Source organism: Acinetobacter sp. ANC 7912, assembly GCF_039862785.1.
Lineage (GTDB): Bacteria > Pseudomonadota > Gammaproteobacteria > Pseudomonadales > Moraxellaceae > Acinetobacter > Acinetobacter thermotolerans.
Genome location: NZ_CP156795.1, coordinates 57672 through 173014, shown reverse-complemented (window position 1 = coordinate 173014; position 115343 = coordinate 57672). Strand labels below are relative to the sequence as shown.

At 42.1% G+C, this 115343-nt stretch carries 113 protein-coding genes, 2 tRNA genes, 5 pseudogenes and 1 other annotated feature (2 of these 121 cut by a window edge); of the genes and pseudogenes, 50 read left to right on the top strand and 70 right to left on the bottom strand.

The genetic code is table 11. From position 1 onward, the window contains the following. Both phoB and phoR read left to right on the top strand, forming a co-directional pair. Positions 1-583 carry the 3' portion of a phosphate regulon transcriptional regulator PhoB gene (phoB, locus tag ABEF84_RS00835; protein WP_034587331.1) on the top strand. 128 nt of this gene lie to the left of the window's left edge, so only the last 583 of its 711 coding nucleotides appear in the window; its start codon lies off the left edge, out of view; it ends in the stop codon at positions 581-583. A gap of 24 nt (positions 584-607) precedes the next feature. Further along, entirely contained in the window at positions 608-1966 is a 1359-nt protein-coding gene (phoR, locus tag ABEF84_RS00830; protein ID WP_034587330.1) for a phosphate regulon sensor histidine kinase PhoR, read from the top strand. Between the two features lie 57 nt (positions 1967-2023). Here the strand turns inward: phoR and ABEF84_RS00825 are convergent, their stop codons facing one another. From ABEF84_RS00825 to ABEF84_RS00815, 3 genes are all read right to left on the bottom strand, one after another. Further along, positions 2024-2671 carry a glutathione S-transferase gene (locus ABEF84_RS00825; RefSeq protein WP_034587329.1) on the bottom strand — a complete coding sequence of 216 codons (648 nt, stop codon included), beginning with the start codon at positions 2669-2671 and terminating at the stop codon, positions 2024-2026. A 118-nt stretch (positions 2672-2789) separates the two neighbouring features. Further along, positions 2790-3188: an OsmC family protein gene (locus ABEF84_RS00820; protein ID WP_034587328.1), complete on the bottom strand. Its 399-nt coding sequence runs from the start codon at positions 3186-3188 to the stop codon at positions 2790-2792. An 18-nt stretch (positions 3189-3206) separates the two neighbouring features. Next, positions 3207-4154 (bottom strand): pirin family protein, encoded by a 948-nt coding sequence (locus ABEF84_RS00815; protein WP_034587327.1) that lies wholly within the window; start codon positions 4152-4154, stop codon positions 3207-3209. A 492-nt stretch (positions 4155-4646) separates the two neighbouring features. Here ABEF84_RS00815 and ABEF84_RS00810 point away from each other — a divergent pair, with 492 nt between their 5' ends. Continuing rightward, a complete protein-coding gene (locus ABEF84_RS00810) occupies positions 4647-5930 on the top strand; it encodes a diguanylate cyclase (RefSeq protein WP_347453405.1) in 1284 nt (427 codons plus the stop codon). Between the two features lie 200 nt (positions 5931-6130). After that, complete coding sequence (locus tag ABEF84_RS00805; RefSeq protein ID WP_347453404.1) at positions 6131-7381, top strand: GGDEF domain-containing protein; 1251 nt, start codon at positions 6131-6133, stop codon at positions 7379-7381. Positions 7382-7426: 45 nt separating this feature from the next. Here the strand turns inward: ABEF84_RS00805 and ABEF84_RS00800 are convergent, their stop codons facing one another. The 6 genes from ABEF84_RS00800 to ABEF84_RS00775 all read right to left on the bottom strand — a co-directional run bounded on the left by ABEF84_RS00800 (position 7427) and on the right by ABEF84_RS00775 (position 12262). Continuing rightward, positions 7427-7729 carry an STAS-like domain-containing protein gene (locus ABEF84_RS00800; protein WP_347453403.1) on the bottom strand — a complete coding sequence of 101 codons (303 nt, stop codon included), beginning with the start codon at positions 7727-7729 and terminating at the stop codon, positions 7427-7429. Between the two features lies 1 nt (position 7730). Then, the gene (locus ABEF84_RS00795) at positions 7731-8681 is read right to left on the bottom strand and encodes a hypothetical protein (RefSeq protein WP_347453402.1); all 951 of its coding nucleotides are present in this window, start codon (positions 8679-8681) and stop codon (positions 7731-7733) included. Between the two features lie 142 nt (positions 8682-8823). Next, positions 8824-10392, bottom strand: coding sequence for a glutamine-hydrolyzing GMP synthase (guaA, locus tag ABEF84_RS00790; protein ID WP_034587321.1), 1569 nt, complete (start codon positions 10390-10392; stop codon positions 8824-8826). A 333-nt stretch (positions 10393-10725) separates the two neighbouring features. Beyond that, a complete protein-coding gene (locus ABEF84_RS00785) occupies positions 10726-11124 on the bottom strand; it encodes a NirD/YgiW/YdeI family stress tolerance protein (RefSeq protein WP_347453401.1) in 399 nt (132 codons plus the stop codon). A 231-nt stretch (positions 11125-11355) separates the two neighbouring features. Then, on the bottom strand, positions 11356-11718 hold the full coding sequence (locus ABEF84_RS00780; RefSeq protein WP_347453400.1) for a NirD/YgiW/YdeI family stress tolerance protein: 363 nt from the start codon (positions 11716-11718) through the stop codon (positions 11356-11358). A 112-nt stretch (positions 11719-11830) separates the two neighbouring features. Further along, on the bottom strand, positions 11831-12262 hold the full coding sequence (locus ABEF84_RS00775) for a DoxX family protein (RefSeq protein ID WP_347453399.1): 432 nt from the start codon (positions 12260-12262) through the stop codon (positions 11831-11833). Between the two features lie 195 nt (positions 12263-12457). Here ABEF84_RS00775 and ABEF84_RS00770 point away from each other — a divergent pair, with 195 nt between their 5' ends. Beyond that, a complete protein-coding gene (locus ABEF84_RS00770) occupies positions 12458-13096 on the top strand; it encodes a DedA family protein (RefSeq protein ID WP_347453398.1) in 639 nt (212 codons plus the stop codon). Between the two features lie 17 nt (positions 13097-13113). Here ABEF84_RS00770 and ABEF84_RS00765 read toward each other — a convergent pair whose 3' ends face one another. The 5 genes from ABEF84_RS00765 to ABEF84_RS00745 all read right to left on the bottom strand — a co-directional run bounded on the left by ABEF84_RS00765 (position 13114) and on the right by ABEF84_RS00745 (position 15905). After that, positions 13114-13707, bottom strand: coding sequence for a LysE family transporter (locus ABEF84_RS00765; protein WP_347454112.1), 594 nt, complete (start codon positions 13705-13707; stop codon positions 13114-13116). Between the two features lie 187 nt (positions 13708-13894). Then, a complete protein-coding gene (locus ABEF84_RS00760; protein ID WP_347453397.1) occupies positions 13895-14287 on the bottom strand; it encodes a hypothetical protein in 393 nt (130 codons plus the stop codon). A gap of 15 nt (positions 14288-14302) precedes the next feature. Further along, positions 14303-15139, bottom strand: a complete 837-nt coding sequence (locus tag ABEF84_RS00755) for a ParA family protein (RefSeq protein ID WP_347453396.1) — start codon at positions 15137-15139, stop codon at positions 14303-14305. Positions 15140-15194: 55 nt separating this feature from the next. Next, on the bottom strand, positions 15195-15587 hold the full coding sequence (locus tag ABEF84_RS00750; RefSeq protein ID WP_347453395.1) for a SirB2 family protein: 393 nt from the start codon (positions 15585-15587) through the stop codon (positions 15195-15197). 9 nt (positions 15588-15596) lie between these two features. Continuing rightward, positions 15597-15905: a BolA family protein gene (locus ABEF84_RS00745; RefSeq protein WP_347453394.1), complete on the bottom strand. Its 309-nt coding sequence runs from the start codon at positions 15903-15905 to the stop codon at positions 15597-15599. A 237-nt stretch (positions 15906-16142) separates the two neighbouring features. Between ABEF84_RS00745 and ABEF84_RS00740 the strand changes: the two genes are divergently transcribed. Next, positions 16143-16218 (top strand) — tRNA-Gly (locus ABEF84_RS00740). A gap of 46 nt (positions 16219-16264) precedes the next feature. Continuing rightward, positions 16265-16340: transfer RNA gene (locus ABEF84_RS00735), tRNA-Gly, on the top strand. 328 nt (positions 16341-16668) lie between these two features. Here ABEF84_RS00735 and ABEF84_RS00730 read toward each other — a convergent pair. Then, positions 16669-16893: a helix-turn-helix transcriptional regulator gene (locus tag ABEF84_RS00730; RefSeq protein ID WP_347473727.1), complete on the bottom strand. Its 225-nt coding sequence runs from the start codon at positions 16891-16893 to the stop codon at positions 16669-16671. Between the two features lie 115 nt (positions 16894-17008). Here ABEF84_RS00730 and ABEF84_RS00725 point away from each other — a divergent pair, with 115 nt between their 5' ends. From ABEF84_RS00725 to ABEF84_RS00700, 6 genes and pseudogenes are all read left to right on the top strand, one after another. Next, positions 17009-17218, top strand: coding sequence for a hypothetical protein (locus tag ABEF84_RS00725; RefSeq protein WP_000122748.1), 210 nt, complete (start codon positions 17009-17011; stop codon positions 17216-17218). Between the two features lie 18 nt (positions 17219-17236). Next, entirely contained in the window at positions 17237-18418 is a 1182-nt protein-coding gene (locus ABEF84_RS00720; protein WP_347460821.1) for an Arm DNA-binding domain-containing protein, read from the top strand. After that, a complete protein-coding gene (locus tag ABEF84_RS00715; RefSeq protein WP_004895356.1) occupies positions 18411-18659 on the top strand; it encodes a hypothetical protein in 249 nt (82 codons plus the stop codon). The genes ABEF84_RS00720 and ABEF84_RS00715 overlap by 8 nt, the downstream gene beginning before the upstream one ends. Positions 18660-18727: 68 nt before the next feature. Beyond that, positions 18728-19282, top strand: coding sequence for a DUF1376 domain-containing protein (locus ABEF84_RS00710; RefSeq protein WP_347473726.1), 555 nt, complete (start codon positions 18728-18730; stop codon positions 19280-19282). 10 nt (positions 19283-19292) lie between these two features. Then, complete coding sequence (locus tag ABEF84_RS00705) at positions 19293-20036, top strand: ATP-binding protein (RefSeq protein WP_347460824.1); 744 nt, start codon at positions 19293-19295, stop codon at positions 20034-20036. A 119-nt stretch (positions 20037-20155) separates the two neighbouring features. Further along, positions 20156-20272, top strand: a pseudogene (locus ABEF84_RS00700) (IS5/IS1182 family transposase); the annotation flags it as partial. Between the two features lie 41 nt (positions 20273-20313). Here the strand turns inward: ABEF84_RS00700 and ABEF84_RS00695 are convergent. The 4 genes from ABEF84_RS00695 to ABEF84_RS00680 form a co-directional block, all read right to left on the bottom strand. Next, entirely contained in the window at positions 20314-23190 is a 2877-nt protein-coding gene (locus ABEF84_RS00695) for a type I restriction endonuclease subunit R (RefSeq protein WP_347473725.1), read from the bottom strand. Between the two features lie 28 nt (positions 23191-23218). Beyond that, complete coding sequence (locus ABEF84_RS00690) at positions 23219-24130, bottom strand: DUF5655 domain-containing protein (RefSeq protein ID WP_347463999.1); 912 nt, start codon at positions 24128-24130, stop codon at positions 23219-23221. Positions 24131-24147: 17 nt separating this feature from the next. Next, entirely contained in the window at positions 24148-24873 is a 726-nt protein-coding gene (locus ABEF84_RS00685; protein WP_347473873.1) for an HNH endonuclease, read from the bottom strand. A gap of 107 nt (positions 24874-24980) precedes the next feature. Next, entirely contained in the window at positions 24981-26039 is a 1059-nt protein-coding gene (locus tag ABEF84_RS00680; RefSeq protein WP_034586922.1) for an RNA-guided endonuclease TnpB family protein, read from the bottom strand. 20 nt (positions 26040-26059) lie between these two features. Here ABEF84_RS00680 and tnpA (ABEF84_RS00675) point away from each other — a divergent pair, with 20 nt between their 5' ends. Then, positions 26060-26473: an IS200/IS605 family transposase gene (gene tnpA / locus ABEF84_RS00675; protein ID WP_075167884.1), complete on the top strand. Its 414-nt coding sequence runs from the start codon at positions 26060-26062 to the stop codon at positions 26471-26473. Positions 26474-26607: 134 nt separating this feature from the next. On the opposite strand, the pseudogene ABEF84_RS15600 reads toward tnpA (ABEF84_RS00675), so the two are convergent. From ABEF84_RS15600 to ABEF84_RS00655, 5 genes and pseudogenes are all read right to left on the bottom strand, one after another. Further along, positions 26608-27291 (bottom strand): annotated as a pseudogene (locus ABEF84_RS15600) (restriction endonuclease subunit S); the annotation flags it as partial. Continuing rightward, positions 27277-27768 (bottom strand): annotated as a pseudogene (locus tag ABEF84_RS15595) (hypothetical protein); the annotation flags it as partial. The pseudogenes ABEF84_RS15595 and ABEF84_RS15600, both read right to left, overlap by 15 nt. Further along, a complete protein-coding gene (locus tag ABEF84_RS00665) occupies positions 27768-29336 on the bottom strand; it encodes a type I restriction-modification system subunit M (protein ID WP_347473723.1) in 1569 nt (522 codons plus the stop codon). The gene ABEF84_RS00665 and the pseudogene ABEF84_RS15595, both read right to left, overlap by 1 nt. Before the next feature lie 225 nt (positions 29337-29561). Beyond that, the gene (locus ABEF84_RS00660; RefSeq protein ID WP_034585565.1) at positions 29562-30605 is read right to left on the bottom strand and encodes an HNH endonuclease; all 1044 of its coding nucleotides are present in this window, start codon (positions 30603-30605) and stop codon (positions 29562-29564) included. A gap of 2 nt (positions 30606-30607) precedes the next feature. Beyond that, the gene (locus ABEF84_RS00655) at positions 30608-31198 is read right to left on the bottom strand and encodes a bifunctional 2-polyprenyl-6-hydroxyphenol methylase/3-demethylubiquinol 3-O-methyltransferase UbiG (RefSeq protein WP_016658949.1); all 591 of its coding nucleotides are present in this window, start codon (positions 31196-31198) and stop codon (positions 30608-30610) included. A 151-nt stretch (positions 31199-31349) separates the two neighbouring features. Here ABEF84_RS00655 and ABEF84_RS00650 point away from each other — a divergent pair, with 151 nt between their 5' ends. Together ABEF84_RS00650 and ABEF84_RS00645 are read left to right on the top strand one after the other, a co-directional pair. Next, positions 31350-31679: a DUF4236 domain-containing protein gene (locus ABEF84_RS00650; RefSeq protein ID WP_347473722.1), complete on the top strand. Its 330-nt coding sequence runs from the start codon at positions 31350-31352 to the stop codon at positions 31677-31679. Positions 31680-31779: 100 nt separating this feature from the next. Then, positions 31780-32094, top strand: a complete 315-nt coding sequence (locus tag ABEF84_RS00645) for a hypothetical protein (protein WP_034585559.1) — start codon at positions 31780-31782, stop codon at positions 32092-32094. A 69-nt stretch (positions 32095-32163) separates the two neighbouring features. Here ABEF84_RS00645 and ABEF84_RS00640 read toward each other — a convergent pair whose 3' ends face one another. Further along, positions 32164-32427, bottom strand: a complete 264-nt coding sequence (locus ABEF84_RS00640) for a hypothetical protein (RefSeq protein WP_034585555.1) — start codon at positions 32425-32427, stop codon at positions 32164-32166. Between the two features lie 123 nt (positions 32428-32550). On the opposite strand from ABEF84_RS00640, the pseudogene ABEF84_RS00635 reads away from it, so the two are divergent. The 4 genes and pseudogenes from ABEF84_RS00635 to ABEF84_RS00625 all read left to right on the top strand — a co-directional run. Beyond that, positions 32551-32670 (top strand): annotated as a pseudogene (locus ABEF84_RS00635) (helix-turn-helix domain-containing protein); the annotation flags it as partial. A 63-nt stretch (positions 32671-32733) separates the two neighbouring features. After that, positions 32734-32882, top strand: a pseudogene (locus tag ABEF84_RS15590) (IS3 family transposase); the annotation flags it as partial. A 262-nt stretch (positions 32883-33144) separates the two neighbouring features. After that, positions 33145-33453: a helix-turn-helix transcriptional regulator gene (locus ABEF84_RS00630; protein ID WP_075167680.1), complete on the top strand. Its 309-nt coding sequence runs from the start codon at positions 33145-33147 to the stop codon at positions 33451-33453. Continuing rightward, the gene (locus ABEF84_RS00625) at positions 33450-34739 is read left to right on the top strand and encodes a type II toxin-antitoxin system HipA family toxin (protein ID WP_180062730.1); all 1290 of its coding nucleotides are present in this window, start codon (positions 33450-33452) and stop codon (positions 34737-34739) included. Before ABEF84_RS00630 ends, ABEF84_RS00625 begins: the two co-directional genes overlap by 4 nt. Positions 34740-34756: 17 nt before the next feature. Here ABEF84_RS00625 and ABEF84_RS00620 read toward each other — a convergent pair whose 3' ends face one another. The 5 genes from ABEF84_RS00620 to ABEF84_RS00600 form a co-directional block, all read right to left on the bottom strand. After that, positions 34757-38104 (bottom strand): DEAD/DEAH box helicase, encoded by a 3348-nt coding sequence (locus ABEF84_RS00620; protein ID WP_347454568.1) that lies wholly within the window; start codon positions 38102-38104, stop codon positions 34757-34759. A gap of 292 nt (positions 38105-38396) precedes the next feature. Further along, the gene (locus ABEF84_RS00615; RefSeq protein ID WP_347454569.1) at positions 38397-38720 is read right to left on the bottom strand and encodes a transposase; all 324 of its coding nucleotides are present in this window, start codon (positions 38718-38720) and stop codon (positions 38397-38399) included. Positions 38721-38818: 98 nt separating this feature from the next. After that, entirely contained in the window at positions 38819-39523 is a 705-nt protein-coding gene (arsH, locus tag ABEF84_RS00610) for an arsenical resistance protein ArsH (protein WP_180075673.1), read from the bottom strand. A gap of 5 nt (positions 39524-39528) precedes the next feature. Then, positions 39529-40569: an ACR3 family arsenite efflux transporter gene (arsB, locus tag ABEF84_RS00605; protein WP_347454570.1), complete on the bottom strand. Its 1041-nt coding sequence runs from the start codon at positions 40567-40569 to the stop codon at positions 39529-39531. A gap of 4 nt (positions 40570-40573) precedes the next feature. Continuing rightward, positions 40574-40888 carry a metalloregulator ArsR/SmtB family transcription factor gene (locus ABEF84_RS00600; protein ID WP_067731901.1) on the bottom strand — a complete coding sequence of 105 codons (315 nt, stop codon included), beginning with the start codon at positions 40886-40888 and terminating at the stop codon, positions 40574-40576. Positions 40889-40970: 82 nt separating this feature from the next. Between ABEF84_RS00600 and arsC the strand changes: the two genes are divergently transcribed. The 3 genes from arsC to ABEF84_RS00585 all read left to right on the top strand — a co-directional run bounded on the left by arsC (position 40971) and on the right by ABEF84_RS00585 (position 42100). After that, complete coding sequence (gene arsC / locus ABEF84_RS00595) at positions 40971-41399, top strand: arsenate reductase (glutaredoxin) (protein WP_034583453.1); 429 nt, start codon at positions 40971-40973, stop codon at positions 41397-41399. Between the two features lie 112 nt (positions 41400-41511). Continuing rightward, positions 41512-41808 (top strand): type II toxin-antitoxin system RelE/ParE family toxin, encoded by a 297-nt coding sequence (locus ABEF84_RS00590; protein ID WP_034583450.1) that lies wholly within the window; start codon positions 41512-41514, stop codon positions 41806-41808. A gap of 1 nt (position 41809) precedes the next feature. Next, complete coding sequence (locus ABEF84_RS00585) at positions 41810-42100, top strand: addiction module antidote protein (RefSeq protein WP_004969304.1); 291 nt, start codon at positions 41810-41812, stop codon at positions 42098-42100. Between the two features lie 110 nt (positions 42101-42210). Here ABEF84_RS00585 and ABEF84_RS00580 read toward each other — a convergent pair whose 3' ends face one another. Beyond that, a complete protein-coding gene (locus ABEF84_RS00580) occupies positions 42211-42525 on the bottom strand; it encodes a putative quinol monooxygenase (RefSeq protein WP_248103960.1) in 315 nt (104 codons plus the stop codon). A 9-nt stretch (positions 42526-42534) separates the two neighbouring features. Continuing rightward, positions 42535-43128: an NAD(P)H-dependent oxidoreductase gene (locus ABEF84_RS00575; protein ID WP_248103953.1), complete on the bottom strand. Its 594-nt coding sequence runs from the start codon at positions 43126-43128 to the stop codon at positions 42535-42537. Between the two features lie 149 nt (positions 43129-43277). Here ABEF84_RS00575 and ABEF84_RS00570 point away from each other — a divergent pair, with 149 nt between their 5' ends. Then, positions 43278-44168, top strand: a complete 891-nt coding sequence (locus tag ABEF84_RS00570) for a LysR family transcriptional regulator (protein ID WP_248103956.1) — start codon at positions 43278-43280, stop codon at positions 44166-44168. A gap of 398 nt (positions 44169-44566) precedes the next feature. Here the strand turns inward: ABEF84_RS00570 and ABEF84_RS00565 are convergent. From ABEF84_RS00565 to ABEF84_RS00555, 3 genes are all read right to left on the bottom strand, one after another. Continuing rightward, positions 44567-45786 (bottom strand): IS3 family transposase gene (locus ABEF84_RS00565; RefSeq protein WP_347473721.1). Its coding sequence is split into 2 segments (ribosomal slippage): positions 44567-45510 and positions 45510-45786, totalling 1221 coding nucleotides; the frame shifts between segments, so codons are not numbered across the junction. Next, positions 45395-45511, bottom strand: a sequence feature (AL1L pseudoknot). It overlaps the preceding gene by 117 nt. A 419-nt stretch (positions 45787-46205) precedes the next feature. Continuing rightward, a complete protein-coding gene (locus ABEF84_RS00560; RefSeq protein ID WP_052127938.1) occupies positions 46206-47471 on the bottom strand; it encodes a capsule biosynthesis protein in 1266 nt (421 codons plus the stop codon). A gap of 6 nt (positions 47472-47477) precedes the next feature. Beyond that, complete coding sequence (locus tag ABEF84_RS00555; protein WP_347473720.1) at positions 47478-49427, bottom strand: capsular polysaccharide biosynthesis protein; 1950 nt, start codon at positions 49425-49427, stop codon at positions 47478-47480. A gap of 137 nt (positions 49428-49564) precedes the next feature. Here ABEF84_RS00555 and ABEF84_RS00550 point away from each other — a divergent pair, with 137 nt between their 5' ends. Genes ABEF84_RS00550 through ABEF84_RS00540 form a run of 3 tightly spaced genes read left to right on the top strand, consistent with a single transcriptional unit; the run spans position 49565 to position 52748 of the window. After that, positions 49565-50563, top strand: a complete 999-nt coding sequence (locus ABEF84_RS00550) for a glycosyltransferase (RefSeq protein ID WP_347473719.1) — start codon at positions 49565-49567, stop codon at positions 50561-50563. An 8-nt stretch (positions 50564-50571) separates the two neighbouring features. Beyond that, positions 50572-51540 carry a glycosyltransferase family 2 protein gene (locus ABEF84_RS00545; protein ID WP_347473718.1) on the top strand — a complete coding sequence of 323 codons (969 nt, stop codon included), beginning with the start codon at positions 50572-50574 and terminating at the stop codon, positions 51538-51540. 56 nt (positions 51541-51596) lie between these two features. After that, positions 51597-52748 carry an ATP-grasp domain-containing protein gene (locus ABEF84_RS00540; RefSeq protein ID WP_347473717.1) on the top strand — a complete coding sequence of 384 codons (1152 nt, stop codon included), beginning with the start codon at positions 51597-51599 and terminating at the stop codon, positions 52746-52748. A 37-nt stretch (positions 52749-52785) separates the two neighbouring features. Here the strand turns inward: ABEF84_RS00540 and ABEF84_RS00535 are convergent, their stop codons facing one another. The 9 genes from ABEF84_RS00535 to ABEF84_RS00495 all read right to left on the bottom strand — a co-directional run bounded on the left by ABEF84_RS00535 (position 52786) and on the right by ABEF84_RS00495 (position 63659). Further along, positions 52786-53502 (bottom strand): DUF6270 domain-containing protein, encoded by a 717-nt coding sequence (locus ABEF84_RS00535; protein WP_347473716.1) that lies wholly within the window; start codon positions 53500-53502, stop codon positions 52786-52788. Between the two features lie 31 nt (positions 53503-53533). Further along, positions 53534-54391, bottom strand: coding sequence for an ATP-grasp fold amidoligase family protein (locus ABEF84_RS00530; protein ID WP_347473715.1), 858 nt, complete (start codon positions 54389-54391; stop codon positions 53534-53536). Positions 54392-54473: 82 nt separating this feature from the next. Beyond that, entirely contained in the window at positions 54474-56951 is a 2478-nt protein-coding gene (locus ABEF84_RS00525; protein ID WP_347473714.1) for a glycosyltransferase, read from the bottom strand. Between the two features lie 3 nt (positions 56952-56954). Further along, positions 56955-58172 carry a UDP-N-acetyl-D-mannosamine dehydrogenase gene (wecC, locus tag ABEF84_RS00520; protein WP_347473713.1) on the bottom strand — a complete coding sequence of 406 codons (1218 nt, stop codon included), beginning with the start codon at positions 58170-58172 and terminating at the stop codon, positions 56955-56957. A 19-nt stretch (positions 58173-58191) separates the two neighbouring features. Next, positions 58192-59337 (bottom strand): non-hydrolyzing UDP-N-acetylglucosamine 2-epimerase, encoded by a 1146-nt coding sequence (gene wecB, locus ABEF84_RS00515; protein ID WP_347473712.1) that lies wholly within the window; start codon positions 59335-59337, stop codon positions 58192-58194. Between the two features lie 29 nt (positions 59338-59366). Then, positions 59367-61046 (bottom strand): polysaccharide biosynthesis/export family protein, encoded by a 1680-nt coding sequence (locus tag ABEF84_RS00510; RefSeq protein ID WP_034588810.1) that lies wholly within the window; start codon positions 61044-61046, stop codon positions 59367-59369. Between the two features lie 3 nt (positions 61047-61049). Next, a complete protein-coding gene (locus ABEF84_RS00505; RefSeq protein WP_347456075.1) occupies positions 61050-62147 on the bottom strand; it encodes a capsule biosynthesis protein in 1098 nt (365 codons plus the stop codon). Beyond that, positions 62137-62799 (bottom strand): ABC transporter ATP-binding protein, encoded by a 663-nt coding sequence (locus tag ABEF84_RS00500; protein WP_347454583.1) that lies wholly within the window; start codon positions 62797-62799, stop codon positions 62137-62139. Before ABEF84_RS00500 ends, ABEF84_RS00505 begins: the two co-directional genes overlap by 11 nt. Next, positions 62796-63659: an ABC transporter permease gene (locus ABEF84_RS00495; protein ID WP_347454584.1), complete on the bottom strand. Its 864-nt coding sequence runs from the start codon at positions 63657-63659 to the stop codon at positions 62796-62798. The genes ABEF84_RS00500 and ABEF84_RS00495 overlap by 4 nt, the downstream gene beginning before the upstream one ends. Positions 63660-63856: 197 nt before the next feature. On the opposite strand from ABEF84_RS00495, the gene ABEF84_RS00490 reads away from it, so the two are divergent. Further along, a complete protein-coding gene (locus ABEF84_RS00490) occupies positions 63857-64834 on the top strand; it encodes an alpha/beta hydrolase (RefSeq protein ID WP_347473711.1) in 978 nt (325 codons plus the stop codon). A 110-nt stretch (positions 64835-64944) separates the two neighbouring features. On the opposite strand, the gene tnpC is transcribed toward ABEF84_RS00490, so the two are convergent. From tnpC to tnpA (ABEF84_RS00475), 3 genes are all read right to left on the bottom strand, one after another. Then, positions 64945-66570, bottom strand: a complete 1626-nt coding sequence (gene tnpC / locus ABEF84_RS00485) for an IS66 family transposase (RefSeq protein ID WP_347454585.1) — start codon at positions 66568-66570, stop codon at positions 64945-64947. Between the two features lie 74 nt (positions 66571-66644). Continuing rightward, entirely contained in the window at positions 66645-66980 is a 336-nt protein-coding gene (gene tnpB, locus ABEF84_RS00480; RefSeq protein ID WP_171476946.1) for an IS66 family insertion sequence element accessory protein TnpB, read from the bottom strand. Beyond that, positions 66977-67360 carry an IS66-like element accessory protein TnpA gene (gene tnpA / locus ABEF84_RS00475; protein WP_347452990.1) on the bottom strand — a complete coding sequence of 128 codons (384 nt, stop codon included), beginning with the start codon at positions 67358-67360 and terminating at the stop codon, positions 66977-66979. Before tnpA (ABEF84_RS00475) ends, tnpB begins: the two co-directional genes overlap by 4 nt. A 371-nt stretch (positions 67361-67731) precedes the next feature. Between tnpA (ABEF84_RS00475) and ABEF84_RS00470 the strand changes: the two genes are divergently transcribed. The 9 genes from ABEF84_RS00470 (at position 67732) to ABEF84_RS00430 (ending at position 77731) form a co-directional block, all read left to right on the top strand. Continuing rightward, on the top strand, positions 67732-69243 hold the full coding sequence (locus ABEF84_RS00470) for an aldehyde dehydrogenase family protein (RefSeq protein WP_347454586.1): 1512 nt from the start codon (positions 67732-67734) through the stop codon (positions 69241-69243). A gap of 327 nt (positions 69244-69570) precedes the next feature. Beyond that, on the top strand, positions 69571-70692 hold the full coding sequence (gene ribBA / locus ABEF84_RS00465) for a bifunctional 3,4-dihydroxy-2-butanone-4-phosphate synthase/GTP cyclohydrolase II (protein ID WP_034585600.1): 1122 nt from the start codon (positions 69571-69573) through the stop codon (positions 70690-70692). A gap of 11 nt (positions 70693-70703) precedes the next feature. Further along, on the top strand, positions 70704-71174 hold the full coding sequence (gene ribE, locus ABEF84_RS00460; protein ID WP_034585602.1) for a 6,7-dimethyl-8-ribityllumazine synthase: 471 nt from the start codon (positions 70704-70706) through the stop codon (positions 71172-71174). Between the two features lie 4 nt (positions 71175-71178). Continuing rightward, entirely contained in the window at positions 71179-71628 is a 450-nt protein-coding gene (gene nusB / locus ABEF84_RS00455; RefSeq protein WP_034585604.1) for a transcription antitermination factor NusB, read from the top strand. An 18-nt stretch (positions 71629-71646) separates the two neighbouring features. Next, on the top strand, positions 71647-72564 hold the full coding sequence (gene thiL, locus ABEF84_RS00450; protein WP_034585607.1) for a thiamine-phosphate kinase: 918 nt from the start codon (positions 71647-71649) through the stop codon (positions 72562-72564). After that, entirely contained in the window at positions 72542-73063 is a 522-nt protein-coding gene (locus ABEF84_RS00445; RefSeq protein WP_034585610.1) for a phosphatidylglycerophosphatase A, read from the top strand. The genes thiL and ABEF84_RS00445 overlap by 23 nt, the downstream gene beginning before the upstream one ends. Before the next feature lie 20 nt (positions 73064-73083). Further along, complete coding sequence (gene glmU / locus ABEF84_RS00440; RefSeq protein WP_347473710.1) at positions 73084-74448, top strand: bifunctional UDP-N-acetylglucosamine diphosphorylase/glucosamine-1-phosphate N-acetyltransferase GlmU; 1365 nt, start codon at positions 73084-73086, stop codon at positions 74446-74448. Between the two features lie 12 nt (positions 74449-74460). Continuing rightward, a complete protein-coding gene (gene glmS / locus ABEF84_RS00435) occupies positions 74461-76299 on the top strand; it encodes a glutamine--fructose-6-phosphate transaminase (isomerizing) (RefSeq protein WP_347455415.1) in 1839 nt (612 codons plus the stop codon). A gap of 58 nt (positions 76300-76357) precedes the next feature. Continuing rightward, positions 76358-77731 carry a phosphomannomutase CpsG gene (locus ABEF84_RS00430; RefSeq protein ID WP_347455414.1) on the top strand — a complete coding sequence of 458 codons (1374 nt, stop codon included), beginning with the start codon at positions 76358-76360 and terminating at the stop codon, positions 77729-77731. Positions 77732-77786: 55 nt separating this feature from the next. Here ABEF84_RS00430 and galE read toward each other — a convergent pair whose 3' ends face one another. Genes galE through galU form a run of 4 tightly spaced genes read right to left on the bottom strand, consistent with a single transcriptional unit; the run spans position 77787 to position 82618 of the window. Further along, entirely contained in the window at positions 77787-78806 is a 1020-nt protein-coding gene (gene galE, locus ABEF84_RS00425) for a UDP-glucose 4-epimerase GalE (RefSeq protein ID WP_347473709.1), read from the bottom strand. Next, positions 78799-80472 carry a glucose-6-phosphate isomerase gene (gene pgi, locus ABEF84_RS00420; protein ID WP_034585626.1) on the bottom strand — a complete coding sequence of 558 codons (1674 nt, stop codon included), beginning with the start codon at positions 80470-80472 and terminating at the stop codon, positions 78799-78801. Before pgi ends, galE begins: the two co-directional genes overlap by 8 nt. After that, positions 80472-81728 carry a nucleotide sugar dehydrogenase gene (locus ABEF84_RS00415; protein ID WP_034585629.1) on the bottom strand — a complete coding sequence of 419 codons (1257 nt, stop codon included), beginning with the start codon at positions 81726-81728 and terminating at the stop codon, positions 80472-80474. The genes pgi and ABEF84_RS00415 overlap by 1 nt, the downstream gene beginning before the upstream one ends. A gap of 14 nt (positions 81729-81742) precedes the next feature. Continuing rightward, entirely contained in the window at positions 81743-82618 is an 876-nt protein-coding gene (gene galU / locus ABEF84_RS00410) for a UTP--glucose-1-phosphate uridylyltransferase GalU (protein WP_034585631.1), read from the bottom strand. A 571-nt stretch (positions 82619-83189) separates the two neighbouring features. Here galU and ABEF84_RS00405 point away from each other — a divergent pair. Continuing rightward, positions 83190-84012, top strand: a protein-coding gene (locus tag ABEF84_RS00405) for an IS5 family transposase (RefSeq protein WP_141667073.1) whose coding sequence is annotated in 2 segments (ribosomal slippage) — positions 83190-83570 and positions 83572-84012 — 822 coding nt in all. Because the reading frame shifts where the segments join, the coding sequence is not laid out codon by codon here. A 91-nt stretch (positions 84013-84103) separates the two neighbouring features. Here the strand turns inward: ABEF84_RS00405 and ABEF84_RS00400 are convergent. The 12 genes from ABEF84_RS00400 to tviB form a co-directional block, all read right to left on the bottom strand. Continuing rightward, on the bottom strand, positions 84104-85957 hold the full coding sequence (locus ABEF84_RS00400) for a nucleoside-diphosphate sugar epimerase/dehydratase (RefSeq protein ID WP_347453364.1): 1854 nt from the start codon (positions 85955-85957) through the stop codon (positions 84104-84106). Positions 85958-86016: 59 nt separating this feature from the next. Further along, a complete protein-coding gene (locus tag ABEF84_RS00395) occupies positions 86017-87189 on the bottom strand; it encodes a DegT/DnrJ/EryC1/StrS aminotransferase family protein (protein ID WP_347454589.1) in 1173 nt (390 codons plus the stop codon). 22 nt (positions 87190-87211) lie between these two features. Beyond that, positions 87212-87868: a NeuD/PglB/VioB family sugar acetyltransferase gene (locus ABEF84_RS00390; RefSeq protein ID WP_034585642.1), complete on the bottom strand. Its 657-nt coding sequence runs from the start codon at positions 87866-87868 to the stop codon at positions 87212-87214. Continuing rightward, positions 87865-88470 carry a sugar transferase gene (locus ABEF84_RS00385; protein ID WP_347454590.1) on the bottom strand — a complete coding sequence of 202 codons (606 nt, stop codon included), beginning with the start codon at positions 88468-88470 and terminating at the stop codon, positions 87865-87867. Before ABEF84_RS00385 ends, ABEF84_RS00390 begins: the two co-directional genes overlap by 4 nt. Next, positions 88467-89609 (bottom strand): glycosyltransferase family 4 protein, encoded by a 1143-nt coding sequence (locus ABEF84_RS00380; protein ID WP_347454591.1) that lies wholly within the window; start codon positions 89607-89609, stop codon positions 88467-88469. Before ABEF84_RS00380 ends, ABEF84_RS00385 begins: the two co-directional genes overlap by 4 nt. Beyond that, positions 89606-90700, bottom strand: coding sequence for a glycosyltransferase (locus ABEF84_RS00375; RefSeq protein WP_034585651.1), 1095 nt, complete (start codon positions 90698-90700; stop codon positions 89606-89608). Before ABEF84_RS00375 ends, ABEF84_RS00380 begins: the two co-directional genes overlap by 4 nt. After that, the gene (locus ABEF84_RS00370; RefSeq protein ID WP_347453362.1) at positions 90697-91815 is read right to left on the bottom strand and encodes a glycosyltransferase; all 1119 of its coding nucleotides are present in this window, start codon (positions 91813-91815) and stop codon (positions 90697-90699) included. The genes ABEF84_RS00375 and ABEF84_RS00370 overlap by 4 nt, the downstream gene beginning before the upstream one ends. Positions 91816-91835: 20 nt before the next feature. Then, the gene (locus ABEF84_RS00365; RefSeq protein ID WP_034585656.1) at positions 91836-92384 is read right to left on the bottom strand and encodes an acyltransferase; all 549 of its coding nucleotides are present in this window, start codon (positions 92382-92384) and stop codon (positions 91836-91838) included. 79 nt (positions 92385-92463) lie between these two features. Continuing rightward, the gene (locus tag ABEF84_RS00360) at positions 92464-93060 is read right to left on the bottom strand and encodes a DapH/DapD/GlmU-related protein (protein WP_227504147.1); all 597 of its coding nucleotides are present in this window, start codon (positions 93058-93060) and stop codon (positions 92464-92466) included. Next, positions 93057-94229 (bottom strand): oligosaccharide flippase family protein, encoded by a 1173-nt coding sequence (locus ABEF84_RS00355; RefSeq protein ID WP_347473708.1) that lies wholly within the window; start codon positions 94227-94229, stop codon positions 93057-93059. The genes ABEF84_RS00360 and ABEF84_RS00355 overlap by 4 nt, the downstream gene beginning before the upstream one ends. Further along, positions 94226-95251, bottom strand: a complete 1026-nt coding sequence (locus ABEF84_RS00350) for an NAD-dependent epimerase/dehydratase family protein (protein ID WP_034585661.1) — start codon at positions 95249-95251, stop codon at positions 94226-94228. The genes ABEF84_RS00355 and ABEF84_RS00350 overlap by 4 nt, the downstream gene beginning before the upstream one ends. 30 nt (positions 95252-95281) lie before the next feature. Next, on the bottom strand, positions 95282-96559 hold the full coding sequence (gene tviB, locus ABEF84_RS00345; protein WP_034585663.1) for a Vi polysaccharide biosynthesis UDP-N-acetylglucosamine C-6 dehydrogenase TviB: 1278 nt from the start codon (positions 96557-96559) through the stop codon (positions 95282-95284). 312 nt (positions 96560-96871) lie between these two features. Here tviB and ABEF84_RS00340 point away from each other — a divergent pair, with 312 nt between their 5' ends. The 10 genes from ABEF84_RS00340 to ABEF84_RS00295 all read left to right on the top strand — a co-directional run bounded on the left by ABEF84_RS00340 (position 96872) and on the right by ABEF84_RS00295 (position 104413). After that, positions 96872-97576 carry an FKBP-type peptidyl-prolyl cis-trans isomerase gene (locus ABEF84_RS00340; RefSeq protein ID WP_034585667.1) on the top strand — a complete coding sequence of 235 codons (705 nt, stop codon included), beginning with the start codon at positions 96872-96874 and terminating at the stop codon, positions 97574-97576. Positions 97577-97625: 49 nt separating this feature from the next. Then, on the top strand, positions 97626-98315 hold the full coding sequence (locus ABEF84_RS00335) for an FKBP-type peptidyl-prolyl cis-trans isomerase (RefSeq protein WP_034585669.1): 690 nt from the start codon (positions 97626-97628) through the stop codon (positions 98313-98315). Positions 98316-98461: 146 nt separating this feature from the next. Next, positions 98462-99424 (top strand): IS30-like element IS18 family transposase, encoded by a 963-nt coding sequence (locus ABEF84_RS00330; protein ID WP_347473707.1) that lies wholly within the window; start codon positions 98462-98464, stop codon positions 99422-99424. A gap of 111 nt (positions 99425-99535) precedes the next feature. Further along, entirely contained in the window at positions 99536-100270 is a 735-nt protein-coding gene (locus ABEF84_RS00325; RefSeq protein WP_347454593.1) for a dienelactone hydrolase family protein, read from the top strand. A 98-nt stretch (positions 100271-100368) separates the two neighbouring features. Continuing rightward, positions 100369-100728 (top strand): HIT domain-containing protein, encoded by a 360-nt coding sequence (locus ABEF84_RS00320; protein ID WP_347473706.1) that lies wholly within the window; start codon positions 100369-100371, stop codon positions 100726-100728. Between the two features lie 158 nt (positions 100729-100886). Then, positions 100887-101915, top strand: a complete 1029-nt coding sequence (mutY, locus tag ABEF84_RS00315) for an A/G-specific adenine glycosylase (protein ID WP_404798873.1) — start codon at positions 100887-100889, stop codon at positions 101913-101915. 68 nt (positions 101916-101983) lie between these two features. Continuing rightward, on the top strand, positions 101984-102526 hold the full coding sequence (locus tag ABEF84_RS00310; RefSeq protein ID WP_034585750.1) for a M23 family metallopeptidase: 543 nt from the start codon (positions 101984-101986) through the stop codon (positions 102524-102526). A gap of 16 nt (positions 102527-102542) precedes the next feature. Further along, entirely contained in the window at positions 102543-102788 is a 246-nt protein-coding gene (locus ABEF84_RS00305) for a hypothetical protein (protein WP_034585676.1), read from the top strand. Positions 102789-102804: 16 nt separating this feature from the next. Beyond that, positions 102805-103386 (top strand): DNA-3-methyladenine glycosylase I, encoded by a 582-nt coding sequence (locus ABEF84_RS00300; protein WP_347453355.1) that lies wholly within the window; start codon positions 102805-102807, stop codon positions 103384-103386. Positions 103387-103390: 4 nt separating this feature from the next. Continuing rightward, complete coding sequence (locus ABEF84_RS00295; protein ID WP_034585681.1) at positions 103391-104413, top strand: NAD(P)-dependent alcohol dehydrogenase; 1023 nt, start codon at positions 103391-103393, stop codon at positions 104411-104413. Between the two features lie 126 nt (positions 104414-104539). On the opposite strand, the gene ABEF84_RS00290 is transcribed toward ABEF84_RS00295, so the two are convergent. The 7 genes from ABEF84_RS00290 to ABEF84_RS00260 form a co-directional block, all read right to left on the bottom strand. Continuing rightward, a complete protein-coding gene (locus tag ABEF84_RS00290) occupies positions 104540-105184 on the bottom strand; it encodes an START domain-containing protein (RefSeq protein ID WP_034585684.1) in 645 nt (214 codons plus the stop codon). Between the two features lie 55 nt (positions 105185-105239). After that, positions 105240-106061, bottom strand: a complete 822-nt coding sequence (gene dapB, locus ABEF84_RS00285) for a 4-hydroxy-tetrahydrodipicolinate reductase (RefSeq protein WP_034585687.1) — start codon at positions 106059-106061, stop codon at positions 105240-105242. 222 nt (positions 106062-106283) lie between these two features. Continuing rightward, entirely contained in the window at positions 106284-106751 is a 468-nt protein-coding gene (locus ABEF84_RS00280) for a Dps family protein (protein WP_034585688.1), read from the bottom strand. Between the two features lie 225 nt (positions 106752-106976). Then, positions 106977-108089 carry a molecular chaperone DnaJ gene (dnaJ, locus tag ABEF84_RS00275; RefSeq protein WP_034585691.1) on the bottom strand — a complete coding sequence of 371 codons (1113 nt, stop codon included), beginning with the start codon at positions 108087-108089 and terminating at the stop codon, positions 106977-106979. A 105-nt stretch (positions 108090-108194) separates the two neighbouring features. Beyond that, positions 108195-108572 (bottom strand): hypothetical protein, encoded by a 378-nt coding sequence (locus ABEF84_RS00270; protein ID WP_347460844.1) that lies wholly within the window; start codon positions 108570-108572, stop codon positions 108195-108197. 131 nt (positions 108573-108703) lie between these two features. Then, the gene (locus ABEF84_RS00265) at positions 108704-111841 is read right to left on the bottom strand and encodes an efflux RND transporter permease subunit (RefSeq protein WP_347460845.1); all 3138 of its coding nucleotides are present in this window, start codon (positions 111839-111841) and stop codon (positions 108704-108706) included. Positions 111842-111843: 2 nt separating this feature from the next. Beyond that, positions 111844-112950 (bottom strand): efflux RND transporter periplasmic adaptor subunit, encoded by a 1107-nt coding sequence (locus ABEF84_RS00260; RefSeq protein WP_347453353.1) that lies wholly within the window; start codon positions 112948-112950, stop codon positions 111844-111846. A 149-nt stretch (positions 112951-113099) separates the two neighbouring features. Between ABEF84_RS00260 and ABEF84_RS00255 the strand changes: the two genes are divergently transcribed. Together ABEF84_RS00255 and ppc are read left to right on the top strand one after the other, a co-directional pair. Beyond that, the gene (locus ABEF84_RS00255) at positions 113100-113717 is read left to right on the top strand and encodes a TetR/AcrR family transcriptional regulator (protein ID WP_347456678.1); all 618 of its coding nucleotides are present in this window, start codon (positions 113100-113102) and stop codon (positions 113715-113717) included. Between the two features lie 145 nt (positions 113718-113862). Beyond that, positions 113863-115343: the 5' portion of a phosphoenolpyruvate carboxylase gene (gene ppc, locus ABEF84_RS00250; protein ID WP_347454596.1), read on the top strand. Its footprint extends 1204 nt past the window's final position; 1481 of the gene's 2685 nt are visible here — the first part of the coding sequence; it begins with the start codon at positions 113863-113865; the stop codon falls past the right edge of the window.

Genomic DNA, 115343 nt, shown 5'->3' with positions numbered 1-115343 from the left:
TGTGGATCAGCGTCCGGCACTTATCCTGTTAGACTGGATGATGCCCGGTGGCGTCAGTGGTGTCGATCTGTGCCGCCGGCTGAAACGTGATGAAAGCCTGTCGGAAATTCCGGTGATTATGCTCACCGCACGTGGTGAAGAAGATCATAAGGTGCAAGGTCTGGATGCCGGTGCCGATGACTACATGACCAAGCCATTTTCCACCCGTGAACTGGTCTCTCGGATCAAAGCTGTGCTGCGTCGTACCAATGGCCTGAGCAATGACAAGAATATTGATGCCAACGGCCTGGTGCTGGACCCGGTCAGCCAGCGCGTCAGCTTTGGTGACACCCTTCTGGATATGGGACCGACCGAATATCGCCTGCTGGCCTTCTTTATGACCCATCCGGAACGTGCCTATACCCGTGCCCAGCTGCTGGATCAGGTGTGGGGCGGTAGCGTCTATATTGAAGACCGGACCATTGACGTACATATCCGTCGCCTGCGCAAGGTACTGGAACCGTATGGGGCTGACCGTTATGTACAGACCGTACGTGGTACCGGTTACCGTTTCTCTACCCGTGCCGATGTTGCCCTCGGCTAATCTGACTTAGGTAAATCCTGCTTTATGTATAAACCCTACCCTGTTCCTGAAATGGCCCGTGGACACAAGATGCCTCGCTCCAACAGCCTCTGGGATTTTGCCAAGCAGGATTTACGTCTACTGGCTGGTTTTCTGCTGATCGGCAGCCTAATCGGGTTCGGGATCGGCTATTTCTGGGTCTGTATCGTGCTGGCTTTTGTAGCTTTTTTTGCCACGCAGATCCGTTCCTTGTATCTGGTCAATGACTGGATTTCCAACCGTCCATATGATGTACCACCCAAGATCAATGGCATCTGGGGTGCCTTGTTGTTTAACGTCTATCAGGCTCAACGACAGGAACGCATTGTTCAGGCAGAAATGGTGGAACTGATTGATCGTGCCCAATCTTCACTGGTTGCACTTCAGGAAGCAGTAATTCTGATTGATGATAAGCAGCAGATTGAATGGTGGAATCCCGCTGCAGAGCGTCTGCTGGGTCTCAAAGCAGAAGACAAAGGTTGCAATATCCTGACACTGCTCTCTCAACCGGAATTTATTGAATACTACCATCATATAGATGATGCTCCGGATGGCCTGAAAATGCAGTCTCCGGTTGTGGAAGACCATTATGTGCAGATCAAGATGACCCGTTTTGGTGGCGAAAGCCGCCTGCTGGTCGCTTATGACGTGACCCGGATGCATAATCTGGAGCAGATGCGTAAGGACTTTGTCGACAACATTTCCCACGAACTGCGTACCCCGCTGACCGTACTCAGCGGCTATATCGAAACCTTTACCGATCAGGAAGATATCAGTCCACGCTGGAAACGCGCCTTTGACCAGATGCAGTCCCAGACCCGGCGTATGAATGCACTGGTGAATGACCTGCTGCTGCTGTCGCGCCTGGAAAATGACAAAAATCTGGCCAAGAACCAGATCATCGACATGCCGAGCCTGATGAACCAGCTGTTTGATGATGCCCAGGCCTATAACGTGGACTATGGCCATACCCTGAATCTGGATATCGACAGCCACTGCGACCTGATTGGCTCGGATATGGAAATTGCCAGTGCCTTCAGTAACCTGATTACCAATGCGATTAAATATACCCCGAAAGGTGGTACCGTAACCATGGGCTGGCATGATGATGGTGAATCTGCCTATTTTGTGGTACAGGATACCGGGATCGGAATCAATACCAAACACCTGCCCCGTCTGACCGAACGTTTCTACCGGGTGGATTCTGACCGGAGCCGCCGTACCGGGGGTACTGGGCTGGGACTTGCGATTGTAAAACACGTGCTGATGCAGCATCAGGCCCAACTGGTGATTGAATCCAAGGAAAATGAAGGCTCGACCTTTAAAGTCATTTTCCCCAAAGAACGACTCAGTTTCCCGGATTAATTCAAAAGCGATTTAAATCAAAAGGTGCCTTTAAGCACCTTTCTTTTCGGAAAATTTTTAACGTAAAACTTCTTCTTTAGACATCGCCCGGAAATAGGCTGGGCGATGGGAAAGTCTATCCAGATAAGCCTCAATCGCCGGATAACGCTTGCCGGTACGCGTCAATATTGCTTCCAGTGGAAAACTCATCTGGATATCGGCAAAGCTGAAACGGCCAGCAAAATATTCATGCTCACTCAGGTAATCTTCCAGATAGTGAATATGCTCTCGAAGGCGGGGCTGGATAAACTGCTTTTTTACCCCGCTGGTAATTTGTCTTGCAAATGGTCGGAACAGAAAAGGGGCATGTTTCTCGACTGAGTTCATTACCAACTGCATGACCAGAAGTGGCATCAGTGAACCTTCAGAATAATGCATCCAGTAACGGTATTGCTGTCTGGCTGCTGCAGTCAAGGGTTGGAATTCCATTGCCGTATCATAGGCTTCCTGTAGATACTGCAAAATCACTGCAGATTCGACCAGTACCAAGTCATCATCAATCAGGATCGGCGCTTTGCCTAATGGGTGAATCATTTTCAGTTCTGAGGGTGCGGCAAAATTGGGTAGGCGTCGGTGATATTTAATTTCATAATCCAGCCCCAGTTCTTCCAGCGCCCATAGAATACGGAAAGATCGGGACTGTTCGAGATGGTGCAGGATACGCATAGTTGACTCTTTATTATTCTGATTGTTCGTGTTGCCATCAGCATAACAAAAACAGGGGCTACACCGTGAGATGGGTGAAGCATCAAATTACATTTCATCTACTTTTAAATAAATCTGTTCACATCAAAGATGTTCGAATCTCTAGACTCCGGAGCAATGTTTTGGTCACTGGGGTTTTCTGACAGATGTCCAGAATTTTCTGCTGCCATTCTGCATCTAATTTATTTTGAAAACTTAGGCGACGTTCAATCCATTCCTGCCCTTCTTTGTTACTGAAAAAGTCTGCCTCGACCTGAAATTCACCCAATTCAACGCCCTTATGCTGGGCATATATACGTAAGGTAATCATGGTGCAAGAAATCAGGCTGGCCAGTAGAAAATCATACGGCGCCGGACCGCTGTCCTGGCCGCCAAAACTTTCTGGTTTATCCGTCAAATATTGATGCTTGCCATGACTGATTCGCCCCTGCCACGGCGTTTCCAGACTATGCACCTGAGCAGTTGCAATGATTGCCATCCTCGTTGTCCTTTATTCTTATTTGGAAGCACGCATACGTTCTGGAAAAGCTGGCGCTTCCAGACGCGGGCCATCATATTCTGGAATTGAGCCAAAACGCTCATGCCCCATCATCCACTGTTCACGGGCCACTTTCAGTTCTTCCATATCTCGACCAACCAGATTCCACCACAGCAGGATAGGCGTCTCAAAAGGCTCACCACCCAGAAGCAAGATCCGGCTGCCGGCATGAATCTCGACCTGCACCTGCTCCAGGCCCGGTTCCAGAATCACCATATTGTCATCGGTCAGCTCATGCCCATTAATACTGGCTGTGCCCTCAAGTGCCAGAAAGCCATACTCGAATTTTGGATTCAGTAGCAATACGGCCCGGGTACTGTCAGCCGAATATAAATCAACCCCAAGCAGTTCACTATGCACTTTGACTGGTGATTGTGCAGTCAGGAATTTCCCGACCAATACCGTAAATTCAATGCCCTGATCTGTCACCACCGGTAATTCCGGATAATGCTCAAACGCTGGTGCCATATTGATTAAATCATCTGGTAGTGCAATCCACAGCTGGGCAGCATGTATATGGGTTTCGGTTTCCGGTGCCACTTCGGCATGAGAAATGCCATAACCCGCTGTCATCAGATTGACCTGACGCGGGCGCAACAGCTGCTGATTCCCCAAACTGTCATAATGCATCATGGTGCCTTCAATCATCCAAGTAAAAGTCTGCAAGCCAATATGTGGATGTGGGCCGATATCCAGACCATCTCCCTGTGGAAAATGTGCCGGACCAGCATGATCCAGAAAGCACCAGGCCCCGATCATGCGTTTATGCTTGCTCGGCAAGGCGCGTTTGATCACCGTACCCTGACCGATTTCCGCACGGCGTAATGGAAATTCCGTAACAAACTGATTGACGTATTTAATACAGTCATCTGAATTGAAAATTTCGGTCTCATTATTATTCGACATGATTCGGCTCACTCAGCTAGGTTAAAAGATCAGAGCATTTCGATTCCATGAATAGCCAGCATCACAGGATTATGTTTCTCAGTTTTAGGATTATCCAGTTTTACCACTTCGATAGCTGTGCTCGATCTCATTTATTCTTGTCATAGGCTCAAGCTGATTTTAAGCAACATTTTCCAGCTCAGTTGTTGCTGTTTTGCAAAGAGGATTCTTGCGTATTTTTAATACAATATTGATTCATTCCAGGTCGATTTTCTTCTAAAAAATGCCTAAATTTGCACCAAATTGTTTCACGTGAAACGGAATTTATGCTAATTTATGTTTTAATAAATAACACTTTATAAAAATTATGCGAAATAAGTCACAGTTATCATCCATATTTAAATCTTTTGTTACTTTTTCCTGTTCCATCCATCGTAATCTTCCCCAATTAGGGTAGCTCTTATTCATTCCAATTTGCTCATAATATGAGCTTATTAAATTCTGGACCTGAATATGTTTTTTGCTGACCGTAAGTTGCATGGCTCTCATACCAACTTGCACAACCTCAGTGAACATGCTTCAGAAAATATGAAACTTTCTGAACATGAACTGAATAACCGCCAAGTGATCGAACACGCACTTGCGAATCAGCATGCCTGCATTCCAGCCCCATTCCAACCGCGCTTTTATGAGTATCTGTACCAGCATACTTATCAAAGCTTGCGCCACATCCATTTACTGGGTCAGCTGGCCTTTTTACTATATTTCTTTGCCGATCTATTCATTATCCCGGATCTCGCTTTAATCTCCGGACTGACACGTGTCGGAGTGGCACTCGGTCTATGGCTAATTTCTGAGCTGCTCTTCCGCCACAGCAAAGACATCCGGCTGCTGGACACGATCATGCCAATTGCCACGACCCTCTGTGCCGGCATCTGGATGATCATGCTGGTTACCTCCACCAGTCCACATGTGGCGAATTATTTATATGCTTCGGCCATCTTTCTGTTGATCATTCATCTCAGTACCAAGGTGCAGTTCAAGGTTTCCTTATACTGCTCGCTCTTTATCGGTCTGTTTGTATTGATCACCATGACTCAGATCATGACACTGTCAGAAGCATTTACTTTTGCGGTGGTACTAACTCCAATCCTACTGTTTAGCATCTACATGAACTGGACCAATATCATCAACATGCGCCGAACGTTTTTAAGGACCCTGCTGGATGAATGGAATTACCATGCGGTACGCAAACTTGCACATACTGATGATCTGACCCAGCTCTACAATCGCCGACATTTTGTCAATCTGGCGGAGCATAGCATCCATGAATGGCCTACTCCCTCTTCCAGCTGTCTACTGATGTTTGATGTCGATCATTTCAAACAGATTAATGATAACTATGGGCATGATGTTGGTGACCGGGTACTCCAAGTGATTGCTGAAACCACACGCAAAGAAATGCGGCATAGCGATGTACTGGCCCGTTTTGGTGGTGAGGAGTTTATTGTGCTGCTCTCTGATACCCAGCTACAGGATGCGCTGCTAATTGCAGAACGGATCCGCCATTCCATTCAGCGCCAGCATGTACCTGTGCAGGAGAATCCACCTCTGCAATTTACTGTCTCCATTGGCATTGCTGAACTGGAATCGCCTAGCCAAAGTCTGGATGAACTGATTAAACAGGCGGATATTGCGCTCTATGCAGCCAAACGGGCAGGACGTAACCGGATCAGGGTGTATCGCCCGGAGATGCAATCTGCACCATCAAAAACATCCCAATCCATAACCTCGTAAAGCCCTATCAATTTTTCCAGTAAAAATTTCTCTATCCATTATGTTTTTATTGTCTATTTTTGAATTTTTCAGATTAAAAAGTTGTAACGAAACATGTGTATTTTAATTCCCTACTTTTAAAATGGAATATTAAAGAATAGAATAATTTTTATACAAAATTACGACACAAATAATATAATTTTTCTGATGGGGATGGCTGAATGCCGCATGAACTTCATAAGGAATCGCGCCTCCTGATCCAGGAAGCACTTAAAGACCCACTTGTGCGTATTCCCCGTGCACTCAAGTCCGACTATTACTCGCATCAAAAAGGTTTGCACCTGAAATATTTGCTTCAGGTCAACCTGTTTGCCCAGTTTGCCTATGCCTCCTATACCCTTGCAGATATTTATGTGCTGACTGATGTTCATACGCTGCTGATCATTACCAAGCTGGGTTTTACCGTACTGGTGACTCTGCTCACGATCTGGATCTATCATCACAAGCAGAATTTGCCCTTATTTGATTTATTACTACCCACATCCATTATTGGGGCCAGCGCGGTCTGGTTTTTTAATTTAAACCAGTCTGAAAGTCCCTATACCCAGATTTATCAATATGCTTCGCTGGTTTTTATCGTACTGGCCAATTTGAGTGTGCATGTGCATTTCAAGCCATCGCTGATCACCTCCGCCCTGATTACCCTGATGATCTATATCGGTGTGTATTTCAATGTCGACGGGGACAGGCAACAGCTAATTTTGTTTTCCCTGATTTACCTGCCGGTACTGAGTTTCAGTATCTATATCAGCTGGAATTCGACCCTAAAATCCCGGATCGTGTTTTTACAGCACACGCTGAATGAATATAACCGTCAGGCCTTTGAGCATATGGCACATACCGATTCACTGACCGGTTTGAATAACCGCCGTTCTTTTGAATATCTGGCGCATCGGCATTTACTGAGTATCGTTGAGGAAGATCATCCAGACCCGACTTCACTGATTGTGTTTGATGTCGATCATTTTAAAAAGATTAATGACAACTATGGGCATGATATTGGCGACAAGGTCCTAAAAATCATTGCCGAAACCGCCTGTAGTGAAATGCGTCCTACCGATATTCTGGCACGCTATGGGGGTGAGGAATTTATTGCGCTGCTGCCAAATACTCATCTAGATGATGCATTAAAAATTGCCGACAGCTTAAGACAGCGGATTGAAAGAACCGAGGTCGCGATTGACCAGCAGCAAACTTTAAGATTTACCATTTCAGTCGGGGCTGCAATTTTAGAAACTTGTGAAAATGACCTGTATACCTTGATCAAGCAGGCAGATATTGCGCTGTATCAGGCCAAAGCCAATGGCCGGAACCGGGTGGAGCACTATGATCCTTTCATTAGTCCAGTTCTAGAGCCACAAGTGCATGGTTCCTGGAGCAATGACCGGCCGATTAAAATTGTTGAGGAATAAAAAAGGACACTATCAACGTGTCCTTTTTTTATTATATTTAAATAATTAATGACAAACTGTATTAGCACGTCGATCAATAACTATCGCAATATTTTCAAGAATATAATCTTTCGCATTCTTGATCTTAATTTTATTCAAGACATCTTCACAACCAAACTCTTCTACAAGTACCCCGAAGATTTCATCTGCATATGACTCTGAAATTGATTCGACGCCTGAAAGATCAATATGAATCTGCATAATTTCAGAATTATTAAAAGCTTGTTCAATATGTTGACGATGAGGAATAGCTAATTTTCTAGATGCCAAAAAACCTTTTGGCAGCTCATATCTCAGTACAGTATTCATATTAATCACCTCTTAATCTTCTTATTATATTGCTCAGTTTTTCATCATCAACAGGTTTTCCTATATCTGAACTTAGCAGTTCATCTCTATCAAACCTACATGAAATGATAACCCCTTGCCATTCATTCTTTAATCTAAGATAAGCTCTTTTTTTGTTTTTAATATGTAAGGCAGCATTACCACTAATTAAATATAACTCGCCATTAAAATTTTCTACAAGATCGATCAGATGAAATAAACCATATCCCTGATGATGACTTTCTCTGATTTGACCACCGAATCTACCCATTGGGTTATTCCCAACAAAGTCACCAGGTACTCTCTGCCTCCAATCATCTGCAGTCACCAATTTAGTTGAATTACCTTTTTGGATACACCATTCAATTGCATCTTTATGAGAACTTATAGATAAACCCACACTTTTTACTTCACGTAAAAATCCACGCCCCTGATCTGCTAAAGTGAATTCTATAAATTTCTTATGAGTTATTGGATCTTCATAAGTTTGTGCCATTGAGAAACCTGTTGAGCACCCATGAGCCCAAACATTATCATGCACTTCTCCAATAACATCTATTAATTTCAAGAAACCTTCTGATCGTTGTTCACCTACTAACTTAGTTAAACAACTAGATATTTCCGTATTCACCTGATTTACATGTTCAGGACTATCTAGGCAAGCTATCGAAGCATATGTATGACCATTTTTTAATCTTTGATATCCATCTACTTTTCCCCATAATTGCCTATAAAAACCTATTGTTTTTAAATAACTTAGGTTATAAGGGTCTAAATCAAATTTGTTATAAGGTACTTTTTCGAAGTAAAGATAAGTAGTAAGAGGTACTAAATAGCTAGGTGTATAAAAAGCTTTTTCTAAATAAACCTCTCCATAATCATCAATTAAACTATCAAGTTCATTTAAAAGATTAATTACATTTTTTCTAGCCATAGTTAAAATTATAGTTTATTTTTTAATCATTATAGATAAAAAAAGAGTGCCTAAGCACTCTTTTCTCAATAATTTTTTTCATTACCATGCATAGCGCTTGGCGTAATTCAGGCGGACAGCAGTGCTGTCCGAAATCCCTGAATTACTCCCATTCAATCGTTGCAGGTGGTTTAGAAGACACGTCATAAACCACACGTGAAACTTCAGCAATTTCGTTCATGATACGAGTCGAGATCTTGTCAACCAGCTCGTATGGAAGGTGTGCAAAACGTGCCGTCATAAAGTCTACAGTTTCAACCGCACGCAGTGCGATGACCCATGCATAACGACGGCCATCACCGACCACACCCACAGATTTCACAGGTTGGAATACCGCGAATGCTTGCGCAGTTTTGTCATACCAACCGCTTGCACGCAGTTCTTGCATGAAGATGTCATCAGCCAGACGCAGGATGTCGGCATATTCTTTCTTCACTTCACCAAGGATACGTACACCTAGACCTGGGCCTGGGAATGGATGACGGTAAAGCATTTCATGAGGAAGGCCTAAAGTGGTACCCAATTTACGTACTTCATCTTTAAACAGGTCACGTAAAGGTTCAACCAGTTCAAATGCCAGATCTTCTGGTAAGCCACCCACGTTGTGGTGTGATTTAATCACATGTGCTTTGCCCTGTTTGCTTGCAGCAGATTCGATCACGTCTGGGTAAATCGTACCTTGTGCCAGGAATTTCACGCCATCCAGTTTACGTGCTTCTTCAGCAAAAACTTCAATAAATTCACGGCCGATGATTTTACGTTTTTTCTCTGGATCAACTTCGCCAGCCAGGGCTGAAAGGAAACGGTTTTCAGCATCAGCGCGAATTACACGGATACCCATGTTTTTCGCGAACATGTCCATCACCTGGTCGCCTTCATTCAGACGTAGCAGACCGTTATCTACAAATACACAAGTCAGCTGATCGCCAATCGCACGGTGTAACAGCGCAGCAACCACAGAGGAATCCACACCACCTGACAGGCCAAGTAATACTTTTTCATCACCAATCTGTTCACGCAACTGTTGAACACGCAGGTCGATGATGTTTTCAGAGTTCCATAGGCTGCGGCAACCACAGATGTTGTGTACGAAGTTAGATAGTAACTCTTTACCTTTAGAAGTATGGGTCACTTCTGGGTGGAACTGGATACCGTAGAAACGACGTTTTTCGTCAGACACCATCGCCACCGGGCAGCTTGGTGTGCTTGCAGTGATCTGGAAGCCTTCTGGGATTTGAGTCACTTTGTCACCGTGGCTCATCCAGACTTTCAATTTGTCTGCTGAATCTTCAAGATCGCCAATTAAGCCATCACGGACTTTAATGTCTACTTCAGCATAACCGAATTCATGTACTGTACCTGGCTCAACTTTACCGCCAAGCTGTGCAGACATGGTTTGCAGACCGTAACAAATACCCAACACTGGAACGCCTAGCTTGAATACGATTTCAGGTGCGCGTGGGCTGCCTTCTTCGTGTACGCTCTCAGGACCACCAGACAGGATGATACCGTTTGGATTAAATGCACGAATGTCTTCTTCAGACATGTCATAGGCAAACATTTCAGAATATACGCCAGATTCACGTACGCGACGTGCAATCAACTGACTATATTGAGAACCGAAATCCAAAATCAGGATACGATCTTCAGTGATTTGAGTATTGGTAGTCATGACAAACAACTATAGAAAGGCAAACGAAAGATAAGCGCCGTATTCTATCATTTTTCGCCGCATTAAGCACACTATTCGCACAGGACAAATATTTAGTTGATTGGAATATAATTCTTCAGTGTTTAACGAATCATTTCTGAAGATAAGAAATAGAAAAATTATTGTAAATAATCAGCTTCCGATATCCTCTATTAACTGGAATAGAGGATATCACCTGTTTGAATTATTATTTGGGATTAAATGGGAGAGTAATTTAGAGATTTCGGACAGCACTGCTGTAGGCCTAAATTAAGACAAGGGCTATGCTCGTGCCAGTAGCTCATTTATCCTTTATTAATGCTGGTTGTACCACTGCCACTGTTGATGTTTACCGGGTATTTTTTCCAGTTTTTCAACATCAATAATGGGAGCTTGACCGCTTTGGACATTCACTTCACCGACGATATTGACCTGATCTCCTGCTTTTAATCTGAGAGGTTTCCACACCTCATCATCTACGTCGATTTCGATGGTTCCGCTGCCATCTTTAAATTGAAAATGATCACCTTTTATTCGTTTAACAATAACACCCGATAGGGTTACCGCTGTTTCATCTGCCAGTTGTTTTGCTTGCGCAACACTCACTGTATTTTGAGCCGCTTCCCTTAACATCGCAGCTTCACGCTGTCCGGCCCAAGATGCGGGAGCAAACATGGTACTGGTAAGAAACACTACCAATAACATTTGCTTCATGATTGATTCCACTATGTCGCTTCATCACTCATTATTGAAGCAGAATTCATGGCTGGTGTATTTCATTTTCATGTGACGCAAATCACACTTTTCGTAATCAGCGGTTTCTTTTTTTACCAGATCTTTAGATAAATTTAAGACTAATTTTAAATGATTGTTGAGTTTAAAATTGATCATTAACATGCATATACGGAAACCTAACCTTCCGATTAAGTTTCCCCTTGTTCCAGTTTATTTCACCCGTTCAATCTGGATCACATCGATATCGGTAGGCTGGTCACTATGGACGTCTACTTCACCCAGAATCCGGACCTTGTCACCCGCTTTCAGTTGGAGCGATTTCCATTGTTCATCATCGACTTCAATGATAATGGAACCCGTCTTATCTTTGAATTCAAACTCATCGCTTTGCGTCGCCAGCTGCCTGACAATCTTGCCATTTAGCGTTACGCCAGTTTCATCTGGCAGCGTTTGAGCCTGAGCAACCGTCACAGTATTGGTTTTTGCTTCCGCCAGAATGGCCTCATCAGTTTTTGCCCACAAGAAGGAGCTGGATGTAGCAAGCAAGATGCTGCATAGCATATATTTTTTCATTGTTTATCCTTTTTTGTTTTTATCGTTGTATAAGGATCAAGCCGATGCGGCTTCTCGCCGCATCTCGATAATACGCACAACTATTATATCGAAAGTGTTAGATTCTGCGTTGTTACGTGATTTTTCTCGTCATCAGATGGTCCAGACTAAACTGTCCTGCACCATGCAGAAAAACGAATAACAGCCCACCGGTCATGGCAACATTCTTCATCAAATGAATGTTATCGTCCGGTGTTCCTGAACCATGAAAGATAAAGCCGCAGATAAACGTAAAGACCGCCAAGGCCAACGCAGCCAGACGTGCCTGAAAGCCGAACAGGATAGCTAGCCCACCGCCACCTATCAGCAGGATACTTAAGGGCAGTAATTCACTGGGTACATTAAACGATTCCATATAGCCTGCTGTGGCATCGTAGTTCTGGATTTTCATCCAGGCTGAACCGATAAAAATAAAGGAGATAAATACACGTGCAACAAAGTTAATCAAGGCCTCAGTGGCAGAACTGAGAAAGACTTTTTGTAAGGTCAAATCAGGATTTAACATGGGAGTCACCTTTATTTTTTCTTCTCATGACCCATTTATGCTATGCCTGTCTTTAAGCGGTTTTCGCAATAATTTGTAAGTTCAATATTTGGTATTTTTGGCAAGGAGTCCTCTTCAATTTATTTGCTTTCTGCTACTGACTTTCCTGCCCCGGACTGTTAGCATTTCAGGCATATTTTTGCTTGTACTCACCTCATGGAATTGCTCGATTTTATCTTACACGTTGATGACCACCTGCTTGAATTCATCACCAATTACGGGGTGTGGATTTATGCAATTCTTTTCCTGATTATCTTTGTGGAAACGGGACTGGTGGTGATGCCGTTCCTGCCGGGGGACAGCCTGTTATTTGCTTCAGGTGCGCTGGCTGCCTCGACTGGTGCGATGGATCCATGGGTGCTGATTCCCCTGCTCTTCTTGGCCGCTGCGCTAGGGGATACATTGAATTACCATATTGGTAAATTTATCGGACCACGCGTATTTGAAATCGAGTCGCGCTTTATCAATAAAAAGCATCTACTGGCGACACAGCAATTCTTTGCCAAACACGGTGGCAAGACCATTATTTTTGCCCGTTTCATCCCATTTGCCCGTACCTTTGCACCATTTGTAGCCGGTGCCGGCAGCATGAACTATAAGTATTTTCTGACCTATAACGTGATTGGTGCTTTCTGCTGGATTACATCGTTTGTAGTACTAGGCTATCTGTTTGGCAATATGCCGATCGTCAAAGACAACTTCACCCATCTGATCTTCGGCATCATTATTATCAGTATCCTGCCGGGTGTGTTTGGCTACATTCAGCAAAAATTTAAAAAGAATAAAACTGCTTAATATCTAAAAAATGCTGATCAGTTAAACAGGCTGATCATAAGCGGAATCAGACACAGCAACAGAAATAAGGCCGACCCTTTATACAAGAGGTCGGTTTTTCTTTTTTCAGAAGCTCCGGAAAGCAAAGCTTGTCCAAAAGACATCCAGAATCCAAATACAGGCAAGGTCACCAGACTAAAAGCGGCAAAGACCAGTACAAAATTAGTGACATTGTCCCAGGTTTCGTCGGGGAAAATCCCCGCTGCAAACAATACCGCTTTGGGATTTTTTAAGGTGGCAGCAAACATCTGACTGGGACGGATCAAGGGGTGTTTGCGGTTATGATGTTCCAGTTGCTGCACTTTAAATAACCGGAAGGTCATCCAGCACACCAGTATCAAGCTCAAGACATAGAGCATGACCCTGAAATTTGGCCAGTACGGTGTGGCTAGATGGATCAATAAGGCCCACAGGTTAATTGCATAGAAATAACCAAGCAGAATCGCCGGAATATATAAACTGGTTTTGGCCTGACCGTGCTGATGTGCAGCACTGGCCACCATGGCATTGCCCGGCCCTGGAATCATCAAGACTGCAATCACCGGCAAGACAAAAATCCAGTTTTCGATCATACGCAAACTTACCCCAAAGAATGGCGCAACATTAACGAATATGAGCAATGTATAACAAGATGAAAATTCTTGTAAAACTGCTCCCAGCAGTCATTCCAATCTATTTTCTATGCAAAATACTGGCTTCACCTGGAATACACTGCTAAAAAATGCCGACCAGAGTCAGCACTTAAGGGTAGAGAACAGCTTATTTCGCTGCTGCCTTGCGGACAATTAGCGGACAGCCTTTGTAACGAGCAGCCTGTACAATCGCTTCCTGCTCACCAAGCAGGCGCGCCAGCTCGGTTTTCTTGGTATTGGAAGACTGGCCCATATTCACAGAAATGCTCGGTCCAATGCCCCAGCCTCCGTGACTGCCCCAGCCGCCACCAACACCCACGCCAACACCGACACCAGTACGCTTCGGCGGTTGTACTCCATTGTCGATATACTGTTGAATACGGTTGTATTCACCCTGCATCTGACCACAGTCAAATGACTGGTATTGTGTCGGAGAGACATAGGTCGGCTTCACCGTCGAAGCACAAGCACTGAGTAATGCCATCATAGCCACACCCAGACTGAGTTTTACGAGTTTCATAAAGCACTCATCAAATTATTTTTGCTCAATCTCATTGAACAACGATTGGTAGGCCTGCGTCAATTTATGATCAGTAGCCAGATGAATTAGTGGCTGATTTTTCTGATGCGATTCTTTCATGATCACCGATGGCGGTAACATGCTGTCTAGCACCGGCAAGCCTTCATCTTTCAGTTGCTGCACCACCTCACGCGGCAGTTTGGCCTGTGCCTGGAACTGGTTTACTACGATGCCCTCAATCTCCAGACGGTCATTATGATCATCTTGGGTTTCGATGACATTTTCAATCAGGGTATGCAGTGCACGTTTCGAGAAGACATCACAGTCAAATGGAATCAGTACGCGGTCGGCCGCAATTAAAGCGGATAGCGTAAAGAAATTGAAAGCCGGTGGTGTATCGATAAACACCCGGTCATATTGTCCAGAAAGCTGCTGCAACGCATCACGCAGCTTGTAGATTTTATGCTTAGATTCCAAAGCATAAGCTAGTTCACCCAAACTCGGGCTGGCCGGAATCACATCCAGATGCTTGAATGGCGACTGGTGCAGATAGCTTTCCAGCCCTTTGGCACGGGTCTTTAAAATTGTCCCAATGGCATTGCCAATTAGGCTTTTATTTTGCTGTGCACCCAGTACATCTTCAAAATAGTTTTTAATATTGGGTTCCAATGCCGGCTTGTTTTCCGAATAGGTCGCATCATCGCCGAGCAGATACTGGCTGGAATTGGCCTGCGGATCGAGATCAATCAACAGTGTCCGCAATCCTTCATGAGCGCTGATTGCCGCCAGATTTACCGCGATACTGGATTTACCCACCCCACCTTTCTGGTTAAACACCACACGTGTACGCATTAAAACCCCCTATTATTTTTATATCTTTTTAAAGTTTGCCCAATTGATAAATGATTTAGCCAAAAGTTGGCTTGATGATCACCAAGGCAATAATTGCAATTAATGAAATTACTGCAATAACCAGGCCAGCGCGACGCTGTACCAGCAGGATCGAATCATCCTTTTTATAGGCTTTGCCCAAAGAAGAGATCAGTACCAGAAACAGAATAACCTTGGCATAAAACCACGGCTGGACTTCGAAATTCTTCAGGAACAGCGCAATGATACCGGTCAGGGCAATCACTGCCATTGCCAGATGCTGCAACGCAACTAGCGGCTTACGCGCCACCGGATTGGGTAAATTGCCTTGCGTCCCAATAAATAGGGTCATGGCACGGGCCAGAATAGCAACGATCGCCAACCCAGCCGCAGACATATGGATGATTTTAACCAGTAACTGAGCTTCCATATGTTCCTCTTAAGATTTTGGCGCGTGCGCACATTCAGGACTGCTAGTATCCTGCCCTACCCATTCTTCTGGCAGGAAGGCATGAATTGCCAATGCGTGGATTTTTTCCGGGCCAAGCAAATCACCTACTGTCGCATAAACTTTCTGATGACGTTGTACCTGACGCAGGCCAGCAAAAGCTTCACTGACAATCACGGCCTTAAAATGCGATTCTTTACCGGGATAATAACCGCCATGCCCAGAGGACTCATTGACCACTTCCAGATAAGTTGGAAACAATGTAGCAAGGCGTTCTCTTAATACTTGTTCAATACTCATGGCTTTCTCCACGATAAAAAGATTAAAACTGTTTTCAGTATACCTTGTTCTGTCTGGAGTTTTATCTTTATGAATCGTAATCGAATGGTGCCAAGGCACTGTTTTAACAAAATTTTGCATAAATTTTGTCTAATCTTAAAAGCGAATAGCCTGAATTGTTTTTATTTTATGCAAACGATGCAAGATTTTTCATAAAGTTATTGACCCTGTTTTTGCATGCTGTATTATACACGGCATGCGGGAATAGCTCAGTTGGTAGAGCACAACCTTGCCAAGGTTGGGGTCGCGAGTTCGAGTCTCGTTTCCCGCTCCAAATTCTTTTTTGTTTAGTTTTTTATAGTAAAAAATTAATCGACCCTGCGGGAATAGCTCAGTTGGTAGAGCACAACCTTGCCAAGGTTGGGGTCGCGAGTTCGAGTCTCGTTTCCCGCTCCAGATTCAAAAAGCCCTGATCGAAAGATTGGGGCTTTTTTCTTGTTGATTTTATTATATTTTTTAAAAACTCTTCTTCCTTTGTTATTCGATTCAATAAAAAATATTCTTAATGTAATTTGTATTTTGTGACCAAAATGTGACCATGGCGTGCCCAGGACAATAAAAATGGTCTCAATTGACCTTAAATGTCCTCAATCGATCACCACTTTCAGAGCTTTTTTGAAGGCAAAAAATCACCCTGTTCTCTTCCAAACAAGGTGTTTTTTACCAAATGATCAATAATTTGTGACCATTTCACTTTTTGATGTGACCATTTGTGACCAAACCATTAGATAACAGATTGTTTTTTATTGTTTTTTTCAAAAACAAATAAATCTCCCACCTGTACATCTAAATAATCGCAAATACGATCGATAGTCTCCAAATCAATTCGAGTCAATTCGCCATTATAAAGCTTATGCAAAGTTGTCTTATTAATGCCTGTACCACGAATTAAGTCAGCTACACGCATTTTTCTTTCAGCCAACAATATTGGTAGCTTACAAATAACCATTAATTTTTCCTCTAATACAATGAAAATTTAATTGCATTTAATTAAATTTGAGGTTATTTTAGGTCTGAGGATGAAAAATTACTTACATCCGATGAATTACACCAGGAATACAATTATGTCATATACCTATCTCACAGCCCAGCAACTGGCTGAAAAAATCCAGTACGACGCTCGTACTATTCGCAACCAGCTAAAGGACAGTGTCTTTATTGAAGGTGTTCACTACATCCGTCCTTTTGGTGGTCGAAAAATTCTTTTTGTTTGGGAACGCATTGAAACTGAAATGCTTAAATTCACCGGTTTAAGCATGGATGCCTTGCAATAAGGCTCAGGAGTTTAACTGATGGCTAGCATCCGGGAACGAAGTGGCAAACTGATTGCTGATTTTCGCTACATGGGCATTCGTTGTAGAGAAACAACCAATCTTGAAGACAATGCTTATAACCGACGCATTTTGAAAAAACGTCTCGAACAGCTTGAAGCTGAAATTACTTTGGGAACTTTTGAATACGAAAAGTACTTTCCAAAAAGTAACCGTGTTGAGGAGTTTAAGGAAAAAAGAAGTCAGCAAATTGCTGTACAGACCAAAGTTCCTCTTTTTAAAGAGTTTACTGAATTGTGGTTTAAGCAGAAACAAGTTGAATGGAGAACCTCATATCAGCAAAAGGTTTCAATTGTGATCAAAAACTATTTGATTCCTGCTTTTGGTAATCAGGTTCTCTCGAAAATCAAGAAGTCAGACTTGCTGAACTTCCGTGCCTCTCTCGCCAAAGTGACACACGGAAAAGATCAAACAAGTCTGAAAGCATCGAGGATCAATCAAATCATGACGCCTTTACGTATGATACTCAATGATGCGGCTGAACGATACGAGTTTGAGTCGCCTTATAAAAATATTAACAATCTGAAGGAAAGCAAGATTGAAGTCACACCTTTTTCTCTGGAAGAGGTGCATAAAATTCTTACCACAGTGCGTGAAGACTTCCGCCCCTATTACACCATTCGCTTTTTTACGGGTATGCGTACCAGTGAAATCGATGGTCTGCAATGGAAAAATATCGACTTACAGCGTCGTGAAATCCATATCAGAGAAGCGTTAGTAAATGGCGAGCTTGGTGGAACCAAAACTTATGGTTCTGACCGTACCATCCAAATGAGTGATCGGGTTTATCAGGCCTTTCTGCAACAGAAAATGTTAAATAATGGTAAATCAGAGTTTGTATTCTGCAATCGTGATGGTGGACCTCTCGATTATCGTCTGGTAAACAAGCGTGTCTGGCATCCTCTGCTACGCTTTTTAGGATTAACGCCTCGTCGTGCTTATCAGACACGTCATACAGCAGCAACGCTCTGGTTGGCGGCAGGTGAAAATCCAGAATGGGTCGCTCGCCAATTGGGGCATTCAACCACTGAAATGTTGTTCCGGGTCTATAGCCGCTACATTCCGAATGTTACCCGTCGCGATGGCAGTGCATTTGAAGCCATGCTGGAAAAACTAAATACAGAGGAGCTTGCACATGAATAGTAAAGCTTTCTTTGGTGGTGTGGTCGTCAGCCCTGAAGCAGATATGGTCGCTCGTGAATTAATCCATGAGCTACACATTCCCAAACTGCACAATCTGGCCTTTTTGCTGGAAATCAATAAATGCTTCGATGATCACCAGGCGTTGAGACTCTGGTTACAGCGAATGCTGGATGAAGGGCAAGCTCATTACGATGACTTGGCTCAACAGGCCCGTCTCCGGTTAATGAGCCTAGCTCACTAATAAAACAAACATAAAAGGTCATCAAATCGATGACCTTAGCCCTTCTATACCTATAAAAAGGTGAACACATGCATAAAGATATTTCAATTTGGATGCCACTCTATATTGGCGACCTACAGGCGAAATTTGCACGAATGACAGCAGAACAAATTGGTGCGGCACTGCTGTTAATGATGGATTTCTGGAAAAATGGTGCCATTCCTCATGACCTAGCGACTGTATGCAGCATCACAAAATTGTCGCAACATACCAAGGCTAAAACTTTGTTGAATACGCTGATAGCACTGGATTTGTTTGAAGTCGAATCTGAGCAGATTCATTCAAATTTTTTAACCAGTCTAAAAAGCCAGGCATTGCAAAATCAGCAAATGAAATCTGATAAAGCTAAAAATGCAGCTCAAGCACGCTGGAATAAATCCGCAAGTAATGCTCAAGCATCAACCAAGCAACGAAAAGTAAATGCTCAAGCAGCTCCTGAGAAGAGCTCGAGTATTACTCAAGCCATGCTTGAATCATGCCCTTCATCTTCATCTTCATCTTCATCTTCATCTTCATCTTCATCTTCATCTTCAAATTTTGAAGAAAAAAATGAGAGTTTTTTAGAAAATTCAAAATGGATTTAGGAGATCAGCCATGAATACCATGCTTAAAACACTCCAGTTTCGCGCAGAAACAACGGAAACACTTTGCCCTACCCATCATATACCCCTAATGGAAATTGCAGGTCACAGGCTCTGTAAATTGTGTGCCAAAGAAACCGTCCATCACTCACATGCAACCTATGAGGACGAACTGCAACAGCGATTACTGCAGCAAAAAATTAAAAACTCAGGGCTCAATAAACGCTACCTGGATCGTGGCTTCAAGAATTATGTAGTTGCATGCCCTGCACAAGACAATACCATCAAGCTATGTCAGGCCTTTGCACAACAGATTATTTCTGACCACAACCCGAACATGTTGATGATTGGTACACCAGGTACAGGTAAAACCCATCTGAGTGCATCAATTATTCGCAACATTCTACATAACAGTACAAAATCTGCACGCTACTATACCAGTGCAGAAATTGCTCAAAAAATGATGGATACCTGGTCAGATGCTTCACGCTCTGAGAAGGAGGTTATCGACCATTTCTCCAGTTTTGATTTATTGGTCATAGATGAATATGGCCTGCATGACCGGCATGAAAAACGCCTAGAGATGGTACATAAGGTTTTGTATAGTCGTTATGACAATATGAAATCTACCCTGCTGATTTCCAATTTCACAGTCCAAAATATGCAGCGGGATTTAGGTGTCCGATTATGGTCAAGGTTGCATGAAAATAGCCTGATCATTGTTCCATGCTACTGGGCAGATCAAAGGATTACTTAATACTGCTTGCAAAAAAGAGCCTTGTTAGACGGCTCTTTTTAACTTATCTCTTTTTTAAATTAAGTGGCTTTGTTGCACAAACCTATCTGTAAAGGGTTTTTCAGCGATATAATTTTCAAATGAAGAAGCCTACACACAAAATCTACCGCACAACCAATTGGCCCGCATATAACCGAGCACTCATGAGTCGCGGAAATATTGCCATTTGGTTTGATCCTGCTACGCAATGGTATGCGCCCCTTCTAAGCTAGGTTTGTGCAACAAAGCCTTACCTCAATTAAAATCCCACATAAAACTTCTCAATCAACTGGCGTGTCTTGACCAGCAAATTGCTAAACACGTTCTCCCGCTCAAACAGCTTAACCTTATAGTTTGGTAAGTCCTTCAACTCTTCTTTACGTGGTAGGCGTTTGGTGAACTCATAATGCTCCAGAACCTGCTTCATGGCTTCTGGTTTCAGGTTTTCTTCTTTACAAAGATGCTGATAGGCCTGTTCTTTTTCAGCATCCCAGAATTCAGAAAAAGCCGTTTGGACGCTCTGCCCATTGATCATCTTCGGCATGTTTTCTTCAATGAACTTCTGAATCAGTTCCTGCTTGTCATGCAAGGTAACTTCATTACCAATTAGATCATGTATCTGTGCTTCGTATTTCTTGCGTTTGGCCTCATTCCCGCTATCCAGAGCCATTTGCAGCAAATTGATAATATAGCCCACATTGATCCGGTCACTATGTAGCAGATCCAATTGGAAATCGACATCATCCAGTACAGAGACTTTTTCTTTTTTCGTAGTCTTGCGTACATCACGACATAAGTCAGCATACTTGGAAGCAAAATTGGCAAAGTGCTGTTTATCTAAAGCGGTCTGGTTCTGATCGTATTCGATAAAGGTTTGCAGCTGAGCGTTATAACGCATCACTTCACGGAAGGCCTTAATAAACTCCAACTGCTGATCTTCTGTCATGAGATCATCCACGCTTTGATAATCAGGCGTGATCTTGAGCAACTTCTGAACAGCAGCATCATAATCCTGCTTAATTTCCTCAAAGCTTGGAACCAGTACCACCTTTTGCGCATCTTTATTGGAAAATAGCGCCAGCGCTTCATCTGTGGCACGTTTCAGGTTACGGAAACAGATGATATTGCCAAATGGTTTTTTATCGTTATAGACACGGTTGGTGCGTGAGAATGCTTGAATCAAGCCATGATATTTTAGGTTTTTATCGACATACAAGGTATTTAACGACTTAGAGTCAAAGCCCGTGAGGAACATATTGACCACGATTAGAATATCAATCTGTCTGTTTTTTACGCGCTGTGCAATGTCGCGGTAGTACGCATAAAATTGATCACCAGAATTGTAGTTGGTTTTAAACTGTCGATTGTAATTGGCAATGTAGCGATCCAGCTTATCCCGACTGGATGAATTGACCTGACTTGGAATATCTGCGGCTTCTTCATGAATCAAGCCAGTTAAGTCATCAGTCGGTACAGCCTCATTTGCCGCATAAGAAAAGATAGTGGCAATGGTCAACGGTTTAAATATCCGACCTTGTGCTTCATCTTCAATTTGCTTTTCAGCCTGCACCTTTTCAAAGAGGTCGTAATATTGGGTCAGTGTTTCGACCGAACTGACACAGAACATTGCGGTAAATTCGCGATTACGAGTTTTGGTATCGTGAATATTGACAATGTAGCGGGCAATCATTTCAAGGCGTTGCGGATTGTCATACAGTTCTTTGGTATCGATGCCTTCTACATCTTCCTCATAACTTTCATTCGTCGCCATGCCTTTGGCGGTGTATTTGCCACGATAATCAATCTGGAACTGCAAGACGTTACGGTCACGGATGGCATCGACAATCACGTATTTATGCAAACACTCATTAAACAGGTAGTCTGTGGTGAGTTTTAAACCTGCTTTGCTTTGGCTGTTCTTTTCAAAAATAGGCGTACCGGTAAAACCAAACATTTGTGCATTGCTGAAGAATTTTTTGATGTTCTGATGGGTCTCACCAAATTGACTGCGATGACATTCATCAAAAATAAACACCACTTTTTTATTTTTAAGATAATCAATCGATTCTAAATAACGGTCGGTGCTAATGGCCCGATTGAGTTTTTGGATGGTGGTCACAATCAGTTTGTCATGACGTTGATCGAGCTGTTTTACCAAGGTCGATGTGTTATCTGTGCTGTCGACGCTGTCGGCTTTAAAAGCATTAAATTCTCTTGAGGTTTGTGTGTCGAGGTCGTTACGATCGACCACAAACAAGACTTTTTCCACATCAGGCATTTGCATGATGATCTGACTGGCTTTAAATGAAGTCAAGGTTTTGCCTGAACCTGTAGTATGCCAGATATAGCCGTTCTGATTGGAGTTTTGCACATGCTGCACAATTTTCTGTACTGCATAAATCTGATACGGACGCAGCACCATCAGGCTTTTGGTGGTTTCTAGCAGCACCATGTACTGGGTTAGCATTTGGGTTAGATGCTGCTGATTTAAAAATGCTTCGGCAAAGTCGACAATTTCATTGATGTGTTTGTTATGGACATCCGCCCAGGGAAAGGCAAACTCGATGCCTGTGGTACCGTTTGAATAATAACGGGTATTGGCACCATTACTAATCACAAAGAGCTGAATAAAACCAAACAGCCCTTGCCCTGCCCAATAGGCTTCACGGGTATAACGCTGAGTCTGGTTAAAGGCTTCGGCGATTTCCATGCCGCGTTTTTTTAGCTCGATCTGTACCAAAGGCAAACCATTGACCAGTAAGGTCACATCAAAACGGCTGGTTCTGCCATTATAGTCGCGGTGGTCGATGGTGATTTGATTGGTGACTTGATAAATATTTTTGCTAGGATCATCAGACAGGAAAAAAAGGTGTTTACTGGTTCCATCATCAAATTTGACTGGGAACAGATCACGCAGATTCTTGGCGCGTTCAAACACTGTGCCCGTGTTCAAAAAACTGATGACCTGTTTCCATTCCGTTTCTGACAGAGGCGCTAGTCCATTGGCGCGTTCGACTTGGGTTTTGAGGTTAGACAGTAGTTGGCTTTCATCCTTGAGCGTGACTGAGGCATAACCTAATTGTTGCAGTTGGCCGATCAGTTCATTTTCAAGTTGATATTCGCTTTGTACTGTCATTTCCTTTCCCTCTAAAATCTTAAATTATTCACTTCAATGTTTGTTTAATTAAACTCAAGATATATTCTAAATTTTCTGTATCTGAGACGATCACCTCACAATCACCATTTCCCCAATGTCCAATATTGGTCACATCTTTCGCGAGCTGTTTCGGGTCATCCAGTTGATTAAAAGGCATATTCAGCCATATACGAATTTGCTTTGTCCCAATACTCATATAGACATAGTTACGCTTACCCTTACGGAAGGCTATGTACATTTTCTTGGGATGAACCTCTAAATCGGTGGTTAAGCCCAGAATTGAGTCCCTGAATTGCTCATATAGCTCTTTGATGTCATCGGACTTATCCTCCAAGTGATAGGCTTCATCATATTGCTGGATTTCTTTAGCAATTTTTTGAATATCTTCAGACTCAACCTTTTGCACTTGCTTGATTGAAGGGGCTGATTTGGCTTTCTGCAATGGATTGACTGAAACAATTCCACCTTGATAGCGTTTGATTTCCCACAGCTCAATGCCCAAATCTTTAAAATTGGTGGACTGCTTTTGAAAGTCGGTAAAGCTCGGTGAAACAAAGATGATTCGACTTTGTGACCAATCCACATCCTGACGTTTCAGCTGGTTGCTCTGGCTCTCATTGTACTCAACGATAAAATCTGCCTTATAGTCGAGCATCAGATTCAGATAAGAAACGCCTTGGTCAATCACGCTATAATTACGTTCACGCTTGTATTCGATAATTACGAAGGCCTGACTTTCGGGATCGAAAGCTAAAGTATCGATACGATTATTTTTAATCGTAAACTCAGATTTAATAAATTCCAGACCTGTAAAACTGTAAAGATTACTTTCAAACAGGCTTTGAATTTCTCTTTCCAAACGAAAAGGATCTTCTGTAAGTTCTACTAATGACTGTGCTTGGGTTTGATAAAGCTGCATTAAAAATCTCGAATTATTTATTCTTCAAATGTTTGTCTAAGCGGATTCCTCAAAGAAACGCTATATAAAAATTTTAATCTCTCAATTGTCATTGGAATACCATTTTCGGTTTTATGCAGCATTGCATGACAATTTGGGCAGACAGGTCTTAGATCTTCTTTAGGATCAACCTCATACTCTTCACCAATCGTATTTAATGGCTCAATATGATGTACATGGATAAAATCTTTAGCAAATGAGCCATAGGTATGTTCAAAGCTCATGCCACAGACATAGCAACGAGTCCCATAAATGGCAATACATTCAGCTCTCGCTTTGGGACATCTCTCATAGCCATTTACAGTAACAGTTAGTTTTTTGCCTTCAAAAAATTTGGGGCTATTCACACCTGCTTCATCAGGATAGTTGGTCTCTTCAACATTACTAAACTGGTCAGCAATATAACTAAGCAATTTTTTATGTGCTTCAACCTTATCTAAAGATTTACCTTTTACAAATTTAGTGGTCTTATGCGACTGCAAAGTATCTTTTGGTGTGATTAGACCTAGTTCGGCTAAATATCGTCTAGACAGTGATGCTTTCTCAACTTTTTCAATTGGTTGAATTAGAAAGTAATCACCTTTATATGCCTCTAATTCTTTTTGATCTAACCAATATTCTCTATCTTTTTCTGGCAAATCAGATTGACCTGCAAATCCAACAACTTGATATTGATATTGAATTTTTCCTATTGGCTCTGTCACATACAAAAATAGAATGTCATTAATTTGGAATTCAAAATCGTATTTTGCCCAACATATTTGATGTGCATCATGATAAGCACGATCTATATCTTGACATCCTCTCCGACCTAAAGGACGGAGATTCCTCCTGCGAGACGCCCATGTCCGAGCGCAAGAATATTCAGTGCTGAGTTTATATCTCTATCGTGGAATGTACCGCACTCCACACACTGCCATTCTCTTATTCCAAGTCCTGCTCTACCTTTCAGACTACTGGAGCGTGAGCCGCAGCACGAGCAAGTTTGGGTGGTATAGGCTTCATTGACTTCTTCATACCATACCCCTGCGTTCTCGCATTTATACTTGAGCATGGTTCTTAAGGTCGTCCAACCTGCATCGAGTACAGACTTAGCTAATTTTGTCTGTGCCAATGCTTTGGCATTCACATTACCAACGAAGATGGCTGCATGTTCATTCACCAGTTTATGACTGAATTGATGCAGCATATTTTGACGTAGATTTTTGATCTTGGCATGAATCGCTTTGACACGTTTTTTATTTCTTGCTCTTTGAGCAATACCAAGTTTTTGTTCATATTGACGATAGATTTTAGGCGCTTTGAACTTTACACCATCTGAGCAAGTCGCAAGGTCTTTGAGTCCTAGATCAATGCCAATTGAGGTTTTAGCGGTGGTTTTCTCTGTTTTAATTGAATCAACCACAAGACATACATACCAACGCCCTCGGCTATCCTCGACAAACGAGCCTGTTTTAACATTGTATTTACTTAGTCCGTAACTGTCCCATAGCTTGAATTGATGCTTGCCGTATTGGACATACCCATCGGCATATTTCACCGCCACTTTTTTAAATGGAATCCAACCGAGAGAACGTCTAGCATTTTTTTTGTTACTGACACGCCATTTTAGCTTGGCTTTTTTAAATTGCTTTCTTCGAGTAACTAATTCTTCCGCAACTGCCTGTATGGTTTGGCTGTGCAAATTGCACTCTTTTGATGTACCTTTCGTGTATTTAGCAATATCGTAAGCTGAAAAGAATTGTTGTTTTCTTTGCAAGTGTTTAAAACACAAATCATTGACATAGTTCCAGACAAAGTTAACTTCAGATGCCAATTGGTCTAGCACCTTGCAATGTTTGTCTTTTATGCGTAATTTAAGTGTCTTCATCACTAAAATATATTTGGTCTATGGATAATAGTCAAGAGATTAGAACAGGTCGTCACTGTGTTTTTAATATGCACGTTCATTTAGTCTTTGTGGCTAAATATCGTAGAGATGTTTTTACCAAAGCTATGCTCGAAACTATGAATGAAGTATTCAAGCGCATTTGCTTAGACTTTGAAGCTAAGTTGGTAGAATTTGATGGTGAGCATGATCATGTTCATTTACTTGTGAACTATCCACCAAAAGTAGCTATTTCTAGCTTGGTTAACAGCCTAAAAGGTGCATCTAGTCGTATTTTAAGAACTAAACACCCTGAAATTAAAAACAAATTATGGGGGAATGCTTTGTGGTCGCCTAGTTATTTCGCTGCATCGTGTGGAGGTGCTCCCATTGGGATTATTAAACAATATATCCAACAACAGCAAACACCGCATTAGCAATCCTAGCTAATCCCCACAAGGGGGACTAGCGGATTGCAGCCTTATATCCCCGCCCTGAAGGGCGAGGTTTTACGGCTAAAGGGATAAATTGCAGGATTAACAGGAAATAACCATTCAGACATGAGATCCCTCTACACAAACATCTGCTGCAACAAGCCTTTTTTCCAAGTTTTAGCCTGTTCAATTTGCTGTGCCACCACTTCAATTTTTTGGTCAATGCTTGATAGGAAATTAGCGATTTTGGTTTGTTCTTCTAAACAAGGTAATAAAAAGGCAATTTCTTTCATTGCACCTGCATTTAACTTAGCACGTCCCCCACCAACAAGATATTTTGTAAAATCTATTGATCCAAGACGATATTTTAAAAACTTATTATCTACTATATGTTGTTTACCACTAACTACGTGTGCGTGGTTATTGACCCAAATTTTACCATTTACATATTGCACGGGGTAATTTATTAAATCATTTGCTCCGTCTTCAGCGATTAAAATAAATTCACCTTCATGTGTATAGCCATCAATATAACTTTGTATTCCATTTGCACCATAATAAGGAGTGAAGCCCACCTTACGTTCTGATGCACTAACAGGCTTTCTTAAATTATCAAAAATATCAATGCAGCTTGCAAACTTCCACTCTACCCACTCCCCAAACTCACTCCCATCATCCGCTTTAAAACGAATCTGCTGACTAAACAGCTTTTGCATCATGCCTTGTTTGTATTGGCTCAGCAGCTCATGTTTTTTGGTCAGTTGGCTAATCTTTTCATCGACTGCGGAAAGGAAAGAGGCGATTTTGGTTTGTTCTTCAACTATTGGTAAATCAATCTTTAATTCTGCAAAATTTGATTGCCCGAGAGTTTTATTTCGACCTGCACCACCTGGCGAAGCAAGTTCTAAATAACTTTGTCCTTTATCTGTTATAAACATATAGCGTAAAAAATTCACATCAGATAAGCCATCTTTTGGTAGATACATTGGAAAACGATGTGACGCAATTAATCCATTTTCTTTATCTGACGTAACCGCAATAGCTCTTTCCCAAGCGAAGACAATATTTACTACAAGAGCATTTGGCACTACCCAAAAAACTCTTTTATTGCCAAGTTCTTTACCCGTTACTGATTCTTTGTGAAAAATACCTTTACCATGGGAGCGAATCCCGATTTGTACATAATTTTGAGTATCGATCACATTCACAGGGTTAGATGTACGCTCAAGGAAAGAATCTAATCTTTTCTTGCTCCAATCTCCATCAAACTCTTTAAATCTTAACTTTGGCACAGCCATTACTTCACCTCCGAAAATGGTGAAGCAATCCCAAGCTCTTTGCAAAAATCCGCAATGATGGCATCGGTCTTTTGGCTGTCGTGTTCCAAAGCTTGAAGCTGTTTTGCAATCGCATCTAAATCAATCTCGGCTTCCGCTTCAAAAGTATCCACATAACGCGGAATATTCAGGTTGTAATCGTTATCTTTGACTTCTTGCAAGGTCGCGACATGCGCATATTTTTCAATATTTTCACGCTTTTCAAATGCCGCAACAATCTTATCCAAATGCTCAGGCAATAACTTGTTTTGATTCTTCTGCTTTTCAAAATCATTGCTGGCATCAATAAACAGAATATTGCCGCTCTGCTCACGGCTTTTCTTCAACACCAAAATACAGGTCGGAATAGACGTGCCATAGAAAATATTGGCGGGTAGACCAATAATCGCATCCACCACGTTCATCTGTTCAATCAAATACTGACGAATCACGCCCTCGCTCGAACCACGGAACAATACGCCATGCGGTAACACCACCGCCATGGTGCCGTTGTCATCCAGTTGATACAGCATGTGCTGTACAAATGCCATATCGGCTTTAGAACTTGGCGCCAGTTTGCCATACGCGGCAAAGCGTTCATCTTGTAGAAATAACGGATCGGCAGACCATTTTGCAGAAAATGGCGGATTCGCCACCACCGCATCAAACTTTTTATCTAAATGTTGCGGACGGGTTAAAGTATTTTCCTGCTTGATGTCGAACTTGGCAAAATGCACATCATGCAGAATCATGTTCATGCGTGCCAAGTTGTAGGTGGTACGGTTCATCTCCTGACCGTAAATCATGTCGACATCTTTTACTTCACGTTTTACCCGAAGCAACAACGAACCTGAACCGCAAGTCGGGTCATAGACTGAACGTAAACGCTCTTTGCCTTGGGTGACAATCTTTGCCAATAAAGTCGATACCGTTTGCGGCGTATAGAATTCCCCCGCTTTTTTGCCCGCGCCTGAGGCAAATTCACCAATCAGGTATTCGTAAGCATCCCCCAGTACATCGGCTTCGGTATTGGAAATATCAAAATCAATATCATCTAAATGACTCAGGACTTTCGCCACCAGTGCATTACGGTCACTGGCATTATTGCCGAGCTTGGTCGAGTTTAGATCCAAATCTTCAAACAGGTTGGCAAAGTCATCGGCAGAGTCGGTGCCTAACGTGCTTTGTTCAATTGATTTTAAGGTCGCAGTTAAATCATCCAGAATGAATTCGCCCTGACGACCACGCTCGGCTAAGGTATGGAATAGCTGTTTTGGTGTAAGCGCATAACCCACTTCGGCAATGGCATTCTTTTTAATTTCTTCGATGTAGGGCACATGCTCAGCATTATTTTCATCTAATTCTAAAAAGCTGACGTCTTCACCCTCGAGCAATTCATTGGCAAAGTTCACCGATTTTTCTGATAAATATTTAAAGAAAATAAAACCCAGAATGTAATCACGGAATTCATCGGCGCCCATGGTGCCACGCAAAGTATTGGCAATATTCCAAAGTTGTTTTTGTAGCTGTTGTAGTTGCACCTGGGTCATTTTTATAGAAGTCCAATTAAGTGAATCATTAATCAAATGATTTTACCTAAAATTCTAAATTATGCAGCAGTAAAAAGGTGGACAAGGACATGAATTGTCGTGGTCAAGCGATGTAATCTGTCAATTCAGGCGCTAGATAGAGACATAATCTAAACTATATAGCAGCCTACTCCAGTAATCTTCACTACAGAAAAATAAAGACATTAAAGTACTCCAGATATGGGACTAAACACCTAATATATGTTTATCTTTTCCACCTAGCCAGACTAAATATTCATTCTCTATTGCCTGCTTATACGCCCAGTCGGCAACCCGATGCGAACGTTGCAGATCGGTTAAAAAACCTAATTGAGAAATTTCCCGAACAATAGATTGATCATGTAGATAGTTCCGCTCCTGCCACTGTTGCAGAAATTGTTCTGACGCCAAATAATTACTTTTTTGTGAGTTGCACTTTTCATCCGCCAGGACAAAATTATGTCCGGTATCGGCAGGATATAATGACCATGGAATAAAATGATCCACGGCATATTTTGAATTTTTTAGGCTTTTGCCACAGTAAAAACACTGGCATTGCTGTACGTCAATTAAGAAGTCCGCGACCTTCCCCAGTTGATTGCGACTTGGGGCAAACATGAATTCATCTAGATCAGGCAAACCATCCAGTACCACTAGGTTCTGCTTGTTTAGCCGAACAAAATCAATCCAGCGCTTCTGGCACAACTCTTCAATGATTTCACTAAATTGTCTTAAGCAATACATCACCTTGGGCAACAGCTTGAGGGACTGCTTGGAATCTTCAAGACTATAGAGAAACTCTATGGTTTGACCATTCAAATTCTGCAAATACACCACCGGCATTTGCTTGACGGTTACTGCAACCACTTTCTTAAGCTGATTCCAGTGCAACTGGTCTTTTCTCAACGCGGCCAAGGTCTTGAATTGTTGCTGTGCTTTCTGGATTTCACTGATGATCTTTGCCTGCTTACCAGTGCTTTGATGAATAGTAAAAGGCTCATACTGGTTAAACTGAAACGGCAGTGACTGTTTCCAGTATAAGTCAATAAACTTTTCAGCAATATCCTGATATTCTAAATGCAAGGCAGCACCAGTATCTTGCCCCTGTTCAATCGCCAGACGCGTGATACTTATCAGCAAAGCAAACTTATATGTCGAAGTAAAAGTCCCTGACTGCAAAATCTGCTGAATATGCTTTAAGAATTTCAACTGTTCTTGAGGGGTTGGTATTTCGGCTATACTGAATAACATATCTAAGCCTGCACTTTTCTAATCAGAATATTCATCCACTCTTCTGTACGCTCTGGACGTTTATCTACAGTAATCCATTGTTGTAACAGTAAAGCCTGATCTATTTGTTTGAGTAAGTCATGAGCTTGCTGTTCATTCAAGTCAGTAAAGCTGCGCCCCTCTATCTCACGGTCTGTATTGCCATACTTAAAAGACATGTAACACACACCATTTAGCTTTAATGCTTTGAATATAAGCCCCAGCACTTCAGTTAGGCGATCTCTTTCACAATGTAAAAGAGATGCACAAGCCCAAATACCATCGTATTTATTATTCTCAGCTAGGTCATAAAAACTTTGCTGACGTACTTCAATATTGGTCAGCTCCCTGGCCTTTTTAACCAGCTCGGCAGAATAATCAATTGCCTCAACTTGATAGCCTTTTTTCTTAAATGCCAAAGTGTCCCGCCCCGAGCCACAGCCCAAATCTAGGATCAATGCCTGTTCCGGCAAATATCTTAGAAATGGTGCGTAAAGACTTTCCATCTCAACCTGATAGGTATTTTCAAAAAATGCTTGAGCATGTTGATTGTAATAATTTGATGTTTGATTCATTGTCTAAAAGCCAATATCTTATGTTAAAGAACATACTGATTTTTCACTAGATAAGTCAAATGATCAGTCCTATGAATGAATCAAACTCTTATTTCACTGTATCCGGACAACTGAGATAGAAACCAAACTGGTTCTTGTAAATGGAAAAAATATGGGCTTCAGATTTCGCAAGAGTATTAAAATATTACCTGGATTAAAAATCAATCTGACGCATAAAGGCATCAGCAGTGCAAGCATTGGCAAACCTGGTGCTTCTTTAAATATTGGCAAAAAAGGTACGCGAACCAGCGTTGGTATTCCTGGCACAGGCCTATCCTATTCAAAACACCAGCCCTATAAGAACAGAGTTGGCAACCCAAAAAATCCTACTCAGGAACAACAATCGTTCTATACATCACATACTGAGAAACCCAAATCGAATGTCTGGATTTGGGTGATTTTTGGATTATTTTGTTTTATTGTCGGGGCAATTCTTTTTTAGAATTCACCGCTCTTTTTACCGATAATATTCCTCCTGCTAGGCAAAATCTGATTCATTCATTACTATGGACGGATGTTAAGTACAATAAAGGTTGCCTCTGATGTCAGACAATCACCATACTCACGATTATGATGAAAATGATTTAATCGACTCTCCCTTATCTCAAGTTTTACAGGAACATAATCAGCAGGTCGAAATTCTCATTTATCGACTGCCTGACAGTGATTGGACACTGGAAGTGGTGAACCAAAGTGGTACTTCTACGGTATGGGATGAAACATTCCCGTCAGATCAGGAAGCTCTATCTGTCGCTTTAGATGGAATTAAAGCCGCAGGCGGTATTCAAGCATTTTCCGAACTCAGTGACCTCGAAGCAAAGAAAAATATTTTTCCTGAATCCCTTACTCGCCATTAAAAATGAAGCTGCTGGCGTGGATCTGAATCAGTATTTTCTGGATTCTTAGAACCTATCGCGATGATAGGTTCACCTCAACCCAAACCCATCTAGGGTTGAAGGGTCAAAATTTTCATCAAACATAAACTCATCTGCTCGCTCTTTTTTTAATGTCGCAAGTGCATAAAAAAAACATTTCTCACATAACTGCAATTCATATCTTTCCCCGTCATGCTTAGAACCATAGCCCCAATGCGCCGATAAAGTTCCAAACTCCAGTTTCGTTGATTGGTTGCATACATCACATACAACATCTGTAACGACTTCTACCTGTTTCAGTTGTTTAATTTCCATCTTAAGAGCTTATAAATTTCGCAGATTCAAATCCCAAGTGCGACACATTTGTAGTTAGTTGAAAAAGTTAGGTGTATTCATAGAATCATTAGACTTTTTCAACTCGCAATTGGAAAGCACACAATGAAGAAATACACCCAACTTTCTCAAGATGAAAGATACGAAATTTATGCTACTTTGAAAAGTAAAAGCTCAATCGCTAACCTTGCTCGGGAGTTAGGGCGTTCACGATCAACCATCTACTGAATCGTACCGGGTTTGTCGGAGACCAACTTTCCCTGAGATAAGAAGCATCGCTTCGCAAGGAAACATCGAGCAAAACGAGGTCTACATGATTTTCATCATGCTGAGCGAATCAAACGAATTTGGAAAGAAAGTTCGGGGCGATATGGCGTTCGTAAGGTCTGGCAATAACTGCAACGAGAAGTTATGTTATTGCGCGCTGTACAAGTGCGCTAGGTTATGTGCCACCTTTTGTGTTTGAAAAAATGTTCGATGATAAGATTAACACGTTAGGTCAGGTGGCCTAACTTAAATAAAAAAGTCTCCGACAAACCCGGTACGGTTCAATGCAAAATCAACAACAACTTGAACACCCATTTCTCATACAAGTAGGGCTATTTTACAGATCGAAATGATAAATTCATAAATTGCTTTTCAAAAAAAAAGAAACTAATATGTTTCTTATATGACCTAAAAGCAATAAATGTATCTACAATGAATAAGTCTTTACTTCAGCAAATCAAAAAAAGACGAACCCAATTGGGCTTAAAGCAAGTTGATATGCAATCCCGTACAGGCATTTCAAGACAGCAATACCAAAAGCTGGAAAGTCAGGGTAACCCTCGATTAGAGACCTTAGAAATTATCGCGGCAGGATTAAATGCTCAACTGATGCTCATCCCTGATGATAAGGTTCATTTGATTAGACAATTATTGAATGATGAAATTGAAGTCACTATTGAAGATCAGGATGACTTAATGACTAACCCATGGAAGGGTCTTCTCGGAGGAGAGGAACCATGAATACTGTTGCCGTCCTGAAATTAACATTACATCACGCTGTCGTTGGATACTTGGCAGGATTTCAGAGCGGAAAAAATATTCTGGTTTTTACAGATTCTTTCCGCTTTGATCAGCAACGTCCGACCTTGAGCCTGCTGACTTCCCCCTTGTATCCTCAAGCGGATAAAATTTTAGAAAAGACCTATGTTACACATCAGCGTTTACATCCCTTGCTATCAAACTTGCTACCAGAAGGTGCATTGCGCGAACTGATTGCACAAAGCCTCAAAGTACATATAGACAATGAATTTCAGTTATTGGCAGCTTTAGGTCATGATTTACCTGGAGCACTCATTGCGACTCCATTAGATCCAGAAGAAATTCCAGATGAAATAAAATTCAAATTGCAGATCTCTAATCCAGATCAGATCTTAAAGCAAGAGATCCGAACAGATAATAAGTTTTCCTTGGCCGGCGTCCAAATGAAGTTTTCCATGAAAGCCAAAGATGGGCGTTTTACACTAGTCCAGGCAACGGAATCGTCTCTACTCGGGGACTGGATTGTCAAAACTCCTTCTTCCAGACATGCTTTTGTTCCGCTAAATGAATATTCTATGATGAGCCTTGCAAAAATGGTCGGAATAGATGTCCCTGAGATTCGCTTGGTGGATATGGCACTCTTACAAGACCTTCCACCATTAAATTTACCCCAAGAGCAATATGCTTTTGCAATCAAAAGATTTGATAGACAGAATACTGCTGATACTACAGAGCTTATTCACATCGAAGACTTTGCTCAGATCTTCGGTGCATATCCACAGCAGAAATACAGCACCACAAATTATGAGCAGATAGGAAAGATCATTTATCAATTTTCAGATAACAAAATTATTGATATTCAGCAATTTGCCAGCCGCTTACTTGTCAATATTTTACTCGCCAATGGAGATGCGCACTTAAAAAACTGGAGTATGATTTATCATGATAAAAGTGCACCCAGATTATCTCCCGCATACGATATATTAATGACCAGTGTATATATTGAAAATGAGCGTCATTTCGCATTAAATCTTGCCAAAAATAAAGATTGGTATTTAGCTGAGATGAAACACTTTGAAGAATGGGCTGAAAAAGTCGGTGTTCCATGGCGTGTTATTGAAAAACAACTTCACGCGATCATGGACAAAGCACGGTCAGTATGGCCAGTGCTATTACTAGACTTACCTATGATTCCTGCTCATAAAGAAAAATTAAGAGAACATTGGAAAAAATTGCATCCAGACTTTCAGATACTTACAGATGATTAGGGTAATCTGAAACCAAACTAAAATTTCTCAAACAAGTTCATCACGTCATTTTCCGTCAGTTTCGCTTCGCCCTCATGATCGGTACTTAGAATAGACTGTGCCAGTTCTGCTTTATTTTGCTGTAAGGCAAGAATTTTTTCTTCTATGCTTTTATTGGTAATCAGCTTATACACAAATACTGGCTTGTCCTGTCCAATCCGCCATGCACGATCTGAAGCTTGATCTTCAGCAGCAGGGTTCCACCATGGATCATAGTGAATGACCGTATCTGCGGCAGTTAGATTCAGACCGACCCCTCCTGCTTTCAGACTGATTAAAAATACCGGCACTTGTCCAGACTGAAATGCTGTAATGACTTCATCTCGCTTTTTGGTCGTTCCAGTCAGCTTCACATAGCCAATTTCTGCGTGATGGAGCTGTTGCTCAATCAGTTCCAACATTGAGGTAAACTGAGAGAAGATCAGAATTTTTCGCCCCTCCTCCACCATTGGAACGACCATATCCATCAACTGTTCAAGTTTGGCAGAGTGTGCCTGCCCGGTTTTCACTGAATCCAGCTTTAGTAAGCTAGGATGGCAGCACACCTGACGTAGCTTCAGTAAGGCATCTAAAATTTGAATTTGACTACGTTTAAAGCCTTTTTCTGCCACAATTTTCTGAATATTTTCCTGCATCGTGGCACGAACAGCCTCATATAACTTGGATTGCTGGTCATTCATATCAATATTGACTTCAATCGTAGTTTTTTCTGGCAATTCTTTGGCTACGTCAGTTTTCAAGCGACGTAAAATGAAGGGCTTAATCCGGTTGACCAGCTTTTGCCTTAACTGCTGATCACCGCGTTTTTCAATCGGATGACGGTACTTTTTATTAAAAATTTCTTGTGAATATAAAAATCCTGGCATCAGGAAATAAAATAGTGCCCACAGTTCACCCAAATTATTTTCCATCGGGGTACCTGTTAGACACAAACGATGTCGTGCTTTTAATTGGCGTACTACCTGTGCAGCTTTGGCACGCGGATTTTTGATATTCTGCGCCTCATCCAAAATGAGTTGATGATATTCATATTGCTTTAGTTGTTCTTCATCTCTCGCTAGAAGCGGATAGGTGGTTAACACAATATCATAGTGCGGAATCTGCTCAAAATTCTGATGGCGGTCGGGCCCCTGTAGCAGCAATACCTTGAGCTCAGGGGTAAATTTCTCCGCTTCTTTGAACCAGTTATGCATCAGCGATGTGGGTGCAACAATTAAGGCGGGACTGTCCTGCAAATATCCAGCCTGCTTTTCCATGAGTAAATGGGCTAAAGTTTGTGCTGTTTTCCCCAAGCCCATATCATCTGCCAGAATCCCGCCATGCTGGGTTTCCCTTAAAAACTGTAACCAGCCTAAGCCCTGCTGCTGGTATGGACGCAACTCCCCCTGAAAACCTTGTGGTGTCGGCAGTTGTTGCTGATAGCCTTGTTTGAATTTCTGTACAAATTGCTGCAGGCGATCACTGACCTGCCATGTCATCCCAAGATTATGCTGCAATTCTAATAATTGACTCGCATCATAGCGATCAATACTGCGCTCTTCTTGCTGTAAAATGCTCTGCAGATGCAACAATACCGGCTTAATATCCCTAGCGGATAGAGCCAAATCAGGTTGATCAACTGCAGTTTTCACGGTGAAAATTTGACTGTCATGCAGATGAATAAACGTCCGCGGATCAAGTAAATCAGGATTTACTCGCACCAAAGCTACGAGCGCATCAAGCAAATTATAAGAATTACCTGCACTGTCTTGAACCGTCGCCCCGATATTGAACCAGTCCTGCTGACCTTCAGATTCAGTGATAGAAATATTTAAATTTTCGACATATTGCAGGTTAAAGGGGCTGTTTTCCAGATGCTCTATCTGCCAGCCCATCAACTCAATTTGATTGATGGGCATGAGCTGTTTGATCCAGTCTCCATAGAAAGCAAAAACCATAGAATCAAGACGTTGTTTATCCAGTTTTAATTGCTGGTCATAACTAAGATCTTTCACCCACTTCAGTGATTCGACCAATAGCTGTAAACGCTGGATTGACTGTTGTTCCTGAACTAAGTCCCGAAGCTGTCGCACCATTTTGCCATGCTGTTCACCAATAAAACTGTCACCTGATGTACCTGCTTTAATTCGCCCACCTGCATAGGAGAATTCAATTTCAGCACAAACAGACTCTTCCCATTTCCAATCAAATTTATCTAAAACACCGAAGCGTAAAATTGGCTGGGGACTACCCTCAAGGACATCAATATGCTGAATAGACTCGGGCTGAGGCAGATTTTTCACGTCTGAATATTGATGAGTCAGTTTCTCAAACTCTGGCAAGAGCTTAGCTGGAAGATCAGGCATCTGTAAAAAATGGTAGAGCAGCTTTGCCGTATATTCACCATATAACTGGCCCACCGTGTTCTGTTGAATATCCACATAACATGGTGGCTGGCTCGCGAGAATCTGGATATGTGGATTTGATTTTAAATCGAGTCGAATATCGCCATTGACCAATTCAATGTTTAAATGCTCCGTCTGTTTGTTGACACCTTGTTCCCAGATCAATTCGATGTGATAGCCTTGTTCTGACCATTGAAGTGCAGCATAGCTCTTTTTTTGCCAGTACACATCGCCACTTTGAATAAAAGATTTAAAGTGCTCCAATGAAATTCCGGAGATATCAAGATTGCTTTGATAAAAACGCTCGTCGCTGTTTATTTTGGCGTAATAATAAATCTGGTTAAATAATTGTCGTTTTTGTTCAGGTAAAGTCAGATGCTTTCTGGTGATATTTTCATATTGGGTATAATAACTTTCCCCTGCAATTGAGCCGTTTTTATTGCGTCTGGCTTTCTGAACATCAACTGTCAATTTCTTTAAGCTGACCGACTGATCTAGCAGGTAAATTAAATAATTGTTTGTTTTGACAGATTGCTCTGGTTCAGTCTGTTGTAAATACCGTTTAAAATCATTCAACCAACGCTGCGCCTGATCATCCCCCCATCGGCGTTTTGCGATTCCCTGCGGAGATTGAGATTCAGCATAACGCTGTTGAAATTCCTGACGATATTCTTGAAAGAATAACCGCGCTAAAGCAGCAGCATGTTTACAGTTATATCCAACTGGACAAGTGCAGTCATCATCGATTAAACGGTCTTTTTTAAGATTATAGGTAATCGCGGTATCGTAATAATCTGTCCCTTCAATTTGAGCATACATCGTGACATCATCATTTTCCTCAAAGAACTCAATTGTTTCCCTATCAATGTGTTTAGCATAGCTCAGACTGCGCTGAAGAGTTGCAGTACTAAAGCGAGATAGAAAATTGATCAATAAGGACATAATTACCAGACACCAAAATGTTTATACAATTATAACGGACAAAGCTGTCATTTCAGAACAGTAGCCGAACTGCTCAACCTGAGCACAGATTCGACTCACTCAATAGGAATATTGTGAATAAAGACAATCAAATTCGAGAAGTTAAACAGTTCATTGAGATCGAAAATATCCTGATAGAAAGTGATGATTTCTTCACAACAGTTAATTTTAAACCAAATGGGGTCAAAAGTTTTAGCATTGTTTCTATGAATAAAATACTTAAATAAAAATTCTCCGACAAACTCGGTACGGTTCACTGAATATCATTATTCGTATGAGGCACGGTGATACACAACGTGATCCTCTCATCAATAGGTTGGCTGATTGCAGCAGTGTAAGGCAAAGCAATAAATGCTGGATTCACATGAGTAGGATCCTGCACGGCACCCTCATGATGGCTGAAGATCCTGATCCAACGACTGACAAGGTTGGCATTAATACTATGTTGCAGTGCGACCGAAGCGATCGAGGTATTAGGATTTTTACAGGCATTGACAATACTGAGTTTGAATTCTTTGCTGTATTTTCTGCGTTTTGTAGCAACAGGAGGTGTTGCTGAATATATATCCATGTTCATGGATTAAGTCCCCACTTGTTTTTAGGTGGGAACTAAATTAAGGCTTATAGGATCGCTTGGTAAGGCTGTGTTAGCCGGATGCTTACATTTTAGGAAATCTAAATACTCTTTTGATTCACACGCTTTGAAAGCTCTTCCGCACTCTCTACACGTTCAGAGTAACGGTCAGTTAGATATGCTGATTGTCCTCTGGTTAAAAGCGTAAATTTATAGAGCTCTTCCATCACATCCACAATCCTATTGTAATAAGAGGAAGGTTTCATACGACCATCTTCTTCAAACTCAAGAAATGCTTTAGGCACTGAAGACTGATTGGGTATCGTAATCATACGCATCCAACGCCCTAAAATACGTAATTGATTTACAGCATTAAACGACTGTGAACCGCCACAGACTTGCATCACCGCTAAAGTTTTACCTTGCGTTGCACGGATTGCACCTGCTGCTAATGGAATCCAATCAATTTGAGCTTTTAAAATTGAACTCATCGCGCCATGGCGTTCAGGAGAGCACCAAACCATTCCTTCAGACCATGCTAAAAGTTCATGCAGTTCTTTAACTTTAGGGTGTTCCATATCACCATCTTCAGGCAGAGGTAGCCCTTTAGGATGGAAAATCTTCACTTCCGCACCAAAATATTCAAGAATTCGACCAGCTTCCTGAATAGCTAAACGGCTATATGATCGATCACGATTTGAGCCATACAGAAGCAGTATTCTTGGAGGATGTTCAAGGTTCTTTGCCTGAACTTTTTCTAAAGTCGGTTTTTCCAAAAGACTAAGATCAATATTTGGTAAGTTCATTAGCTTCATGCCTCTTTAAAAACTTTTTTTCTCAGCCATAGCGAAACTGTCACTAAGGTAATCAATACAGGCACTTCAACAAGCGGTCCAATCACTGTTGTGAAAGCCACAGGTGAAGCTAATCCAAAAGTGGCAATCGCTACAGCCAGTGCTAATTCAAAATTGTTGCCTGCCGCAGTAAAGGAAATAGCAGTCGTTTTAGGGTAATCATTGCCCATCCACTTACTCATAAAGAAGCTAATGAAGAACATTGCAACAAAATAGATCGTCAAAGGAATAGCGATTCTAAGCACGTCTAGAGGAAGGCTAATCACTTCACCACCTTTAAGACTGAACATGGCTACAATCGTGAATAAAAGGGCAATAAGGCTGATTGGGCTAATCTTTGGGATAAACTTAGTTTGATACCAAGCCAAACCATTTTTTTTAACCAAAATCAGTCGGGTTAAAAACCCAAGTAAGAACGGAATACCTAGATAAACCAGAACAGCATGGGTAATGGTCCAAAAGCTTACATCAATGATTTGTGCTTCTACCCCAAAGAATGGTGGTAAGAAGGTTAAGAATAACCAGGCATAAGTACTAAAGAATAAGATCTGGAAGATACTGTTAAACGCGACTAAGGCAGCAACATACTGATTATCCCCACATGCCAAGCCATTCCAAACGAGGACCATAGCAATACATCGGGCTAAACCAATCAGAATGAGACCTGTCATGTATTCAGGATAGGCGTGCAGAAAAATAATGGCCAAACCAAACATTAAGCAAGGTGCTATTAGCCAGTTTTGAACGAGAGATAATGTAAGGGTCCGCTTGTCCTCAAAGACTTTAGGCAAAGTCGCATAGTCTACTTTGGCAAGTGGTGGATACATCATCAAAATAAGCCCTATTGCGATAGGGATATTCACTGAATTAATGCTTAATTGATCTAATACAACAGATGTTTGAGGGAAAAACACCCCAATACCTACGCCTAATGCCATGGCAATGAAAATCCATAGAGTTAGGTTTCGATCTAAGAATGAGAGCTTTGATGCGGACATTGAATTACTCGCATTGCATAGAGATAGATAAGTTGCTCGTAGGTTTATTTAATACTTCATCATTCAAAACACTGAACACTGCATTTACCCATTCTGGTAAATCAGGATTTAATCGGTAATACACCCATTGTCCCTTGCGCTCATCTAGCAAAATTGAAAGGTTACGGAGTAAAGCCAAGTGACGAGAAATTTTAGGTTGGCTCAGTTGTAATATCTCTGTGATTTCACAAACACATACATTTTGTCTTTCTAAAATAATTTTTAAAATATCTAGACGTGTCGGGTCAGATAGGCATTTAAAGAAATCTGCTTGATCCATAATCTATACTCTAATATATGCTATTGCGAATATACGTATATCCATATATAAATGCAATATTATTAAGTCCTGAGTAAGTACAATGTCATCAAAAGTTAAGATCTATCATAATCCAGCGTGCGGAACATCAAGAAATACACTGGCGCTAATTCGAAATACCGGAGAAGAACCCGAAATTATTGAGTATCTTCTCAACCCTCCAAGTAAAAGTGAACTCATTAATTTAATTGAGAAATCAGGTCTCTCTGTACGTGAAGCTATTCGCAAAAACGTGGAACATTTTGAAGCTCACAACTTGGATCAGCAGCACTGGACAGATGAGCAGCTTATTCAGTTTATGCTGGAGTATCCAATTTTAATTAATCGTCCATTTGTAGTGACTGAGTTAGGCGTAAAACTTTGTAGACCATCTGAACTCGTTTTAGATATTTTGTCTGCACCTCAATTAGGAGCTTTTATCAAAGAGGATGGTGAAATAATCATCGATAAAAATGGTAAGCGGATTAAATAAATCCGCCCCATTTAACATAATGGTTGTTATACGAAATTAATGGATGTTCATATAGATTACTTGCATATTGTATTCGATCGAATACAATATAGTGAGAAGAGAAGGAATCCTCATGATTGAAATTAAACGTCTGCCAGAATTTGATGAATGGTTGGATGGCATTAAAGACAATATGACCCGTATCCGCCTGAATCGTCGATTAGATAAGGTTCAACGTGGAAATTGGGGAGACATTAAACCTCTTCAAGATGGCGTTTGGGAAATGAGAGAATTCTTCGGTTCTGGATGGAGGATGTATTACATCCAACATGGTGACGTAGTTATTGTAATGCTTGGTGGAGGAGATAAATCAACTCAACAACAAGACATCAATCGTGCAGTCAAATTATCGAAAACATTGGAGGATTAAAATGGTTAAAGTCGCTGATTTACCAAGTTTTGATATGGCTGAGTCGCTCAAAACTGAAGAAGACATTGTGATGTATCTCAATATGGTTCTTGAAGAGAATGATCCAGCTGAATTAGCCCATGCACTTGGCGTTATTGCTAAAGCTCGTGGCATGACTCAAATCGCTAAAGAAGCAGGGATTGGACGTGAGGCACTTTACAAAGCTCTACGTCAGGATTCAGCACCACGTTTTGATACGATTAATCGTGTTGTGAATGCTTTAGGTCTAAAACTCACAGTACAACACGCCTAAAACTTTAAAAAATATAGTAAAAAAGGGAGCTAGAGGCTCCCTTTTTTGACTTCGTATAACGTGTATTATGTTAATTTTAGAGAAACTCATAAATGAATATAATAATTTGATTAAAATCCATTCTCTAAAATTCGGATATCAACACCAAGAACATCATCTTTTATCTTAAAGTGATGTTCTTGCATATGTACGGTTGCAAGGTGGGCATCTAAATGTTTGATACTTTTCCATTTTTCCAACATAACGACTGTATTTTTCAATGGCGCCTGATAAGACGCATGACTCTCATGATTAATAAGTAATTCGTAACTAAAACAACCATCTTCTTCAAGCACTGTTGGTGTGATCTCCTTGAATGAATTGATTACATGTTGCAGATGCTCTGAACCGGGTTTTATTTTAATTTCAGCAATAATTGTTAACATCATTTACCTCTATATCACTGATGCAGAAAAATTACGGATCAAATGTTGGCGATAATCATCTTTTATTTGTGGTACGTTTGGTGCTTTGATGACGTCATGAGCAATAAATGTTGACATGCTTTGCATACCAAGAAACTCATTGGCTTTTCGAAAAGGTAAATAAACCCCATCTACACCTCTCCCCTCAAAAAATTGTTTTGGATCAGTAAATGCTTCAGCAGGTGCATTCCAAGTTAATGACAGCATAAATTTTTTGCCATGCATTAAACCTCCCGAACCATATTTTTTAGAAGTATCCGAACGTGAACGACCATCATTAGCGTATATATGACCATGACCTTCAGTAAATACATCATCAATATATTTTTTTACTGTCCATGGTGCACCCATCCACCAGCCTGGCATTTGATAAATAATAGCATCAGCCCAAAGATATTTTTTTACCTCCTCTTTTGGATCAAAAGCACTATCAGCACGCGTAACTTTAACTTTATGACCTAATTCGGTTAATACTTCTTCTGCCAAAATCGTCAAGGTATCATTCAATTCACCATTAGAATGAGCAAAAGTTTTAGCACCATTGATAATTAAAATATTATTCATCTTCATCCCAAATTGAATAGAGAGGTACAATATAAATTTAAGATTCATCAACATAAATGCAATTATTAACAAAACATTATTGATTAATTGTTAATAATTAAAATTAATATATAATTAAAAATGATTTTTTATTAATGATTTACTTAGATATGAAATCTACATTTGATGAACTTTTAGTATTTGTTACGATCGCTGATTGTGGCTCTATAGTGAAAACAGCAGAACAATTAAATCAAACAACATCTGCTATCAGTCGCACATTACAACGCCTCGAAAAAAAATTAAATGTTAAATTAATCGAACGTACAACCCGTAGCCTTAATCTTACCTATGATGGAAAAATTTTTTTAGAAAGAGCAAGAAAATTACTTTCTGATTTGAATGAAGCTGAAGAGTTGTTAATTAATCCAGGTACTGAACCTACAGGCTTAATTAAAATAGATTCAGCAACACCGTTTGTATTGCATGTAATTATTCCATTAATACCAGAGTTTATAGAACGATATCCAAAAATCAGTATTGAACTAACTAGTCATGATCATGTAATTAATTTATTAGAGCATAAAATAGATGTTGCTATACGGTTTGGTGATCTAGAAGATTCAAGTCTCTATGCAAAATTATTATGTAAAAGTCGTTTGTATATCGTTGCTAGCGCTGAATATCTCAAAAAAAATAACTTACCAAAATCTATTATTGAGTTAAATCAACATAGATTATTAGGATTTAGCCATCCTTTGCATTTAAATAATTGGCCAATTTATATAAATGATCAACTATATAAAACTTCACCATCTATTACAGCTTCTAATGGCGAAAGTGTTCGTCAACTTGCTTTACAAGGCGTAGGAATTGCTTGTCTCTCTGAATTTTTAATTTTAAAGGATATAAAAGAAGGTAAATTAATTGCTTTGTTTGAAGATGAAATAAAGATTCATGAGCAAAAAATCCATGCTGTCTATTACAAAAAAAATTATATACCTAAGAGAGTTAGATTATTTATTGATTATTTATATGAAAAATTACAACAGCTTAATTAATTTTAAATGGATTTTTTAGGCATATTTAGTTGAATAATGTTTGAAATAAATCTCCATTTAACATAATGGCGGTTATACGAAGTACACTTGTATATTAATTGAAATATCAGATACTTATTTAAACCATAAAAATCTAAAAATGCCCAAAAAGCCGACTTTGAAACAAGTCGGCTTTTTTATGAGCGATTTTGATAGTTTTTGCCAAGAAAATTGGCTAAAAAAATGATCAATTTAGCAATCAGTGCCCATTTCATACGGATCCAGGTTCCAAAACTATCCCCAATTGCTGGGGATAAAATTTAGGCTATTTTGTACGCTTTGGCGCACATCAATCTCGGCCCTTTGCTACTACCTGGAACTGAACCGTACCGGGTTTGTCGGAGATTTTTTTATTTAAGTTAGGCCACCTGACCTAACGGGTTAATCTTATCATAGTACATTGCTTCAAACTCAAAAGGCGATACATAACCCAGTGCACTGTGTACACGCTTTTTATTGAACCAATCTACCCAGTTTAGTGTCGCAAGTTGTACATCTGCTAAACCTTGCCAATCTGCTTTTAGATATTCAATCACCTCTGTTTTGTATAAGCCATTCACCGTTTCAGCCAAAGCATTATCGTATGAATCACCAGTCGTACCGACTGATGCTCGTAAATTTGCAGCTTCTAAACGATTGGTATAGCGAATGGAAAGATATTGCACACCTCTGTCGGAATGATGAATCACATTCTTTGGCATGCCTCGATCGTGCAATGCTTGCTCAAGTGCATCGAGTACCATATCTGTATTCATCCGTGTAGATACTTTCCATCCAACAATTGCTCGTGAGAACACATCAATAATAAAGGCGGTATAGACCCAGCCTGAATGAGTTTGAATATACGTAAAGTCACTCACCCACAGTTGGTCAGGATGATCAGCATTAAAATTACGTTTCACTAAATCATCTGCTCTTTTTTGATCATCTCGGTTACGGGTGGTTTGTTTATTCTTACCACGCCAAACACCTTGTATACCTAGCTTCTGCATCAATCGAGCAACTGTACAACGTGCGATAACATAACCTTCACGTTTCAATTGTTGCCAGACCTTACGCACACCATATCGACCTGAACTTTCTTTCCAAATTCGTTTAATTTGTTCAGCATGATGCAAGTCATGTAAATCTCGCTTTGCTCGATGTTCTGGATTGTCAGCGAGATCTAAAGTTCGGTAATAGGTTGAAGCTGCGATCGGTAAAATCCTACAAATCGCATCAACACCATATAAGTCTTTATTGTTATGGATGAAATCCACCATTATTTGTGTGGGCGGTCGAGCTCCGCCTGGGCGAAAAAAGCGGCTGCTTTACGTAGAATTTCATTGGCACGCTTTAATTCTTTAATTTCACGTTCCATTTGCTTCATTTTTTCTTGATCAGATATCTGTTGTACTTTAATAGGATTTTGCTGATCTAAATGCTTTTGATGCCAGGCACGAAGTGTTTCAGGAGTACAACCAATCTTAGGCGCAATTGCTGTGATTGCAGCCCAATTCGATGGATAATCTTTTTCAGATTCAATCAATAATTGAACCGCTCTTTCTCTGATTTCAGGGGTATATTTTAATTTTGTCATCGGGGTAGTCTCTCAGAATATTGACTCTCCGACAAACCCGGTACGGTTCACCTTTAGATTAAGCATGTGTATGTTGGTTATTATTGTTGATTATCACAATAAATTAGTGACCAAAAATCAAAGTACCCCACCCTACCTTAAATTACACCACACAAAATAAAAACCCTATATAACTGTTATATATAGAGTTTATTAAAATACTAATTATGTTATTTAGTGTATTTTATGTCGGTGACTCTTGCCAAGGTTGGGGTCGCGAGTTCGAGTCTCGTTTCCCGCTCCAGATTCTAAAAGCCCTGATCGAAAGATTGGGGCTTTTTTATTTCAATCTCTGAATTAACAAAAAAAGCGAAGCAATGTTCGCTTTTATTCATTTTATGATTTAGACCCTATTACCATTCACTTAAAAGTATAAATTCTTATGAACCAATGTTCACCCGCTCTTCTAAAGCAGCCTTCACTGGCTGGGTAATAGTAGAAGATTCAATACTATATTGCTCCATCCAAGGTGATTCTCCATAAAAAGAACCATTGAGTTGGGAGTAATCAATCAACCTTTCCCGGAATTTTTTAAAATACACCTGATCAACTTTACCTGGGTTACGCCAGAATTTTGACAATGGGCGCTGATTCGTCAGTTTAGGTAAATTATATAAAGCATGTCCTAATACTTTTACAGGAATCTGATGATATAAAGCCTGGATACCGGTTGTACTATTTACCGCAACAAAACCTAAACTATGCTTTAATAAAGTCGGTAGATGAATATCACAAAAATAATGGATACGCCCTTCTACTCCATGTTTTTTCGCTAATCTACGAATTAATCTTGCATAATTACGATAGCCACGATCCATAGGATGATGCTTTAATACCAAATGATGATATGGATCAGCATGATCAGCAAAATCCTCTATCACCAGCTGAATATATTTTTTCATACATTTCAGTTCAGAATGCGTCCTGATCTGGAAATCATTATGTACCTGTAAGGCAAATACAAAATAGCGTTTTTGATGGTGACGAATAAAATGATTAAATTTACGGCTTTCAAAGCAGGAATTCTTTAAGCGGCGAATTCCCGCCCAGATCCAATAATAAAGTTCTGTCCAGACACTCATTTGCCGATGGTGTTTATAATGCCGATATTTCCAGCAAAAGATCAGCATAAAAAAGTAATAGGCAATAACACTGAATACTCTAAGACTTGTACTGCTATGAATAGTTTCAACCTGCTTATTTACCCGGGAGGTTTTTACAGTCGTCGTTTGGAAATGAGTTAAAAATTTTGAAAAGAAATTAACGCCATCTTGCTCAAAGGTAATATAGTTCGGACGAATATAGCCTTCTTCAAAGACAAAAAACTTCACTTTATTTTTTGCTGCTATTTTTTTCGCGGTCTGATGATACTTACGGCAGTCGCCAAAACACACGACAGCATCAATCTCATGAGTTAATATGAGGTGCTCAATCCATTGGGCAAAATCCGCATAAGTGCCCGTATAGTCAAAGCTATATTCAAAATGACGCGCATCAAACTGATCGCCACCATTGAAATTCACCTTAAAGCATTGAACGCCATTGGACTTTAGCCAGTTGGCAAAAGTAGAAAAAAAACTGCCCATAGGGCCCTGCAACAACAAGACCCTGTCTGAAAGTAGTAAATTATTTACATGTACAGACATGAGAAATTAACCCAGTTTTTTTAGTAAATTATATAAAGGCGACAGTATACTCTTTTTATGGCTGTTTACCTTTACCGCTTGGTCTAATTGTTGCTTGATAGATGTAATGACATCTTCGGGACGCACTACAGGTATCCGCATTTTTTTTGTCACTTCTAAATTATAAATTGGATATTCTACCAGCGTAATATAAATTAGTTTTTCAAGGCTAATTTTTTTGTTACGTCGCTCTGATTGATACAGATCTTGAGTCAGCCCCCATCCCGCATAGAAAGGTAAGCCATAACAGTATACCTTCAAGCCTCTAATGAGTGCTTCAAAACCACTGAGCGATGTAATGGTATGTAGCTCATCTACAATTTCAAAACATTCAAGGATAGAAGCATCTAACTCTACCTGATCTGCATAACGCAATATCTCGGCAGCAGGAATACCGCCCACCCTTAAACCGGTTTGCACATCAGGATGCGGCTTATAGATAATATAGCTATCGGGATTTCTGGTTCGTACTTCTTTTAACAGCGCGAGGTTGGTTTTTATTCCCACGCCACCAAGCTGAATAGACATATCATCTTCGACCTGCCCTACAACCAATAAAACCCGTGGATGCTCAGGTCTGGTTAAACGCTTAAATTCGCCTACATTATATTTGGAAATATTCAGATCTATCAGCATCTGTTGCAAGCGTGTGGCCCGTTGCGCTTGTTGGGCATTGAGCTCGACCTGGTTTAAGAGTTGTTCAAGACGCGAAGGTTGGGTGGCATCGTAATAAATTCCAACATCATCAAAGACCAGGGAACATGGCCGAATCAGCTTTGCTCCCAGTCCTACGGAGCGGATAAAGCCATCTTCCACTGTAGTAATGTGATTGTATTGTTTATCTTTAAGCTGTCGAGCCTTCTTGCCCCAGGCCAGCACATGTTCAGACTTTCTCGGTTTAAGATAACGCTGGAATTTTAAATCCAGTTTTGGAAAGCCTAAAAAATCCGGAATAAAGCGCTTTTTCCAAGGGGAAAACCCATAAGCGATATAACGACTTTCTAATCTCTTTTGTACTTCAATATTGGGAATAAGCAGCTCTAGAATATCTTCCAATTCACAACGTTGCCCGGTGAGCGGATTTACATAGCGGGCATAGTGAAAATAGGCGCAGGCAAATAAGTGTTGCAAGCTTTTTTGCCGGTTTCTGCGGCCATTCAGAATATCCAAAGGCGCATGAGCATCATTGGTCAACCCCCAGCCTGCATACCACGGCACGCCGAAACAATGTACTTTTTTTCCACATAACAGTGCTTCAAAACCAAGCTGAGAACTCACCACATACACTTCGTCCATCTGCTGCAGCAGCTCGACAGGATTATAGTGCTCCGTGAGCAACCGGATATTGGGATGATTGAAATCCTCTTGAGCAAAATGGGCTTGAGCTTTCCCGGCCAGTACATCAGGATGGGTCTTTACCCATATAGTCGCATCTGGATGATCAATACAGGCTTGTCTTAACATGCTTTTAAATGTGTCAGGAGTAGCCCCTGCATATTTGATTGATTGATCACCAAAGGTTTGATCTATCACTAAGATATGTGTGCTTTTTTGATCAAACTTGCATAAATCTATTGTTTGAAATTTTTGATTATATTTAGTAATTCCATATTTTAAGATTTGGTCGATGGCATGCTGGGCACGAAGATTATCTCTAACATTCTCATCTTTTAAAATGAGGTTTTCTAGATCTGAAGACTGTAAGGCATCAAAATAAATACCGGTTTCATCAACAACAAGCGACAGAGGTGGATAACCATCTTTACCAAGACCTAGAGAACGGACAAAGCCGTCCTCCAAGCAAAGAGCTTTCAGACCTTTTTGTTCGGCTAAGGCTTGGGCTTTAAAGAAACTTTTTTTACGGCCCCATCCACAGCTAAAACTCTCATACCGAAAGTCAACTGGATATACTTGCATCAATTTTTCTAAATTTTTGGAGCCAAAATAACGCATAAGATAGATTTATAAGCTATAAATATAAATAAATATGAAACACATTGTAGAATACACCACCCAAATAACACATATAGCAACTTCAGGTAGTAGATCATTCTATGAAGAAATTACGTATACTCAGTATTCTAGATGATTTCACCTACAATACATTAAAACCAGAATCGGATGTAGAGCTATTAAGTCAAAAGCCCTTTTGGTACCGTTTAAGCCAAAAAATTGACTTCTTACTTGTAGAATCGGCCTGGCGTGGAAACAATGATGTCTGGCGGCATAAAGTTGCTCATTACCCCAACCATCCTCAACGCAATAATAATGCTTTGAAAAAATTAGTTTATTGGTGTAAAGACCATAATATTCCAACTATTTTTTGGAACAAGGAAGACCCTTATCACTATGATCAGTTTATAGAGTCTGCCAAATTATTCGATTATATTTTCACGACAGATGCAAACAGTATAGCTCGTTATATAAAAGATGCCCCAAACAGTGTCGCTGCTGTTGCGCCGTTTTTTATTCAGCCGCAGATGCATTTTTCAACTTCAGAAGCCCCATTAAAACGCAGTGTGTTTATGGGTACTTATCAGAGCAATATGCATGATCAACGCACCCAATGGCAGGATCAGATTTTTTTAGCTGCCGCACCGTATGGCCTGGATCTGTTTAATCGTCATACCAACCCCTCTATGGAATATACGTTCCCCTATTACGATGGGGATGTAAACTATTATCCGCCTGTACCTTATCCAGAAACACCGGCCACCTATCGCCGTTATCAGCAAGTGTTAAATGTGAACACCATTACCGACTCTCCGACCATGTTTTCACGGCGTTTGATTGAGGTGATGGCCTGTGGTCGTTTGGTGATTTCTAATCCAAGTCAGGCCATTGATCATTTATTTCAAGACATGTGTATTCAGGTGGATGATTTCGAAGCGGCACAAGCGCTGTTTTCTCAGTTACAGTCCGGTTATACTGCCGAGCAGCAAGAGATGGTCGCCTATGCCCATACCCATGTACAGCAGCATTACACTGCAAAGACCTGGCTGAAATCGATCTTGCAAACCTGTAATGTAGATCATCCTTATTTGGAAAGCTGAGATTAAACGTGCACACACCTGATTTATCGATTGTTATTCCGCTTGATTTTCATCGCCGTAGTTGGGATCTCTATCGTCGTGTGAAAGGTTTCGTTGCTGCCTTTGCAGGTCAACCGGTGCAGCTCATTTTTGGTTGTAATGCTGCACCACAATTTTGGGTTAAATGTTTACAGCGTTTAATTGCTCCACATGCCAATATTCAGCTCTGTTTGGTCGAAGCCGAAGCCAGTAGTTTAGCTAAACTTAGAAATGCTGCTATTGCTGCCGTTAAGACGCCCTATGTGTTGTTTTTAGATGTCGATATCGTGCCCGACCAGCAGTTGGTCAATCTTGCCTATCAACAGGTCATCCATCAGCCGCAACAAATTGGGATGTTTCCATGTTTGTACTTGTCTAAATCCGGCAGTAAGCTCATTTCTAAATATTCTGCTGCTGAATTTAAACAGCATTATTATGATTTTCGCCGTGATTTGGTTTTACACCTTGCTTTTCCTTCTTCTATTGTACTAACTGATCTTGCCAGTGTGCGTGAGATTGGTGGTTTTGATGAGCAGTTTGTTGGACATGGTTATGAAGATTTTGATTTCATGCTGCGCTTATTTCAGCATAAAGGCTTAATCGAGTATTCAGCTGATATTTTAGTCGATGAGCCGTATTTAGCGCCATTAATGAGTGTGGGTTTACGTGCTGTGTTGGCTAAGCCTTTTTTAGACAGTTTGATTCAGTCTGTTTATTTTTTGCATAATTTTCATAAGAAAGATAAAGAAGATTATTATTATAAAAAGCGAGCTAATAACAAAGATTTATTTATCAATAAATATGAAAATTTTAAATATGAAAAACTTCACTTCAATAAGCTTACTTTATTAAATTGTTTTTTTAATGAGGTGATTGAAGAAAAAAATAGCCCAAAGTATGCAGTGCTTTGGGCAGAGATTAAAGGTTATAGATTAAGAGAGCCCTATACAATTTATTGACAATAATGAATGCTATGTTAATTTAACAAACTCTAATTTAAACTAAGGCATTAATTATGATTAATTATTTAAACTACAATTTTTTGAGTAAATTAAACATATATGGAAATGCTTTAGCAAGATATACTATTCCATATTATGCTCTATCCCGTGGACTAAAAGTAACTTTTTTGAATATCTCAACGGATAAAAAGCTAGAAAAATATTTCAAAGTAGAGGGAAATGGAGGCTTCTACAGAATTTCTGATGAAAGAGGAACTACACATACTTTCAATTATTCTAAACTTCTTCAACAAAATCAGGATAAAAGTATAAAAAAATATAGTAAAGATAATTTAAATAATTTTTTAGATAAACTAGGTATTAATCATCCTCATAGTATTAAATTCAAGCCCAATACACCTTTAAACATAATTCAAGAACTTTTACCACCTTTTCCACTAGTTGTAAAACCAATTAATGGATCTATGGGAAAAGGTGTACATGCAAACCTTAATACGATAGAAGAATTACAGGGAGCAATTATATCCCAAAAAACAGATTTTCTTGTTGAAAATTACATTACAGGTGATGAGTTTAGAATTTATACAGTTGGTGGTATAGCCCGTGCAGCTTGCAAACGAGAATTTCCACATGTTATCGGAAATGGAAAAGACAAGATAGAAAAATTAATAGAAAATAAAAATACAGTAAAACAAAAAATGAGAATTCAGACTATAAGAATAAATGACGATCTTATCAATCAATTAAATAATCAAAATTTGACTTTAGACTATATTCCATCAGAAAAAGAAAAAATTATATTAAGTTTCAAACGTGGTAGATCATCTGGCGGAGATATAGAACAAAATCTTTCGCTTCTAAAACCAGAAACCATAGAGAAATTAGAGAAATTTGCCAAATCAATTCCAGAATTTTATGTTCTTGGTATTGACTGCATTATAAATCAAGATGACGTTTTTATATTGGAAGTGAATTTTAGACCACAAATTACAAGTGCTTTAATGCCAGACACAGGCAATAGTATTGATTTACCCAAAATTATCATAGATAACATATTTAAATTTGATAAAGAAAAACAAATATCTCCTATTAATTTTAAAAAAGTTTTAAAATATGTAGAAAATACCACCCTTCCATGGGAAGAAATTACTATTAAAAATGAAGATATTCAGATTAAGTTAAAATCCGATGAATACTGGTTCTAATTAAAAAAACTAACTCACCCTTGTGGTGAGTTAGTTTTTAACATGAAGCAGAGATTTCTAAAAATCTGAAATTAAAATAATTATAAACGTCATCTACATAATGAAAAGGTGATCGCCCCCACTTATGGTTTTCATCTCCAATAAATATACCTACAGGATAGTTAATAAAATTCTCTTCAGGTATATATTGTGCTGCAATCTGATATAAACCATTCACTACATCAGTACAAAAAGCAATTCTTTCAGGTTTAGACAAAGCATTCCCCATATTTGTATGGGTTGCCCATTGCACATTATTAATTATAATTTTATTTGGTGGAACTACTTTTAACAGCTCTTTTAAACCAAATTCCCATGCATCTCGATAAAATTGACTATTTGCTAAAATTTTAATCTTATCTGTATTAGTAATAAATTTAGAATTTTTTAGTTCATCAGAAAATGTTACATAAACTTCTTCGTCATTAAGTTTGACCAAACCAAATCTATCATCAACAACATCTAACAATAAATAGTCAAATTCTTGTTCTTTGATGACATCCATATAATCACCAGACAGTGCATATTTCAAGACTTTTCTCTGAAATTTAGATTTAAGATTAATCTCATTCTCCTGTATAGGAAACACAGGAAAAGCTAATCTAGCTAAAGAATTTCTAGCAAAATATTTAACTATTTTAATATTGTTTTGCATAATCTTAGATTCAAATGCATCTCGAGTCACGCAAGAGCCTAATATTATTACCTTAACCACACTTTCACCTCAGACTATGCAATTTCTTATATTAAATTTGTGAATAAAGATTATAAAAATGACCTAATTTAATATCCCTATCTAATCTAGCCTCCGCCTCTACCCACATTTTACCCAGCTTTTCATTCCAAGTGTTCCAAAACATTGAAAAACCTCCAGGGAATGGAGTAAACTCACCAAAAACAACCCCTCGACTACTGCTAAAAAGATCAACCCTCATAAAGGGTAAAGGAATCTTACCTGAAAGGGTTTGAGCAATATCAATCATTTCATTTTGAAATTTAGGTAATGGCAAAAGATCATCAATCTTTCCAAGATATTTCCCAGTATTTTTAACTTGTACAAAATCTTTATCATATAACTTATATGTTACATTACCATCCAATGATTTTCTTTTTTGTAAAATAAGCCCAACTTCTCCATAGAAACAATAGAATTTCCAATCATCCAAAGCATATAACTGCCCATCATCTGGATAAACCAGCTCCTCCACTAACCACTGATCATGGATTTTTTTTTCAACCATAATATCAGCAGCCATTTTTTTAATATCATTTAATTCTCTAATTTCATTAGTAAATAAGTCACGATATTTTTTTAACTTATCATCATAATGGCATAAAAACACACCTAATGAGCTATGTGCTTGTTCAGGTTTTAAAACAAAAGAACCTTTTATTTCTGAAAAATCAATCAAACTTAATTTAGTATTTTTAAAGTAAACCTTAGGATAACTCACACCAAATTTTTCAACAAACGGATATGCCACAGACTTTTTATCCAAGCTATATATCTTATCATTGAAACCATTTTTTATATTAGTACGTCTAATATAAATCGCTTCACGTACTTTATTTCTAAATGAAAATTTAGGAGGTGTGGTTGACACAGTATAATTCCTTCAAAAAAAAATTCAAAAGATAGCAGTAATTACTGCCATCTTATTTATTGCCTGAATTGCTTAAAAATATTTAGATAGACACTATTGATACATTAAAACCATCAAAAATACTATCACCTTTTAAGAAAAATTCATCTTCCACCTGCCAAGTATGATTTTGACTATTCTTGCTTCTAAACTGAATAAAGTTAAAAGCATCTGAAGAATAGATTGGTAATTTCAATGCCTTAATTTTGTCAATTAAAGTAGAATCCTCCCCACGATTCAATGCATTAAAACCACCTACTTTATCAAATACTTTCTTTCTCATAACTAATGTAGGTCCTGCAACAAAATCAGTAATACGGTGGGACTGATTTACATAACGAATCACGGTTTTGTTTGAACCTTCCAAGTAAACAAAAATCTCTTTTTTGCCAACCAAACCAAAGTTACCATAGCTAAACGGTAGAATCATATCTGTTAAGTAATTATCAAAATAGAAATCATCATCATCCATTTTTGCAAGATACTCACCAGTAGCCAATGCTGCAGCTTTATTCAAGCGCTCACCTAGTGTCATCTCTGTATTAATTTCTAATACTTGATAATACTTGATATTTTTGATTTTGTTTAAACCAGCTTTAAGCTTTGCGATACCTTGAGCACTAAAACCTTGTGTTACAACAAATAACTCTAAATTCTGGTAAGTTTGACGTCCTAAGTTTTCTAAAATACGATCAATATAGTGCTCTCGCATTGTCGCCATTAGAATTGAAACTTTTGCTGGTGAATCATCATAGTCGATGTCTAATGAGGACAAAATATCCTTTACACGATGCTGATAAGTATGTTTAAGCATGACTTCACGATAACCACGATGTGCTAAATGCTTATACTTCCACTCATCCTGTAAAAGCTCTTTTGCAATTTTTACAGCTTCTTCTGCATTATTTGCAATCTGAACAATACCTGGAAATTGCTTTTCTAAAGCTAAAGATGGGGTTGAAATAACAGGGGTACCACATGCGAGCAATTCATAAACACGACGAGACATCATCGTTGGTGAATCTGTAATTGTATTAACGTTTAAGAAAATTTTAAAACGTTTATACAAAACTGACATTGTCTTAAAATCAACTGCATCTCTAATCAGATGACGATACTGTTCAGGGAAGAAGTATCGCTCATTATTTAATGCTGACATGCGATCATAGATTGCTCCATTAAACTCCAACAATGCTGGAAGTAAGGTATCCATTTGAACTTTTCTGTCATCATGTCCAATAGAATAATACGAGCCTGCAAAACAGATTGTTTCCTGCTCATAACGATTTCTGTTTACAGGGTTACAAATAAATGGATTGGCAGCAAAAACTAAAGGATAAACCTTTTTGCCAGGTAAATCTCTTTTATAGTCAGCGACCTTATTTGCATCAGTGGTAAAAATAATGTCACACTTTTCAGCAATTGGAAGAAACTTCTCGTAATGCATTGGATCTTCTTTATTCCAGAAAATGATCGGCAGCTTTTTAGATTTTGCAGTTTCCAATGCTTTGAGTAATGCCTGAGCATTTGCATGCTTCAAACCTGGTGATGTGAAGGCATACTCCCAAGAGCCACCATTACCTTTCCAACAACTTTCTATGAAGAATGCATTTGAAGTTGAGCCTTTAATCTGATTTTCATAGTTATTCTTATTTAATGGAAATAATCTAAAAACGTTTTGCCATGAATTTTCAGAAATCTCATCTAAAATACTAATAAATTTAGCAGCTTGAGTAGTTTTTGGCCAAAACTGTTTATAATAAGTATACCCCATTAATGGATAATTTTCTTCAATGACGTTCTTAGCAGGTGTCGGCTTATCATTGACCACTTTTTTTGGCTGAATTACCTCAACTTTTTTACTTTCACCTTCGATTAATTTTGGAGTAATAGGCTCAGCTAATACTGTTTTTTTCTTACGCTTAACCGCTTCTTCTCTTAAACTTTTTAGAGATTGCGGTAAATTAATCAAATGTTCAATACTTTTTTTACTATCAATTAAAATTCGACCAAGCTGAAATGACAAAGTACGTTCTAAGTCAATTTCATCTTTTTTCATTTTTAATAAGGATATTATCGAAGAAAATTCACTCTTACCAACTTCTTTAACTACACTTAAAATATGAGCTTGGTAATTTTTTAACTCTTGTTGAATCACACCAACAATTTGCTGTTTTGAATTAGCCAGTTCAGTTGTATAATTTTTTTGCAATTGCTCTACTTTATCTTCTAACATGTCAATTTTTTTCAACATTAGATTAGATTGTTGCAAATCACTAGACAACTGAGCAAGAGAAGCATGAACGCTTTCAACTAAACACTTTAAATCATCGACTTGACTTTGCAAGTTTTGCTCATCCATTCGTGAATGACTCATTCCAACAGATGACCCTGTATCAGTTTCTTTTATCTCGTTCACCTGTAAAACACTTAAATTTTCATCAACGCTATCGACAGATGCTGCTTTTAATGCTGACTTCATTTGAGCTTTTTGTCTTCTTGCTGAAACTGGCTTTTTCATTTCTTACCCCACAAAACTCATGACATGATCAGTCAAGTCTTTAAATTCACGGTGCTTGACAAGAACAACCTTCACATCTGCCTCTTTTAATGCAGTTGCTTGATCAACTAATTGACCCACTTTAATTTTTGCAGGAAGTGTATGAATATTTGGCTCGACCAATAACAACTCAATGTTTTGGTTTTGACCCATTTCTACTGCAATTTCCACTGCTGGACTTTCACGTAAATCATCAATATCTGGCTTAAATGCAAGACCAAGCAGCGCAACTTTAGGTTTACGACCTAAATCACCTAATTGAGCAACCGCTTCTTCAATCTTAGACACTACCCATTTTGGTTTGTTGTCATTGACTTCACGTGCAGTATTGACCATACGTGCAAGATCAGGTGTTTTGTTTACAATGAACCATGGATCGACAGCGATACAGTGACCACCTACCCCCGCACCTGGATTTAAAATATTGACACGTGGATGGCGATTGGCAAGTGCGATCAATTCCCATACATTAATATTTAAACGATCACAGATCAGTGATAGCTCATTAGCAAAAGCAATATTCACATCCCGGAAAGCATTTTCAGTCAGCTTGGTCATCTCTGCTGTACGGGCATTGGTTTCTACCAAATCACCTTTTACAAAGATTTTATAAACTTCAGCGGCTTTTTTTGCACATTCAGGGGTTAAACCACCAATGGTACGGTCATTTTCAACCAACTCACGAATCACCTGACCCGGCAATACACGTTCTGGGCAATACGCCACATAAATATCAAGGTCAGTATCTTGCGCAGACGTTGGGAATTTTAAATCAGGACGTGCGGCAGCCAACCACTCCACCATTTGCTCAGTTGCACCGACTGGCGAAGTCGATTCTAGGATCACCACATTGCCTTTAGTTAAAACCGGTGCAATCGTTTTAGCAGCAGATTCAATATAGCTTAAATCTGGCGTATGGTCGTCACCTTTAAATGGTGTTGGTACCGCAATTAAAAAAGCATCTGCTGGCTCTGGAGTCAATGATGCTTTTAAACGCCCCTGTGCCACGACATCTTTTACAATCTCTTCTAAACCTGGTTCTACAATATGGATTTTACCTTGGTTAATGGTATCAATTGCATGCTGATTGACATCTAAGCCGATGACATGTGCTCCGTAATGGGCAAACATGGTTGCTGTAGGAAGACCTATATAACCTAAACCGCTAACTGAAATTTTCATAAGATACTAAAATACTTGATTAATTAACGTAAAAATATTGTGCAAATCTTGCTTTAATAGCATGAACAATCTGATCACATGAGGTGCCATCGCCATATGGATTATGTGCTTGTGACATAGTGGCATAGACTGTTTCATTGGTAAGTAAGGTTGAAACACTTCTCACAATGTTTTCGACATGGGTGCCCACCAACTTGACAGTACCTGCCTGCACTGCTTCTGGTCTTTCTGTTGTATCTCGCATTACCAATACAGGTAATCCCAAAGATGGGGCCTCTTCTTGAATACCACCGGAGTCAGTTAGAATTAAATGACTATTGAGCATAAGCCATACAAATGGGAGGTAGTCTAATGGTTCTATTAATTTGACGTTATTTAAATCGCTTAGTAAACGATTTACTGGTTCTCTGACTTGTGGATTTAAATGGACTGGATAAACAAATTCTACATCTGGGAATTGTTTAGATAAAACTTGCAAAGCCATACAAATATTTTCAAAACCTTCACCGAAGTTTTCTCGTCTATGGCCAGTAATTAATACACGTTTTTTTGAAAAATCTAAATCTTTAAATTTTTCTTGCATAGTGGCATTAATGGTAATGTCTTCTGCAACTTTCGCTTTAATGATATGTAGCGCATCAATAACAGTATTACCTGTAATAAAGATATTTTCCTTTTGAACACATTCCTGTGTTAAATACTGGGCTGCAGTTGAAGTCGGGGCAAAATGCATATCTGCAATCACTCCCGTTAACTGACGGTTACCTTCTTCAGGCCAAGGAGAATATAACTGATAGGTTCTTAACCCAGCCTCAACATGCCCTACAGCTATACGCTGGTAGTATGCGGCCAAGGAAGCACATAAGGTTGTACTTGTATCGCCATGTACCAAAATCAAATCTGGTTTAAAATCATTAAATACAGGCTCTAGTCCTAATAACATATTTGAAGTCATTTGAGTCAAGCTTTGGCCAGGCTTCATGATATTTAAATCATAGTCAGGTCTAATCTCAAACAACTCTAAAACAGAATCCAACATTTCACGGTGCTGGGCGGTTACACAGACTTTTGTAATTATTTTTTCTTCCTTCTGTAACCGCTTGACTAAAGGTGCCATTTTAATAGCTTCCGGTCTAGTACCGAAAACTAATAGGATTTTCAACATAACACTTCCAACTTACCCTATTTAAAGACTTATAAATCTAGTGCAACTTTTGCTGCTACCGCAATTTGATATAAAACTTGCGTAATACCACGTGTTAACTCAATGCCCTTAGTCTGCGCTTTAGGCAAGACTAAAATCTCATCACCTTGTTTAATTTTTTCACCTTTACGTACCAGTTCAGCTTTACCATTTTGTCGAATGACAATCACTTTAGATTTATTCGATTTTTGGCTAAAACCGCCGACCTGCTCAATATATTCCTTGGCACTTAGACCTTGCTTATATTCCACCCCATTTGGAAAAGCAACTTCACCATGTACCATGACCACAGAGGTTTTTTCAGGAATATATAAAATATCGCCCTGTTCCAAAATTACATTTTGGAAAGTATCTGGATTCAGCACCACCTGTCCCTTAGGTTCAACTTGACGCGCTTTAGCAATGAATTGTTTTACCAGTTCAGCATCACGCAAACGTAAAGCTGCTTCTTCCTGTGTGCTTGAACGAGCATTAAATGTCGTTTCTTCCAACTTATCTAGAGCAACATTTAACATCTCTTTTTGGCGCTTGGCGACAGAAGGACGGAAGAGTTGTAAAGATTCAATTTCTGCTAAAGCATTCGGTTGCAGCTGCGTCAGTATGTCACTGAGTTTAGCCCCATAAGGCAGGACTACGGCATGTGCCCCATTATGCGCACCATCGATTCTGACCTGAATGGTGCCTGCATAACGATCCGCAGTAACAGTCACCACATCACCATCCTGGATCATGACGTTATTGGCCTGACTCAATGGGTAATATTCACTACGATATTCTGTGCCTTGGCGACGTTGAATACTAACATTAGTCGCGCCAGGTTTGAGCTTGGCAAAAGATAAGGCTTGAGCTAAAGAAATACTCGGCGAGTTAAATTCAAAATCATTCTGATTATAAACTTCACCAGATACATTAAAGGTATGGGTACGTTGCCCGACCACAATTACATCCCCATCACGGAATGAAATAGGCTTAATCTGTCCATTGAGTAAAAACTGATACAGGTCCACATGCTGAATCAACTGACCGTTACGCATCACCTTAATATCGATATAACTACCGCGTTCTGGATCAACCCCACCTGCTCTGTCTAAATAAGCAATAACACTGTCATTTGCCACACCGCCATAATTACCGGGCTGATTTACAAAACCGGTTACGAGAACCTTGACTGGCTGAGCCTGTTCCAAGGCAGCATATACACCGACATTCGCCACATAAATACGACGCACATGCGCTTCAATCACGGACTGTAGCGCACCATTTGTTACTCCTGAAACTTTTACAGGACCTACATTGGGAATAAAAATATTACCTTGAGGATCAACTTCTTGTGTACCACTAAATTGGTAAGCACCCCATAACCGTAAATTAATCTGATCACCCGGGTTAATTCTATAACTGCTATTAAAGGTTGAACCTGCAGTTGATGCAAATGCACCTTTAAATAGCTGCGAACCAAACATTTTATTTACTGTTTGATATTGCATAGATGTGCCAGGTGATAACTCTACAACTGACTGTTGATTCAATATAGAGTTATTAGAAATATTTTGTGAGCCGCCTCCATTAAGAGCACTTGCCACTTCGGTAGGTAACAGGCTTTGATCAAAAGCATAAGTCGATGTCGCACATGCCCATGATAAAACTGATAATACAGCAATTTTTTTCATAACTTATTCTCTGTGCTCACGAATAATCGAATGGATCAATAGTCCAATACCAAAAACAATATTGAGTAGAATAAATGAGGTGATACTGATATACACTTTACGTGGGTATAAAGCATCTTCAGCCAGACGAGGCTCAGCAATTACAACTAACTTTTTCAATTTTCTTGAGGCTTCTAATCGTGCTTTTTCAAGTGATGCCAATGAAATTTTATATAAGTCTGTAGCAAATTCTACTTGGGCTTTTAATGCTTCAAAATCAGCAACATTCTGGTTCAATTTAGAGTTATTGGGAGAGGTAAGCTTCGCACTTTCTGCATCAATTTGTTTTTCAACTGATTCAATCTGACTCTTTAGTGCAATGACCTGAGGGGCTTCAGGTGTTAAGTAGCTAAGCAGAGTGCGCTCTTCAGTTTTTAATTGAGCCAAGTTATTTTGTAAGCTAGAAACCAAGGTTGCAACCGCCTTTGCCTGTAATTCAGGATCAAAGATTTCATTTTCATTTTGATAAACTAGTACAGCCCGGCGTGCTTCATCGAGTTGTTTAGCGGCCTCTTGGTATTGTTTCTCTGCAAAAGACTGTTGTTCTTGAGCAATACTTTTAGAGACTCCATTAATAAACTCATCACTTAGGTTTAAAATTTCATGATTCAGTTTTAATGAAAAGTCTGAAGTAAATCCTTGAGACGTAATAGCTAACATCATCGTTTGCTCATCCAAGTCAATTTTGACGACTTTATTAAAGTATTCAACCAATTCTTCAATAGAAGCATCTTTCTCGAGTGCGAAAAGAGGATCTTTTTGAGCATAAAATGCTTTTCTCAAATTAAGCTTTTGGTCTAGTTTTTCAACCATGTCACGAGAGCGAATATATTCTTTTAAAATCTGAGCATCTTCACGACTTGTGTTCGCCACTCCCAACAAAGCACCCAAACCACTATTATCCGAAACCTGTGTTTCAGCAACCTGCTTAACCAGTAAAATTGAGTTTGACTCATAACGATCTTTTGCAAAGATCATCAAATACAACATTATGACTAGTAAAGGAATAAGCACAATACAGCTATATGCAATGAACAGTTTTTTATTTTTTTTACTTAACATATTCTTGATATACCTCTATTGCATCTTGCATATTGTCAAAATATTCAGCCTTTCCATCTCTGACCAAAAAAGCCACATCACAATTACGCAATAAATCTTTCACATTATGTGAAACCATAATAATATTTGAATTTTGCTTTAAATCATCTAGTAATGCCTGACTTTTCTTGCGGAATGAAGCATCACCCACTGCCCCCGCCTCATCAAGCAAATAATAGTCAAAGTTAAATGCCATACTCAATCCGAACCCGATCCGGCTCCGCATACCACTCGAATAGCTTTTCATCGGCATATCAAAATACTTTCCAATTTCAGCAAACTCTTCTACAAAATTTACAACATATTCAACTTCATCTTCATTACTTACATAAAGTCTGGCAACAAAACGGACATTTTGCCGTGCTGTCAGACTGCCCTGAAAACCACCAGATAAAGCAACCGGCCAGGAAATTGTTTTATTGGTAATCACCTCGCCTTCATCGGCATAGTCGATCCCACCAATAATACGTAATAGCGTACTTTTACCTGCGCCATTTTTACCTAGTAAAGCTACACTTTTGTTTTCTGGTAATATGGCACTAAGGTTTTTAAATACATAATGCCGTCCTTTGGGAGTAATATAAGACTTGGTCAGGTTACGAAGCTCTATCATTTTGACTTCACCATACGACGTTCAAAACGCTTATATAATAAAAGCCCCAAAAACAGAGTAATAATTATCCAATAAATAAAATAAGATAAACTAATACCAGGTACTAAAGCATAAGTCGGTGCAACAGCATTTCTCATTAGTTCAAAAATGTGAATAAGTGGATTATAAAGTAAATACACACGATACTCTGCCGGTATAATATGAATTGAATATAAAATACCTGAAGCCAAATATAGAATTAAAAATAGCGGAGAAAGAATTTTAACAATTTCTTTGGAGAAGTCAGCAATTACTAAAAATACAAGGCTACAACTAAACATGAAAATAAATAAAAGTAACCAATAAAATAATAAATTAGGAATTTCGCTTAAGCTTATAGAATAACCGAACCATAAGAAACTAACACTAAAGCCCATATACGCTGTAAATTTTAATAGCAGCTCTAAGATGTTACGAGCAACTAAAGCATCAATAGGCTTTACCGAACGATAGCTAAATAAGCCCTTATTAGACTCTACTGCACTCGTCCCTAACATGACCCCTGTTCGAAACATAAAAAATGGAATGATCCCATTGATTAAAAAAACCTCATACTCAATACCGGGGGCCATACGCTGTCTAATGGTCGCGAATAATAAAACCATGATCCCAATAGTTAAGAGTGGCTCTAAAAACACCCATACATAGCCCAAGCGATACTGGCCAAAACGAGTTTGAAGTTCACGCAAAATGAGCGCGCGAATCGAAGCATACATTACTCTCAGGCCACCACGAGGCTTAAGGCGTGGTAATTTTTTAAGCTGGGATGATGGTTCCATATGCTCTTTTGAGTCAATGAGGTAAGAAATAGGCGATGACATGATAACGTCGTCGTCTCGTTTTATAAAGTAAATTTATCCCCTCTAAATGGTGCATTGCAATTTAAAAGCATTCGGTATAAAGGCTCAGTTCACACTGGACCTGCTTCTCAAGGCTAACTTTTTAATCTTCATCACAAAAATTGACAAAGACTGAAACTTGATCAACTATAAAGCCTAAAACTTCCCTGAGTATAACAATGACAATAACGCTCCAGACTCCCCGATATCAGCCTGATGTATTAGGCGCAGGATATGAACAGGCTACTTTAAATTTTTCTGATGATTATGAAGGCAAAGTGGTGGCCACTTTGATTCGTAAAAAAGCAGAGCAGCCCACCTCTAAAGCAGTACTCTATATTCACGGTTTTATTGACTATTTTTTCCAGACTGAAATGGCCGAGCGCTTTAATGCGCAGGGTTGTGATTTTTATGCGCTGGATTTGCGTAAATATGGGCGTTCTTATTTACCGCATCAAATGTACTATAACGTCCATTCGCTTTCTGAATATGATGCTGAAATTACTCAGGCGTTGGCAATTATTGGTGCTGAAGGTCATGATGCCGTCCTGCTCAGTGGCCATTCAACGGGTGGGCTAACCACCACCTTATATGCTTCACATCATCCGAAGCACCCCCTGATCAAAGCCTTATGGCTCAACAGCCCGTTTTATGACTTTAATATGAGCCGCCTGGAAAAGAAGCTGGCTATTCCCACAATGTCTGCACTGGGCAAACGCTTTCCCAACCTGCTGTTTCCGAGCCGCTTAAACAAATTCTATGTGCCGAGCCTGCATGTCAGTGATCGGGGGGAATGGAATTTTAACCTGGAATGGAAACAGCCGCGTTATCCATGGGTGCGTCTCGGCTTTGTACATGCCATTCATGAAGCACAAAAAGAAATTCATCAGGGCGTTGCCTTAAATGTTCCGACTCTACTGATGTACGCGCATCAGAGCAGCTATCCGCGCCGTTTCAACCGTCAAGCACAAAGCAGCGATGTGATCTTAAATATCAAGGATATGGTCAAATATGGCAAAAAAATATCAGGTGATGTGCAGTTCTGTGAAATTAAAAATGGCTTGCATGATCTGATACTATCGGAACACCCGGTACGCGAACAGGTTTACCGGCAACTCTTCGACTGGCTAAAACACACCGGCTTTCTGTCCCGTTAAAAAGCAACAATCGAGCTGTGATTGAAAGCCCTTGATTTGGGCTTTCTATATTTAAAGACTTGGCCTAGCTCAGCTATTAGTAAGCGTCCGCTGAACCCCATGCCTATTTTTTAATTTGAGTTGGATTTCCAGCGATGTGGTAGTAATTCTTCTATTTGGGTCGCTTTATGCGTCGGCAGCCTTTTCAGCACATCACTTAAATAGGCATACGGATCCAAGCCATTCAGCTTTGCTGACTGGATTAACGTCATGATATTTGCCGCTCGCTGTCCACTGCGCAGCGAGCCAGCAAACAGCCAGTTCTTGCGCCCTAAGGCCCAAGGTCGCATTTGATTCTCTACCCAATTATTGCAAATCGGTAGATTGCCATCATCCAAATAGCGGCTTAAGGCTGGCCAACGCTTCAGAGTGTAATTGATCGCCTTGGCGGTGGGAGAACTCGATGGCACCGTCAGATGATGTTGGTTGAGCCATTCATATAGTTGTTGCATCACTGGTTGACTATGCTGTTGTCGGTATTCGCGGCGGTCTTCCGCTGTACCATCGGTCTTTTTCCTGAGCTCTGCTTCTATCGCATACAGTTTCTGAATCAGCACTAATGCCTGTTCAGCGACCTGACTTTTCCCAGTTACATGCAGTTCATGGAATTTACGACGTGCATGGGCCATGCAGCCCACCTCTATGACCTGGCCTGATTTAAAGCGTGCTTTATAACCACTGTAATCATCACAGACTAGATAACCCTGCCAGCCTTTCAAGAACTCTGCAGCATGCTGGCCTGAACGACTATCCTGAAAGTCATAGATCACCGCCTGAACTGGATTGTACTGTGTAGTGGCATAGGCCCAGACATAACCTTTCTTCGGTTTTTTATCATTCTCACCCATCCGCATGATGGTGACCGGTGTTTCATCTGCATGCAGCACCTGCTGTTGTAGTACCACCTCTTTTAAGGCATTGGCCAGAGGTTCCAGTTCTACACCGCAGCGACCTATCCAGTCAGATAACGTTGATCTAGAAAGCTCGATTCCCGCCCGCTGATAGATCAGACGTTGACGGTACAGCGGTAAATGATCGGCATACTTCGATACCAGCACATGGCTGAGCAGTTCAGGTGAAGCAATGCCTTTATCAATCACATAGGCAGGCATCGCTTGCTGAGTCAGGGTGTCACACTGATCACAGACCCATTTGCCACGGACATGCTGTTCCTTATAGAACTGTGCCGGTCTGAAATGCAGTTTTTCACTGATATCTTCGCCGATACGACGTAACTGGCAGCCACAACTGCATTGGGTTGATGCTGGTTCATGCTCAATACGAATGGTGTGTAGATGATCGGGCAGCAGTCGACGTTTAGGTTTGTTGACTGTGGCTTTCTCTGTCGCTGCATCGGTTTTATCTGCATTTAATCGTTCTAATTCTAGATCAACCGCGGCAATATCTTCTTCAACCGCTTCGTCCCACAGGTGGATTTGTTTGGTCGTTAAGTGTTCATTCTTCTGGGCGAACTTATGCCGTTTAAACAGCGCCAGTTCATGCTCGTATTTTTGAGTGAGAATAGAAAGATGTTGAACTTTAGAATCTAATTGCTGATTGGTGACTTCAAGATGTTGAACTCTGGCATCTAATTGCTGGTTTGATTGTGCTAGAGACTGATGCTGCAGCGCCAACTGCCTGGTGAATTCCAGCAGTTGTTCATGGGTCAGTTGGCTTAAGTCAGGCAGCGTATTCATGACCGCAGTATGCCTGAGGTCATGAGAAGAATGAAATAGAACGTTTGGAGAATAGCAGAATGGAACAGCCTGGTTTAAAGCATCGTCACCACCTGCTGTCGTCCAATGCGCTGCCAGGGCAAACCTTGGATCAGTGCCTGTAACTGTTCCGGGCTGAGGGCCACGGTTTCACCTTGGTGAACTTGAGCCCAGTGAAATTTGCCCTGTTCCAGCCGCCGGGCACACAGCCAGATGCCCAGTCCATCATGTACCAGTACTTTCATGCGATGGCCACATTTATTACAGAACAGGTAAGCACAATGCGGTTTGATGTAGCCAAAGGCTCTCACCACCTGAGCCATGGTCGTATCCATACCTGCACGCATGTCCATGGGCTGAGTAGACAACCAGATTTCATCAATGCGGATCATGTTGCAAGTGCCTTGAGTAATTCTGCCAAGGCAGGTATTTCTGATACTTGCCATTTCAAGCCAATTTCTGCTTTTGAGTGGGGTAAAGTAATTTGAACCATTAACATGTCAGTAGGAGTAGGATCTAATGGTGCAGAGCAAGATAAGGCAATAAATGCAGGTTTATTCGGTAGTGGTGAGCGATCATTCCCTGGCTTACCATCAATTAAGCGAATCCATTTGGATACAAGATTTGTATTCAATCCATGTTGCAAAGCGACCGAAGCAATTGAAACGTCCGGTGCTTTACAAGCCTGAACGATCTGCTGTTTAAATTCAGCACTGTATGTTCTTCGTTTTTTCGCAAGAGATGCGATGGATGTCTGGTGATTTGTAGTCATAAATTTTAGTCCCCACTTGTTTTTAAGTGGGGACTAAATTAAGGCTTATAGGATGAATTCATAAGGTGTGTTCAGCGGACGCTTACAGCTATTATTCTTGTTACAATTGTATTTACAATAAATTGTGAACAGGTTAACCCTTTAAAAGTCTCAAAAATAATGAATTTAACCCGTTAGATTAAATACTTATGAAATAAAAACCACCTTCAATCAAGCCAGCTTTGTTGTGTTTTGTAGCAAGCTTGTAAGCCTTTAACTTCCCTTCAATTTTGCTCTTTATATTAGTTCTAGCAGTAGCCGGTTCATGGCTCTATTTTATTCAAATTTATTTTAAAACGTTTCACTATAACAATGATTGCAAGGACACCATTATGCGTTACGCAGACCCTAATACCGACGGTTCAAAAGTACAATTCAAAGCCCAGTATGAAAACTTTATTGGTGGCAAATGGGTACCTCCGGTCAAAGGCGAATACTTTGACAACATTTCTCCAGTAGATGGTAAGGCCTTTACCAAAGTTCCACGTTCCTCAGTTGAAGATATCGAACTGGCACTGGATGCCGCTCATGCAGCCAAACAGCAATGGAATAGTGCATCGCCGACCACACGTTCCAATATTCTGCTCAAAATTGCCGATCGTCTTGAGGAGAATCTGGAACTATTGGCGGTGGCAGAAACCTGGGATAACGGCAAGCCAATCCGCGAAACCTTAGCTGCGGATATTCCACTATGTATTGACCATTTCCGTTACTTTGCCGGCTGTATCCGTGCGCAGGAAGGCGGCATTTCTGAAATTGATGAAGATACCATTGCCTATCATTTCCACGAGCCACTCGGTGTCGTTGGACAGATCATTCCCTGGAATTTCCCGATCCTGATGGCGGCATGGAAACTCGCACCCGCACTCGCTGCGGGCAATTGCATTGTGCTTAAACCCGCAGAACAAACCCCTGTCAGTATTTTAGTACTCGCTGAACTCATTCAAGATATCTTGCCACCGGGCGTTCTCAATATCGTGAATGGTTATGGTGTGGAAGTCGGTCGTCCCTTAGCCACCAATCCACGCATCTCGAAAATTGCCTTTACCGGATCCACCGCAGTCGGGCAAATGATTATGCAATATGCCACTGAGAATATTATTCCAGTGACTTTAGAGCTGGGCGGTAAATCACCTAACCTGTTCTTTGAAGACATCATGGACAAAGAAGATGACTACCTGGATAAAGCCCTTGAAGGCTTTGCCATGTTTGCCCTGAACCAAGGGGAAATTTGTACCTGCCCTTCGCGTGCCCTGGTGCAGGAAAGTATTGCGGATGAATTTTTAGCACGTGCGGTAGAACGTGTAAAACGCATTAAGACCGGACATCCTTTAGATACCACCACGATGATTGGTGCTCAAGCCTCACAGGAACAACAGGATAAGATTCTCGGCTGTATCGCCACCGGACGTGAAGAAGGTGCTGAGGTCTTACTCGGTGGTAGCGAACGTCAGGAAGTCGGTCAAGGCTTCTATATTGAACCGACCATTTTTAAAGGTTCGAATGAGATGCGTACCTTCCAAGAGGAAATCTTTGGACCGGTGCTTGCCGTGACCACCTTTAAAGACTTTGATGACGCGATCCGCATTGCCAATGATACGATTTATGGCCTCGGTGCCGGGGTCTGGTCGCGTTCGGCACATACCTCTTATCGTGCCGGTCGCGCCATTCAGGCCGGTCGGGTCTGGACCAACTGTTATCACATCTACCCGGCTCATGCGGCTTTTGGCGGTTACAAGAAATCCGGGATTGGCCGTGAGAACCACAAAATGATGCTGGATCATTACCAGCAGACCAAAAACCTGCTCGTGAGTTACTCGACAAAACCAGCAGGCTTCTTCTAAGCAGCGCCTTTCTTAAAAAGCGGACTCCGGTTCGCTTTTTATTGTTTTATGCCTATTTAGCATAATTTTTAGCCCATTTTTTAGCAGACTTATCTCGATCCTTCATAAGTTTGCCAATATTAATCATTTTCAATCGTTTAAAAAAAACACAAAACACATCACTTCCTCACAAAGTTGGCTTTCTTTGCCAAAAAAGACTGTGTATAACAATGAACACCCTAGGGAAAGCAATAAGCATAGGCAAAATTGCTCAAAAAGCGTTAGACTATGCAACCAATAATGTCATGGTTCGGTCTAAATAAAGATCAAAAAAGAAGGTGAAGGTTGATGCCGCTCAATACCGTTGAAGAGCTCGTAGCAGATATCCGTGCAGGTAAAATGGTCATCCTGATGGATGATGAAGACCGTGAGAATGAAGGCGATCTTGTGATTGCTGCGACCCACGTGCGCCCTGAGGACATCAACTTTATGATCACTCATGCGCGTGGTTTGGTTTGCCTGACTTTAAGCAAAGAGCGTTGCCAACAGCTAAACTTACCACTCATGGTAGATGCCAACGGTGCACAACACGGTACCAACTTCACCCTGTCGATTGAAGCGGCTAAAGGCATTACCACCGGTATTTCTGCAGCAGAGCGTGCGCATACGATTCAGACTGCCGTTGCTGCACACGCCAAACCTGCTGATATCGTACAACCAGGCCACATCTTCCCATTGATGGCACAACCAGGCGGTGTCCTGCACCGGGCTGGTCATACTGAAGCGGGCTGTGATCTGGCACGTTTAGCTGGTCTGGAACCCGCTTCAGTGATCTGCGAGATCATTAAAGAAGACGGTACTATGGCACGCCGCCCAGATTTGGAGATCTTTGCCGAAAAACACGGTTTAAAAATCGGGACTATCGCCGACCTGATTCATTACCGTATGACCAATGAACAGACGGTCGAACATCTGGATCAGCAAAGCATTGATACCGAATACGGTACTTTTGAATTACACCGTTATCGTGAAATTGGAAATCCGGATATCCATTTAGCGCTAGTTAAAGGTCAACCAAAAGATGGTGTAACAACCGTTCGTGTCCATGGCTTTAATCCGACTCGTGACTTACTAAAACTGAATAAACAGGATGGCGAACCAGCCTGGAACCTGGACCGTGCACTAAAAGAAATTTCCAAGAGTGAACGCGGTGTTCTGGTCTGGATTGGTCAGCGTCATCTGCAAGACTTGGGCCCTGCCCTGGATGCCTTAACAGCACCAAAAAATGTGAAGTCGAATGCTGCACTTTCCCAGCAGTATCAGACTATTGGTGTGGGCGCACAGATTTTACGTGATTTGGGTGTTGAAAAAATGAAGCTGCTCAGCTCTCCATTACGTTTCAATGCCCTGTCAGGCTTTAACTTAGAAGTGGTGGAATACATCACCGCACAACAAACATCAGAGAAATAATCGAGGTTGCTATGGCAGTTCGCCGTATTGAAGGTATGTTACATCTCGCGAACGAAGACCGTTACGCGATCTTAGTTGGCCGTTTTAATAGCTTTGTTGTTGAACATCTGTTAGAAGGTGCCATTGATACATTGAAACGTCATGGCGTATCAGAGGATAATATCACTGTTGTTCATGCACCTGGTGCTTGGGAACTTCCTGTGGTTGCTAAAAAACTGGCTGCTTCAGATCGTTTCGATGCCATCATCGCGCTGGGCGCAGTGATTCGTGGCAGCACGCCTCACTTCGACTTCGTTGCAGGTGAATGTGCCAAAGGTTTAGGCGTGGTTGGCCTAGACGCTGGTCTTCCTGTAATTAATGGTGTATTGACTACGGACAGTATCGAACAGGCGATTGAACGCTCGGGTACAAAAGCAGGTAACAAAGGTAGTGAAGCTGCTTTGACTGCTATTGAAATGGTAAACTTGTTAAAGGCTATTTAACGCTATGTCGCAAACACTTCAAGCAACTTATGCAGCAAAACGTAAAGCTCGTCGCTTTGCTGTACAAGGAATTTATGAATGGCAAATGAGCCACAATCCGGTGCATGAGATTGAAGCACGTACACGTGTGGACAATGCGATGCACAAAGTGGATCTGAGCTATTATCATGAATTGTTGACCGAGGTGGTTGCCAATCATGAAGCACTGGATGCGCTACTGACTCCTGTGCTTGATCGCGAAATTGCAGCGCTTGACGGCGTTGAGCTTGCAACTTTACGTCTGGGTGCGTATGAATTGAAAGAGCATCTGGAAATTCCATACCGCGTGGTCCTGGATGAAGCGATTGAGCTTGCTAAACATTTTGGCGGTGCAGACAGCCATAAGTACATCAACGGTGTACTGGATCGTTTAGCGACAACTTTACGTGCAGCAGAAAAACAACAATCTCACTGATTTTAGTCGAATTGTTGTATGGCTGAGTTTTCAATTATCGACACCTATTTTAATCGTCCAACCTCCGCATCTGTCGATTTAGGGGTCGGTGACGACTCAGCCTTGCTCACTCCCCCGCCTCAGCAACAACTGGTCATCTGTGCCGATACGCTCGTTGCTGGAAGACATTTCCCCTTAGATACCAATCCCCATGCCATTGGCTGGAAATCGGTTGCGGTCAATCTGTCTGATCTTGCTGCCATGGGTGCAACCCCGCATAGTATTCTGCTTGCCTTGAGCCTACCCCAAATTGATCATGACTGGCTAAAAGCCTTTAGTCAGGGTCTCTATGATTGTTGCGATCAATTTGGGGTGAGTTTAATCGGTGGTGATACCACACAAAGCCCGCATCTCACCATTACCGTGACTGCCTTAGGCTGGGTAGAGACTGGCAAAGCTGTTCCTCGTACTGGAGCCAAAGTTGGCGATCTAATTTGTGTCAGCGGAACTATAGGTGATGCCGCTTTTGCCTTACAAAATTTAGGTCATCCACTACAAAAACGATTAGATTATCCAACGCCACGCTGTCAGCTTGGTACAACATTAAAAGGCTTAGCTAACAGTATGATCGATGTCTCAGATGGCTTGGCTCAGGATCTAGGACATATTCTGAAAGGCTCTGACGTGGGTGCTACTTTAGAGCTGGAAAAACTGCCGCTTAGTCCTGCTTTGCAAGATTTAAATCATGAAAAACAATGGCAATATGCACTTGCAGGCGGGGATGACTATGAATTATGCTTTACTATAAGTCCGCAGCATTATGCTCAACTATTAGAACAACAACCTGATATAAATATAACAAGAATTGGTACAATTACTGAAAATCAGACCTTGTCTTTGAAATACCATGAAGATGAGGTCATACTGAATTTAAATGGATATCAACACTTTGCATAAACCCACGATTAATTTTAAATCCATGTCCATCTATGAACGTTTTATTACGTTCTGTGGTGTAGGCTTTGGTTCCGGACTAATTCCCAAAGCACCAGGGACTTTTGGCTCTGCCTTTGCCCTGTTATTCGTTCCCATCTGGTTGGTGATTGGCCTACCTGCTTCGATCATGGTGATGATCGTGATGTCCTTTTTAGGGATTTATATCTGTGGCAAAACTGCTGAATTGATGGGCGTACATGATGATGGTCGGATTGTCTGGGATGAGTTCACCGGGCAGTCTATTACCTTTTTACCTGTTCTATATTTAGGACAAATGAACTGGCTTTGGCTATTGATTGGCTTTGCCCTGTTCCGTTTATTTGATGTCTGGAAACCGTGGCCTATTCGGGTTGTTGATCGCCAAGTGGGTGGTGGTTTTGGCATCATGCTGGATGATATTATTGCCGGCCTCTGGGCTGCATTATGCATCTGGTTATATTTTTATTTCACCGTGGCTTAAGCCATTATTAGGATTACAACATGTCAACGACTGTTATTATTCTGGCTGCAGGTAAAGGAACCCGTATGCGTTCTAACTTACCCAAAGTGTTACAACCACTTGCAGGATGCCCTTTACTCGGTCATGTGATTGAAACTGCAAAAAAACTCAATGCAGGCAATATCATTACCATTTATGGCCACGGTGGCAATTTAGTTCAGACAGCATTTGCTGACCAAGATATCAAATGGGTAGAACAAGCTGAACAGCTAGGAACTGGCCATGCGGTACAGATGACTTTACCGGTCTTACCCAAAGATGGTATCTCGCTGATCCTGTCGGGTGATGTCCCTTGCATTACCCCTGCAACCTTGCAGAATCTACTGAATGCAACTCAAGATACCGGTATTGGCCTAGTAACTTTAACCCTAGCAGATGCAACTGGTTATGGCCGTATTGTGCGTGACAATGGTGAAATTCAAGCCATTGTTGAACATAAAGATGCATCTGAAAAACAGCGTCAAATTAAAGAAATTAATACCGGGATCTATGCGGTAAGCAATGCCAAATTACATGAATGGCTTCCACGTTTAAGCAATGACAATGCACAAGGTGAATATTACCTGACCGATATCGTGGCAATGGCTTTGGCCGATGGTATGAGTGTTGCATCTGTAGAACCTGAGCTGGCTTTTGAAGTAGAAGGCGTTAATGACCGTGTTCAACTTGCTGCTTTAGAACGTCAATTTCAAGCATTCCAAGCGAAGCAGTTAATGCAACAAGGTGTACACCTCATTGATCCAAGCCGTTTTGACCTGCGTGGCCAGCTTACTGTCGGTAAAGATGTCCGTATCGATATCAATGTGATTATCGAAGGGGACTGTGAACTCGGTGACAATGTCGAAATCGGTGCAGGTTGTATCCTGAAAAATACTAAAATTGCAGCGGGCACAAAAGTTCAGCCATATAGCGTCTTTGATAATGCGGTTGTCGGTGAAGATGCACAGATTGGCCCATTTGCACGTTTACGCCCAGGGGCAAAACTAGCAGATGAAGTGCATATTGGTAACTTTGTGGAAGTGAAAAACTCAAGCATTGGTTTCGGTTCAAAAGCCAATCACTTTACTTATCTCGGTGATGCTGAAGTGGGCTCTGGTTCAAATATTGGTGCAGGCACGATTACCTGTAACTATGATGGTGCGAATAAATTTAAAACCATCATTGGCGACAATGCATTTATTGGCTCTAATAGTTCACTAGTTGCCCCGGTTCAAATCGGCAATGGTGCAACAGTTGGGGCTGGTTCTACCATTACCCGTGATGTGGCAGAAAACTGTCTCGCAGTAGAACGCTCCAAGCAGTTTATTAAAGAAAATTATCAGCGTCCGCAAAAGATCAAGAAATAAGGGGAAATCATTATGTGTGGTATCGTCGGTGGTATTGCGGAACGAAACATCAGCAATATTCTTATAGAAGGCTTAAAACGTCTGGAATACCGTGGTTATGACTCAGCAGGTTTGGCACTCATCAATCAAAACCAGGTGCTGCGTGAACGCCGTGTCGGGAAAGTCGCCAATCTGGAACAGGCGGTCAATGAATCTCAAATTACTGGTTCACTGGGTATTGCCCATACTCGCTGGGCAACTCATGGTAAACCAACAGAAAATAATGCCCACCCGCATGTATCTGGCAATGTTGCAGTCGTCCATAATGGTATTATTGAAAACTACCAAGAACTTAAAGATGACCTGGAAGCCTTAGGTTATGTGTTTACTTCACAAACAGATACTGAGGTGGTTGCGCATCTCGTCAATGATGCGCTGAAATCGACATCTAGCCTACTGGAAGCAGTACGCCAGGTTGTGCCTCAACTCAAAGGTGCTTATGCGCTAGGCATCGTGCATACGGAACATCCTGATGAACTGATTACCGTACGTGAAGGTTCTCCTCTGGTGATTGGTGTCGGTATCGGCGAGAATTTTATCAGTTCTGACCAGCTTGCATTACTCCCAATTACCAACCGCTTTATCTATCTGGAAGAAGGTGATATCGCACGTCTGACCCGTAATACAATAGAAGTTTTTGTGGATGGCAAATTGGTCGATCGTCCTGTTAAGGAACTAGATGCTACTGTCAGCAATGCGTCTAAAGGTGAATATAAGCATTATATGCTCAAGGAAATCTATGAGCAGCCGGAAGCAATCAAGCAAACCATTTCTCAAGCGTTGAATGGCAATAAGCTGCGTGAAGATTTCCTTGCTGATGCTGTTGCAGATTTTTCAACAATCCAGCAAGTTCAGATTATTGCCTGTGGTACCAGTTACCATGCTGGCATGATTGCGAAATACTGGTTTGAACAGCTGATTGACCTGCCTTGCCAGGTGGAGATCGCCAGCGAATTCCGTTATCGCTCACCTGTGATTGTCAATAATACACTCTACGTATGTATTTCGCAGTCAGGTGAAACTGCCGATACTTTAGCTGCACTACGTGACACGCAAAAACGTGCTGCAGCCAAAGGCCTAAATATCACCACCATGACCATTTGTAACGTTGCAACTTCTTCAATGGTGCGTGAAACCAACCATAGCCTGTTGACCCTGGCAGGGCCGGAAATTGGTGTCGCATCCACCAAAGCCTTTACCACCCAGCTGGCTGCGCTGATGCTGTTAGTCCTGAAAATAGGTAGTGTCAAAAACACCATTTCAGCAGAACAAATTGCTGAAATTACCTCTGAACTGTGGCATACCCCTAAAGTGATTCTGGACACCTTGCAGCATAATCCGGAAATCCTGCGTCTGTCTGAACTGTTTGTAGAAAAACAGCATTGCCTGTTCCTAGGCCGTGGTACCCACTTCCCGATTGCATTGGAAGGTGCCCTGAAACTGAAAGAAATTTCTTACATTCATGCAGAAGGCTATGCCGCCGGTGAACTGAAACATGGTCCACTGGCACTGGTAGATAATGATATGCCTGTGGTTATCCTGGCACCACAGGATGACATGCTGGACAAACTGAAGTCCAATATGGAAGAAGTCCAAGCCCGTGGTGGTGAACTGTTTGTATTTGCGGACGAGAACAGCGGCATCAAAGCCAAAGAACGCCAACATGTGGTGTATGTACCAAGTGTAGATGCTCTGCTGGCACCAATTGTATATAGCATCCCAGTACAATTACTTTCTTATCATGTGGCAGTACTGCGTGGCACAGATGTCGATCAACCTCGTAATCTTGCGAAATCCGTCACTGTAGAATAATTTTTTTGATAAAAAGGCTGGTGATTCCAGCCTTTTTTCTAGAGATGGACGATAAAAAATGACAAAGCTAACTTGCTTTAAAGCCTACGATATTCGTGGCAAATTAGGTACCGAACTTACTGAAGAGATCGCTTATAAAATTGGTCGTGCCTATGGACAGATCTATCAACCTAAAACTATTGTCGTTGGTTGTGATGTACGTTTAACCAGCGAAGCACTCAAACAAGCCACCATCAAAGGCCTCAATGATGCAGGTGTGAATGTTATCGATTTAGGGATGACAGGTACAGAAGAAGTTTATTTCGGTGCATTCCATCTGGATGTTCAGGGCGGGATCGAAATTACCGCGAGCCACAATCCGATGGACTACAATGGCATGAAACTGGTCCGTGAAAATGCCCGTCCAATTGGTGCAGACTCCGGGTTAAAAGAGATTCAAACCTTAGCTGAATCAAGCGAGTTTAAAGAAGTCTCAGTAAAAGGCAAGACTGAAAAATATAACCTGTTGCCTGAATTTATCGATCATTTAATAACTTATATTGACCCTGCAAAAATTCGCTCAATGAAACTTGTAGTGAATGCAGGTAATGGTGCTGCAGGTCATGTTATTGATGCGATTGAAGAAAAATTTAAAGCACTGAATGTTCCGGTAGAATTTATCAAAATTCATCACGAAGCAGATGGAACCTTCCCAAACGGTATTCCTAATCCACTGTTGGTTGAAAATCGTGACAGTACACGTAATGCCGTACTTGAGCATCAAGCCGATATGGGCATTGCTTGGGATGGTGACTTCGACCGTTGTTTCCTGTTTGATGAAAAAGGCCAATTTATTGAAGGCTATTATATTGTAGGGCTCCTAGCACAGGCATTCCTGCTCAAACAGGCAGGTGAAAAAATTGTGCATGACCCACGTCTGGTCTGGAACACGTTTGATATTGTGGAACAGTATAAAGGAGAAGCGATCCAGTCCAAATCAGGACACTCTTTTATTAAAGAAAAAATGCGTCAGCACAATGCCATCTATGGCGGTGAAATGAGTGCCCACCATTACTTCCGTGATTTCGCTTACTGTGACAGCGGCATGATTCCATGGTTGTTGGTAATTTCTGTACTGTCTGAAACACAAAAACCTTTATCTTCACTTGTTGAAGAAATGATTGCCAAATTCCCATGCTCTGGTGAAATCAATTTTAAGGTCACTGATACTCAAACCACGATTCAGAAGATTTTTGATCATTATGCGGATCAAAATCCAAAAATTGACCAGACCGATGGTGTCAGTCTGGAATTTGATGCCTGGCGCCTGAATGTTCGTGCTTCCAATACTGAACCGCTATTGCGTTTGAATATTGAAAGCCGTGCCGATCGCCAACCGAAACCGATGCAGGTCTATGTGGATGAGTTGACCCAGCTGATACAAAGCAGCTAAAGTCAAAAAAAGAGCCAGATGGCTCTTTTTTTATGCTTGATACTGATGTGAAAAATTAATCGCGATAGCCCTGCGGATTCTGCTTCTGCCAGTTCCAGCTATCTGCCAGCATATCTTCCAGACCATATTGTGGCGTCCAGCTTAATTCCTGTACTGCACGTGTATTGTCTGCAAAACAGGTGGCGACATCCCCTTCACGTCTCGCTACAAATTCAAATGGAATAGTCACTCCGTTCACCTGCTCAAAGGTATTCTTGACCTGCAGCACTGAAATCCCATTACCGGTACCGATGTTCCAGACACGGCAACCCTGTGTACCCAGTCGATTATTTAATGCACACAGATGTGCATTGGCAAGATCTACGACATGAATATAATCTCGCACTCCTGTCCCATCTGGCGTGTCATAATCATGACCAAAAATAGCCAGTTTTTCACGACGTCCTACTGCAACCTGAGTCACATAAGGCATTAAATTATTAGGAATTCCTTGTGGATCTTCTCCAATCTGCCCACTCTTGTGAGCACCGACTGGATTAAAATAGCGCAACAAGGCAATGGACCAGCGTTCATCTGCAGCTGATAGCTTTTGCAGTAATTGCTCAACAATCAGCTTGGTATAGCCATAGTTATTGGTTGGCATTCCTGTTGGCATATCTTCATGTAAAGGAGAAATATTGCTTTCCCCATATACGGTAGCTGAAGAACTGAATACAAGTTTAAATACTTGCGCGCGCTGCATCGCCTGAAACAGACTGATGGAACCTGCAATGTTATTGTCAAAGTATTCCAACGGAATCTGTTGACTCTCACCTACGGCTTTCAAACCAGCAAAATGAATCACAGCATCAATCTGATGTGTTTGGAAAATCTGATCGAGAATTTTTTGATCACGGATATCGCCTTGGACAAAATCCAGTGTTTTTGAGGCTAGAGCCTGAACTCGATGGAGTGATTCTTCAGAACTGTTGGAAAGATTATCCAACACGACAACTTCATGCCCAGCGTTTAATAATTCCAGACAGGTATGAGAACCGATATAACCAGCCCCACCTGTTACCAATACTTTAGCCACCCTGTTTCCCCATTAAAATTTGAATTAAACCTTGTGTCGATGTATCTAACTTAGATAAGTCAGTTTGTTCACCGTTCAGTATCGGCAATAACTGATTCGCAATTTCCTTGCCTTTTTCTACGCCCCATTGGTCAAATGGATTGATATTCCAAAGCACCGATTGCACAAAGACTTTATGTTCATACAATGCAATCAGCATACCTAAACTATAAGGATTCAATTCCTGCAACAAAATCGTCGAGCTTGGCTGATTACCTTCGTATTGTTTATACATTGGTAAGTCTGCAAGTTCTGCTATGTCTAAGGCCTGATTACCAAAAGCTAGCAGTCGTGACTGAGCCAGACAGTTAGACAGGGCCAGATGATGCTGTTCAATCAATGCTTCTGCATTGTCTGCATAGGTAAACTGGTTGGCGTTATAACGCTGCACGGGTGTAATAAAGTCACAGCTGACCGACTGGGTTCCCTGATGCAGCAACTGGTAGAAAGCATGCTGGGCATTTGGCCCTACCTCACCCCAGATGATTGGGCAAGTATCCCACTCCACCTTATTACCATTACGTTGAATGGATTTACCGTTAGATTCCATTTCCAGCTGTTGCAAATAAGAAGCAAAATATTTCAAACGCCCATCATATGGCAATACCGCATGGGTTTGGATATCAAGGAAATTATTATTCCAGATACCCAATAAGCCCATCAATACAGGAATATTCTGCTCAAAGGGGGCAGTCTGGAAATGTTGATCAACGGCATAAGCCCCTGCCAGGAAATGCTTAAAGCCTTGCACCCCAATCGTTAAGGCAATTGGCAGACCAATACAGGACCAAAGTGAATAACGACCACCAACCCAATCCCAAAGCTGGAACTGATTTTCTGGAGCAATGCCCCACGCGGTCATTTTGTCTGGTTTAGTCGATACCCCAATAAAATGATGTTTCAGCGTTTGCTTATCTTGCCCTAAAGTCTTTTCTAACCAAAGACGAACTGTTTGGGCATTCGAGAGGGTATCAATCGTACCGAAAGATTTAGACGAAATAATAAATAAAGTTGTTTCAGGACGCAGTTTATGTAGCAGCTCAGAAAGCTGGCTACCATCCATCGTCGATACAAAATGCACATTAAGTGGCTTTTGTGTTGGCTGCTTGAAGTCAGATAAAGCCTGAGTCGCCATTAAAGGCCCAAGGTCCGAACCCCCAACGCCGATATTCACTACATCCTGAATGACTTCACCAGTCGCACCACGGTATTGACCGGCATGAATCTTTTCAACCAACGCAAACATGCGTTTGAGCTGAGCATGTACCTGCTTGGCCAGTTGATTATACTTTTTATCTTTTTCTGGCAAACGCAATGCCCAGTGCATTGCAGCACGCTGCTCGGTATAGTTGATTTCTTCTTGAGAAAAGAGTTTCTTGATCCACTGATTTAAGTCCTGGGCTTGGGCAAACCGCACCAAGGCCTGCATTACTTTTTGATCAACACGATGTTTACTGTAGTCAAAGATAATCGGATCAAGATTTACTGAAAAACGCTCAAAACGGTTCTCATCCTGCTGAAATAATTCAGTGAGATGCATAGGCTCAAACTGTTGCTTTAAACTGTTTAGACGGTTCAGTACTGTTTCAGTATCTTCCACGGTATAAGGTAGTATTTTTTGTTCCATTAGCGTCCGACCCCTTTATAAGCAAAGCCTTGTGCTTTCACGTATTCCGGATTATAGATATTCCGACCATCCAGAATTAAGGGATGTTGCATCGTTTTCAGTAAAGTTGAGTAACTTGGACTCCAGTACTGTTTCCAAGCAGTAACCACACAGAGTGCATGAGCTCCCTCTGCAGCAATATATTGATCAGTGCAATACACCAAATCCTTACGCTGACCATACACTTTTTCGATTTCGGTCAAGGCTTGTGGATCATGCAGTCTTACTGTTACCCCTTGGGCCCATAATGCTGCCAGCATGGCATGAATCGGCGATTGCTGAATACGGGCTGTATTTTCCTTAAAAGAAGCTCCCCAAATAGCCACAGTTTTCCCGCTCAGATCGCCATGGTAATAATTCCATAGCTTGCGAAACAGAATTTCCTTCTGCTGCTCATTAATTTCCCAGACCTGAGCCAACAGCTGACTTTTAGCGCCTGTATCAGATACAGTACTCGCCAAGGTTTGCACATCATGCGAGAAGTTTTCTCCCCCAAATCCGGCGCCAGGATACAGATAGGAAGAGCCAATACGGCTGTCTGCGGCCATACCTTGGCGTACATTCTCAACATCAATACCAAGTTTTTCTGCCACACCAGCCAGGTCATTGATATAACTGATCCGGGTTGCCAACATGCCGGAAACACTGAGTTTAGTGAATTCTGCATCAAGTACTGGCATAAACAGGTATTGCTGTTCACGTGGAAATAAAGGTCTAAGCAGTTCCTTCAAAGTCGTCTTTGCTGCTTCCTTACTACACCCCACGATGAGTTGGCGAGCATCTGTCAAACTACGTAGCGCATTGCCCTCCTGAATCACATCCGGTAGATAAATCCAGTCATCATTAGGCAGTATTTGTTGAAATCTTTCTGTACCATGCAGACCCAAAGTAGAGGCATTAATCATCAGCTTAGGATGAATAATTGGGCGCCGCTGCAGATCACGCAGAATTTCGACGGCTTGTACTTTTTCAGTGGGGCTAAAGCTGAACAGGTAAGCATCCACATTCAGCGGAATATCATCAAACTTGCAGTAATTGAGAAAACCTTTGTTATTCTGTTTATTCAGTAACTGCTGTACTGCTTCATCCTGAGCATACACCAGTTCAGAATCCGGTCTTTTTAGCAAATCACACCAGAAGACTTGATGGCCACATTCAGATAGTAATGCTGCCATAACGCCTGAGTATAAGGTATGCCCAAATACTGCAATGTTCATAGTTATATCCAACTTTAGAGTTTTAGTTCCTGAATCAGCGCTTTAAATGATTCACCCAGTTTTGGATGATCAATCCCATAATGTAGTACAGCTTTGAGATAACCGAGTTTGCTACCACAGTCAAAAGTCTGGCCTTTCATACGGTATGCTTCAACTGTATCAGTTTGCTGCAACATGGCAATGGCATCTGTCAGCTGAATTTCGTTACCTGCGCCACGTGGCGTCTGTTCCAATAACTGCATAATTTTTGCAGGCAGGATATAACGACCTACCACAGACAGATTTGAAGGTGCAGTACCAACAGCAGGTTTCTCGACAATGCCTTGCATCACTGTACTCTGACCTTCATCCGGAGTAGTTGCAACATCAACAATCCCATATTGATCAACCAAGTGATCCGGCACAGCTTCAACCATAATCTGGGACGCTTGAGATTCATTAAAACGTTGAATCATCAGACTCAGGTCATTGGTTGTATCACTATCTTTCACCAGAACATCTGGTAGTAGTACAGCAAAGTCTTCATTACCTACTACATTTTTGGCACAAAGTACTGCATGACCCAAACCTAAAGGCTGTGGCTGACGTACGCTGATCACACTAACGTGAGGAGGAAGAATCTCAGTGATCTCTTTGAGCAGATCAAATTTTTTCTTTTGTTCCAGTGTAGTCTCTAACTCAAAGCTACGGTCAAAATAGTTTTCAATCGAAGCCTTGGAAGAATGGGTCACCAGAATAATCTGTTCAATACCAGCCGCAACAGCCTCTTTGACCACATATTCAATCGCAGGGCGGTCAACCACGGTTACCATTTCTTTTGGAATAGACTTACTTGCAGGAAGAAAACGTGTGCCGAGGCCTGCAACTGGAAGAATTGCTTTCTTAATCATTGTTAACTTACTAAACTAATCGAAAGGAACAAACTATATTAGTTATCTTGATTTTCGGCAAACTTTAACTTCATTGTATTATTGAAAAATTTTTAATGTCTCTTCTGACATAATCAAATATATTATATTCAATAAGTTTATAATCCATAAACCATCTTTTATCTTGGTTCATTAATTTCAATTCATACATAATACAAATGGATTATAGCTCTAATCCTCATAGTCAGCCATGTCTTGAGTAAAACAATAATTAATTTTAAGGATATGAACTAAATAATACTTTCTATAGCGGGTCCATTCTAAGATTATAGTCAATAAAAACTCGCATTTAACTTTAAAAGAAGAAATATGGCCTTGAAATACAGATTTGTTCAACCACACCCAGACAAACCGTAGATTCATCATTTTTTCCATCACATTTAGATGAAACTTAATCAATTATTTTATGATACTTTAATCAATAAATTTAGATAGACTCATTTATCAAACAACAGAAAACTCTGCATTCACATAATTTTTATTTCAAAAATAGACCTCTTGCGAAAGTAAAAACTACCTCAATATAGATTTCATGAAATATCAGAAATTAAACCGTTTTTCAGATTCTGAATTCAAGCGCTTGGTTGGTGTACCTCGACCAGTTTTTAGTGAAATGGTCGAAGTTTTAAAAGAAGCAGAATCACTTAAAAAGAAATCTGGGCGTCCTCATACTTTAGCTATAGAGGATCAATTATTATTAACACTCAATTACTTACGGAATTACAGCACTCAATTGGAATTGGCTGCAAATTACCATATCGCTGAAAGTAATGTGAATCGAACTATTAAAAAGGTTGAAGATGCATTAATGAAATCAAGACGTTTTACCCTGCCAAAACGAAGCATTACCACAGCAGACGAACAATTTAACTGGGTAATTATTGATGCGACAGAATGTTCAATAGAACGCCCGAAAAAAAAATCAGAGTAAGTTTTACAGTGGTAAAAAGAAGAAACATACGTTAAAAGCCCAAGTGATCTATCATCCGAAGAGCAAACAAATCATAGGAGTAGATATATCGTCTGGCAGTCAGCATGATATTAAATTGGCAAGAAAAACAGTTAAGAAATTCAAACATTGTGACTATGTTATGACCGATTTAGGGTACTATGGGTTAGAGCAAGATGGCTTTAAGTTATTGATGCCAATAAAGAAAAAGAAGAATTTCCCCTTATTTGATGCTGAGAAAAATTACAATAAAATGATTGGAAAAATACGAGTTGTAATCGAACATATTAATAGTCAATTGAAAAGATTTAGAATACTAAGTGAACGCTATCGAAATAGACGAAAAAGATTCGGTTTACGCATTAACTTAATCGCTGCACTGGTAAACCGGATGAACTTGCAATAACGACTTTCGCAAGAGGTCTAATTTAAACCATATAATAAATTTTATCTATAGAATATTATAAATACAATATAAATTTAAAAACCCTTAGAAATTATTCTTTTGACTGACTATAACCATCCACATACTCTTTAAGAATACTTATTAAATCTTCTATTTTTTGTTGATTTATTATATTAACAAAAATAACAAATACATTAGAAATAATTGAAAAATCAAAATACTTCTCAAAAGACTTCAAAATCCGCTGATGTTCTGTAGATTTTACTCCTTCGGCATTAATCAATAATTCTTCATATAACTTTTCACCCGGACGCAATCCAGTAAACTGAATTTCGATATCACCTACCCCATTTTCATCGATAGGCCGTAAGCCACTTAAACGGATCATCTGTTTTGCTAAGTCCACAATTTTTACTGGCTCACCCATATCCAATAAAAATACATCACCGCCAGTCCCCATTGCGCCGGCCTGAATCACCAACTGTGCCGCTTCAGGGATGGTCATGAAGTAACGCGTTACATCTGGGTGAGTGACTGTTACAGGCCCACCGTGAGCTATCTGTTTTTTAAACAGCGGTACTACTGAACCTGATGAACCAAGCACATTACCAAAACGCACAATACTTATCTGGGTTTGCGGTTTGGTTGCAGCAAGCCCCTGACAATACAGCTCCGCCATACGTTTAGAAGCGCCCATGACATTAGTTGGTCGTACTGCTTTATCTGTTGAAATCAGAACAAAGGTTTCTACGCCTTGATTCACTGCAGCATCAACGCTACGTGCGGTACCAATAGACGTGTTATAAATCCCTTCAAAAGGATTGGCTTCGACCAAAGGAACATGCTTGTATGCTGCCGCATGATAAACAGTTTGCACCTGATATTGTGCTAGTACTCTTTCAAGTTTTGTTTGATTGGTTACTGATCCTAATATTGGAACAACCTTTACACCTGGGCTTTGTAATTCCCGGTCAATGGAATACAAGGCAAATTCAGACATTTCAAACAGAACTAGCAATTTAGGTTGGTGCTTGACAATCTGGCGGCATAATTCCGAACCAATTGACCCCCCTGCTCCAGTGACCATCACCACTTTATTTTTTATATTTTTTTCGAGCAACTCAGGTTTTGGTGGAACTGGATCACGACCAAGCAAATCAATAATATCCACTTCCCGGATATCGGAGACTTTCACCTGTCCATCGACCAGCTGGGTCACGCCAGGCAATTCCATGATTTTCACATCGGACTGTTCAAAGGATTCAATTATTTCCTTTTTGCGGGCACGCCCAACTGAAGGCATGGCCAGTAAAATTTCTTCAATATGAAACTTACGGAATTTACCTAAAGCTCTTTTTGGCGCATAGATTTTTAAACCACTGAGTGACTGCCCTTGCAGCGAAGTTTTGTCATCAATAAAACAAACCGGTAGATAATTATCTGAACGAAATAATGCCGCCGCAATTTGCTGACCCGCTAAACCTGCCCCATAAATCGCAACACGTTTACGGTTAGCTTTTTTAGCAAAGGTGCGCAAAGTCAAATAACGGATCAGCGCACGACTCCACCACATCCAGGAAAACAGCACAAAGCCATACATGAGCGGGATGCTCATCGGAATAAAGGCTAGGTCCAGTTTCTTGACTGCGTACAGAACAACAATCTGGATAAAAGTCGCGATAGAAAGTCGCAGCAGATAATCTTCATTAAATGAACGGACAATTGCACTATAAATTCCCATCAGGGCAAAAATCAGAACACCAAATACCCCGACATAGAGATACCAGAACTCTAGCCCTCCCATGACAGAGACATTCGGTCGAGCCAGACGAATGGCGTAGACCAGCCACATAATCACCGGCAAGACACAGATATCCATTGCCACCAGTACAATCTGTTTCTGGTGACGTGGCAAGGATGCAAGATATCGGATAATGTCTTTCACAAAGGACTCGGGTTCAGATCTAAAAATCAGGGAAGGCGTAAATTATACGCTGTTTTTGACTATGCAATACGGGCAATCACTTGCTGAATCACATCTACACTTTTTTGCAGGCTTTGTTCAGACAAGGTTGGATGCACCACAAACATCAGGCTGCTTTCACCTAGTTGTTGGGCATTCTGCAAACGCTGAGCCGGACACCATGGTGTCCCTTCAAAAGCTTTCTCCAGATACACCTCTGAACAGGATCCGCTAAAACATGGCACACCCAGTGCATTGATTTCTGCCATGATGCGATCCCGTGACCAGGCTTCTGGCAAAGCATCGACATTAACCTGTACATAGCATTTATAGGCTGCATGCACATAATCCGCTGATGGTTTGGCTACAGTAAAATAAGGGCTATTTTCAAAAGCGGCTTGGATACGTGCCATATTGGCATTACGTACCGCAGTCCATTCCGGCATTTTTTTCAATTGAATACGACCAATCACCGCCTGCATTTCCATCATGCGCCAGTTAGTCCCAAAGCTGTCATGTAGCCAGCGGAATCCTGGTGGATGCTGCTTGTTATACACGCTGTCATAATTTTTGCCATGGTCTTTATAAGACCACATTTTTTTCCACAGCACTTCATCATTGGTAGTGACCATGCCGCCTTCACCACCCGTAGTCATAATCTTGTCCTGACAGAATGACCAGGCGCCGATATGCCCGATAGAACCAGCAGATTTGCCTTTATACATGGCACCATGCGCTTGGGCACAGTCTTCGATCACATATAGGCCTTTTTCTTCAGCCAGTTGCATGATCGGATCCATGTCACACATCCAGCCTGCCAGATGCACGCAGATAATGGCTTTGGTATTTTGAGTCAGTACTGCTTCAATGGTACGGTGGGAAATATCCTGAGAATCCAGCTCCACGTCCGCAAAGACCGGATTAGCGCCCGCAGTGACAATCGAGCTTGCTGAAGCTAGGAAAGTCCGTGAAGTGACAATCACATCATCCCCTGTCCCGATTCCCAAGGCTTTCAGTGCTACATCCAGCGCAACCGTGCCATTAGCCACCGCAACGGCATGTTTAGTCCCCACAAACTGCGCAAATTCCTTTTCAAATGCACGGCATTCCTGACCAGTCCAGTAATTGACTTTATTTGACAAAAGAACCTTTGATACCGCGTCTGCTTCCTCTTGAGTAAAGCTTGGCCACGGCTCAAATGCAGTGTTTAACATGGGTATTTCCTGGTTGAGAGATTTATTTGGACTCGACAATGCGAGCCGGATTGCCGACCACAGTCACGCCGGCGGGGACACTTTTGGTGACCACGGCGCCCATACCGACGACAGCACCACGGCCAATCACCAAAGGCTGATCTGGTGTGCCCTGCTTGATCATCGCTCCGGCACCGATATAAGCATGGTCTTCAATATGAATATTACCGTTACATTTTACCCCTGGTGCAAAAGTAACAAAATCCCCAATCACACAATCATGCTCTACATAACTGTATAAATTGGCATGGAAGCATTTACCGATCTGGATATTCGAAGCAATGGTCACAAATGGACTTAAGGCAGCACCGGCGGCAATTTTTGCCTGATCCATCAATACTACATTATCGGCCTGAATCGACCAGAGATGAATCCCATCCTGTTCAAGTCGCTGGGCAATTTTTTCCCGAACACGGCTATTGGCAATCGCGATCTGCACCGCTTTAACCTCTGCAGATTCATTAATAAATGCTGCATAATTCATAGCACGATGACCATTAATCTGGGCGATTTCTATCAGGGCATCATCAATAAACACGATTTCAGATAGATCATTGTCACGGGCCAATTGCTGCCGTGCCACCGGCATCAGGCTACGGCCACAGCCGGAAGCACCATAAATCGCATAAAGCTGGGTCATTTTTTCTGTTCCGGTGTGCCAGTGAATTTACTCATGGTCGCTTCGCCTTCGGCATTAATATCATCTTTAGCCAGTACCTTTTTCACGGTTTTCAGCATGATTTTAAAATCCAGCCAAAGCGATTGATGTTCCACATACCAAGTATCCAGACGGAATTTTTCTTCCCAGGAAATGGCATTACGGCCATTCACCTGTGCGTGACCGGTCATGCCGGGACGGACATTATGCCGTTTCGCCTGCTCGGCATTATATAGTGGCAGATATTCCAACAGTAGTGGCCGCGGACCCACGATGCTCATATCGCCTTTGATCACATTCCACAGCTCTGGCAATTCATCCAGACTGGTGGAACGCAGCATTTGGCCAAACGGCGTCAGACGTTCACTGTCCGGTAAAGGATTACCCTGGGCATCCACAGCATCTTTCATGGTACGGAACTTGATCATTTCAAAAGGCTTGCCATGCAGACCTGGGCGCACCTGACGGAACAGTACCGGAGATCCCAGATTCTTTTTCACCTTATACGCCACCAGAGCATATACCGGTGACAGGATCACCAGCGCGGTTGAAGCAATCGCCACATCCAGAATTCGTTTGATCATGCCGATATCCCCATCTCGCGCAGCATATGTGCATTGACCTGATGTACATCGTATTTGCTTAACGCACGTTCCCTTGACTGCTGTCCCATATAGAGCATCAGCTTTGGATCTTCAATAAAATACTGCATTGCCTGCACCAGATCATCCACTGATTTTACCCCGACCAGATAACCATTCACACCATGTGCGACAGTTTCACGGCAGCCCGGAGCATCGGTGGTGATGATCGCACGACCCATCGCCATGGCTTCTAACACCGTGCGTGGCGTGCCTTCACGATAAGACGGCAAAATATACACCGAACTGGCTGCAATTGCCGGACGCACATCATTGAGTCTGCCCCAGTAATTGATGGTCTTTTCTGCAATCCAGCTGTCCAGCTCAGTCTGGGAAATTGCAGTCGGATTATCATCAATCCATCCCACCAGATGAAATTCCGTTTCCGGATATTGGGCTTTGATGATTCGCGCTGCTTCGGCATATTCACGTACGCCTTTATCCCCCAATAAACGGGCAATAAGCAAAAATGAAGCTTTAACCTGACCTTGCGTATTTTGCGGCAATGGCATGATATCGAAGTCCTGCACATTCACCCCGGAACCATTTACCACCACGGTCGGTTTATCTTTTTCCAGCAAATGCATATTCTGAAACAGCTTTAAATCATCCGGGTTCTGAAAGAAAACTTTATCGGCATGCTTTAAGGCCTGGGCATATAAATCATGCACCATTTTCTGAAATAAGCTGCGTTGACCTGATTCAACATTCTGAAAGGCATAACCCAGACCAGTAATTAGAGCGAAACGATGTGGAACTTTGGCTAACCAAGCTGCCAAGATGCCGTAGATGACCGGCTTAATGGTATACGACAGCACATAATCCGGCTGAATTCGACGGATCTGCTGATATAGATGCTTTAACAGTTTCAGATCTGCCAGCGGATTGGTACCTGTGCGCTGCATTGGAATTTCATGCACCTGATAGCCCAACTGTAACAACTGCTGATACTCTTCAGCAAAGCTGGACAGTTCCGGAGCCATGATATGGATTTCAAAACCGCGCGCGGCAATGGCTTCCAATAACTTGCCACGGAAGTTCAGCACTGAAGGTAAAAAGCTGCTGATCATTAAAAATTTCATGCCTGTTGGCTCCATACCTGCATATATTGCTGACTGACGGTTTCGATGCTGAAATGCTGTTCTACCCGCTGCCGGGTCGCCTGCTTTAAAGCAATTTTCTCATCTGTACTTAATTGGAGATACTTTAAAATGGCTTGAGTTAAGGCATCACTATCGCGTGGCGATACGATACTCCCCATCTCCTGCACGATATAACTGGCATCGCCAACATCAGTACTGATGCAAGGCAAACCGGAGGCCATCGCTTCAACCAATACATTGGGAAAGCCTTCGGTAATCGAGGTCATCAGAAAAGCATCAATGGATTGATAAAAGGCTGGCATATCGGAGACCTGATCCAGCAACTCCACTTTGTTCTGATCTAACTGATATTGTTCAAACAGGGCTTTGACTTCAGGATTATTGAAACTGGCTCCACCACCAGCAATTTTAAATACAATCGGCTGATCTTTCAGTTTTGCCAGGGTCTCAAACAGATAAGGATAGCCTTTGGCTGGATGATAGCGCCCAGCAAAACCAATCACAACGGGATCGTGTAATTCAGGATTAGGCTGAAACCTATCCAGATACACCCCGTTAGCAATCACATGGCTATTGGGCTTCTGAAACCCGAACGCCTGATGCTGCTGCATGGCAGAGTGAGCACAATAAATAATCGCCTGAGGCTGCTTTGATAATAACTTGCTTAAGCCTAAAGCCAGTTTGGTACTCATCGATTCATCTTTCGGTGAAGCCAGAGAATGATGAATACCCCAGATTACCTTAGGTTTCTGCTTTAAGCCGATGACACTCAGGCTGGTCAAGACATTGGCATGGTACATCCAGCACTGCACCGTTTGCGGTGTCAGTTGTTTTAATAACGCACGCAGTTTTTGAATGGTGCCGAACGTATTGAGTCCATTCCAGCCTAGAGCATAATGTGTCTGACAGCGATCCAAGGTGCTTTGATACACTTTTGATGTTTTCATCAAGGCGATAATGACATGCTGATATTGTTGCTCAGTTGCCTGAATCAGGCGCGATAGCATCATTTCCGCACCACCAACGCCAGCAAAGTTGGTGATCACATGTACCATGGTCGGCTTGCTCATGCGGCCTGCTCCATCATCTCCAGGTACTGCTGCAAGACTGTCAATTTATGGAACTGCTCGATATGTACAGCAAAATCCTGCTCTGCATAGCTGACATAATCTCCAAAAATGGCTTTCTGCATGGCTTGAGTGAGTCCGGCCTGGTCATTGCATTCTACTAGCAAGCCAAATCTGGAGTTATCCAGAATTTCCATCGGACCGCTTGGGCAATTGGTACTCACCACTTTGATTTTAGAGGCTAGTGCCTGAATCAACACACCCGGCAAACCTTCCCAGTTAGAACTAAGCACAAACAGCGAAGCATATTTAAAATAGGCATAAGGATTAGAATCAAATCCTGGCAAATCCACCACGTCGGTCAGGCCTAACTCAGCAATGAGAGTCTCGAATTCAGTACGGAGTTCACCTTCACCTAGAATCAGCAAGCGAGTGTCCGGATGCTGATCATGCAAGTCTTTAAAGGAACGGATCAAAAAACCAAAGTTTTTGGCTTCAGTCAGGCGGCCAACCGCCAGAATCACTTTATTGCTGCCATCAAAGAATGTGTGCTGCACGGGTGTTTTTAATTTTTCAAAATAGGCATCATCCAGTACCGGGTTATAAATGGTACTTAGATTGGACTTTTTATAGCTGTAATATTTCCGGAAATCCTGTTCAACGCCTTTAGAGACACACACCACCTGCTGTGCCATCGGATAGGTAAAATTCACCAAGGTTTTCAGGATGAATTTTGTCAAGCCCTGGTTTTTTATATTTTTAGACGGCGTTGATACTTCCCGGAAAATCAGGCGGGTTTTCACCCCAGCCAGTTTCTTGGCCAAAGCGGCAATAATATTGGTATGGGTTTGTGTGACCACCAGACAATCATACTGTTCGGCCTGTAGTTTCTTTTTTAACGGCAGAATCGCATTGGCGACACGGCCGCAGTCAAAATTCACCAACTGGATTTTCGGGCTAACTTCCGGCAGTAATTTTGCCTTGACTCCATTCAGGTCACACACACCCAGATGAATATTCAGGCCCTGTTCGGCAAAACTGTTGGCCAGCTGAATCACCGTGCGCTCCGCACCACCGCCACCCAGCGTCGGCAAAAAGAACATCACTTTATTCAACATAATCAGACCTGACTTAAAAATTAATGGGAGGTTTTAGAGGCTTGAATTTCGATAGCGCGCTGTACCCGTTCGGCATAGTCCTGAATACCGACCAGATCGCTATCACTGGCACAGGTCGCCTGGATCTTGGTCTGATAATCCGCAAAGCTGGACACCACTTTGGCTGGCACACCAATCGCGACACTATTATCCGGAATATCTTTGGTCACCACAGAGCCGGCACCGATCACTACATTCGAGCCGATGCTCACGCCCGGCATAATGATACTATTCACGCCAATAAACACATGAGAACCCACCTGAATCGGCGCAAAACGTTGATAGCGTTTGCCTTGAACATCTTTCACCAGACAAGTACTGCCATCATGGGTAATAAATTTCACCCCGGAAGTCACGGTAACATGATCGCCGAGTGAAATTAAAAATGGCTCTGAGCCCCAGCTCTTGATATAGATCCGGCACTGCTCCCCTACGGTCACGCCTTTTTTACGCGCATAGGCCACACTGCCCTTGGCCATAAAATAGACCAGGTCAAACAGCAGATGAAAAGCAGAACGAATAAAGGCCATAGGGCTAATAAAACTCAATGCAAAAAGATCAAGCCGGATATTTTACGCTGAAAATAGGCAGAGGGATATGCATGCCCAGTCAGAGTGATTTTATTTTTTTCGCCGGAATCCCAACATAGACACCTGCCTCTGTCAGCGGCTTGGAGACCAAGCTACAGGCGCCAATTACACTATTATCTGGAATCGTCACACCATCCAGCACTGTGACCCGTGCGCCCAGCCAGATATTTTCACCTAAACTGATGCCTTGCTTGGTAATCTGGTCCTTGACCAACACATCCGGCTCACCAAATTTATGGTTGCTGGCGATAATGATGCTTTGTGTCCCAATCCGGGTATTGTTGCCAATTTTTACCCCGCCACAGCCATTGATATAGGACTTGGAATTGATGCTGACATCCCGACCAATTTCGATCTTGCCACCAAAACATTTGATATAGCAGTTTTCACCAATAAAGCTGTGATCTGCAATGGTCAGACTCGCACCCGGCTCGACAATGATGCTGACATAATCCCCAATATAAACATTCTTGCCAATTTTGACCTGACCACTAATTTCCAAAGTCGAATATTTGCCAAAGTAGCGAAACCGCGTGCCAAAAGCCAGATTATAAATCGCCTTACGGCACTGCGCAGTGAACCAATGCATGAGCTTCAAGGCTTTAAAAAACATCATACTTTGCTTCTCCACACCACGTATAAAATGGCAAAGTTATAGAAAATCAACGCGACCGGCACCGCCAGCAGTATATACAGCTTGTCGCTTAATAGCAGATACAGAACGGCAAATAAAATGAATTTAATGCACAACTCGACAATCTGCAATTTAAACAATACCTTGCTATTACGCCGGGCCACCAGATAAGCAGAACTGGGCGGATTACAGAAAATCGCCCAATATCCTAAAGCTAAAATCTGGAAATATTGCGAAACTCCTAGCCATTCCTTGCCAAAAATCCAGAGATATAAAGACTCCGGTACAACAAAGAAAATGGCAAATAGGGGCAAAGACACTACGCTAAGTAGCACGCTACTTTTTAAAGCCGGTTTATTGGTCTGAGTCGTTTTAAACAGCCGGATAAAAAATTGACGTAAAGTCTGCGAAATCAGATTAATCGGCACCCGTAAGGTTCGTTCGACAATGGCATAAAAACCCATCGCCTGTACACCAATAAAATGTGACACCACATAATAAGGCAAATTATGTGAAAAACTGTTTAGCAAGGCATGTGGGGTATTGGCATAGACAAAATCTTTATAATTTTTAAACACCTCCCAGCTGACCTGATAGAGTTGATGTTTCAGGATATACAGCACCCCCACGATGATCATGATCACTGAACTGATCATATAGCTGTCAATCAAGGCAATACTCATCAGCAGCGGCAAACTCAGCTGGACTGCAATCACAATCAGGCTACGAAAAATATTCAGCCCGGCACAAAAATATTCAGCATGTGCAGCAAATTTATAATTATACAGGCTCTGGATCAGGGTATTGGCCAGCACACCGCTACAGATCGCAGCAACCATATCTAAGCGAAAGATAAAACTTAATACCAAACCACTGATCAGGGTCAGAACCAGAGAAAAAATGCTTCCCTCAAAAATCAGGCTTTTTTTCTCCTGTTCTTCTGCAATAAGGAGGGCCTGATCCAGACGTAAATTGGCCACTGTGGATAAAACACTGACCACAGCCAAGGCAATGCCATACTCGCCAAAGTCCTGCACCGAATACAGGCGCGTTAAAACAGGAAGTGCGATAAATGTCATTATCGCACCTACAAGTAAACTTAGGGTAATTAAACCAACAGATTGGTATTTGGCGAGCAGACGCGCAATCATGTCAGATTATGAACATACCACTGCATGGCCAGCTGAATGCCTTCAGCAATTTTATATTTTGGTGCATAGCCTAAATGCTGCTGAATCTTAGCAATACTGGCCTGAGAATGACGTACATCCCCAGCACGAAAATCACGATAGATTGGATCTTTATCGTACTGCACACCATTTTCAGCTAAAGCATTCTGAATGGCGCGATACAATTCATTCAAGGTAGTACGATCACCCACCGCGACGTTATAAACCTGATTTTTGGCATTTTCATCGGTGGTAGTGGCTGCCAGAATATTAGCTTGTACCGTATTCTCAATAAAGCAGAAATCACGGCTGGTTTCACCGTCACCATTAATGAAGACATCATCGCCAGCGATCATCGATGCTGTCCATTTTGGAATCACCGCCGCATAGGCGCCATTGGGATCCTGACGCTTACCAAAGACGTTAAAGTAGCGTAGGCCTATCGATTTAAAACCGTAAGCGCGAGCGAATACATCAGCATATAACTCATTGACATATTTGGTCACCGCATAAGGAGATAATGGATGACCAATATGTTCTTCCACTTTAGGCAGTGCCGGATGATCACCATAAGTTGAACTGCTGGCAGCATAAGTAAAGCTGGATACACCAGCATCCCGTGCCGCAGTCAACATATTCAGGAAACCGCTGATATTGGTTTCATTGGTGGTAATCGGATCAGCAATAGAACGTGGTACAGAACCTAGAGCCGCTTCATGTAAGACATAATCCACGCCGGCACAGGCTTGCTGACAGTCCGCCAAATTACGGATATCGCCTTTAATGAAGTGGAAATTTGCCCATTGCTCGGCACTGACCTGTGACTGAACTTCATCCAGATTATACTGATGACCAGTAGCAAAATTATCCAAGCCGACTACTTTCTGATTCAGTTTCAGTAAGGTTTCCAGCAAGTTGGAGCCGATAAAGCCTGCAACACCAGTCACCAACCAGGTTTTCGGTGTCTGCTGCAACTGCTCACACACCGTTTGATATGGGTTCATTCTCTTTAAATCCTAAATGATGCTAATGGGTTACAGACGCAGATCTGATTCAGCCTGACTGAATACATATTTCAGGTCATACAGGACATGATTGGCCTTACCTAGAGCACGAATCTGGGCTGCCCCCATCGCTTTAAACTGTTCATGTGCTACAGCCAGAATCACTGCATCATATTCACCATTTTTCAGCTCAGTAATCGGATGAATGCGATATTCATGCTCTGCTTCAGCTGCGTCAATCCATGGATCATAGACGTCGGCCTGAATATGGTATTCCTGCAGCTCATGCACGATATCAATCACTTTAGTATTACGGATATCCGGACAGTTTTCCTTAAAGCTCAGGCCCAGTACCAGCACCTTAGCACCTTCAACCTGGATCTTTTTCTTGATCATGCCTTTGACCAGCTGGGTTACCACATAGGCCCCCATACCATCATTCAAACGACGCCCCGCCAGAATAATTTCCGGATGATAACCAATAGATTGTGCTTTATGGGTTAAATAGTATGGATCTACACCAATACAGTGACCGCCGACTAGACCTGGACGGAATGGTAAGAAGTTCCATTTGGTTCCCGCAGCCTGCAGTACGGCTTCAGTATCAATCCCCATTTTATTAAAAATCACTGCCAATTCATTGATCAGCGCGATATTCACATCACGCTGGGTGTTTTCAATGACTTTGGCTGCTTCTGCGACTTTGATGCTTGGTGCCTTATGAGTACCTGCCTGAATAATCAGGTTATAGACCTGATCCACATAATCCGCCACTTCAGGAGTAGATCCTGAAGTAATTTTTAGAATATTGGTCACACGGTGCTGTTTATCCCCTGGATTAATTCGTTCCGGGCTATAGCCAGCAAAGAAATCGGTATTGAATGTTAAACCTGACACCTGTTCCAGTACCGGAATACAAGCTTCTTCAGTCGCTCCAGGATAAACAGTGGATTCATAAACCACCACATCACCCTGAGACAGAACCTGACCAATGCTTTGCGATGCTTTAATTAGCGGAGTGAGATCTGGCTGTTTAAACTGATCAATGGGAGTTGGAACAGTCACGATATAGAAGTTGCAATCTTTTAGGTCTTCTAAATTGGCACTGTAATGTAATCTTGTCGCTTGTGCTAATTCTTCTGGAGACACTTCCAAGGTATGGTCTTTGCCAGACTTAAGTTCATCAATGCGTTTTTGGTGAATATCAAATCCCACGACTGGGACTTTTTTACCGAATTCAACAGCCAGAGGTAAACCGACGTAACCTAATCCGATAATGGCAATTTTGAGTTCCGAAAGCTGTAGCATTGATCTAGGCCTATATATGGGTATCAATGAATGATAACCCTGCTTTTTAAATGGGAAGGTATCTTTGACATCCCTATTATATTGCTAAGTCAAATATTGATGAATGTTTTTATTAACTCTTATAGATTAATTTTCCGATTTACAAAATTTTAATCCAGATAAAAAGAAATTCTAAGCACAATAGTATAAATTCCTACTCTACGAAACCATAATAAAAACCCGTCGTTTTTTGCATAGCTTGTTCAAGATTTCTGAAAAATTTCTGCTAAGATGGACTGAACATTAACGATAACATTATATTGGAAATACTACATGAGTAAGGCCTTACCGATTGCTGTCGCTGTTATCCTAGGCGGTGCTGCGCTCGTTCCTGTTTACTATGCATCTCAAAATCCTACAACTCAAAGCTCTAAAGCTTCTAAAAATGCATCAGCGGTTTCAAAAATCAGCTATGCGCTTGGTTATGAAGTAGCACATCAGACGCCGCCTGAGCTAGACATTAACAGTTTTGTTACTGGTGTTCGTGAAGGCCATGCACGTACTAAACCTGCTTATACTGAAGAAGAATTACAAGCAGCTTACGAACAGTTCCAGAAAGACATGCAACAAAAGCAACTGGATGATGCTAAAAAGTCTCAAGCTTCTAGCGACTCATTCCTGACTGAAAATGCGAAAAAACCAGGCGTGAAAAAAACCGCTTCCGGCCTGCAATACCTGATTACTAAAGAAGGTACAGGTAAATCACCTGCAGCGACCTCTGTCGTTAAAGTTCACTATACTGGTAAACTGGTCGATGGTACCGTATTTGACAGTTCAGTTGAACGCGGTGAGCCAATTGAATTCCCACTGAACCAAGTGATTCCAGGCTGGACTGAAGGTTTACAGTTAATGAAAGAAGGTGGTAAAGCCACTCTTTATATTCCAGCGCAACTAGGTTACGGTCAGCAAGGTGTACCTGGTACGATTCCACCAAACAGCACCCTGATTTTTGATGTGGAACTCATCCAAGTCAAATAATACGGTTCAGGGAGAGCATTGGCTCTCCCTTGTTTTTGAGAAACTCATAATGAAAATACAATTAAGTTTGGCTGCCCTACTCGTATGTTCTAGCAGCCTATATGCCAAAGAGATCACCACTAAAAGTACAGAAGCAGAACAGGTGGGTTATAGTTTTGGCTATCTGATGGGTAAAAATAATGCCGATACGCTAAAGGGGATTGATCTAGATGCATTTAGCAACGGATTAAAAGCTGCAGCTTCCGGTCAAAAAGCCACAATTTCCGAAGAAGAAATGGCGAAAGTCCTGCTGCAATACAAACGTCAATCAGATGCTCGTGAACTAATTGAGCTCAAGAAAAAAGCTGAAGAAAACGCCAAAATTGGCCGTGAGTTCCTAGCTAAAAATGCCAAACGACCGGGTATCAAAACTACAAAATCTGGTCTGCAATATTTAGTTTTACAGGAAGGCAAAGGTAAATCACCAAGTGCGAACAGCAATGTCAAAGTGCATTATGAAGGCCGCCTGCTCGATGGTACCGTATTTGACAGCTCGATTGCCCGTAACCAGCCTGTGGTCTTTAAAACTACCCAAGTGATCCAGGGCTGGACCGAAGGTCTGCAACTCATGAAGCCCGGTGCCAAATATCGCTTCTTCATTCCACCAGAACTCGGTTATGGTCAGATTGGTTCAGGTGACGTGATTGAACCCAACAGCACCTTAATCTTTGATATTGAACTGATTGAAGTGACCAAATAAAACTTGAGGAGATGGCAGAACCCATCTCCTTATTTTTTGACTCGCAGATTCAAATCCCAAGTGCGACACATTTGTAGTTAGTTGAAAAAGTTAGGTGTATTCATAGAATCATTAGACTTTTTCAACTCGCAATTGGAAAGCACACAATGAAGAAATACACCCAACTTTCTCAAGATGAAAGATACGAAATTTATGCTACTTTGAAAAGTAAAAGCTCAATCGCTAACCTTGCTCGGGAGTTAGGGCGTTCACGATCAACCATCTACCGTGAATTAAAAAGAAATACTGGGCAACGTGGATATAGGGCTCAACAGGCAGCTAAATTTGCAAGTCAAAGACGGTACCGTCCTTCCTCATCAATGACAGCATTTGCCTTCGCCTATATTAATTATTTAATTGGCTTGGACTGGTCACCAGAACAAATTTCAGGTGCTTTAACACAACGCGGTTGGCTGGATGTACCTTCACATGAGTGGATTTACCAGTACATTTATCAAGATAAATCAAAAGGCGGTAAACTCCATCTACACTTAAGGCATCAGAAGAAATATCGAAAACGAGGTTACAAAAACACGGATCGTAGGGGGCAAATCATTGATAAAACAAGTATTCACTGTCGAGACCAGGTCATTGATCAACGACAACGTTTAGGAGATTTCGAAGGTGACACGGTGATTGGTAAACATCATAAAGGTGCTTTATTAACCCTTGTTGATCGAAAGAGCCTGTATGTACATATTGTTCATTTAGGATCAACGAGAGCATCCTCTCAAACGATTACTTGTGCGTTAGATCGTTTACGAATGAGCCATGCTTATAGTGTGACATTTGATAATGGTAAAGAATTTTCCGAACACAAAAGAATTACTGATGCCGGGATAGAGACGTATTTTGCTGATCCTTACAAGTCTATTCAGCGAGCTAGAAATGAAAATACGAATGGTTTAATCCGTCAATATCTGCCAAAATCATCATCGTTTGATGACGTGTCAAACGAACAAATAGAGCAGATAGAATTTGCACTCAACCATCGTCCTAGAAAAACGCTAGGTTGGTATACACCGAGTGAAGTTATGGCTGGTTTTTATACTGTTGCACTTGCCGCTTGAATCCGCCACTTAAAAAAACAAATTAATCCGCTCTAATCCTGTGACATTTGCCCGGCTTTTGCTATGTTTATGCTTTCATCAAAATACTGAACAACAATAGAGGAACTCTGCATGGCAGCAATAAAAACACGCGAGATTCAATATACTGCACCCGATGGCAGCCAGCTGATCGGTTATTTTGCCGCACCTGAATCCGACCAACCTGTTCCGGGCGTAATTGTGGCACCTGAATGGTGGGGCCGCAATGACTATACAGAACAGCGCGCCCGTGAACTTGCAGAACATGGCTATGCAGCGCTGGCGATCGACATGTATGGCGACAAGAAAGTAACCACGGTATCCAGTCAGGCTTATGAATGGATGATGCAGACTTTTCAAGATCCCGACACCATCGTGAATCGTGCGACTGCTGCGCTCAACACGCTGGCAGCACAGGAAGAAGTCGATGATTCTAAGTTGGCAGCGATCGGTTTCTGTTATGGGGGTAAAGTAGTGCTGGATCTGGCGCGCTCCAATGCTCCAGTCAAAGCTGTGGTGACTTTCCACGCCAATCTGTCACCGAAAGCGCCAGCGCAAGAAGGTCAGGTTCAGGCAGAAATTCTGGTATTACATGGTGAAAAAGACTCAATGGTGTCACTGGAAGATGTCGAGAATTTCCGTAAAGAAATGCAGGCAGCCCATGTGCCACATGACGTGATCATTTTCAAAGATGCTAAACATGGCTTCAGTAACCCGCTGGCTGATGAACGGGCCAAAGCCAATGGGGTTGATCTTGGCTACAATGCGGAAGCAGAAAAACAGGGCCTTGAAGCGATGTATGCTCTATTGGCACGTCACTTGGCTTAAAGTCATTATAAAGTTTAATAAGTGTAATGCTATTCCTCTCTGAGGGTGAGTGGAATAGCAAAAAATGAGATTGAGAAAGAAGAACCGAGGAGAATGAAATGACTGAGACTCACTGCCCATACTGTAATTATGATGAATATGATGTCATTGCCAAAAATGACTTTGGGGTGGTATTGCCTGAACCGAATTCATTGTCCGAAGGTCATAGCGTGATTGTGCCACTACGTCATGTGGCTTCCTTTTTTGAAATTACCGACAATGAACGTAAAAGCCTAATGACTTTACTGGAGCAGGCACGTAACGAACTGAAATTACGTTATCAGCCAGCCGGTTTCCATGTCGGTTTTAATGATGGGGACGTCTTTGAAGAAAAGGCAGAGCACCTGCATATTCACATCATTCCACGTTATGAAGGCAAAGTGCTGAAACTGGATGCCCGTTGGGGTATCGAAGACTAAAACAGGTCTTTCAATTTAGTTTAAATAGAGTGAATGGGTCTTGGCTTATTCACTTTTTTATTATCTGTCTCTCCCTACCACCTTGATATACTTTTCACCGATTCTACAGTTTGAATCAGCTATAATGCCTGCCTGTTTCCCTTCCCTGTCCTATATCCATGTTTGTATTTTCTGATGCGCTTCTAGAATGGTTTGATGTTCACGGCCGGCATGACTTGCCCTGGCAGGTGTCGGATGATCCCTACAAGGTCTGGGTATCAGAAATTATGCTGCAGCAGACGCAGGTGAAAACGGTACTGCAATATTTCGACCGTTTTATTGGGCGTTTTCCTACGGTTCAGGATTTGGGTACCGCGACATGGGATGAAGTGGCACCTTACTGGGCAGGCCTCGGCTATTATGCCCGGGCGCGCAATCTGCATAAGGCGGCTGGCATTGTCGCAGCTCAAAATCATTTCCCTGAGACCCTGGAAGAATGGATGGCACTGCCGGGAATTGGCCGTTCCACAGCAGGTGCCTTGATGTCCTTGGGTTTGCGTCAGTACGGCGTGATCATGGATGGTAATGTGAAACGGGTGCTATCCCGCTTTTTTGCCATTGAAGATGACCTGTCCAAGCCAGTACATGAACGTGCCATGTGGCAGCTGGCTGAGAAGCTATGCCCTGTAGAACGTAATCATGACTATACCCAGGCGATTATGGATCTCGGTGCCACAGTCTGTACACCGAAAAAACCGCTGTGCCTGTATTGCCCAATGCAACAGCATTGCAAGGCACATCAACAAGGTCTGGAAAATGAGTTGCCATTTAAGAAAGCTAAAAAGTCGGTTCCGGTCAGATCAGCCCAGGTATTAGTTCTACAATGTGGTGAACAATGGCTGTGGCAACAACGCCCGAACAGTGGCCTTTGGGGTGGACTCTGGTGCCTGCCGATTCTTGAAGAAGCTCATGAACTGGAGCAAATGAGACAGAACTTAGGCCTAAAACAGGTTGCTCAAAAGGTCGGCATTTCGCATAGTTTTACCCATTTTACCTGGCAACTGGAAGGTCTGATCTTTGCCATTGATCCTGACCTGCAAGAACATTTATCCATTGAACTAGGTGGCATCTGGATGGAGCCGACTGATGCCATCAGAGCGGGCATTCCAACTGCCATGAAAAAATTGATCTCGGCCAGCAAACTGTGACATATTCAGAAATAAGAGATTTTTAACTTAATAATTTTAATTTTCATCTCATGCGCAAGGAAGCAAATGTGCAACACAATATCCGTCTCGTCGTAGTTTCTGTCTTTATACTGCTATTAGCTGCCTGTAGTTCTGCACCGAAACAGTCGAGCACCGCACAATTGAATCCGGTTCTGGTACAAAAACTGAAAAGCCGTTCCATGCCTTCCCGTTTGCCGATTCCCGTGGATCAGATCAAAGCCTCACAGCTTAAGGATACCTGGGGTGCTTCGCGCAGTAGCGGCCGCCTACATGAAGGCATTGATATTATGGCTCCACGTGGAACCAAAGTACTGAGTGCGACTGACGGACTGATTGCAGACTTACGTAATAATAATTTGGGTGGTAAAGTGGTCTGGATACTCGGTCCTGGTGGTGCATGGCATTATTATGCCCATCTCGACGGACACAAGCGCGGTCTGAGCGTTGGTGACTATGTCAAAAAAGGCCAGGTCATCGGCTATGTCGGCAATAGCGGTAATGCACGGCATACTGCGCCACACCTGCACTATGGACTGTATTTACAAGGTAAAGGCCGCGGTGCGGTAAATCCGTATCCCTACTTACGTTAATTTTTAGGAAATTTACATGTCAGAAGCGTTGATCAATCGTCTGGTGGAATTTGCTGAGTCAGGCAATCAACAAAAAATCGTGCTCAATGGCCAGATCTATCAGGGCTGGGTGATGGAAATCACGGAAGATGCGCTTCTGATCAGCACTGGTTATGCAGACAAAAACGGCAAGGATGCCTGGATAAAGTTCAGCGATCTGGAGCAGGCCGAGCTGTCTTACTGGGATAACCAGCAAGATCAGTGGACCAGTTTTAAACTCTAAAACAGAGGAGCATCACATGACGATTCAACGCTGTGGCTGGTGCTCCGATGATCCGCTTTATATTCAATATCACGACCAGGAGTGGGGCCAGCCCCTGAAGGATGAAGCACGGCTGTTTGAAATGCTGTGTCTGGAAGGCCAGCAGGCCGGACTGAGCTGGATTACGGTACTCAAAAAACGTGAAGCCTATCGTGAACATTTTTTTCGGCATTCTATGGAGTTCATCGCTGCCCTTTCCGATGATCAGTTACAGCAAAAACTCAATGATGCTCGCCTGATTCGACATATTGGTAAATTGACCGCGATTCGCGACAATGCCCGTGCCTGGCTCAACTTAAAATCCCAGAATATTGAGGTGGTCAATTGGCTCTGGTCCTTTGCCCAGCAGCCGATTTTGAATAATTCCATCGAACATTATTATGAAGCTCCGGCCCAGACGATCGAAAGCCAGCAGATGTCCAAAGCCCTGAAAAAGTCCGGTTTTAAATTTGTTGGCCCGACCATCTGCTATGCATTTATGCAAGCGGTCGGCATGGTGGATGACCATGAAAATCACTGTCAATTTAAAATGAAATCTTCCCATTCCAATAAGAGCTAATTCCATGTCGAAGAATATTATTCAGGCCTACGCGGCCATGTCTCCAGGTGCTCCGCTTGAGCCATACCAGTTTGATACCGGTGAACTACAACCGCATCAGGTCGAAGTCCAAGTCGAATACTGTGGCCTGTGCCATTCCGACCTTTCCGTAATTCAGAATGACTGGAAATCTTCGGTTTATCCGGTCGTGGCAGGCCATGAGGTGATTGGCAAGGTAATCGCACTAGGTTCAGAAGCCAAAGGCCTGAAAATCGGACAGCGTGTCGGGATCGGCTGGACCGCAGAAAGCTGCCAACACTGTGATCCTTGTCTGGATGGCCGTCAGGTACAGTGTAGCGGCGAAAAAGTTGCAACCATCGTCGGTCATGCCGGTGGTTTTGCCGATAAGGTTCGTGCTGGCTGGCAATGGGTGATTCCACTACCGGACGAACTGCCTGCTGAAAGTGCCGGTCCCCTGCTCTGTGGTGGCATTACTGTCTTTACTCCACTACTACAACATCAGATTCAGGCGGTGCATCATGTCGGGGTTATCGGCATTGGCGGACTGGGTCATATGGCTCTTAAATTGCTGAAAGCCTGGGGCTGTGAAATCACTGCCTTTACCTCGAATCTGGACAAAACTGAAGAACTGAAAGCTATGGGGGCTGATCATGTCGTAAATAGCCGTGATCCAAACGCAATTAAAGCCCTTCGTAATACCTTTGATTTATTGCTCTGCACGGTAAATGTCACCTTGGATTGGCCACTGTTAATCAATACCCTAGCGCCTAACGGTCAGCTGCATATGGTTGGCTTACCATTGGAACCTCTGCAGGTTTCTGCCGGTTCATTGATCAGCCTGTCGCGTTCAGTCACCGGTTCTGCCACCGGTTCGCCAGCGACTTTACGCCAGCTACTCAAGTTCGCTGCACGCAAGAATATTGCACCGCAGGTCGAGATTTTCCCGATGTCGAAAATCAATGATGCGATTGAACATCTGCATGCCGGCAAGGCACGTTACCGGGTGGTTTTGAAAGCAGATTTCTAAACGGTACGCTGAATTTTCTGGATAATTTAAATCTGCCTAATCAACAGGATTGGGCAGATTTTTTTATTGAATGTCTTAAAGATACTGTACCAGTCGGGTCGCTAAGGTTGCGAACTTTTTTATTCTTTAACGTAAAGCTTCTGGCAAGACTGGAACCGATGCAGGCTTGCTGAGCTCCTGCTTCATTTTCTGCAGCATTTGATAAGGCTGCTGCTGCACAAACATATTCACAAAGGTCAATGGAATCGAACCTTCTGGATTGGCATAGCCATAAGTGGAGACTTTAACTTTCTTTTCACCCAAGCGGTTAAAAGTCCAGTCCCCTTCATAGTGAGTCAGACGCACATAGTCCGGATTAAGGGGATAGCCTTTCTGAATTGCCTTGTTTTTAATAGTGATCTGGCCATTGGCCTCTTTAATCATTTTTCCCTGCACCACCAGATCACGGTCTTTCAACGGAAAGGGAAAATCCAGCACCATATAAAAGGTAAAATCACCTTTTTTATCATCACGGGAAAGTACCTTGATGCTGCCCATATACGGCACCCATTTCACTGCATGGTCGACATCCAGAATCAGGGAGACTGCCTGTTCGATTGGCACATCATAAGTGGTCTCAGCTTTATAGAGAAAAACTGGATTGTTGTGATCCTGATAGGTCCAGACCTTAATATTATTTTTATTAATACTGAGCTTGGCATTCTGGATCGCTTTAGGCTGTGCTGTGGCAGCAAAGGCCACAGCACAGAGCATGAGTAGAACTTTCTTCATTGGTTATCGTCTTATTTTAGTTTTAAGTTATTTTTAAAATAAATCTGAAGAAATATTATACTTGAATGTCGTTAAAGCCAAGCACGTCTTTCATATCATATTTACGCGCATCACGACCGACCACCCAAGCTGCAGCACGTACCGCACCCGCAGCAAAGTTCATACGGTTAGTTGCTTTGTGAGTAATCTCTACACGCTCACCTTCACCGATAAACATCACAGTATGTTCACCAACGATGTCACCACCACGGATGGTCTGGAAACCGATGCTTTGACGTTCACGTGGACCCGTATGGCCTTCGCGGTGATACACCGCATCTTTTTTCAGGTCACGACCCAATGTCTGAGCAATCGCTTCACCCATCATCAGTGCAGTACCTGATGGCGCATCGACTTTATGACGGTGGTGTGCTTCAATCACTTCGATATCTACCGTATCACCAAACACTTTAGATGCCAGCTCCAGCAATTTAATGGACAGGTTTACACCTACTGAATAGTTGGCTGCATATACCACAGGAGTCTGAGTTGCTGATTCTTCCAGATAAGCTTTCTGCTCATCATTCAGACCAGTCGTCCCAATCACAATCGCGACACCATTTTCACGACAGATTTTCAGATGGTTTACTGTTGCTACTGGCGCAGTAAAGTCAATCACCACGTCACAATCTTTCACCACGTCTTCAAGGCTACCAACAACCTTCACGCCCAGGCTACCTACGCCTGCTAGCTCACCTGCATCAGCGCCCAGTAAAGTACTTTCCGGACGTTCTACCGCGGCTGCCAGTTGATAACCTGCTTCTTTGACTGCCTGAATCAGGATGCGTCCCATACGGCCGCCGGCCCCTAAAATCCCAATGCGTGGTGTTGCTGACATAGTCTTGTCCTAATCTTGATTCAAAATTGCTCTTACTATAGCAAAACTCCCGGGTAAGGCTAAGATTGATCTCAGAAAAATCTATGAAAAGATTTAAAAAGTGACATGAATGTTTTTGATAATAAAGAAGCCCATACCCGACGGTATAAGCTTTTAATGGAAGAACTCTCTAAATTTTTTGGTCTCAGCTCAGATCAGTTTTTTTGCTGCTCATAAAACTTCTTATTCCAGCAGACTTCTTAACATCCACGCAGTTTTCTCATGCACGTCCAGACGCTGGGTCAGCAGATCTGCGGTCGGCTGGTCATTGGCCTGTTCGACAATATTAAATATGCTTCGTGCGGTACGGGCAACGGTTTCATGGGCATTCACTAACAAGCGAATCATTTCCTCTGCCTTAGGCACATCCTGTACTTCTTCGATCGACGTCAGTTTCATAAACTGTTTATAGGTTCCTGGCGCTGGAAAACCGAGAGAACGGATCCTTTCCGCAATGATATCTAGCGCATTCCACTGTTCGGTATATTGCTGCATAAACATAGTATGCAAGGTATTAAATTGTGGTCCGGTCACGTTCCAGTGAAAGTTATGGGTCATTAAATACAGGGTATAGCTATCCGCTAATAAATGGGACAAGCCTTCAACAATTTTCTCTCGATCTTCTGCAGAAATACCAATATTGATTTTCATCTCGGCTACCTTCAATTTATATGCGTTATCAAGTGCTTTGTTCTTATTCTCAAGTTTAGCTGGATGAAAAATTTGAAAAATATAAGATCGGTAGCATTTCTGTTAGCGTTGTTCAACAAAGTTATTCTCAAAATTCTACTATCTTGTCCGGTGTATTTAATTTTTGTGAGTTTAAATCAGGGCATAAAAAAAGGGCGCCTCAGCACCCTTTTTTCATCTCTTCAATCAGTCAAACAGACGGTCGAAGAAAGATTTTTTCTTCGGAGAAGACTTGCTGCCTTCCCCTTCCATAGTAGCCTGAAGTTCTTTCAGTAATTCGCGCTGACGTCCAGTTAGATTCACTGGTGTTTCGACCACAATACGGCAAAGCAAGTCACCTTTCATCGTGCTACGTACCGGTTTCACCCCTTTACCCCGCAGACGGAACAGCTTGCCGTTTTGCGTACCTTCAGGAATTTTCAGGCTGACACGACCTTCAAGCGTTGGAATTTCAATTTCTTTACCCAATGCAGCATCTGCAATTGAAATTGGCACATCCATATACAGGTCAGCACCATCACGCTGGAAGATTTCATGCTCACGCACCACCACTTCTACATACAGGTCACCTGGCTGACCATCACGGATTGCTTCACCTTTACCGGTCAAACGTACGCGGTCACCATTGTCAACACCGGCTGGAATGGTAACTTCCAAAGTTTGCTGACGATCTGCCACACCAGAACCATGACATTTTTGACATGGATTCTTGATGATCTTGCCCTGACCACGACAGGTACTACAGGTTTGCTGTACCGAGAAAAAGCCCTGCTGCATGCGGATCTGGCCTGTACCATGACAGGTACGACAGGTTTCCACATCGTTTGGATTTTTAGAGCCTTTACCATCACAGGCATCACATGGTGCAGGTGCTGTGAAAGTAATGGTTTTCTTGATGCCTTTCACCGCTTCTTCGAGGGTCAGTTCCATCACATAGCGAAGGTCGGAGCCACGGCGCGCACGCTGTTGCTGACGGCCACCGCCACCAAAAGCTCCACCAAAGATATCGCCGAACTGGCTGAAAATGTCTTCTGCGCTGAAACCACCGAAGCCGCCACCGCCGCCCATGCCGCCTTCAAAGGCCTGATGGCCCATACGGTCGTACATGCTGCGTTTTTCGCTGTCAGACAGCACTTCATAGGCTTCTGATGCTTCTTTGAATTTCTCTTCTGCTTCCGGGTTATCTGGGTTGCGGTCCGGATGATATTTCATCGCCAACTTACGGTAGGCTTTTTTAATTTCATCATCACTAGCGGTTTTAGCAACACCCAAAACCTCATAATAATCACGTTTAGCCATGTCTGGCGATGCTCCTCACGGAATTTTATTTAATACTCAACTGAGGTCTGAAATTGGGGTCAAACCTGTTTTTACAAGGGGGGAATCTGAAAAAAAATCGAAAGCTTAGAAAACCGCTTTGCTTTGATAGAATTTGGACACACCTTTAAACCAGGCATTAATCATGTAAATAAAAGCGATAAAGCTAAAGATGACGCCAGCCACGGTACAGGCTTTAACCCACAGCATGCTGTCCCAGGCATAGAAAAATAATGGAATAAACCAGAGGGCCGCAAATACTGCCAGCGCGGTATAAATCACCACATTGCGCATGATCCATAAGGCCTGTGCCTGTAACCAGACCTCAGCGTAATCGACCTGAGCAACTTTACGGGCTAACCAGTAAGAAAAAATACCAAAAATCACGGTAAAAGAGGCTAAAAACATGAACACATATGCAAGTGCTACAGAGCGTCGCATTTGAGTTAAAGTTTCTGGATTCATGTTTGTTTCAACCTCGTCATCTGCCTTATACCCTTGATAAAGCAGCAACCTTGCATTTTTTTGAATTGTTAAAATATCAGGCACTACTATATTAAAATTTTTAATATTTCGCACCTGATATTATGACAGTTTTAAACCGGATGCTCAGTTTTTTTCACTTTAAACCACTGGGCATACAACGCCGGCAGGAAAAACAGCGTCAGCAGGGTCGCGACAATCAGTCCCCCCATAATTGCGACGGCCATCGGTCCAAAGAAAATACTGCGGGATAAGGGAATCATGGCCAATACCGCAGCCAGTGCCGTCAGCACAATCGGACGGCAACGGCGTACCGTAGCATTGATGATAGCATTCCACTGAGATTCTCCCGCCAGAATATCCTGTTCAATCTGATCAATCAGAATCAATGAGTTACGCATGATCATTCCGGACAGGGCAATAGTTCCAAGCATTGCCACAAAGCCGAATGGCTTGTTAAACAACAGCAGAAACAGCACCACACCAATGATGCCCAGCGGTGCGGTCAGGAACACAATAAAAGTCCGCGAGATGCTTTTTAGCTGGATCATCAGCAGGGTCAATACCACGGCCAGGAATAGCGGCATACCTGCATTCACTGAAGTCTGACCACGTGCCGACTCTTCCACCGTTCCACCGACTTCAATCAGGTATCCATTTGGCATCTTCGCATGTAATTGATCCAGCTCAGGTTTCAGCTCATTGACCACCGTAGCAGGCTGTAAGCTGGTGCGGATGTCAGCACGTACAGTAATGGTCGGCAGACGGTTCCGATGCCAGATCAGGCCTTCTTCAAAGCCGTATTCAATTTTGGCAATCTGCGCCAGTGAGACAAATTTGCCACTTGAAGTTGGTACCGCGAGACTGCTTAAAGAGCCTACATCCACACGTTCTGCCTGATCACCGCGTAAACGGATTTCAATTAGCTCACGCTTTTCCCGGAACTGGTCAATCGTTGCACCAGCAATAGAACTATTGAGGAAACTGGCCAGATCATGACTGTTCACACCCAGCTGACGGGCACGGTCCTGATCGATATCCAGCCTAATTACCTTGCTTGGCTCACCCCAGTCCAAATGCACATTGGTAGTGTTCTGGTTTTCGGCCACTTTCGCTGCCACTTGTTGCGCCCAGCTACGTACTAAACCTAGATCTTCACCAGAAACACGAAACTGCAATGGATAACCAACCGGCGGACCATTTTCTAACAGCGATACACGAGTACGCACTTCTGGCAGTAACAGACGAATCTGCTTACTCAAGGATTCACGAATTTCATTACGGTCTTCCAGTGAAGAAGCCAGTACCACAAACTGGGCAAAGCTGGTCTGTGGTAACTGCTGGTCTAGCGGCAGATAGAAACGCGGAGAACCAGTACCAACATAAGCCACATAGTTGTCGATCCCCTCCTGTTTGGACAGGAAGGCTTCAACTTTTTTCACCGCAGCTTCAGTGGCTTTCAGCGAAGCGCCTTCTTCCAGTTTCAGATCGACCAGAATTTCAGCACGATTGGATGGCGGGAAGAACTGCTGTGGCACCAGCTTAAACATCGCTATCGACAGGACAAAAATACCGACAGTGGCTGCAATCACAGTTTTGCGATAGGTGACACAGGCATCAACCCAACGACGGAAACCTTGGTAGAAGCGGGTCTGATACGGGTCATGCTGCTCACCGGCATGATGCACCAGTGGTGCAGGTTCAGGCTGCTTGCATAAACGTGCCCAGAGGCGTTGATACCACGGCGCTTTCTGTACCAGATCCTGGTTAAAGTCTGGAAGCAGCTTATCACCCAGATAAGGAACAAACACAACTGCAGCAATCCAGGAAACAAGCAAAGCGAGCGTCACCACCTGGAAAATCGAGCGGGTATATTCCCCGGTACTCGAGGCCGCCGTGGCAATCGGCAGAAAGCCGGCAGCGGTAATCAGGGTTCCGGTCAACATTGGAAAAGCAGTGGTGCGCCAGGCATGCCCAGCAGCTTCCAGCCGGCTAAAACCCTGCTCCATTTTAATCGCCATCATTTCAATCGCGATAATGGCATCATCGACCAGCAGGCCTAAGGCCAGAATCAGCGCTCCAAGGGAAATCTTGTGCAGGCCAACATCAAAGAAATTCATGCCGGCAAAGGTCATCGCCAGTACCAGGGGAATGGAAAAAGCCACCACCAGCCCCGGACGGAAACCCAGTGAAAAAAAGCTGACCAGCAACACGATAATTACCGCTTCCGCCAGCACCTTCATAAATTCGTTAATGCTGCGTTTCACGGCTACCGGCTGGTCAGAGACTTTCTTTAATTCCATGCCTAAAGGTAAAGTCTTTTGCAGACGGGCAAATTCCTGCTCCAGACTTTTACCAAGAGCAATAATGTCCCCGCCCTTACGCATTGATACCGCAAGTCCAATGCCATTTTCACCCATAAAGCGCATGCGTGGCTGGGCTGGATCGGTAAAACCGCGATAGACTTCTGCAACATCGCCTAGCTGAACCGTCTTGCCGTTCACATATAGCGGCATCTGTTGCAGCTCTTCCACGCTTTTCAGGGCACCACTGACACGTACCTGAATCCGGTCCGATTCAGTTTCAAAGAAACCAGAATTGCTCATCGCATTCTGCTGTTGCAGGGACTGCTGAATCGCAGTGACCGGAATACCAAGCTGCGCCGCTTTGGTGTTGGAAATTTCTATCCAGATTTTCTGGTCTTGCAGGCCGATCAATTCAACTTTGGCAACGTCTTTGACCCGCTGTAACTGCAGCTGCAGACGATCCGCGTATTCTTTTAAGGTCGCATAATCGAAGTCTTTACCTTTTAAGACATAAATATTGCCGAAGGTATCGCCAAATTCATCATTAAAAAATGGCCCCTGTACGCCTTGGGGCAGTTCATGGCGAATATCGTTGACTTTCTTGCGGACGTTATACCAGACATCGGGAACATCTTTGGATTTGAGCGAGTCCTTGGCCACAAAGGTCACCAGCGATTCACCGGGACGGGAATAGGCCATGATGCGCTCGTAATTGCCGGTGGTCATCAATTCCTTTTCGATCCGGTCAGTGACCTGCAGCGAGACTTCCTGGGCACTGGCTCCTGGCCAGTAGGTTTGCACCACCATGACTTTAAAGGTAAACGGCGGATCTTCACTCTGGGACAGTTTGGAATAAGACATAATCCCGACTAGTCCCAGCAGAATCATGAAATACAGTACCAGGCCCTTGTTTTTTAAGGCCCATTCCGAGAGGTTAAAGCCCATACTTAACCTCCAGCCTGGATAGTAACGCTACGGTTCTGGCGGTCAATCGGTCGGATTTTCTGCTGGTCACGTAACAAGTGAATCCCGCCAATCACCACATAATCATTCGCTTTCAGTCCACTCAACACCGGTACTGAATCACGGTCATAGGCGCCAATCTGTACTGAAACTTTACGTACGGTTGAATCTGGCTGCACCACCATGACATAGGCTTGGCCATCGATGGCAGAAATACTGGACAGTGGCACACTTAAAGCATTGTCCTGATTTTTAATAAAGAATACCCGAGCACTTTGACCAAGCTGAATCGACTGCTGGCCTTCACGTAAGGCCACACGAACAGTAAAGGTACGGGATTGGTCCGCAGCCGGAGAAATTTCACGAACATAAGCACTGAATTTTTCACCATTTTTAGACCACAGGGTGACCCAAGCGGGTTGGCCGACCTTGATCTCGCCGATTGCCTGTTCCGGCACCCCAATCACAACTTCACGGTCGCCATTCAAGGCAATTTCATAAGCGGCCTGCCCTGCCGCCACGACCTGCCCCACTTCGATATGCCGTGCAGTCACCACCCCATTTTTATTCGCTACCAAACGGTTATAGCCGGTCTGATTCCGGCTGACATCATAATTGGACTGTGCCTGTTTCAGGTTCGACATGGCAGCCTTGTACTGGTTTTCCACGGCATCATATTGTGAACGGCTCACCGCATTGGTTGGCAGCAACTGTTTAAAGCGGTTCAGCTCATCTTCAGCAATCTGGGCAGCAGACTGGGCACTTTCCAGCTGGGCACGTGCTGCATTCAGTTGCAATTCCGCATCCCGGATATCTAGCGTTGCCAGTACCTGCCCTACTCTGACCTGATCACCCACATCGACAAAACGCTGGGTAATCTGGCCACCGACCCGGAAGGCTAGTGGTGTTTGCTGGCGTGCCTGCACATCTCCGGCATAGCTTTTCTGTTCGGTATAGGAGGTGTTTGGCTGGGTCACCATCACAAAAGGAACTTCCTGTTCTGTTCCTGCTGCATTATTGTTGCTACATCCCCACAGAGTCACACTGCAGGCGATAACCATGCCCGTCAGGAAGTGCTGCATCATGCTCATGTTATCCGCTCTTATCTAATAATGGTTTTTCTACTGAATAGACTGCGATATATTGAATTGGTGATTTTTTAATTAATATACCATGCGGTACACTAATTAAAATAATCAAGATAAATCAATGACCATATTTATTTTTTCTGGATGAGATAGTGCAAATTTCGGTAGGACGTCCCAAGGATTTAGAAAAGCGTCAACGTATCCTGGATGCCGCGACACAGCTGTTTTTGCAGCATGGCTATCATGGTTCCAGCATGAACCAGATTGCCCAGGCAGCGGGCGTGACCAAACTGACGGTGTATAACCATTTTCAGGACAAGGCTAATCTTTTTACCTGCGCCATTGAAGATACCTGCGAGCACATCATTCAGGCCCGTCCAATCGAGCTCAAAGCTGAGAGTGACTTTAAAACGGTGTTTTACGAGACCTGCGCCCTGTCGATGAACATCGTCAATTTGCCAGAAGCCATTAAATTAGATTTGTTATTGATGGAACTGGCTGCCGAACAAAGCCCATTGCTCACCCAGTTCTTTCGCGCCTCACATGGCTTTCTGGATCAGCTCTGGGGAAATTTCTTCAGTCTTGCTCAGCAATATCAATTTATTCAGCCCGATGACCCTATCAAACAGACGGAGCTGATGATGTCCTTACTGTTTGGTAACCGGCATCAACAAGTCATGCTCGGCGTCCTGCCCATCCCCGATGCCGCACAGCAGCAAATAATCATTCAGGACGCTATTCAGATTTTCTTATTGCGCTACGCCCACTAAGCTGCCAATTTATAACCAAATTCACATAAATTGGTCTGACAACTGTTAATTTATAAGCAGACCATGTCCGACTTTTGTCTGTAACAGGCTTGGAATGTCGGACAGGAGCGGTATAGTCAAAGCATATAACAGAGGGGATATAAAAATGGCTCAACAGATTGATGCACCACTGCGTGATGACGTTCGCTTACTGGGTAACCTGCTGGGTGAAACCTTAAAGCTGCATGCAGGACAAGATTTGTTTAATCAGGTCGAACAGATCCGTGCATTGTCCAAAGGCGCACGTGATGGTCAGGTTGAAGCAGAAAAGCAACTTGAGCAACTGTTCCTGAGTCTGGAAGATCATGAAATTCTCCCTCTGGCGCGTGCCTTTACCCACTTCCTGAACTTTGCCAATATTGCCGAGCAATATCATGTGGTACGCCGCCGCCGCCAAAGCGAGTTTGATGAAACAGCTGAATCACCAAATCCACTAGTGCCGTTGTTTGAAAAATTCAAACAGAAAGAAATTTCCTCTGAAACCCTGTATCAACAGATCTGTGAACTGAAAATTGAACTGGTGCTGACCGCGCATCCGACCGAAGTCAGCCGCCGGACCCTGATTCAGAAATATGATGGCATCAATAACTGCCTGTCCAAATGTGACCAGCAAAAACTGACACCGCGTGAACGTCAGGAAGTATTGGCTGATCTGAAACAGCTGATTACTTCTGCCTGGCAGACCGATGAAATCCGCCAACACCGCCCGACTCCGGTGGATGAAGCCAAATGGGGCTTTACCACCATTGAGCAAACTTTGTGGAATGCGGTACCCAAATTCATCCGTGAACTGAATGAAATGGTACAGGACCAATGTGGTCAGCCTCTACCGCTGAGTGTTGCGCCAGTCCGTTTTGCTTCCTGGATGGGTGGTGACCGTGACGGCAACCCGAATGTGACTCATCATGTGACTCAGGAAGTGCTGTGGCTGTCTCGCTGGAAAGCCGCGGATCTGTATTTACGTGATATCGAAGACTTGCGCTGGGAACTGTCGATCCAGCAATGCAGCGAAGAACTGCAACAGGCACTGGGCAAATCGCATCCGGAACCGTACCGTGAATATCTGCGCGATACTCGTGAACGCCTGAAAGCCACCCGTAACTGGCTGGCAGAAAAACTGCATGGTAAAGATGCCGATGATAGCCGAGTGATCAAAACGAAAGATGAGCTATTACAGCCTTTATTACTGTGCTACCGCTCGCTGATGGACTGCAACCTGCCGGAAATTGCCAATGGCAAGCTGCTCGACTTCATCTATCGCGTCAACAGTTTCGGGATTGAACTGCTAAAACTGGATATCCGTCAGGAATCTGGCCGTCACCGTCAGGCGATTTCCGCAATTACTGAATACTTAGGCTTAGGTAATTTTGAAACCTGGACGGAACAGGCACGTCAGAACTTCCTGCTACAGGAACTGCAAAGCAAACGTCCATTATTACCGAAATACCTGAACGAACCGGCCGGCAGCCTGATTGAACATCCGGATGTGCAGGAAGTCTTTGCCACCATGCGTACACTGGCACAGCAGCCAAGTGAGTCGCTCGGTGCCTATATCATCTCGATGGCGGAATACCCAAGTGACGTGCT

Coding starts and splice junctions, on each gene's coding strand:
- phoR (WP_034587330.1), top strand. CDS start 608: ATGTATAAACCCTACCCTGTTCCTGAAATGGCCCGTGGACACAAGATG.
- ABEF84_RS00825 (WP_034587329.1), bottom strand. CDS start 2,671: ATGCGTATCCTGCACCATCTCGAACAGTCCCGATCTTTCCGTATTCTA.
- ABEF84_RS00820 (WP_034587328.1), bottom strand. CDS start 3,188: ATGGCAATCATTGCAACTGCTCAGGTGCATAGTCTGGAAACGCCGTGG.
- ABEF84_RS00815 (WP_034587327.1), bottom strand. CDS start 4,154: ATGTCGAATAATAATGAGACCGAAATTTTCAATTCAGATGACTGTATT.
- ABEF84_RS00810 (WP_347453405.1), top strand. CDS start 4,647: ATGTTTTTTGCTGACCGTAAGTTGCATGGCTCTCATACCAACTTGCAC.
- ABEF84_RS00805 (WP_347453404.1), top strand. CDS start 6,131: ATGCCGCATGAACTTCATAAGGAATCGCGCCTCCTGATCCAGGAAGCA.
- ABEF84_RS00800 (WP_347453403.1), bottom strand. CDS start 7,729: ATGAATACTGTACTGAGATATGAGCTGCCAAAAGGTTTTTTGGCATCT.
- ABEF84_RS00795 (WP_347453402.1), bottom strand. CDS start 8,681: ATGGCTAGAAAAAATGTAATTAATCTTTTAAATGAACTTGATAGTTTA.
- guaA (WP_034587321.1), bottom strand. CDS start 10,392: ATGACTACCAATACTCAAATCACTGAAGATCGTATCCTGATTTTGGAT.
- ABEF84_RS00785 (WP_347453401.1), bottom strand. CDS start 11,124: ATGAAGCAAATGTTATTGGTAGTGTTTCTTACCAGTACCATGTTTGCT.
- ABEF84_RS00780 (WP_347453400.1), bottom strand. CDS start 11,718: ATGAAAAAATATATGCTATGCAGCATCTTGCTTGCTACATCCAGCTCC.
- ABEF84_RS00775 (WP_347453399.1), bottom strand. CDS start 12,262: ATGTTAAATCCTGATTTGACCTTACAAAAAGTCTTTCTCAGTTCTGCC.
- ABEF84_RS00770 (WP_347453398.1), top strand. CDS start 12,458: ATGGAATTGCTCGATTTTATCTTACACGTTGATGACCACCTGCTTGAA.
- ABEF84_RS00765 (WP_347454112.1), bottom strand. CDS start 13,707: ATGATCGAAAACTGGATTTTTGTCTTGCCGGTGATTGCAGTCTTGATG.
- ABEF84_RS00760 (WP_347453397.1), bottom strand. CDS start 14,287: ATGAAACTCGTAAAACTCAGTCTGGGTGTGGCTATGATGGCATTACTC.
- ABEF84_RS00755 (WP_347453396.1), bottom strand. CDS start 15,139: ATGCGTACACGTGTGGTGTTTAACCAGAAAGGTGGGGTGGGTAAATCC.
- ABEF84_RS00750 (WP_347453395.1), bottom strand. CDS start 15,587: ATGGAAGCTCAGTTACTGGTTAAAATCATCCATATGTCTGCGGCTGGG.
- ABEF84_RS00745 (WP_347453394.1), bottom strand. CDS start 15,905: ATGAGTATTGAACAAGTATTAAGAGAACGCCTTGCTACATTGTTTCCA.
- ABEF84_RS00730 (WP_347473727.1), bottom strand. CDS start 16,893: ATGGTTATTTGTAAGCTACCAATATTGTTGGCTGAAAGAAAAATGCGT.
- ABEF84_RS00725 (WP_000122748.1), top strand. CDS start 17,009: ATGTCATATACCTATCTCACAGCCCAGCAACTGGCTGAAAAAATCCAG.
- ABEF84_RS00720 (WP_347460821.1), top strand. CDS start 17,237: ATGGCTAGCATCCGGGAACGAAGTGGCAAACTGATTGCTGATTTTCGC.
- ABEF84_RS00715 (WP_004895356.1), top strand. CDS start 18,411: ATGAATAGTAAAGCTTTCTTTGGTGGTGTGGTCGTCAGCCCTGAAGCA.
- ABEF84_RS00710 (WP_347473726.1), top strand. CDS start 18,728: ATGCATAAAGATATTTCAATTTGGATGCCACTCTATATTGGCGACCTA.
- ABEF84_RS00705 (WP_347460824.1), top strand. CDS start 19,293: ATGAATACCATGCTTAAAACACTCCAGTTTCGCGCAGAAACAACGGAA.
- ABEF84_RS00695 (WP_347473725.1), bottom strand. CDS start 23,190: ATGACAGTACAAAGCGAATATCAACTTGAAAATGAACTGATCGGCCAA.
- ABEF84_RS00690 (WP_347463999.1), bottom strand. CDS start 24,130: ATGCAGCTTTATCAAACCCAAGCACAGTCATTAGTAGAACTTACAGAA.
- ABEF84_RS00680 (WP_034586922.1), bottom strand. CDS start 26,039: ATGAAGACACTTAAATTACGCATAAAAGACAAACATTGCAAGGTGCTA.
- tnpA (WP_075167884.1), top strand. CDS start 26,060: ATGGATAATAGTCAAGAGATTAGAACAGGTCGTCACTGTGTTTTTAAT.
- ABEF84_RS00665 (WP_347473723.1), bottom strand. CDS start 29,336: ATGACCCAGGTGCAACTACAACAGCTACAAAAACAACTTTGGAATATT.
- ABEF84_RS00660 (WP_034585565.1), bottom strand. CDS start 30,605: ATGTTATTCAGTATAGCCGAAATACCAACCCCTCAAGAACAGTTGAAA.
- ABEF84_RS00655 (WP_016658949.1), bottom strand. CDS start 31,198: ATGAATCAAACATCAAATTATTACAATCAACATGCTCAAGCATTTTTT.
- ABEF84_RS00650 (WP_347473722.1), top strand. CDS start 31,350: ATGGGCTTCAGATTTCGCAAGAGTATTAAAATATTACCTGGATTAAAA.
- ABEF84_RS00645 (WP_034585559.1), top strand. CDS start 31,780: ATGTCAGACAATCACCATACTCACGATTATGATGAAAATGATTTAATC.
- ABEF84_RS00640 (WP_034585555.1), bottom strand. CDS start 32,427: ATGGAAATTAAACAACTGAAACAGGTAGAAGTCGTTACAGATGTTGTA.
- ABEF84_RS00630 (WP_075167680.1), top strand. CDS start 33,145: ATGAATAAGTCTTTACTTCAGCAAATCAAAAAAAGACGAACCCAATTG.
- ABEF84_RS00625 (WP_180062730.1), top strand. CDS start 33,450: ATGAATACTGTTGCCGTCCTGAAATTAACATTACATCACGCTGTCGTT.
- ABEF84_RS00620 (WP_347454568.1), bottom strand. CDS start 38,104: ATGTCCTTATTGATCAATTTTCTATCTCGCTTTAGTACTGCAACTCTT.
- ABEF84_RS00615 (WP_347454569.1), bottom strand. CDS start 38,720: ATGAACATGGATATATATTCAGCAACACCTCCTGTTGCTACAAAACGC.
- arsH (WP_180075673.1), bottom strand. CDS start 39,523: ATGAACTTACCAAATATTGATCTTAGTCTTTTGGAAAAACCGACTTTA.
- arsB (WP_347454570.1), bottom strand. CDS start 40,569: ATGTCCGCATCAAAGCTCTCATTCTTAGATCGAAACCTAACTCTATGG.
- ABEF84_RS00600 (WP_067731901.1), bottom strand. CDS start 40,888: ATGGATCAAGCAGATTTCTTTAAATGCCTATCTGACCCGACACGTCTA.
- arsC (WP_034583453.1), top strand. CDS start 40,971: ATGTCATCAAAAGTTAAGATCTATCATAATCCAGCGTGCGGAACATCA.
- ABEF84_RS00590 (WP_034583450.1), top strand. CDS start 41,512: ATGATTGAAATTAAACGTCTGCCAGAATTTGATGAATGGTTGGATGGC.
- ABEF84_RS00585 (WP_004969304.1), top strand. CDS start 41,810: ATGGTTAAAGTCGCTGATTTACCAAGTTTTGATATGGCTGAGTCGCTC.
- ABEF84_RS00580 (WP_248103960.1), bottom strand. CDS start 42,525: ATGTTAACAATTATTGCTGAAATTAAAATAAAACCCGGTTCAGAGCAT.
- ABEF84_RS00575 (WP_248103953.1), bottom strand. CDS start 43,128: ATGAATAATATTTTAATTATCAATGGTGCTAAAACTTTTGCTCATTCT.
- ABEF84_RS00570 (WP_248103956.1), top strand. CDS start 43,278: ATGAAATCTACATTTGATGAACTTTTAGTATTTGTTACGATCGCTGAT.
- ABEF84_RS00560 (WP_052127938.1), bottom strand. CDS start 47,471: ATGTCTGTACATGTAAATAATTTACTACTTTCAGACAGGGTCTTGTTG.
- ABEF84_RS00555 (WP_347473720.1), bottom strand. CDS start 49,427: ATGCAAGTATATCCAGTTGACTTTCGGTATGAGAGTTTTAGCTGTGGA.
- ABEF84_RS00550 (WP_347473719.1), top strand. CDS start 49,565: ATGAAGAAATTACGTATACTCAGTATTCTAGATGATTTCACCTACAAT.
- ABEF84_RS00540 (WP_347473717.1), top strand. CDS start 51,597: ATGATTAATTATTTAAACTACAATTTTTTGAGTAAATTAAACATATAT.
- ABEF84_RS00525 (WP_347473714.1), bottom strand. CDS start 56,951: ATGAAAAAGCCAGTTTCAGCAAGAAGACAAAAAGCTCAAATGAAGTCA.
- wecC (WP_347473713.1), bottom strand. CDS start 58,172: ATGAAAATTTCAGTTAGCGGTTTAGGTTATATAGGTCTTCCTACAGCA.
- wecB (WP_347473712.1), bottom strand. CDS start 59,337: ATGTTGAAAATCCTATTAGTTTTCGGTACTAGACCGGAAGCTATTAAA.
- ABEF84_RS00510 (WP_034588810.1), bottom strand. CDS start 61,046: ATGAAAAAAATTGCTGTATTATCAGTTTTATCATGGGCATGTGCGACA.
- ABEF84_RS00505 (WP_347456075.1), bottom strand. CDS start 62,147: ATGTTAAGTAAAAAAAATAAAAAACTGTTCATTGCATATAGCTGTATT.
- ABEF84_RS00500 (WP_347454583.1), bottom strand. CDS start 62,799: ATGATAGAGCTTCGTAACCTGACCAAGTCTTATATTACTCCCAAAGGA.
- ABEF84_RS00495 (WP_347454584.1), bottom strand. CDS start 63,659: ATGTCATCGCCTATTTCTTACCTCATTGACTCAAAAGAGCATATGGAA.
- ABEF84_RS00490 (WP_347473711.1), top strand. CDS start 63,857: ATGACAATAACGCTCCAGACTCCCCGATATCAGCCTGATGTATTAGGC.
- tnpC (WP_347454585.1), bottom strand. CDS start 66,570: ATGAATACGCTGCCTGACTTAAGCCAACTGACCCATGAACAACTGCTG.
- tnpB (WP_171476946.1), bottom strand. CDS start 66,980: ATGATCCGCATTGATGAAATCTGGTTGTCTACTCAGCCCATGGACATG.
- tnpA (WP_347452990.1), bottom strand. CDS start 67,360: ATGACTACAAATCACCAGACATCCATCGCATCTCTTGCGAAAAAACGA.
- ABEF84_RS00470 (WP_347454586.1), top strand. CDS start 67,732: ATGCGTTACGCAGACCCTAATACCGACGGTTCAAAAGTACAATTCAAA.
- ribBA (WP_034585600.1), top strand. CDS start 69,571: ATGCCGCTCAATACCGTTGAAGAGCTCGTAGCAGATATCCGTGCAGGT.
- ribE (WP_034585602.1), top strand. CDS start 70,704: ATGGCAGTTCGCCGTATTGAAGGTATGTTACATCTCGCGAACGAAGAC.
- nusB (WP_034585604.1), top strand. CDS start 71,179: ATGTCGCAAACACTTCAAGCAACTTATGCAGCAAAACGTAAAGCTCGT.
- thiL (WP_034585607.1), top strand. CDS start 71,647: ATGGCTGAGTTTTCAATTATCGACACCTATTTTAATCGTCCAACCTCC.
- ABEF84_RS00445 (WP_034585610.1), top strand. CDS start 72,542: ATGGATATCAACACTTTGCATAAACCCACGATTAATTTTAAATCCATG.
- glmU (WP_347473710.1), top strand. CDS start 73,084: ATGTCAACGACTGTTATTATTCTGGCTGCAGGTAAAGGAACCCGTATG.
- glmS (WP_347455415.1), top strand. CDS start 74,461: ATGTGTGGTATCGTCGGTGGTATTGCGGAACGAAACATCAGCAATATT.
- ABEF84_RS00430 (WP_347455414.1), top strand. CDS start 76,358: ATGACAAAGCTAACTTGCTTTAAAGCCTACGATATTCGTGGCAAATTA.
- pgi (WP_034585626.1), bottom strand. CDS start 80,472: ATGGAACAAAAAATACTACCTTATACCGTGGAAGATACTGAAACAGTA.
- ABEF84_RS00415 (WP_034585629.1), bottom strand. CDS start 81,728: ATGAACATTGCAGTATTTGGGCATACCTTATACTCAGGCGTTATGGCA.
- galU (WP_034585631.1), bottom strand. CDS start 82,618: ATGATTAAGAAAGCAATTCTTCCAGTTGCAGGCCTCGGCACACGTTTT.
- ABEF84_RS00395 (WP_347454589.1), bottom strand. CDS start 87,189: ATGTTAAACACTGCATTTGAGCCGTGGCCAAGCTTTACTCAAGAGGAA.
- ABEF84_RS00390 (WP_034585642.1), bottom strand. CDS start 87,868: ATGACCCAGCTTTATGCGATTTATGGTGCTTCCGGCTGTGGCCGTAGC.
- ABEF84_RS00385 (WP_347454590.1), bottom strand. CDS start 88,470: ATGATCAAACGAATTCTGGATGTGGCGATTGCTTCAACCGCGCTGGTG.
- ABEF84_RS00380 (WP_347454591.1), bottom strand. CDS start 89,609: ATGAAATTTTTAATGATCAGCAGCTTTTTACCTTCAGTGCTGAACTTC.
- ABEF84_RS00375 (WP_034585651.1), bottom strand. CDS start 90,700: ATGAGCAAGCCGACCATGGTACATGTGATCACCAACTTTGCTGGCGTT.
- ABEF84_RS00370 (WP_347453362.1), bottom strand. CDS start 91,815: ATGTTGAATAAAGTGATGTTCTTTTTGCCGACGCTGGGTGGCGGTGGT.
- ABEF84_RS00365 (WP_034585656.1), bottom strand. CDS start 92,384: ATGGCCTTTATTCGTTCTGCTTTTCATCTGCTGTTTGACCTGGTCTAT.
- ABEF84_RS00360 (WP_227504147.1), bottom strand. CDS start 93,060: ATGATGTTTTTTAAAGCCTTGAAGCTCATGCATTGGTTCACTGCGCAG.
- ABEF84_RS00355 (WP_347473708.1), bottom strand. CDS start 94,229: ATGATTGCGCGTCTGCTCGCCAAATACCAATCTGTTGGTTTAATTACC.
- ABEF84_RS00350 (WP_034585661.1), bottom strand. CDS start 95,251: ATGAACCCATATCAAACGGTGTGTGAGCAGTTGCAGCAGACACCGAAA.
- tviB (WP_034585663.1), bottom strand. CDS start 96,559: ATGCTACAGCTTTCGGAACTCAAAATTGCCATTATCGGATTAGGTTAC.
- ABEF84_RS00340 (WP_034585667.1), top strand. CDS start 96,872: ATGAGTAAGGCCTTACCGATTGCTGTCGCTGTTATCCTAGGCGGTGCT.
- ABEF84_RS00335 (WP_034585669.1), top strand. CDS start 97,626: ATGAAAATACAATTAAGTTTGGCTGCCCTACTCGTATGTTCTAGCAGC.
- ABEF84_RS00330 (WP_347473707.1), top strand. CDS start 98,462: ATGAAGAAATACACCCAACTTTCTCAAGATGAAAGATACGAAATTTAT.
- ABEF84_RS00325 (WP_347454593.1), top strand. CDS start 99,536: ATGGCAGCAATAAAAACACGCGAGATTCAATATACTGCACCCGATGGC.
- ABEF84_RS00320 (WP_347473706.1), top strand. CDS start 100,369: ATGACTGAGACTCACTGCCCATACTGTAATTATGATGAATATGATGTC.
- mutY (WP_404798873.1), top strand. CDS start 100,887: ATGTTTGTATTTTCTGATGCGCTTCTAGAATGGTTTGATGTTCACGGC.
- ABEF84_RS00305 (WP_034585676.1), top strand. CDS start 102,543: ATGTCAGAAGCGTTGATCAATCGTCTGGTGGAATTTGCTGAGTCAGGC.
- ABEF84_RS00300 (WP_347453355.1), top strand. CDS start 102,805: ATGACGATTCAACGCTGTGGCTGGTGCTCCGATGATCCGCTTTATATT.
- ABEF84_RS00295 (WP_034585681.1), top strand. CDS start 103,391: ATGTCGAAGAATATTATTCAGGCCTACGCGGCCATGTCTCCAGGTGCT.
- ABEF84_RS00290 (WP_034585684.1), bottom strand. CDS start 105,184: ATGAAGAAAGTTCTACTCATGCTCTGTGCTGTGGCCTTTGCTGCCACA.
- dapB (WP_034585687.1), bottom strand. CDS start 106,061: ATGTCAGCAACACCACGCATTGGGATTTTAGGGGCCGGCGGCCGTATG.
- ABEF84_RS00280 (WP_034585688.1), bottom strand. CDS start 106,751: ATGAAAATCAATATTGGTATTTCTGCAGAAGATCGAGAGAAAATTGTT.
- dnaJ (WP_034585691.1), bottom strand. CDS start 108,089: ATGGCTAAACGTGATTATTATGAGGTTTTGGGTGTTGCTAAAACCGCT.
- ABEF84_RS00270 (WP_347460844.1), bottom strand. CDS start 108,572: ATGAATCCAGAAACTTTAACTCAAATGCGACGCTCTGTAGCACTTGCA.
- ABEF84_RS00265 (WP_347460845.1), bottom strand. CDS start 111,841: ATGGGCTTTAACCTCTCGGAATGGGCCTTAAAAAACAAGGGCCTGGTA.
- ABEF84_RS00260 (WP_347453353.1), bottom strand. CDS start 112,950: ATGAGCATGATGCAGCACTTCCTGACGGGCATGGTTATCGCCTGCAGT.